This is a genomic window from Pseudomonadales bacterium (assembly GCA_024234435.1).
Taxonomy (GTDB): domain Bacteria; phylum Pseudomonadota; class Gammaproteobacteria; order Pseudomonadales; family Porticoccaceae; genus JACKOF01.
On sequence record JACKOF010000004.1, the window covers coordinates 1 to 85,516 of the forward strand.

General features: G+C 49.8%; 84 protein-coding genes, 1 tRNA gene and 1 pseudogene. 38 read left to right on the forward strand and 48 right to left on the reverse strand.

Features of this window, described 5'->3' with window-relative positions; all coding sequences use genetic code 11:
• Nucleotides 1-5: 5 nt before the first annotated feature.
• The 3 genes from H7A02_13970 to H7A02_13980 form a co-directional block, all read right to left on the reverse strand.
• The gene (locus H7A02_13970; GenBank protein MCP5173363.1) at nt 6-509 is read right to left on the reverse strand and encodes a hypothetical protein; all 504 of its coding nucleotides are present in this window, start codon (nt 507-509) and stop codon (nt 6-8) included.
• Nucleotides 510-590: 81 nt separating this feature from the next.
• Nucleotides 591-1,172 carry a hypothetical protein gene (locus tag H7A02_13975; protein MCP5173364.1) on the reverse strand — a complete coding sequence of 194 codons (582 nt, stop codon included), beginning with the start codon at nt 1,170-1,172 and terminating at the stop codon, nt 591-593.
• A 101-nt stretch (nt 1,173-1,273) separates the two neighbouring features.
• A complete protein-coding gene (locus H7A02_13980; GenBank protein ID MCP5173365.1) occupies nt 1,274-1,597 on the reverse strand; it encodes a hypothetical protein in 324 nt (107 codons plus the stop codon).
• Nucleotides 1,598-1,840: 243 nt separating this feature from the next.
• On the opposite strand from H7A02_13980, the gene H7A02_13985 reads away from it, so the two are divergent.
• Nucleotides 1,841-2,806 carry an integron integrase gene (locus H7A02_13985; protein MCP5173366.1) on the forward strand — a complete coding sequence of 322 codons (966 nt, stop codon included), beginning with the start codon at nt 1,841-1,843 and terminating at the stop codon, nt 2,804-2,806.
• 24 nt (nt 2,807-2,830) lie between these two features.
• On the opposite strand, the gene H7A02_13990 is transcribed toward H7A02_13985, so the two are convergent.
• The 4 genes from H7A02_13990 to gatC all read right to left on the reverse strand — a co-directional run bounded on the left by H7A02_13990 (nt 2,831) and on the right by gatC (nt 6,552).
• Entirely contained in the window at nt 2,831-3,127 is a 297-nt protein-coding gene (locus tag H7A02_13990) for a PA4642 family protein (protein ID MCP5173367.1), read from the reverse strand.
• Nucleotides 3,128-3,211: 84 nt separating this feature from the next.
• Nucleotides 3,212-4,678, reverse strand: a complete 1,467-nt coding sequence (gene gatB / locus H7A02_13995) for an Asp-tRNA(Asn)/Glu-tRNA(Gln) amidotransferase subunit GatB (GenBank protein MCP5173368.1) — start codon at nt 4,676-4,678, stop codon at nt 3,212-3,214.
• Nucleotides 4,678-6,144, reverse strand: coding sequence for an Asp-tRNA(Asn)/Glu-tRNA(Gln) amidotransferase subunit GatA (gatA, locus tag H7A02_14000; GenBank protein ID MCP5173369.1), 1,467 nt, complete (start codon nt 6,142-6,144; stop codon nt 4,678-4,680). The genes gatB and gatA overlap by 1 nt, the downstream gene beginning before the upstream one ends.
• Nucleotides 6,145-6,264: 120 nt before the next feature.
• Nucleotides 6,265-6,552, reverse strand: a complete 288-nt coding sequence (gatC, locus tag H7A02_14005) for an Asp-tRNA(Asn)/Glu-tRNA(Gln) amidotransferase subunit GatC (GenBank protein ID MCP5173370.1) — start codon at nt 6,550-6,552, stop codon at nt 6,265-6,267.
• Between the two features lie 300 nt (nt 6,553-6,852).
• Between gatC and H7A02_14010 the strand changes: the two genes are divergently transcribed.
• The 9 genes from H7A02_14010 to H7A02_14050 all read left to right on the forward strand — a co-directional run bounded on the left by H7A02_14010 (nt 6,853) and on the right by H7A02_14050 (nt 17,449).
• The gene (locus tag H7A02_14010) at nt 6,853-7,887 is read left to right on the forward strand and encodes a rod shape-determining protein (protein MCP5173371.1); all 1,035 of its coding nucleotides are present in this window, start codon (nt 6,853-6,855) and stop codon (nt 7,885-7,887) included.
• Nucleotides 7,888-8,009: 122 nt separating this feature from the next.
• Complete coding sequence (gene mreC, locus H7A02_14015; GenBank protein ID MCP5173372.1) at nt 8,010-8,837, forward strand: rod shape-determining protein MreC; 828 nt, start codon at nt 8,010-8,012, stop codon at nt 8,835-8,837.
• Between the two features lie 3 nt (nt 8,838-8,840).
• Entirely contained in the window at nt 8,841-9,323 is a 483-nt protein-coding gene (mreD, locus tag H7A02_14020; GenBank protein ID MCP5173373.1) for a rod shape-determining protein MreD, read from the forward strand.
• A gap of 72 nt (nt 9,324-9,395) precedes the next feature.
• Nucleotides 9,396-9,986 carry a septum formation inhibitor Maf gene (maf, locus tag H7A02_14025; protein MCP5173374.1) on the forward strand — a complete coding sequence of 197 codons (591 nt, stop codon included), beginning with the start codon at nt 9,396-9,398 and terminating at the stop codon, nt 9,984-9,986.
• 22 nt (nt 9,987-10,008) lie between these two features.
• Nucleotides 10,009-11,481: a ribonuclease G gene (gene rng, locus H7A02_14030; GenBank protein MCP5173375.1), complete on the forward strand. Its 1,473-nt coding sequence runs from the start codon at nt 10,009-10,011 to the stop codon at nt 11,479-11,481.
• Between the two features lie 25 nt (nt 11,482-11,506).
• Nucleotides 11,507-15,481 (forward strand): hypothetical protein, encoded by a 3,975-nt coding sequence (locus H7A02_14035; protein MCP5173376.1) that lies wholly within the window; start codon nt 11,507-11,509, stop codon nt 15,479-15,481.
• A 17-nt stretch (nt 15,482-15,498) separates the two neighbouring features.
• A complete protein-coding gene (locus H7A02_14040; protein ID MCP5173377.1) occupies nt 15,499-16,335 on the forward strand; it encodes a carbon-nitrogen hydrolase family protein in 837 nt (278 codons plus the stop codon).
• Between the two features lie 24 nt (nt 16,336-16,359).
• Entirely contained in the window at nt 16,360-16,914 is a 555-nt protein-coding gene (gene msrB / locus H7A02_14045; protein ID MCP5173378.1) for a peptide-methionine (R)-S-oxide reductase MsrB, read from the forward strand.
• A gap of 136 nt (nt 16,915-17,050) precedes the next feature.
• On the forward strand, nt 17,051-17,449 hold the full coding sequence (locus tag H7A02_14050; protein MCP5173379.1) for an MAPEG family protein: 399 nt from the start codon (nt 17,051-17,053) through the stop codon (nt 17,447-17,449).
• Between the two features lie 55 nt (nt 17,450-17,504).
• On the opposite strand, the gene ychF is transcribed toward H7A02_14050, so the two are convergent.
• From ychF to H7A02_14090, 8 genes are all read right to left on the reverse strand, one after another.
• Nucleotides 17,505-18,596, reverse strand: a complete 1,092-nt coding sequence (gene ychF, locus H7A02_14055) for a redox-regulated ATPase YchF (GenBank protein MCP5173380.1) — start codon at nt 18,594-18,596, stop codon at nt 17,505-17,507.
• A gap of 84 nt (nt 18,597-18,680) precedes the next feature.
• Nucleotides 18,681-19,268 carry an aminoacyl-tRNA hydrolase gene (pth, locus tag H7A02_14060; GenBank protein ID MCP5173381.1) on the reverse strand — a complete coding sequence of 196 codons (588 nt, stop codon included), beginning with the start codon at nt 19,266-19,268 and terminating at the stop codon, nt 18,681-18,683.
• A 42-nt stretch (nt 19,269-19,310) separates the two neighbouring features.
• Nucleotides 19,311-19,967, reverse strand: coding sequence for a 50S ribosomal protein L25/general stress protein Ctc (locus H7A02_14065; protein MCP5173382.1), 657 nt, complete (start codon nt 19,965-19,967; stop codon nt 19,311-19,313).
• Between the two features lie 123 nt (nt 19,968-20,090).
• On the reverse strand, nt 20,091-21,032 hold the full coding sequence (locus H7A02_14070) for a ribose-phosphate pyrophosphokinase (GenBank protein ID MCP5173383.1): 942 nt from the start codon (nt 21,030-21,032) through the stop codon (nt 20,091-20,093).
• A 48-nt stretch (nt 21,033-21,080) separates the two neighbouring features.
• Nucleotides 21,081-21,156, reverse strand: a tRNA-Gln gene (locus tag H7A02_14075).
• A 6-nt stretch (nt 21,157-21,162) separates the two neighbouring features.
• Nucleotides 21,163-22,008, reverse strand: coding sequence for a 4-(cytidine 5'-diphospho)-2-C-methyl-D-erythritol kinase (ispE, locus tag H7A02_14080; protein MCP5173384.1), 846 nt, complete (start codon nt 22,006-22,008; stop codon nt 21,163-21,165).
• Nucleotides 22,005-22,604 carry an outer membrane lipoprotein LolB gene (gene lolB, locus H7A02_14085; protein ID MCP5173385.1) on the reverse strand — a complete coding sequence of 200 codons (600 nt, stop codon included), beginning with the start codon at nt 22,602-22,604 and terminating at the stop codon, nt 22,005-22,007. The genes ispE and lolB overlap by 4 nt, the downstream gene beginning before the upstream one ends.
• Before the next feature lie 39 nt (nt 22,605-22,643).
• Nucleotides 22,644-24,374: a tetratricopeptide repeat protein gene (locus H7A02_14090; GenBank protein MCP5173386.1), complete on the reverse strand. Its 1,731-nt coding sequence runs from the start codon at nt 24,372-24,374 to the stop codon at nt 22,644-22,646.
• Between the two features lie 156 nt (nt 24,375-24,530).
• On the opposite strand from H7A02_14090, the gene H7A02_14095 reads away from it, so the two are divergent.
• From H7A02_14095 to prmC, 3 genes are read left to right on the forward strand one after another with little or no spacing between them, the layout of a single operon-like run.
• Nucleotides 24,531-25,817 (forward strand): glutamyl-tRNA reductase, encoded by a 1,287-nt coding sequence (locus tag H7A02_14095; protein MCP5173387.1) that lies wholly within the window; start codon nt 24,531-24,533, stop codon nt 25,815-25,817.
• Complete coding sequence (gene prfA / locus H7A02_14100) at nt 25,814-26,896, forward strand: peptide chain release factor 1 (protein MCP5173388.1); 1,083 nt, start codon at nt 25,814-25,816, stop codon at nt 26,894-26,896. Before H7A02_14095 ends, prfA begins: the two co-directional genes overlap by 4 nt.
• 22 nt (nt 26,897-26,918) lie before the next feature.
• Nucleotides 26,919-27,755: a peptide chain release factor N(5)-glutamine methyltransferase gene (gene prmC, locus H7A02_14105; GenBank protein MCP5173389.1), complete on the forward strand. Its 837-nt coding sequence runs from the start codon at nt 26,919-26,921 to the stop codon at nt 27,753-27,755.
• A gap of 7 nt (nt 27,756-27,762) precedes the next feature.
• Here prmC and H7A02_14110 read toward each other — a convergent pair whose 3' ends face one another.
• The 3 genes from H7A02_14110 to amrA all read right to left on the reverse strand — a co-directional run bounded on the left by H7A02_14110 (nt 27,763) and on the right by amrA (nt 29,468).
• The gene (locus H7A02_14110; protein ID MCP5173390.1) at nt 27,763-28,113 is read right to left on the reverse strand and encodes a PilZ domain-containing protein; all 351 of its coding nucleotides are present in this window, start codon (nt 28,111-28,113) and stop codon (nt 27,763-27,765) included.
• A gap of 181 nt (nt 28,114-28,294) precedes the next feature.
• The gene (locus H7A02_14115; GenBank protein MCP5173391.1) at nt 28,295-28,789 is read right to left on the reverse strand and encodes a flavin reductase family protein; all 495 of its coding nucleotides are present in this window, start codon (nt 28,787-28,789) and stop codon (nt 28,295-28,297) included.
• Nucleotides 28,790-28,898: 109 nt separating this feature from the next.
• Nucleotides 28,899-29,468, reverse strand: a complete 570-nt coding sequence (gene amrA / locus H7A02_14120) for an AmmeMemoRadiSam system protein A (GenBank protein MCP5173392.1) — start codon at nt 29,466-29,468, stop codon at nt 28,899-28,901.
• Between the two features lie 185 nt (nt 29,469-29,653).
• Between amrA and H7A02_14125 the strand changes: the two genes are divergently transcribed.
• Both H7A02_14125 and rhlB read left to right on the forward strand, forming a co-directional pair.
• Complete coding sequence (locus H7A02_14125; protein MCP5173393.1) at nt 29,654-30,250, forward strand: DoxX family protein; 597 nt, start codon at nt 29,654-29,656, stop codon at nt 30,248-30,250.
• 176 nt (nt 30,251-30,426) lie between these two features.
• On the forward strand, nt 30,427-31,746 hold the full coding sequence (gene rhlB / locus H7A02_14130) for an ATP-dependent RNA helicase RhlB (GenBank protein ID MCP5173394.1): 1,320 nt from the start codon (nt 30,427-30,429) through the stop codon (nt 31,744-31,746).
• Nucleotides 31,747-31,759: 13 nt separating this feature from the next.
• On the opposite strand, the gene cysZ is transcribed toward rhlB, so the two are convergent.
• Complete coding sequence (cysZ, locus tag H7A02_14135) at nt 31,760-32,557, reverse strand: sulfate transporter CysZ (GenBank protein MCP5173395.1); 798 nt, start codon at nt 32,555-32,557, stop codon at nt 31,760-31,762.
• A 165-nt stretch (nt 32,558-32,722) separates the two neighbouring features.
• Between cysZ and H7A02_14140 the strand changes: the two genes are divergently transcribed.
• Nucleotides 32,723-33,481: a hypothetical protein gene (locus H7A02_14140; protein MCP5173396.1), complete on the forward strand. Its 759-nt coding sequence runs from the start codon at nt 32,723-32,725 to the stop codon at nt 33,479-33,481.
• 329 nt (nt 33,482-33,810) lie between these two features.
• Here H7A02_14140 and H7A02_14145 read toward each other — a convergent pair whose 3' ends face one another.
• Genes H7A02_14145 through H7A02_14205 form a run of 13 tightly spaced genes read right to left on the reverse strand, consistent with a single transcriptional unit; the run spans nt 33,811 to nt 47,986 of the window.
• Entirely contained in the window at nt 33,811-35,250 is a 1,440-nt protein-coding gene (locus H7A02_14145; GenBank protein ID MCP5173397.1) for a M48 family metalloprotease, read from the reverse strand.
• Nucleotides 35,247-35,942 (reverse strand): hypothetical protein, encoded by a 696-nt coding sequence (locus H7A02_14150; GenBank protein MCP5173398.1) that lies wholly within the window; start codon nt 35,940-35,942, stop codon nt 35,247-35,249. Before H7A02_14150 ends, H7A02_14145 begins: the two co-directional genes overlap by 4 nt.
• Complete coding sequence (locus H7A02_14155; protein ID MCP5173399.1) at nt 35,939-36,541, reverse strand: hypothetical protein; 603 nt, start codon at nt 36,539-36,541, stop codon at nt 35,939-35,941. Before H7A02_14155 ends, H7A02_14150 begins: the two co-directional genes overlap by 4 nt.
• Before the next feature lie 37 nt (nt 36,542-36,578).
• Nucleotides 36,579-37,571 carry a VWA domain-containing protein gene (locus H7A02_14160; protein MCP5173400.1) on the reverse strand — a complete coding sequence of 331 codons (993 nt, stop codon included), beginning with the start codon at nt 37,569-37,571 and terminating at the stop codon, nt 36,579-36,581.
• Nucleotides 37,568-38,638, reverse strand: coding sequence for a VWA domain-containing protein (locus H7A02_14165; protein ID MCP5173401.1), 1,071 nt, complete (start codon nt 38,636-38,638; stop codon nt 37,568-37,570). Before H7A02_14165 ends, H7A02_14160 begins: the two co-directional genes overlap by 4 nt.
• 1 nt (nt 38,639) lies before the next feature.
• Nucleotides 38,640-39,893 (reverse strand): hypothetical protein, encoded by a 1,254-nt coding sequence (locus H7A02_14170; GenBank protein ID MCP5173402.1) that lies wholly within the window; start codon nt 39,891-39,893, stop codon nt 38,640-38,642.
• The gene (locus H7A02_14175) at nt 39,893-40,705 is read right to left on the reverse strand and encodes a MotA/TolQ/ExbB proton channel family protein (protein ID MCP5173403.1); all 813 of its coding nucleotides are present in this window, start codon (nt 40,703-40,705) and stop codon (nt 39,893-39,895) included. Before H7A02_14175 ends, H7A02_14170 begins: the two co-directional genes overlap by 1 nt.
• 41 nt (nt 40,706-40,746) lie before the next feature.
• Nucleotides 40,747-41,094: a hypothetical protein gene (locus tag H7A02_14180; GenBank protein ID MCP5173404.1), complete on the reverse strand. Its 348-nt coding sequence runs from the start codon at nt 41,092-41,094 to the stop codon at nt 40,747-40,749.
• Complete coding sequence (locus tag H7A02_14185) at nt 41,084-43,156, reverse strand: PEGA domain-containing protein (protein MCP5173405.1); 2,073 nt, start codon at nt 43,154-43,156, stop codon at nt 41,084-41,086. The genes H7A02_14180 and H7A02_14185 overlap by 11 nt, the downstream gene beginning before the upstream one ends.
• The gene (locus H7A02_14190; protein ID MCP5173406.1) at nt 43,156-44,706 is read right to left on the reverse strand and encodes a hypothetical protein; all 1,551 of its coding nucleotides are present in this window, start codon (nt 44,704-44,706) and stop codon (nt 43,156-43,158) included. The genes H7A02_14185 and H7A02_14190 overlap by 1 nt, the downstream gene beginning before the upstream one ends.
• A gap of 9 nt (nt 44,707-44,715) precedes the next feature.
• Entirely contained in the window at nt 44,716-45,900 is a 1,185-nt protein-coding gene (locus tag H7A02_14195) for a hypothetical protein (GenBank protein MCP5173407.1), read from the reverse strand.
• A gap of 17 nt (nt 45,901-45,917) precedes the next feature.
• A complete protein-coding gene (locus H7A02_14200) occupies nt 45,918-46,658 on the reverse strand; it encodes a hypothetical protein (GenBank protein MCP5173408.1) in 741 nt (246 codons plus the stop codon).
• Nucleotides 46,655-47,986: a hypothetical protein gene (locus H7A02_14205; protein MCP5173409.1), complete on the reverse strand. Its 1,332-nt coding sequence runs from the start codon at nt 47,984-47,986 to the stop codon at nt 46,655-46,657. Before H7A02_14205 ends, H7A02_14200 begins: the two co-directional genes overlap by 4 nt.
• 174 nt (nt 47,987-48,160) lie before the next feature.
• Here H7A02_14205 and H7A02_14210 point away from each other — a divergent pair, with 174 nt between their 5' ends.
• Genes H7A02_14210 through H7A02_14220 form a run of 3 tightly spaced genes read left to right on the forward strand, consistent with a single transcriptional unit; the run spans nt 48,161 to nt 50,724 of the window.
• Nucleotides 48,161-49,057, forward strand: a complete 897-nt coding sequence (locus tag H7A02_14210; GenBank protein MCP5173410.1) for an AEC family transporter — start codon at nt 48,161-48,163, stop codon at nt 49,055-49,057.
• 15 nt (nt 49,058-49,072) lie between these two features.
• A complete protein-coding gene (locus tag H7A02_14215; protein MCP5173411.1) occupies nt 49,073-50,260 on the forward strand; it encodes a CoA transferase in 1,188 nt (395 codons plus the stop codon).
• 23 nt (nt 50,261-50,283) lie between these two features.
• The gene (locus H7A02_14220) at nt 50,284-50,724 is read left to right on the forward strand and encodes a dehydratase (GenBank protein ID MCP5173412.1); all 441 of its coding nucleotides are present in this window, start codon (nt 50,284-50,286) and stop codon (nt 50,722-50,724) included.
• A gap of 30 nt (nt 50,725-50,754) precedes the next feature.
• Here the strand turns inward: H7A02_14220 and H7A02_14225 are convergent, their stop codons facing one another.
• Nucleotides 50,755-51,321: a DUF2132 domain-containing protein gene (locus tag H7A02_14225; protein MCP5173413.1), complete on the reverse strand. Its 567-nt coding sequence runs from the start codon at nt 51,319-51,321 to the stop codon at nt 50,755-50,757.
• 276 nt (nt 51,322-51,597) lie between these two features.
• Here H7A02_14225 and H7A02_14230 point away from each other — a divergent pair, with 276 nt between their 5' ends.
• Nucleotides 51,598-52,212: a DUF2490 domain-containing protein gene (locus tag H7A02_14230; protein ID MCP5173414.1), complete on the forward strand. Its 615-nt coding sequence runs from the start codon at nt 51,598-51,600 to the stop codon at nt 52,210-52,212.
• A gap of 418 nt (nt 52,213-52,630) precedes the next feature.
• Here the strand turns inward: H7A02_14230 and rrtA are convergent, their stop codons facing one another.
• Entirely contained in the window at nt 52,631-53,230 is a 600-nt protein-coding gene (rrtA, locus tag H7A02_14235) for a rhombosortase (GenBank protein ID MCP5173415.1), read from the reverse strand.
• A 7-nt stretch (nt 53,231-53,237) separates the two neighbouring features.
• Nucleotides 53,238-54,071: a rhombotarget lipoprotein gene (gene rhlP, locus H7A02_14240; GenBank protein MCP5173416.1), complete on the reverse strand. Its 834-nt coding sequence runs from the start codon at nt 54,069-54,071 to the stop codon at nt 53,238-53,240.
• 338 nt (nt 54,072-54,409) lie between these two features.
• On the opposite strand from rhlP, the gene H7A02_14245 reads away from it, so the two are divergent.
• Nucleotides 54,410-56,626, forward strand: coding sequence for a YgiQ family radical SAM protein (locus H7A02_14245; protein ID MCP5173417.1), 2,217 nt, complete (start codon nt 54,410-54,412; stop codon nt 56,624-56,626).
• A complete protein-coding gene (locus H7A02_14250) occupies nt 56,613-57,182 on the forward strand; it encodes a thermonuclease family protein (protein MCP5173418.1) in 570 nt (189 codons plus the stop codon). Before H7A02_14245 ends, H7A02_14250 begins: the two co-directional genes overlap by 14 nt.
• 149 nt (nt 57,183-57,331) lie before the next feature.
• Here the strand turns inward: H7A02_14250 and H7A02_14255 are convergent, their stop codons facing one another.
• Nucleotides 57,332-58,219 (reverse strand): DUF2520 domain-containing protein, encoded by an 888-nt coding sequence (locus H7A02_14255; GenBank protein MCP5173419.1) that lies wholly within the window; start codon nt 58,217-58,219, stop codon nt 57,332-57,334.
• Nucleotides 58,220-58,224: 5 nt separating this feature from the next.
• Nucleotides 58,225-59,328 carry a phosphoribosylaminoimidazolesuccinocarboxamide synthase gene (locus tag H7A02_14260; GenBank protein MCP5173420.1) on the reverse strand — a complete coding sequence of 368 codons (1,104 nt, stop codon included), beginning with the start codon at nt 59,326-59,328 and terminating at the stop codon, nt 58,225-58,227.
• Between the two features lie 94 nt (nt 59,329-59,422).
• On the opposite strand from H7A02_14260, the gene H7A02_14265 reads away from it, so the two are divergent.
• Nucleotides 59,423-60,010: a uracil-DNA glycosylase family protein gene (locus H7A02_14265; protein MCP5173421.1), complete on the forward strand. Its 588-nt coding sequence runs from the start codon at nt 59,423-59,425 to the stop codon at nt 60,008-60,010.
• A 110-nt stretch (nt 60,011-60,120) separates the two neighbouring features.
• Nucleotides 60,121-60,828 carry an NUDIX domain-containing protein gene (locus H7A02_14270; GenBank protein ID MCP5173422.1) on the forward strand — a complete coding sequence of 236 codons (708 nt, stop codon included), beginning with the start codon at nt 60,121-60,123 and terminating at the stop codon, nt 60,826-60,828.
• 8 nt (nt 60,829-60,836) lie between these two features.
• On the opposite strand, the gene H7A02_14275 is transcribed toward H7A02_14270, so the two are convergent.
• Nucleotides 60,837-61,841 (reverse strand): pyridoxamine 5'-phosphate oxidase family protein, encoded by a 1,005-nt coding sequence (locus tag H7A02_14275; GenBank protein ID MCP5173423.1) that lies wholly within the window; start codon nt 61,839-61,841, stop codon nt 60,837-60,839.
• 70 nt (nt 61,842-61,911) lie between these two features.
• Nucleotides 61,912-62,526, reverse strand: a pseudogene (locus H7A02_14280) (glutathione S-transferase family protein).
• Between the two features lie 155 nt (nt 62,527-62,681).
• Between H7A02_14280 and H7A02_14285 the strand changes: the two are divergent.
• Entirely contained in the window at nt 62,682-63,581 is a 900-nt protein-coding gene (locus tag H7A02_14285; GenBank protein ID MCP5173424.1) for a LysR family transcriptional regulator, read from the forward strand.
• A gap of 25 nt (nt 63,582-63,606) precedes the next feature.
• On the opposite strand, the gene H7A02_14290 is transcribed toward H7A02_14285, so the two are convergent.
• The 3 genes from H7A02_14290 to H7A02_14300 all read right to left on the reverse strand — a co-directional run bounded on the left by H7A02_14290 (nt 63,607) and on the right by H7A02_14300 (nt 66,372).
• Entirely contained in the window at nt 63,607-64,800 is a 1,194-nt protein-coding gene (locus H7A02_14290; GenBank protein MCP5173425.1) for an MFS transporter, read from the reverse strand.
• 62 nt (nt 64,801-64,862) lie between these two features.
• On the reverse strand, nt 64,863-65,768 hold the full coding sequence (locus tag H7A02_14295) for a hypothetical protein (GenBank protein ID MCP5173426.1): 906 nt from the start codon (nt 65,766-65,768) through the stop codon (nt 64,863-64,865).
• Nucleotides 65,769-65,841: 73 nt separating this feature from the next.
• Nucleotides 65,842-66,372: a carboxymuconolactone decarboxylase family protein gene (locus tag H7A02_14300; GenBank protein MCP5173427.1), complete on the reverse strand. Its 531-nt coding sequence runs from the start codon at nt 66,370-66,372 to the stop codon at nt 65,842-65,844.
• 118 nt (nt 66,373-66,490) lie between these two features.
• On the opposite strand from H7A02_14300, the gene H7A02_14305 reads away from it, so the two are divergent.
• Entirely contained in the window at nt 66,491-67,381 is an 891-nt protein-coding gene (locus H7A02_14305) for an AraC family transcriptional regulator (protein ID MCP5173428.1), read from the forward strand.
• Here the strand turns inward: H7A02_14305 and H7A02_14310 are convergent.
• Together H7A02_14310 and H7A02_14315 are read right to left on the reverse strand one after the other, a co-directional pair.
• A complete protein-coding gene (locus H7A02_14310) occupies nt 67,360-67,962 on the reverse strand; it encodes a methyltransferase domain-containing protein (protein ID MCP5173429.1) in 603 nt (200 codons plus the stop codon). The genes H7A02_14305 and H7A02_14310 overlap by 22 nt on opposite strands.
• A 131-nt stretch (nt 67,963-68,093) precedes the next feature.
• Entirely contained in the window at nt 68,094-68,309 is a 216-nt protein-coding gene (locus H7A02_14315; GenBank protein MCP5173430.1) for a dodecin domain-containing protein, read from the reverse strand.
• Nucleotides 68,310-68,444: 135 nt separating this feature from the next.
• Here H7A02_14315 and H7A02_14320 point away from each other — a divergent pair, with 135 nt between their 5' ends.
• On the forward strand, nt 68,445-70,646 hold the full coding sequence (locus H7A02_14320) for an FdhF/YdeP family oxidoreductase (protein MCP5173431.1): 2,202 nt from the start codon (nt 68,445-68,447) through the stop codon (nt 70,644-70,646).
• Nucleotides 70,647-70,656: 10 nt separating this feature from the next.
• Here the strand turns inward: H7A02_14320 and H7A02_14325 are convergent, their stop codons facing one another.
• A complete protein-coding gene (locus H7A02_14325; protein ID MCP5173432.1) occupies nt 70,657-71,589 on the reverse strand; it encodes a transporter in 933 nt (310 codons plus the stop codon).
• A gap of 336 nt (nt 71,590-71,925) precedes the next feature.
• Here H7A02_14325 and H7A02_14330 point away from each other — a divergent pair, with 336 nt between their 5' ends.
• Both H7A02_14330 and H7A02_14335 read left to right on the forward strand, forming a co-directional pair.
• Nucleotides 71,926-72,570, forward strand: a complete 645-nt coding sequence (locus tag H7A02_14330) for a cysteine hydrolase (protein ID MCP5173433.1) — start codon at nt 71,926-71,928, stop codon at nt 72,568-72,570.
• 72 nt (nt 72,571-72,642) lie between these two features.
• Nucleotides 72,643-73,080, forward strand: coding sequence for a DUF4399 domain-containing protein (locus H7A02_14335; GenBank protein ID MCP5173434.1), 438 nt, complete (start codon nt 72,643-72,645; stop codon nt 73,078-73,080).
• A gap of 96 nt (nt 73,081-73,176) precedes the next feature.
• On the opposite strand, the gene H7A02_14340 is transcribed toward H7A02_14335, so the two are convergent.
• Nucleotides 73,177-73,479, reverse strand: coding sequence for an antibiotic biosynthesis monooxygenase (locus tag H7A02_14340; GenBank protein MCP5173435.1), 303 nt, complete (start codon nt 73,477-73,479; stop codon nt 73,177-73,179).
• A gap of 217 nt (nt 73,480-73,696) precedes the next feature.
• On the opposite strand from H7A02_14340, the gene H7A02_14345 reads away from it, so the two are divergent.
• From H7A02_14345 to H7A02_14380, 8 genes are all read left to right on the forward strand, one after another.
• On the forward strand, nt 73,697-76,000 hold the full coding sequence (locus H7A02_14345) for an RNA-binding transcriptional accessory protein (GenBank protein ID MCP5173436.1): 2,304 nt from the start codon (nt 73,697-73,699) through the stop codon (nt 75,998-76,000).
• Nucleotides 76,001-76,206: 206 nt separating this feature from the next.
• The gene (locus H7A02_14350; GenBank protein ID MCP5173437.1) at nt 76,207-76,743 is read left to right on the forward strand and encodes a DUF4234 domain-containing protein; all 537 of its coding nucleotides are present in this window, start codon (nt 76,207-76,209) and stop codon (nt 76,741-76,743) included.
• A gap of 100 nt (nt 76,744-76,843) precedes the next feature.
• Entirely contained in the window at nt 76,844-77,446 is a 603-nt protein-coding gene (locus H7A02_14355; protein MCP5173438.1) for an RDD family protein, read from the forward strand.
• A complete protein-coding gene (locus H7A02_14360; GenBank protein ID MCP5173439.1) occupies nt 77,443-78,423 on the forward strand; it encodes a stage II sporulation protein M in 981 nt (326 codons plus the stop codon). Before H7A02_14355 ends, H7A02_14360 begins: the two co-directional genes overlap by 4 nt.
• Nucleotides 78,420-80,027, forward strand: coding sequence for a hypothetical protein (locus tag H7A02_14365; protein ID MCP5173440.1), 1,608 nt, complete (start codon nt 78,420-78,422; stop codon nt 80,025-80,027). Before H7A02_14360 ends, H7A02_14365 begins: the two co-directional genes overlap by 4 nt.
• On the forward strand, nt 80,020-81,363 hold the full coding sequence (locus tag H7A02_14370) for a DUF4350 domain-containing protein (GenBank protein ID MCP5173441.1): 1,344 nt from the start codon (nt 80,020-80,022) through the stop codon (nt 81,361-81,363). The genes H7A02_14365 and H7A02_14370 overlap by 8 nt, the downstream gene beginning before the upstream one ends.
• A 17-nt stretch (nt 81,364-81,380) precedes the next feature.
• A complete protein-coding gene (locus H7A02_14375) occupies nt 81,381-82,364 on the forward strand; it encodes a MoxR family ATPase (protein MCP5173442.1) in 984 nt (327 codons plus the stop codon).
• A 141-nt stretch (nt 82,365-82,505) separates the two neighbouring features.
• Nucleotides 82,506-83,696 carry a DUF58 domain-containing protein gene (locus tag H7A02_14380; protein ID MCP5173443.1) on the forward strand — a complete coding sequence of 397 codons (1,191 nt, stop codon included), beginning with the start codon at nt 82,506-82,508 and terminating at the stop codon, nt 83,694-83,696.
• Between the two features lie 143 nt (nt 83,697-83,839).
• Here the strand turns inward: H7A02_14380 and H7A02_14385 are convergent, their stop codons facing one another.
• The gene (locus H7A02_14385) at nt 83,840-84,826 is read right to left on the reverse strand and encodes an alpha/beta fold hydrolase (protein ID MCP5173444.1); all 987 of its coding nucleotides are present in this window, start codon (nt 84,824-84,826) and stop codon (nt 83,840-83,842) included.
• 47 nt (nt 84,827-84,873) lie between these two features.
• The gene (locus tag H7A02_14390) at nt 84,874-85,212 is read right to left on the reverse strand and encodes a hypothetical protein (GenBank protein ID MCP5173445.1); all 339 of its coding nucleotides are present in this window, start codon (nt 85,210-85,212) and stop codon (nt 84,874-84,876) included.
• Nucleotides 85,213-85,385: 173 nt separating this feature from the next.
• Between H7A02_14390 and H7A02_14395 the strand changes: the two genes are divergently transcribed.
• Nucleotides 85,386-85,516 (forward strand): GNAT family N-acetyltransferase (locus H7A02_14395; GenBank protein MCP5173446.1); only part of this gene is annotated, 131 nt, incomplete at its 3' end.

Genomic DNA, 85,516 nt, shown 5'->3' on the forward strand with positions numbered 1-85,516 from the left:
GCCATTTACTCCGCTACTACTTTGCATGTTTTGTTAGGGTATTGAGAATACCAATCCCAACCGTCAGACTCACACAACGTTGATGTGTATTTATTGTGGCTCTTTTCAATTGTAATTTCAGTTAAAACTCTTTCACTCATAACTTGCCAGTTAAAATTTGTGCTGTATTCAAGAATATTTCTACCATTTACAAACAATTCATCAATGAGAATAACTCCCGCGCCTTGTCCCATTCCTCTTGGCTGAGGGCCGTAAACATCGACTTTCATGCTTATATCTCCCCCCTCAAGATCACAAGAGAACAATTGATCTTTGCCTGACTCTATTTCAATAAAGCCTTCCGGAGCCTTCACATCGTGCTCTTCGAGGCTAGTACTCATTGTAGGAATCACTTTAAATACATTCGAAGCCTTGTCGCAATGAAATGCTATGCCCACAATAGCCCAATCAGCATGTGCTTGACCCGCCAATAAGCATGATAAAAAGACAGTTAGAATTTCTCTGCTCACAGATATTTCCTTTACGGCTAACGCCTACAGCAGAGGCAAAAATGCAGCGCAGCGGAATTTTTGTCCTGCTGGCTGTACTTGTTACGTTTCATCAATCTTAAAACCCTGCTTTTCAAACTCTTTCTTTAGCGCCTCAAGATCTATATAACCAAACTCGGGTATACGTTTCTTGGGGGGTACAATTTCTTTGAGTGATTCCGTTAGGTTGTATAGCCGCCAACTAATGGCAAAAATAAAATCGTGTTTTGTTCCCGGAGGGCCACAGTTTGTTCTGGCTTCTTGATTTCTCTCGCGGTAGTTAGCAACTTTATCCAGTTCATCAACGCGATTTTTAACAGAAGCACCGTCAAATGAAAGCTCGAAAGGATTATGAGCGAAATCATTTCTTAGCTTTCGAATGATATGAAGGTCTCTTTGCATGACGTTGGAGATAAGTCCTAACTGGTAACAAAGATCAATTCTTGCTGAGAAAGAAGATATCGGGCTGTTGCTTCCTGAAAATACACACCAATCCTTTTTTGCCGCTGGAATAATGGCAGCTTTAATTGTTTCTTTTAATGCCTCGTCTAATAGCGCTCCAGCAACTATAACGATAGACCTATCTGTTTCATGGTCTAGCTCTAAATGAAGCCGATCCCAATATTTATCAGTTATCTCAGTCATCGCTCGACTCTTTGAAAACGTAACGCCGCCGTAAACGGCGAGCCACGCAGTGGCGAGTCCAGTGGAGCGCCATTGGCGCGGAACGGTGTTTAACGGCCTTGTTATGAGTCACGTACCACACCTATTTTAGATTTTGCAAATAAGAAAATACCTGTTGCTATAAACAGCATGCTTACCTGCCCTAGATGCATTGATATCTTCGCTGTTAGTGGCAAGCAACTGTAATAATCTTGGACAGTAGCCCAGCATGAACCAGTGCCTTCAGGATGGCCGATAAACTGCATATACAGTACACCTTGAGCATTAAATAAAAAGCCGAAAAGCAATACAGTCCCTGCCCAGCGTTGGCCGCTATAGATCAGATAGCTGCTTGAAAACAAGCAAAGGATAATACCCAAGTAGATTGTTATATGTTCAGCGATCATAGATCCCTCTATAGCTCATAACAGTATGTTAATGAGGCCTTCAGCCTCATAATAATTATTAGAAGGCGGCCTTTTAATTCCTGCAGAGGTTTTTGGTTTGCCTTTAATTCATTGAAAATGCTGGAAAAATAATTTTGGGTTTTGCTGGGGAATAATAAAAAGGCCGTCGGCCTGATAACAATTGACTTGTCAGGTAATCCGACTATTCTGTTTACCCATGGTTTCAAGGATGAGGCTAACACCATGCGACAATCTCCCTTTCTTCAATCCGTTGAATCATTTATGCGGGTTCGCCGTTACAGCAAGCGCACAATTTCCAGTTACCTTTACTGGATTAAATGTTTCATACTTTATCATCACAAGCAACACCCAAAAGATTTGGGGGACGGCCATATCGAGCAGTTTCTTACTTATCTTGCGGTTGAGCGAAATGTGTCGGCGGGAACGCAGGCAATCGCGTTAAATGCGGTTGTTTTTTTGAAAACAAAATTCTTGAATCAGGATGTGGGTGATTTGTCTGCCTTTTCTAGGGCGAGCAGGCAACAAAAGTTACCCGTTGTGTTAACCCAGCGTGAGGTGTCGGGTTTACTGGGGCAGTTGTCAGGCTCGGTAAAGCTGATGGTTTCTTTGATGTATGGGTCTGGCTTGCGTCGTATAGAACTTGTGCGATTGAGGGTTAAGGATGTTGATTTTGATATGTCTCAGTTGCAGGTTTGGTACGGCAAGGGCGGTAAACATCGTTTGGTTACTCTTGCGCCTGAGCTGCACGAATCAATTCGTTGGCAGGTTCAGCGAGTCAAGGTTTTTTTAGCTGAAGATAGTCAGAACCCGGATTATTCGGGTGTTTGGTTGCCAGATGCGTTGGCGCGAAAGTATAGAAATGCACCTCGTCAGTTAGGCTGGCATTATTTGTTTCCGGCTTCGCGGCTGTCCATTGACCCACAGTCAAAGTTGTGGAGAAGGCATCATTTTGATGAAAGTGCTCTGAATAAGCGCATTGCTCAAGCAGCAAGAGCTGCAAATATAAATAAGCAAGTTACCAGTCACACTCTGCGCCACTCTTTTGCGACTCATCTTTTGCAATCAGGTGCTGATATTCGCACGGTGCAGGAGCAGCTTGGGCATAGTGATGTGAAAACCACTGAAATCTACACCCATGTGTTAAAGCAGGGGGCTAAGGGAGTCCGTAGCCCGTTGAGCAATTTGTAGCGATAGCCTGTAATTTAAGGCTATTTATTCTGCGCCATGTTTTTTTAGGGCGGTGGCGTAATCTTCGCCGTGTCGGTGTGCTTCGGTAATTTTTAGCAGTGTTTGTCCTGCCGGGTTAGTGGCGTTGATGTTGAGGCCCGCTTCGAGAAAGAATGTCAGGAAAGTGTCGAAGTTTTCAGCTTTCATGCCGCGATAGGCTTTTTCCAGCAGGTGAAAGTCGTGGTTTACACCTGTTGGCGCTTCAAAGTTCAGGAAGGTTTTTATGCGTGCTTCGTCAAAAACTTCGCCAAGGACTTTCTGTTTGTCTTTTTTTAGTGACATGATTGTTTTTCCTATTTCTATCGGGTTTTCGTCAGAGCTGTCGGCTTGTAATGACGTAACCCATTAAATTTTGGGCTCTATTTTTTAGAGTAAGTCGTTTAGCTTTTGCAGGAGTATTTGGTTCACCTGTTGCGGGTTGGCCTGACCTTTTGAGGCTTTCATAATTTGCCCCATAAAACCGCCGAGTTTTTTCTTGCGTTTGTTTTCTTCAGCGCTTAGGTAGTCTTCGACCATAGCGGGGTTGTTGGCTATTACCTCCATAACCATTTGCTCCAGTGCGCCAGTGTCAGAAACTTGTTTGAGCCCTTTGGCTTCAATAATGGAGTCGGCGTTACCTTCGCCGTTCCACATGCCTTCAAACACCTGTTTGGCCATTTTTCCACTGATGGTGTTGTCGTCGATACGCTGAATCATTTGTGCAAGGTGGTCGGCGCTGACAGGGCTTTGGGTAATGGGTAGCTCCTGGGCGTTTAGCTGAGCCGATAGTTCTCCCATAATCCAGTTGGCTGAAAGTTTTGCGTTGTTGCTGGCGGCAACAGTTTGTTCGAAGTAGTGTGCTACTGGTGCATCTGCGCTGAGAATATTGGCATCGTAACTGGAAAGCCCGTACTGCTCCATAAAACGGTCATGGCGGGCGTCCGGTAATTCCGGCAAGTTGGCTCGCAGGGTTTCAATGGTATCGTCATCAATAACGACGGGTAGCAGGTCGGGGCAGGGGAAGTAGCGGTAATCGTTAGCTTCTTCTTTGCTGCGCATGGCGCGAGCGGTACGGGTGTCGCCGTTGTACAAGCGGGTTTCCTGCACGATTTTGCCGCCGTCTTCGATCAGATCGATCTGACGTTCCACTTCCAGTGCAATGGCGTCTTCCATGAACTTGAAGGAGTTGAGGTTTTTGGTCTCGGTGCGGGTGCCATATTCTTCCTGGCCTTTGGGGCGCACAGAAATGTTGACATCAAACCGCATCGAACCTTGCGACATGTTGCCGTCGCAGATGCCCAGAGAGGTGACAATGCTGTGCAGCTTCCTGGCAAAAGCTACCGCTTCTTCGGCGTTGCGCATGTCAGGCTCGGAGACAATTTCAATCAGCGGTGTACCGGCGCGGTTGAGATCAATGCCGCTCATGCCGTGACCATGTCTTTCAAAAGAGGCTTCGTGCAGGGATTTCCCTGCATCTTCTTCCAGGTGCGCATGATGAATGCGAATAGATTTTTTGCTGCCGTTTGCCAGCTCTATTTCAACACGGCCAGGGCCGACAATGGGCTTTTCCAGTTGTGTGGTTTGATAACCTTTGGGCAAGTCGGGGTAAAAATAGTTTTTGCGTTCAAATACCGAGGTGCTGGCAATTTCAGCGTCTACGGCCAGGCCAAACATAATGGCGTAGTGAAACGCCTGTTCGTTGGCAACTGGCAATGTGCCCGGCATGGCCAGATCAATAGCGCAGGCCTGGGTGTTGGGCTCTGCTCCAAAAGCGGTGCTGGCCCCGGAGAATATTTTGCTTTGAGTGGCAAGCTGAACGTGTACTTCCAGACCGATAACGGTTTCCCATTCCATCAGATAGCCTCCCCGTTAATGCTGGCCGGGGCTCGTTGATGCCAGTCGGTGGATGTCTGGTATTGGTGTGCAATATTCAGCATGCGAGCTTCATCAAAGTAATTGCCAATAATTTGCAGGCCAACGGGTTTGTTGTCGACAAAGCCACAGGGGACTGACATGCCGGGCAGCCCTGCCAGGTTGGTGGCGATGGTGTAGATGTCCTCCAGGTACATGGCAACCGGGTCATTCCCTTTGGCGCCAAATTCAAAAGCGGGTGATGGGGAGGTTGGCCCCATGATGACGTCGACTTGCTCAAAGGCGCTGATAAAATCCTGTTTGATCAGACGACGCACCTGCTGGGCTTTGCGGTAGTAGGCATCGTAATAGCCCGCCGAGAGGCAGTAGCTGCCCACCAAGATGCGACGTTTGACTTCATCGCCAAAGCCTTCAGCGCGGGTACGCATGTACATATCGCGCAGGTCTTTCGGGTCTTCACAGCGGTAGCCGTAACGCACGCCATCAAACCGGGAGAGATTGGCCGAGGCTTCAGCGGGTGCAATCACATAATAGGCAGGTACGGCCAGATGGGTGTTGGGCAGGCTGATGTCAACCAGGTTTGCGCCGAGCTTTTCCAGCTCTTTCAGGGCGTTTTCAACAGCTTGAGCGGTGCCAGGGTTAAGACCTTCGCCGAAGTATTCTTTGGGTACCCCTATTTTCAGACCGCAGATGCTGTCGCTGAGTGTACGGGTGTAATCCGGTACTTCGCGGTCCAGCGATGTAGAGTCTTTGGGGTCGAAGCTGGCCATCACGTTCATCATCAGTGCCGCGTCTTCGGCGGTCCGAGTGATGGGGCCGCCCTGATCGAGACTGGAGGCAAAGGCAATCATGCCCCAGCGGGAAACGCGTCCATAAGTGGGTTTCAGGCCGGTAACGCCACACAATGCGGCAGGTTGGCGAATGGAGCCGCCAGTATCCGTGGCGGTAGCCGCTGGTGCCAGCCGAGCTGCAACCGCTGCCGCCGAGCCACCGGATGAACCGCCGGGAACGGTCTGGGTGTTCCAGGGATTTTTCACCGGGCCGTAAAAGCTGGTTTCGTTGGATGAGCCCATGGCGAACTCGTCCATGTTGGTTTTGCCCAGGGTCACTGTGCCGGCGGAGTTAAAGTTCTCAACAACGGTGGCGTTGTAGGGGGGCACGAAGTTGTCGAGCATTCTGGAGCCGCAGCTGGTGCGAATGCCCTGAGTGCAAAAAATATCTTTGTGGGCAATGGGTATACCGCAGAGTGAAGTTGCTCTTCCGGATGCACGTTGTTGATCGGCTTCTGCTGCCCTGGCTAAAGCGGAGTCGGCGGTGACCGAGATATAACTGTTGAAGGTTTTATCGAATCTGGCGATGCGATCCAGATAATGCCGGGTGAGCTCAACACTGGAAAATTCGCCGGATTCCAGGCCTGCTGCCAGTTGGGCTAATGTTTTGTGGTGCATGCGAGATGAAATTCCGTTCTTGAAATAAGCTGTTTGTGAATGGCGCAAATCAATGCTGCCGTTCGGTGCGAGTATTGATTCATCTATTCCGTGTACTTAATTGCCCTTAACCGGAAGCCTCTAGTCGATCACTCTGGGAACCAGGAACAGACCGTCTTCGGTTGCCGGTGCAATGGCCTGCATTGCTTCCCGGCAGTCTGGTTCGGTGATCCGGTCTGGTCGCAGGCGCTGTACCGCATCGAGTGGATGCGCCATGGGGTCTACTCCGGAAGTGTCGGCAGCCTGTAGCTGATCGACAAGTGCGAGCACCTCTCCGAGGCTGCGAGTGGTTTCGGCGATATTCTCTTCAGTGATGCCGATACGGGCCAGTTCTGCCAGTTTTTCAATGTCTGCGCGTTCGATGGTCATTTTTTGAATTTCGTGCCTGGTTTTCGGGGTGTCCGTATCTGTGATAAAACTGATTTCGCCTGATTCGGAGCCGGGCCGCTAAGGTATCATAATTACGGCAGTGAAGGTACTGGCGCGGGGGCATCCGGTCATGTGTTCTGATACTTGAGGCTGTAATAAAGCGGGTTCTGGTTCTCATGAAGCCCTATAATACCTTGCTCTGGGGCACTTTGGTTGATAGAGTCGCCAGTTTAGTGGGTCAGGTTCCCCCTTGTCATCTGACAAAGCAGCCGGGGTGCCATCAAGAAGGAAATAATTTTCATGTTAAAGCGATTGCGCGGTCTTTTTTCAAACGATGTTTCCATCGATTTGGGAACCGCGAACACTCTGATTTATGTCAGGGATAAGGGGATTGTTCTCAATGAGCCTTCGGTAGTGGCTATTCGCTCTCATCACGGTCAAAAAATTGTTGAGGCGGTGGGCGTTGAGGCGAAGCGGATGTTGGGTCGGACGCCTGGTAATATCACTGCTATCAGGCCGTTGAAAGACGGGGTGATAGCCGATTTTCAGGTGACGGAAAAGATGTTACAGCACTTCATTAAAAAAGTGCATTCCAGCCGTTTGATACCACCTAGCCCCCGAGTGCTGATTTGCGTGCCTTGTTTGGCTACGGAAGTGGAAAAACGAGCGATTCGTGAGTCCGCGATGAGTGCCGGTGCGCGTGAAGTATTTCTGATTGAAGAGCCTATGGCTGCTGCTATTGGCGCCGGGCTGCCAGTGGATGAAGCCTGTGGTTCAATGGTGGTGGATATTGGTGGGGGTACTACCGAGATTGCTATCCTGTCTCTCAATGGCGTGGTGTTCTCTGACTCAGTACGTATTGGTGGCGACCGCTTCGATGAGGCAATCAGTAACTATGTTCGTCGCAAATACGGCAGCATTATTGGTGATACAACGGCCGAGCGCATCAAAATGGAAATCGGCAGTGCCTATCCTGGCAACGAAGTGATGGAAATTGATGTGCGTGGTCGCAACCTCGCCGAGGGTGTTCCCAAGAGCTTCACACTGAACAGCGATGAAGTGCTCGAATCCTTGCAAGAGCCGCTGGCCGGTATTGTTCAGGCGGTTAAAAAAGTGTTGGAACAATCACCTCCCGAGCTGGCTTCCGATATTGCGGAAACCGGTATTATTCTCACGGGTGGCGGCGCACTATTGCGCGATCTGGATCGGTTGCTGACCCATGAGACGGGGTTGCCGGTAATTGTTTCGGATGAGCCTTTAACCTGTGTGGCTCGCGGCGGCGGTAAGGCGTTGGAAATGCTGGATAAACGACGGATTGATGTGCTCTCTGATTAAGATCGATCATTCCAGCAATTGGCCGAAGGTGTGACTGCCGAATAGCGGCTACAAAATGATTCCGGTAGACGATACACTGCGCGCAGTAAAGTGAGTCTATTCGGGGCGGCGACATTAAAAATATCTTTCGTAAGAGCAGTTCCAATACCGGCCGGGTGCTGGTGCTGTCGCTCGTGGCAATTTGTCTGATTTTTGTGAGTCACTATACCGGCTGGCTACAGCCTGTCCGCGGACAACTGGCAGAGTTTTCAAAACCCTTTTACTGGATTACCAATATCCCCGATCGCCTTGCGGAGTGGGGCAGTCAGACGGTAGTCAGCAGAGCCCAGCTTGAGGCCGAGAATGAGCGGTTACGCACTGAGCTGCTGGTGCAGCAGGGTCGGGTGCAACGTATGGCAGCACTGGCAACTGAAAATGTTCGGCTGCGCAACCTGCTGAATGCTACGGAGCTTCTGTCCGACAGCGTTCTGGTGACCGAATTGATCGGGGTTTCTTCTGACCCAGCACAACAGACTATTCTTATCAATCGGGGGAGCAATGATCAGGTTTATCCCGGTCAGCCAGTGCTCGATGCCGATGGTTTGATGGGGCAGGTGGTGGAGGTTTATTCGGATCACAGCCGTGTCTTGTTGATTACGGATGAACATCACGCCCTGCCGGTTCAGTTGCTTCGCAATGGGGTTCGCAGCATCGCCGAAGGAACGGGCGACTATGGGCGTCTGCGGCTGCGCTTTGTGACGCCCACTACAGATGTGCGGGTGGGGGATGAGTTGATCAGTTCCGGCCTTGGTGGGCGATACCCGCCTAACTACCCGGTGGGAAGAGTTTCAGCCGTGAAAAAGTCGCAGGAAGATACCTATCTAGAGGTGGCTGTCGTTCCTGCCGCCCGCCTTGATCGCAGCAGACATCTGTTGTTGATTTTTTCTGAAGTGGACCGGCTTGGGGATTAATCGTTGAGTCAGACGCGTATTCCTGTCAACTTCTGGGTGCTTTGTTCGTTAGTGCTGGGGTTGCTGATGGAAATTTATCCCTGGTCGGTATTTGATTATAGCTGGCAGCCACAATGGTTGTTGCTGGTCGTGGTTTTCTGGGTTTTGTGTCGGCCATCAGAATATGGCGTGGTGTTGGGGTTTTTTGCCGGGCTGTTGCTGGATATTGTGCTGGGTGGTGTGATGGGCCGCTATGCACTGGGTATTTGTCTGAGTGTTTATCTGCTGAAAGCTGTGCAAAAGCGCTTTCATTACGCAACTGTGCTGCATCAGCTAGCGCTGGTATTTGTTTTGGCGGTAGTGAATTCTTTGGTGACAGGCGCAATTGATATGTGGGTTCTCGATGTCACTGCTTCGGGGCGTTCGGTGTTTTTGCCTGCTTTGCTGACGGCCTGTTTGTGGCCGTTGGTGCAGCTGCCGATGCGCAGGGTTGTGAGTGAAGAGTAGCCTGCCACTTGGGCGCAGCATTTGTTGTCAGTTGTATAATTGCACGGCCAGCCACTTAAACAGCACAGACTAATGACGCTATCTGCCGATTTTATTTTATCTTCCGCATCGCCCAGGCGACGAGACCTGCTGAAGCAGATTGGTGCCCGCTTTATTGTGCAGCCTGTGTTCACGGATGAAACTGTTTTTGCGGGAGAAAGTCCTGTGGAATATGTGACGCGTATGGCAGAAACAAAGGCTTCGGCTGGCTGGCGGGCGAGCAATCAATCCTTACCGGTGATGGCTGCGGACACGGCGGTGGTTTTGGCGCAGAAAATTTTTGGCAAGCCGGAAAATCAACAGCAAGCTCTACAGACATTGCAGTTTTTATCGGGCACTACTCACAGGGTTCTCTCCGGGGTGGCCATTTGTCAGGATGAACGGATAGAGAGCCTGGTTTCGGAAACGCTGGTGACCTTTCGGCATCTGGATAGAGACGAAATGGAGCGTTATTGGCAAACCGGGGAACCTGCTGACAAAGCCGGTGCTTATGCTATACAGGGTGCCGGTGCGGTGTTTGTGGATAAAATTGAAGGCAGTTATTCCGGTGTTGTCGGTTTGCCTGTGGCTGAAACAACGCAATTGATGAGACGTTTTGGCATCCCCTGGTGGCAACAGTGGTGAATAGTCAAGATAAGTGGTGGGTATGAATTCTGAAATTCTGATTAACATGACGCCGATGGAGACGCGTGTTGCGCATATAGAAAACGGTGTGCTGCAGGAAGTCTCTCTCGAACGCACCTATCACCGCGGTTTTGTCGGCAATATCTACCGGGGCAAAGTAGTGAGAGTGTTGCCAGGCATGCAGGCGGCGTTTGTGGATATCGGTCTCGAGCGTGCCGGTTTTATCCATATTGACGACATCCATCTCTCCGACCAGCAGCGACAGGAGCTTGCTCGAGCGGGTGAACTTGATGTCCGCCGTTTGTTGCGTGAAGGCCAGCTTGTGAATGTGCAGGTAGCCAAAGACCCGATTGGCAGCAAGGGGGCGCGACTGACAACACAGCTTTCGCTTTCCTCGCGATATCTGGTTTTTATGCCACAGGTTTCAAAAGTTGGCATTTCTCAACGCATTGGCGAAGATGCTGAACGGGAACGTCTTAGATCACTGCTGGAAGAAGATGTGACCGATGGTGAAGGTTATATCGTGCGCACGGCTGCCGAAGGTATCAGTGACGAAGAGATACATGCCGATAAAAAGTTCCTGAAACAGCTATGGCGCCACCTTGAAGAGAAATTCAAGGTGGCCGATGCTCCTGCGAAACTCTATGAAGATTTACCGCTGCATCTTCGAACGCTGCGTGATGTGCAAATGGAATCGGTTGAAAAGATCCGGGTGGATTCCGGAGAGTTTTTCCATGAAATGAAGGTTTTTGCCGAACAGTTCAATCCGGAAATGTCATCGAAAATTGAACGTTATACGGATGACCGGCCACTGTTCTATCTCTATGGGGTTGAAGATGAAATCAGTCGGGCGCTGGATAAGCGGGTGCATCTGAAGTCTGGCGGTGATCTGGTGATAGAGCAAACCGAATCAATGACCACGATTGACGTCAATACAGGTACCTTTGTCGGTCACCGGAATCTTGAGGAAACTATTTTCAAGACCAACCTTGAGGCGGCGACCGCCATTTCAAGGCAGCTCAGACTGCGCAACCTTGGCGGCATTATTATTATCGATTTTATTGATATGCGGGATGTTGAACACCAGCGTCAGGTGCATCGAATATTGGAGAAATCCCTGGAAAGGGATCGCGCCAAAACGGTGATTACAGGTGTTTCTGACCTGGGCCTAGTGGAAATGACACGCAAACGTACCAGTGAAAGTCTGGTTCAAATGCTGTGCGAGCCATGTCCCGCCTGTGATGGCAAGGGCAGCATGAAATCCGCAGAAACGGTCTGTCATGAAATACTGAGAGAAATTTTGCGAGAAGCCAGGGCGTTTGAGTGTGACCGGTTTTTGGTGCTGGCCGCGCCGGTAGTGATAGATCGGCTGCTGGATGAAAATTCTGCTAACGTCGCTGATCTGGAGGAGTTTCTTGGACGTCGAATAGAATTGAGAGTGGAAGATGTTTACTCCAGAGAGCAGTATGACATCATTCCCGTTCACGCCCATTAGATGGTAAGGATATACCGCAGCTAACATGGCAGTAAACTGGAAAAAAATACTGGTTTTTCTTGCCCGCAGAGTTTGGTTTTTCTCTGCGGCGCTACTGGTTACCCTGGCGGTATTGGTTTCTCTCGGCAGGCAGGCCATTGATGGGCTGGAGAGCTATCGCCCGGCGTTAAATGAATACGTCTCTGAATTGCTTGGTGTACGGTTTCGTGCTCAGCGCTTATCCGGCAGCTGGGAAAAACTGATTCCCAGTATTACTGCCGAGGATATTGCGCTGTTTGGCGACGCTGACCAGACTGAGCCGGCAATGACTCTCAGTTCGTTGACCTTTGATCTGAATTTTTTTCAAAGCCTTTTTTCGTGGGAGCTGATCTGGCACGAGCTCACTTTTGGCGAAGCCCGATTGACATTACAGGAGAATCGGCAGGGGCAGTGGAGTCTGGCCGGTTTGTCTATGGGCGGCGGGGCTTCCGGCAGCAATCTGCTGGATGTCATCTTTCTCAGTGATCATATTGAAATAGCCGAACTGCAGGTGACACTGGCCTTCTATTCGGGCACTCGCACCATTGTGAATGCACGGGATATGGTGGTGGAGAGTGATGGTGATTTTCACCGGTTACACGCATCGCTGGCTCTGGATGGGCAGCAGGAGTCTGCCAGGCTGGTGTTGGAAGGCGTTGATGATACCGGGAGCTACCAGGATTTTTTCGGCAGCGGTTATCTGAAGCTCAGCAGGATTAATTTTGATGGATCTGTCAATGCGATCCTCAAAAACTGGTTTCCTGAATTGGTGGCGCGGGTTGGAGATATACAGAGTGATCTGGATGCAGAATTCTGGATTGACCTGCAGGGGCTGGACAAGTTCGAATGGGTGGGGCTGGTTCGAGCAGATGAAATCCCCATGAACTGGCTGGCAGATGCCGAGCCGCTGAAAAACTTCCGTGCCGAGGCAACAGGGTGGTTCAGTGCGGGCAATAGCTGGGGCATGCGCTGGCAGGGTGTGGATTTTGATTGGGGTGAATTCGATATTGAGCCATTTAATGCTGTGTACTCTCAGCAGATGGGGGGCAACTGGGGAAGTGGTTCGCTCTATTTTAATCGACTCAATGTAGCCACCTTCGCAGAATTATTGCAAGGCACAAAACTGCCGCCCGAAGCGATTCTCAATGCGCTGGACAATTTGCAGCCTAAAGGCGTGTTAAAACGCATTCATCTCCAGATCGGATTGCAAGAGGGTGATCCGGCAGTGCATGCCAGAATGAACATGGATGATATATCCATTGCTTCCTGGCATGGTGCGCCCGCCAGCCGACAGATCAATGGCTATGCAGAGTTTTACAGTGAGCAGGGTGTGACAGAAGGGTTAGTTGAACTCGACAGCCCCGATGGTTTTGCCATGTATTACCCCGCAGTTTACCCGGATTATATGGAGCACAGCTCGATCAAGGGGCAAGTGCGCTGGCGCTGGGATCAGGTCGACAGTGCGGTGAAAGTTGCAAGTGGACCGATAGCGGTCGGCGGTGCAGAAGGGGTCGGACGCGCATACTTGTATCTGGATATTCCAGTGGGTAGTGACCGGGTTCCTGAAATGTTTTTACTGGCTGGCGTGAAAAATACGCATTCCCGGTATCGGAACCGCTACTTACCTGAAACGCTGAATGATGGATTGCGGACATGGCTTGAATATGCCCCTACAGATATTGATGTTGCCGAAGCGGGATTTATCTGGCGTGGTGCTCTGAAGGGCGAACATTCGGGGCGGACAGTGCAACTGCACCTTAATGTAGAAAACAGTGAGCTGGCTTTTCAGCCTGACTGGTTACCCTTAAAGGCATTTAATGCCCGCATTGATCTTGATGACACCGAATTCAATGGGGCCGTAACGAAAGGCATGTTGGGTAATGTCAGGATTGACTCAGCAGATGTCAGCCTGATTTCGAGCAAGGAAACAGACAGTACACTGTTGCTTATAAAAGCCAAGGCAGAAGGGGATATGGGGGAAGTGCTGTCCGTGCTGCATCAGTCGCCATTGGCGGAACGGGTATCGGCACTGCAAGACTGGAACATCTCCGGTAACTCTTACCTGGATCTCGACCTGGCCATTCCGTTAACCGCTGATAAGGCGGGGGAGCATTATCGAGTTGATACGACCTTTGGGAATGCACGGTTTACTGATATTGCCGGAGATCTTGTCTTTGAAAAACTGGAAGGCAGTTTGCGATACCGGCTCAATGACGGTTTGAATGCAAAACTGATTACTGGCACATTCTGGGATCAGCCGCTGAGGGCCAAGATTGTTAGCGAAATAACCGGAGACGGAATGCTGACAAAAATTCAGGGCAGCGGAATGGTTGCTGCCGAAAAACTGTCAGCTTATCTGAGTTTGCCACAAGGGCAATTGCTCAGTGGTGGCACGCGATACAGTGCAGAATTGCAATTACCTTTTACGAACAATGCCGAAGTGGTAGAGCCTCAGAAGCTGTATCCGCGACTCTCAGTCAGCAGCGACTTGAAAGGACTTGCTGTTGATCTGCCTCGGCCATTTGCAAAGAAGGCGGATGACGTTCGCAAAACCGCGCTCAATATCGGTTTTAATAAAACCACCGACGTTAACATTCACTTTGGGGATCTGGTTGACAGCTCACTGGAGTTGCGTAACGGTGAAGTGGTTCGTGGTGCGCTGGCGATTAACCAGCCTTTGACGGAAATGCCAGAGCAGGGACAGTTCAGCGTTGGAGGTTATCTCTCGCGGATGGATTTGTCCGAATGGCGGACTGTTTATGGCCTTTGGCAAAACAACGGGGCCAGTCTGTCAGTTGGCACTGCATTAATGCCAAAACTCGATTTGCGATTTGATCAGGCTGAAATAGGTGAATTCAGGCTGCGCGATGTGCTGCTAAAGGGAGCCAGGCAGGGCTCACAGTGGCAGTTGAATCTCGATAGTGATCTTGCAGCTGGCGATGTAATCATTTTGCCAGATGCAGATCGTTCACTAACCATTGCCTTGAGTCGTTTGTCTCTTCCAAAAGCAGATGATAGCGCCGACCCTTTGAAGAACATCAACCCGGCGGATATTCCTGCGGTCAATTTTTCTGTGCAGGATTTCAGTGTGGGGGCGAATCATTATGGCAGCGCCTCGTTTGCTGTTTTGCCTCAGCAGGAAGGCGCGCTGTTTAACAATATTCGGGCTAAATTCGGCGGGCTTTTTCTTGGTGATCACATTGGCGAAAGCAGCGAAACCAGTCTGCTTTGGTTATTGAAAAAGGGGCAGCATTCGTCCGAATTTGATGGCGTATTTCATGCCGGGGATATAGGTGAGGTACTGGAGCAGAGAGGAATGGCTAAAGCACTTGACAGTAAAGAAGCCTACTTCCGTGCCAGTCTTGGATGGCAGGACACACCTGCGAATCTGGCTATAGAAAATGTAGAAGGTTCTCTGGCTATGGAGCTAAACAACGGGAAATTCTACAAATCGCCTGGCGCAGCAACCAATGCTCTGATGCGCACGATCAGCCTGTTTAATTTTGCTAACTGGGCGCGGCGGCTCCGGCTCGATTTTTCTGATCTTTTCCAGAAAGGCATGGACTATAAAAACCTCCATGGCGGCCTGATTTTTAATCGGGGTGTCATGCATTTTGATCCCGCTCTGGTCGTGGAGATGTCATCCGGCAGAATGAAGATGCTTGGCAACGCCAATCTGATAACCGAACAAATTGACGCAACTCTGGTGACAACGTTGCCGGTGGGTACCAACCTGCCGTGGATGGCCGCACTGGTTGGCGGATTACCGGCTGCGGCAGGTGTTTACGTGACCGGAAAAATTTTCAAGAAACAGGTCGACCAGTTATCCAGTATCGGTTACAGCATCAAAGGGTCTTGGGATGACCCATCGCTGCAAGTGAATCAGATATTCAGCGATAGCCTGAGGAAGGCTAAGGGGGTGGATAATGGAGCGACCCTGCCAGAGAACGGCCAACCAGATCAAAAGGTCGATTTACAATGAGAATTTCAGCAATACAAATGCTGGCGAGTACGAGTCTCGAAGCCAATCTGAAGCAGGCCGAAGATTTGATTGCCCAAGCGGTGTCTGAAGGCGCAAACCTCATTGTGCTGCCGGAATACTTTGCCTATTACGGTTGTGGTAGCGGTGATTGCAGCCGTGCTGAAACGGCCTCGGAAAGAGGTGTTCTGGAAGTATCTGAGGATGGACCTGTGCGCAGTTTTCTTCGTGAGCAGGCCCGCAAGCAGGGCGTCTGGCTGGTGGGTGGTACTCTACCTGTTGCCGACAAACCGGCAGAGAGCAGGCCTTATGCTGCCAGCTTTGTGCTCGATGATCGAGGTTGCGAAGTGGCGCGCTACAACAAAATCCACCTGTTTGATGTGGATGTCGCCGAAGGTGGCGATCAGGATAGCCGTTACCGTGAATCACAGGATTATTGCCCTGGTGATACACCTGTAGTGGTTGAGACGCCGTTCGGCAAGCTGGGTTTGAGTGTTTGTTACGATCTTCGTTTTCCCGAACTTTATCGCTACCTGTCTGCCTGTGGTGCCGAGATATTGTTGGTGCCATCGGCGTTTACTGCCGCAACCGGAAAGGCTCACTGGCAGTTGTTGCTAAGGGCTCGCGCAGTGGAGAACCTTTGTTACGTTGTTGGTGCGAACATGGGCGACAGGAATCACCCCGGCAAGCCGACGTGGGGAGGCTCAACTATCATTGATCCCTGGGGTGGTGTGATTGCGGAGATTGCAGGAGGGCAGGGTGTTGTTTCTGCGGATATTGATCTGCAGAAATTAAAACAGCTACGGCAAAAAATGCCTGCACTTGAACATCGGCGGTTATCGGTGGTCAAAAGCTGACGTAACTTCTGGATGGTCAGCACCATGTTTAAAAATATACTCCGCGGCTTGTCCTTGCTCGTGATATTTTCCCTGGCTGTACTCACCGTCTCTGTGACTGCTGATGTCGATAAAACCATGACGATTAATCAGGCCCGCCAGATTATTGCCAGCGGTGGTGATACCGCTTTAATTCCGACGTCTGCCTGGAAGCAAATACTGACGCCGGAGCAATACCGTATTCTCTGGAAGAAAGGTACAGAGCGGCCCTTTACGGGTGCGCTGCTGAATAACAAGCAGCCGGGCACTTATGTAACGGCGGGTTGTCGATTACCCGTTTTTCATTCCAACCATAAATTTAAATCCGGCACCGGCTGGCCGAGTTTTTGGGAGGTTTTTAATAAAGACAATATCGTGCTTAAAAAAGACTGGTCGTGGGGCATGCGCCGTACTGAGGTACTGTCGAAGTGCGGTGAGCATCTGGGGCACGTGTTTGACGATGGACCAGACCCTACCGGGTTGCGTTACTGCATTAATTCGGAAGCATTGGCCTTTATACCAGAAGCAACGCCGGTGAGTGTTGATGCGCTAAAAAAATAGTGTTTTTGCCCGGTTGCTAGCCAGAATGCACTTGGACTTTCGGCTGATTCGGTTGTGTTATAGTGTTTCTCAGCGGTATTGGCAGTAAGACCGCGCTTTTAAATAACGAACGCAAAAGCAACACGGGGTGGTGAGCATGCCTTTAATGGTTACAGCTTTATATGCCGGAGTGCTGGGTATTCTTGGCGTCGCGCTGGCTTTTCACGCGGGAACCGGTCGTCTGAAACAACGTATTTCACTGGGTACGGCTGATGATGTTGGCTTGTTGATCAGGGTGCGTCGGCATGGCAATTTCACAGAATATGTGCCGCTGGCGCTGGTTTTGTTGGCGGTGCTGGAGCTGAATGGCACCAGCGCGACTATCTTACATCTGCTTGGATCGACGCTATTGATGGGCCGTGTTATTCACCCTGTAGGACTCAGTATGGAAAACATGAACCACCCTCTGAGGTTCCTGGGAACATTGTTAACCATGCTGGTACTGATCATTTCGGCTGTTATTGCTATCTGGCAATATTTGACAGCAGTCATGTAAACCGGTCCGGGTGCGGACATCCATAATGCAACCGTGTTAGCTTTACAGGCTCCTTTTATACATTGAATCGGAAATGCACCACGTCACCGTCCTTGACCACGTACTCTTTTCCTTCCAGTCGCCATTTGCCGGCATCTTTCGCGCCTTGCTCGCCTTTGCAGGTGATAAAGTCTTCGTAGGCAATCACCTCGGCACGGATGAAACCTTTCTCAAAATCTGTATGAATGGCAGCAGCGGCACGTGGAGCCTTGTCGCCGATCTTGATAGTCCACGCACGCACTTCCTTGACGCCTGCGGTGAAATAGGTGTGTAGCCCTAACAGAGAGTAGCCAGCCCGGATCACACGGTTGAGACCAGGCTCACCCATACCCATTTCTTCCAAAAAATCCTGTTTTTCCTCGTCTTCGAGCTCGGCGATTTCGGCTTCGAGCTTGTTGCAGATCGGCACTACAACTGCACCCTCAGACTCTGCTATGGCGGTTACTGCATCCAGATAAGGGTTGTCGTCGAAACCATCTTCATCCACATTGGCGATATACATGGTGGGCTTGATGGTCAGCAGACTCAGGTGTCTCAGTTCCCTGAGTTCGTCGTCGTTGAGTCCGAAGGATCGCAGTGGTTTGGCTTCATCCAGATGAGGCTGAATTTTTTCCAGCAATGCTTTCAGGCGAACGGCGTCCTTGTCCTGCCCCTTGGCCGCTTTGGTTGCCCGCAGCAGGGCTTTTTCCACTGTTTCAAGGTCGGCCAGTGCCAGCTCGGTATTGATCACTTCAATATCGGTGGCAGGATTAATGGCACCGTCAACGTGAATGACGTTTTCATCGTCAAAACAGCGCACGACGTGCGCGATGGCATCGGTTTCACGGATGTTGGCGAGAAACTGGTTGCCCAGACCTTCACCCTTTGAAGCGCCAGCAACCAGCCCGGCAATATCAACAAACTCCATCGTCGTGGGAACCACTCTTTCAGGTTTTACAATTTCTGCCAGTTTGTCCTGCCGCGGATCGGGGATAGGCACAATGCCAGTGTTGGGTTCAATGGTGCAAAACGGGAAGTTCTCTGCATCAATACCCGCTTTAGTCAGTGCATTAAAGAGGGTTGATTTGCCTACGTTTGGGAGGCCGACGATGCCACAGTTAAAGCCCATATTAAAAACCCTTGTCTGGTTAGCCAGAGAAGCTGATGTCCCTGGTTCTGGTTGAGAGGCTGTTTGTGTCAGTGCAGTCCGGGGCTATGCACTGGCAGTGTGTAATTTTTTCATCGCGTCGTTCCATTGGCCTTTTAATGTGTCAGGAATAATGCGTATGGCCTCATGGATCGATTCATCAATGAGTAGCTGTTCATTTTTTGAGGCTTTTTTGAGTACGAAATCGACAACATCATCGGCGTGGCCTGGGTGGCCAATGCCTATGCGAAGTCGTGCAAAGCCTTTATTGTTCCCCAGTGCTTTGATGGTATCTCTGAGCCCGTTGTGCCCGCCGTGGCCGCCACCCAGTTTCAGCCGCGCAGTGCCTGGGTTCAAGTCAAGTTCGTCATGGACAACCAGTATGGCTTCTGGGGGGATATTGTAAAATCTGGCGGCGGCAGAAACGGCCTGACCGCTTCGATTCATATAGGTGGAGGGAATCAACAGCCGTATATCACGGTTGTCGATAGTGCCCCGACCGGTTTTACCAAAAAACTTTGCTTCCTGCTTCAGGCTGATATTGTGGCAACGGGCCAGCGCCAGGACGAAATCGGCCCCGGCATTGTGGCGGGTTCCTTCATACCTGGAGCCGGGATTTCCCAGCCCCACGATGAGTTGAATCGGAGTATCCACCAAGCCGAGGCCTTGTTCGCAGAGATCTTAAAGCTGGGCGAATCAGTCTTCGCTGTCAGCCTCTTCGTCCGATGCTGCTTCATCTTCGCCAGCATCTTCTGATGTTTCTTCAACCGCTTTCGGCTTATTGACGGTGAAAATGGCCAGGTCATGGTCTTCGCCATGAGACAGTGCCACACTCTCCACGCCGGACGGCAGTTTGATATCGGAAATGTGCAAAATCTGTCCGATTTCTACTTCCGCTACGTCGACTTCGATGTATTCTGGCAGATCGGCAGGAAGGCAACTGATTTCCAGTTCGTTCATGCTATGTGCAGCAATGCCGCCACCTACTTTGATACCTGCGCAAATATCTTCGTTGATAAAGTGCAGCGGCACGTTGGTGTGCAGTTTCTGGTCTTTGCTGATGCGTAAAAAGTCGGCATGCAGAATCACCGGTTTGGCCGGGTGACGTTGCAGGTCTTTCAGAATGACATCTTCTTTTTTGCCATCGACATTCAATGTGATGATCTGCGAGTAGAAGCCTTCATTTTCCAGCGCATGGGCAAACTCGTTCTGAGTCAGCGTAATGTTCTGCGGGTCTTTTTTACCGCCGTAAATAATGGCGGGTACTTCAGCGGCCAGACGACGCAGGCGGCGGCTCGCACCTTTCCCTACATTGTCACGTGCCTTGGCATTTAGTGCATAGTCAGTAGACATAGCTTTTGCTCCTGTTGTGCTCCCAGTCAGTCCGCGACCAGAACTGATAGGGTGGGTTATTGCCCTGATTCTGTGAAAAAGGGCGGTTAAAAATCAGTGCGACTCGATTAAAGGCAGGGTTGCCTATAAGAACATCGCGCTGATGGATTCTTCATTGCTAACGCGGCGAATAGCTTCTGCCAGCATGCGCCCCAGACTAAGCGAGCGTATGCGGTTGCATTTACTGGCTGCTTCGCTGAGAGGGATGGAGTTGGTGACAACCAAAGTATCCAGCTCCGAGTTTTCAATGTTTTCTATGGCCTTGCCGGAAAGTACCGGGTGCGTACAGTAGGCCACTACCTTTTTGGCGCCGTTCTCTTTCAGTGCATCGGCGGCTTTGCAAAGTGTACCGGCAGTATCGACGATATCGTCCACCAGAAGACAGGTGCGGCCTTCAACCTCTCCGATAATATTCATGACCTGGGCCTGGTTTGCCTCTGGTCGGCGTTTATCAATAATGGCCAGATCGGTATTGAGCTCTTTGGCGATGGCGCGAGCCCGCACAACACCACCGATATCCGGAGAAACGACCAGTAGATTTTCGTATTTCTGACGTTCGATGTCGGCCAGCAATACCGGTGAGCCGTAGACATTGTCTACGGCACAATCAAAGAATCCCTGAATCTGTTCAGCGTGCAGGTCTACAGTCAGCACCCGGTCAACACCAACATTGGTGATCATGTCGGCCACAACCTTGGCACTGATGGGTACCCGGACTGATCGCACCCGGCGATCCTGTCGGGCATAACCAAAGTAGGGTACTACTGCTGTTATGCGGGCAGCTGATGCGCGTCGCAGAGCGTCACTCATCAGCACCAGTTCCATCAGGTTCTTGTGGGTTGGTGCACAGGTTGGCTGGATAATAAAAACATCGCGACCGCGGACATTTTCACGTAATTCAATGTTGATTTCGCCATCGGAAAATTGAGAGACGACTGCATTGCCAGTGTGGACCCCCAGGCAGCGGGTAATTTCGTTGGCTAGCACGGGATTGGCATTGCCAGAGAAAACCATCAAGTTGGGCATGGTGGATACCGATTTCGCAGTGGGTTATATCAATTTTTAATAAGAAAATGGCTGGGGTGGGAGGACTCGAACCTCCGAATGACGGGATCAAAACCCGTTGCCTTAGCCACTTGGCGACACCCCAAGTAAGTTATTCTGACGGTAGAGCGCGATACAGAGGTGACCGATTAACGCCTCTGGCCACGAACCCTTGCAGGTTCTCCGGTTTCTGTTCCAGAACTGTTTCGGCAGCGATTCTGGAATTGAAACGGGCAAATATGCAAGCACCTGTCCCCGTCATCTGAGCTGGTGTGAAATGTTCCAGCCACTCGCGGGCTTGCCGGATTGGTGGATAGAGCATTTCAGCAACACTCTGGCAGTCATTCCGACCACCCTGCTCAAGAACGGCGCGTATTGTGCTCGGATGAGTGTTCCTTGTCAATTGCTGATGGTTAAAAACTGCGGCGGTTGATGCCTGTACCTGCGGGACTAAAACCAGATACCAGTATTCAGTAATATCAACGGCCTGTAGCTGTTCTCCAATGCCTTCTGCCCAGGCACTATTGCCATGTACAAACACCGGTACATCCGCACCCAGTTCACGCCCCAGACTGGCCAGCTGATCAACTGTCAGGCCCAATTGCCACAGATGGTTTAGCCCCACCAGCGTAGTTGCCGCGTTACTGCTGCCGCCGCCCAGTCCGCCGCCCATAGGCAGTTTTTTGTCTATGTTAATAGTGACGCCCAGGGAGTCATTCGCAAACGGTTTCAGTTGCCGGGCGGCTTTGTAGATCAAATTATCTTCTTTTGCTACGCCCGTTAGCGCGGGTGAAAGTTCAATCGAGCCTGATTTGTTGCACTCGAACGAGAGCGTATCGCTGTAATCCAGCAGCTGGAAAAGAGTCTGCAGGTTGTGGTAGCCGTCTTCACGGCGACCCGTAATATGCAGGAACAGGTTCAGTTTGGCAGGAGCAGGGAGCCGCAGTGTTGTCTTCATGAGGCGTCAATTTGCCAGGACTTAATGATCAGTGTGAAGGAGGTATCGCCATTGTCTTCTAACAATTTACCGCGAATTTTTCCAGGCAGGCTCCATTGCTGACCATTCACCGGGTAATTGGCGTAGTTTGAAAACTCCAGCTGCCAACCGGCCTGTTCAAGGGTTGAAAGCAATTGCTGTTCGTTGCGCGTCTGATCGTGTGTGGGGGTCAGGGGCGAGGGGACGCCACGTACCCAGTAACGCAAATCTTCTACCGGCCAGTACCAGCCAAACAGGTATCTGGTCAACTCGCGGGCGCTGCTGGCTACTATGGGTTGCTGGTCCGATTGTAGCAAGCGGGTAACCCTTGCATTGCCGGTTATGGATGTGGTGCCAGCGCCAAATGGCCCGTTTAGTCTGACTTCAAAATTATCGCGGTTCTGTTGCCAGTCCAGCCAGGCACTGCCGCCCTCGCTGCCCTGTTTATAGCCCATTTTGCCGTTAATATGCCACTGTTCCAGCCCCAGCAGTCGCTGCTGGTGGTGCTCCCAGTTAACGGTTTCCGGTTTGGTCTGCTGAACGGAGCAACCGTTGATCAGCGCGATCAGTACCGTCATGAGTAATGCCGAACTCAGCCGGGAATGCGAGATAATCAATTAGTCGTTCTCCATGTTGCCCTGCAGTCTGCGTTGGGTTTTCAGCACTATTTCGTTGGTCGGGTCGTTCTTCAATATTTGTTGCCAGACGTTTATGGCCTCTTCCTGGCGGTTTACGTGCCATAATACTTCTCCCAAATGCGCGGCCACCTCCGGATCGGGCAGTTTTGACATGGCCAGTTGCAGTTGCTGAATTGACTCTTCAAAAAACCCCAGGTGATACAGCACCCAGCCGAGGCTGTCGATAATAGCCGGGTCTTCGGGCCGCAGCTCAAGTGCGCGGAGGATAAGCTGGTGAGCTTCTTCGTACCTGTCAGTGTGAAGTGTCAGTGTGTAGCCCAGCGCATTGAGTGCCGTGGCATTATTTTGGTCCTTGTTAAGAATGGCGCGCAGATCGGCCTCTGAGCGTGGGAAGTCGTTATTGCGCTCGCTGACGATTGAGCGGGTGTAAAGCAGCGGAATGTTCTCGGGGTGTTGATTAAGCGCATGGCTCAAAACGGTATAGGCTTCGTCGAGCTGCTCGTATTCCATCAATAGTTCGGATTCCACCTGATAAAGCAGCACCGAGCGCACGGTCTGTTCCAGGCGAAGTGTTCTAAGGTGCAGCAAGGCATCATCCAGCTGACCTGACTTAGCCATGATATCGCTGGCTCTGCTGGCTGCCGTTATCAGGTTTCTGCCTTTGCGAACCTGACGGTAGTGGGTCAGTGCCAGCGGTAGATTGCCCTCTTCCTCCGCTATGTTGCCCAATTCAAAGTGTGCATCGGTACTGCTGGCCGGGTTTCCTGTCAGTCGGGTGAACGCCTGCCGGGCTTCCTCAATCATACCCAGCTGCTGGCTGGCAATTGCCAGTGAAAAGTGAAGCTGTACATCGTTGGGAAATTGCTCGGCCAGAATACGGAGCTGTTTATGCGCAGCCGACAGGTCATCCTTGGCGAGAAGGCGCGCGTATTGTAGTCGCAACTTCTTGCTTGTGGGGATTTGTTCAACGGATCTCTGTAGCGATTTCAGCGCCGCTTCGGGTTGTTCAAGCTGTTGCAGCAGCTGTGTTTCCATCAGCGCCGCAACCTCTATCTGGGGGTGGCGTCGGTGAACGTTTTTTATTTCCGCGAGCGCTTCTTCATTTCGGTGCAGATAATTCAGCAGTATGGCTTTGCCAATCGCAGAAATGGCATTGTCAGGCTGCTTTAACTGGAGTTCCTGATATCGTTGGAGCAATTGACGATGAGTCTCGGTGCTGGCTTTTTCGCTGTATGCCGCCAGGGTGAGAATTGGTTCCTCAAAACCCTGTAGAAAGGCAAATTCCGCATGAGGGTAGGCTTCCAGAAAAAGGCCTTTCTGTGTCAGGGCAAGGGCGTAGAGTTGCCGTGGTTGAGGGTTGTCAGGCTCAAGTTCAGTCCACAGCTCCGAGGTTTGTAGCAGTTCCGGTAATGATTGCAGATAGGCTGCAATACCGGCGGCTCGGGCGGTGATTTGTGGATCGCGTGTTGCAAGTGCCTGTTCAGTGTAGATGCGCAGCGCCATGGGCGCATGATTGCGAACACCGGCGATTTCCCCGACCAATAATTGATAAAGTGTTTCAGTCGGGAAAGGTTTTACGGGAGCTTCAGGCTCAATTTGCTCTTCTTCCATGAGGAATGCATTGGGTGGCGCACTGTCTGTTGAAGCGCAGGACTGCAACAGGACAGCACAAAAAAAGGGCAATAGAAAGGATAATAGACGGTTAGGCACGTAAATCTTCCTGATACTTAAGCTGTTCATTCTAGTATGACAGTAATCGGGCAGGAAGGTCTCCGAGGATTTTTTGGGGGATCAGCTTGCCTTTGTGTCGCCAGAATCGGACAATTTGCGATCTTTTAATGATCGCCGGAAATTTCGCCGCTGTTAATGACCGTTTTTGTGTTGGGTATCAATCACCGCACAGCCGCTCTTGATGTTCGAGAGCGGGTTGCGTTTGTGCCCGAGCAGATGGTCGATGCACTGCGTGATGCCATTGATAAGGCAGAGCTGAGTGAAGTGGCGATTCTCTCCACCTGTAACCGCACAGAAATTTACGCTTCGGGGGGGGAGCCCGAGCAACTGTTGACGTGGCTGAGCGAATATCATCATGTCGGGCAGGAACAGCTTGGCAGTTGCCTTTATATACATCAGGGTGAGCACTCGGTTCGTCATATGATGAAAGTGGCCAGCGGGCTTGATTCAATGGTTTTGGGCGAGCCGCAAATACTTGGCCAGCTGAAGTCCTGTTATGCCGTTGCCCGCGAGGCCGGGGTGCTGGACTCGCATCTGGATCAAATGTTTCAACAGGCGTTTGCCACAGCCAAACGGGTGCGCAGTGAAACGGCAATCGGACAGAATCCGGTATCTGTTTCTTATGCTGCGGTGAGCCTTTCACAGCAGATCTTTGCCGACCTGCATGAGGTACACGCACTGCTGATCGGTGCTGGCGAAACTATTGAGCTGGTGGCGAGGCATTTGAAGGAAAAAAATGTGGGCGCCATTTCTGTCGCTAACCGCACATTGCAGCATGCGCAGGAGCTGGCCAAAGAATTTGGTGCTGAGGCGATACTGCTCTCGGATATTCCGGAACAATTGCATCGGGCAGATATTGTGATTTCGTCTACCGCCAGCCAGTTGCCGATTCTCGGCAAAGGTGCAGTGGAGTCGGCTCTGAAAAAGCGCAGGCACAGACCAATGTTTATGGTGGATATTGCAGTGCCGCGTGATATTGAGCCTGAAGTGGCCGATTTGGGTGATGTCTACCTGTATACCGTTGATGATCTTCAGGAAGTGATTGAGGAGAATATCCGCAGCCGTGAGGATGCAGCCAGTGTTGCTCTGGAGATTATCGAAGAAGGTGTAGAGGGTTGGAATCGGCAGTTGCGCGGACAGGTAGCAGTGGATACTATTCGCGCCGTTCGGGAAAGTGTCGAGCAAATACGCGATACCGAACTGGAGAAAGCGCTGCAATCCCTGCGGCGAGGTCAGAAACCTGAAGACATCATGCAGCTTCTGGCGCGCAACCTGACCAACAAGCTTTTGCATACGCCAACAACCCGGCTGAAACAGGCCAGTGAAGAAGGTCATACTGATCATCTGCAATGGACTCACGATCTCTTTGGTCTGGATGTTCAGCAACCCAACGGCCCTGACAGCGATAAAGACACCTCATGAAAACGTCAATTCTGGAAAAGCTCGATTCGTTATCTCAACGCCATGAAGAAGTGGGCCAGTTGTTGAGCGACCCGGATGTCATCGGTAACCAGAACCGTTTCCGTGAGTTGTCTATGGAATATTCGGAACTTGAGCCGGTCGTGAAAGCCTATGCTGCTTACCAGCGAGTGCTGGACAACGTCGAAGCGGCGGAGTTGCTGCTTGATGATGCTGATGCTGACATGCGTGCCATGGGACAGGAAGAATTAAAGTTCTGCCAGGGCGAGCGGGAACAGCTGGAAGTGGATTTACAAAAACTGTTATTACCTAAGGACCCGAACGATAACAAAAGTGTTTTTCTGGAGATTCGAGCCGGTACCGGTGGTGATGAGGCTGCCATCTTCTCTGGAGACCTGTTTCGCATGTACAGTAAATACGCTGAAAGCCAGCGCTGGCAGGTTGAAATTATCAGTCAGAGTTTTGGGGAACATGGTGGCTACAAAGAGATTATCAGTCGTATTGTTGGCCAGGGGGTATATTCCCGGCTCAAGTTTGAGTCTGGTGCCCACCGGGTGCAGCGCGTTCCTGAAACCGAGTCACAGGGGCGGATCCATACATCGGCCTGTACGGTAGCTGTGATGCCGGAAGCGGATGAACTGGAAGCAATTGATATCAATAAGGGCGATCTGAGGGTGGATACTTTCCGTGCTTCCGGTGCCGGTGGTCAGCATGTGAATAAAACTGATTCGGCGATTCGTCTCACACACCTGCCAACCGGTATTGTGGTCGAATGTCAGGATGAGCGCTCCCAGCACAAGAACAGAGCGAAGGCAATGTCGTTGCTAGCCGCCCGTTTGCAAAATGCGCAGCAAGAGGCTGCCGCCCAGAATATTGCCGACGAAAGACGCTTGCTGGTTGGCAGCGGCGACCGTTCGGAGCGGATTCGTACCTATAACTACCCACAGGGGCGGGTGACGGATCACCGAATTAACCTGACACTATATAAGCTGCATGAAATGATGGAAGGCCAGCTGGATGACATCATTCAGCCGCTAGTTAACGAGTATCAGGCCGAACAGTTAGCTGCACTTTCAAGTTAGTGCTGTCTGGGGAGTTCCCTCTATGACGACCGTTACTCAATGCCTCCGGCGTGCGGAAGAACTGGTTGAAAGTGATAGCGCCCGTCTTGATGTCGAGGTTTTATTAACCCATGTATTCAATGTTGATCGGGCCTGGTTATATAGCTGGTCTGATCGGGTGCTGGATGCTGCGCAGCTGGAGCAATTTGAAGCGTTATTTCAGCGTCGCCTGAATGGTGAACCGGTGGCCTATATCACTGGAGAAAAAGAGTTCTGGTCGTTGCCTCTGGCCGTGAATTTCTCCACTCTTATTCCTCGCCCCGATACGGAACTGTTAATCGAGCATGCTCTTGTGCTGCCGTTGCCTGAAAATGCACGAGTTCTGGATCTGGGAACCGGTACCGGGGCTATTGCCCTGGCACTGGCGAGTGAAAAACCGAACTGGCAGATTACCGCCGTGGATGTCAGCCCGGAAGCCGTCGCTCTTGCCGCGTGTAATGCCCGTAATCTAGAGGCGAGTAACGTTCGCGTGCTACAAAGCGATTGGTTTGATGCGCTGCGCGGTGAGGTGTTTGACCTGATTCTGAGCAACCCGCCTTATATCTCTGAGAACGACGAGCACCTGAATCAGGGTGACGTCCGATTTGAGCCAGCCACTGCTCTGGTGTCGGCGAAGCAGGGGTATGCAGATCTTGAAAAAATTATTGAAGATTCCGGCTTGTATCTCAACGCCGGTGGCTGGTTAGTGGTTGAGCATGGCTTTCAGCAAGGCGAAAAGATAACCGCACTGATGCGCGATAACGGCTTTGTCGAGGTTTCGCTACATCAAGATCTGGGTGGTAACGACAGGGCCTCAATGGGTCGAAAAAACGGGTACTAATCAGATCCTAGAGCTCTTCTTCGCCCATAGGGTACTTTCTGGCAAGTTCGAGCAAGGCGTTGTGCTCGGCTTTTTCAATGGCGACAAAACGGCAGCCAAAGCTGCGGGTATTGTGTTTGTTCTTTTCGCCGGTCCAGGTAACTTCTGCGTGAATATCCAGTGGTGACGGATGGATATCTGCGGGTAGTTCGATGGCGAGGTTGAGGTAGTCGCCTACGGCTATATTGTGGTGAGTTTGCACCATCATGCCGCCCACGGATATATCTCCCACGTGGCCAAAAAGACGCTGATCATCAGCTGATCTGACTTTTATGAGCTTAAGGAGCCGGGTTCTCGCTTGCTGCCTGTTCTCACGCACTGCTCGGGGTATCCCTTACTTCGAGTGTTATGGTGTATTTTCCTGAATCTGAGGGAAGTGTGGCATATTTTTTTTTATTGAGCTAGAGCGTCTGTGGATAATCTGAAAACCTCATAAGGCGGGCACTAACGCATGGATTCACTGAATGTCCGCAGAGGAGAGGTTGTATTACTCAGTGGTGTCACGGTGTTAACTCGCCGCCGAGCAATTGATATTTGCCCTGGGAAAATATCAATGGTTGGCCGGTGCGGTAAGTGTAATCGACAACGCGGCCGATAATAATGGTGTGATCCCCTCCCGGGTAACACTGCTCGGTAGTGCATTGAAAGGATGCCAGTGCGCCCGAAAGAATCGGTATCTCGCGCGCATCAGGGTGCCAGTCTACGCGATTAAACTGGTCATCTTCCGGTGCAGCAAAAAGGCGGGATACCGGTGCCTGGGATGCTTCCAGCACGTTGACATTGAAGTGCGTACAATTTCTGAATACCTCACAGTGAGTTGATCCGACCCCCAGGCACCAGAGAATAAGTGGTGGTTCAAGGGATACAGAAGAAAAGCTGTTCACCGTCATTCCGACTGGATTACCGCTGTTGTCCAGGGCGGTGACAACAGTAATTCCTGTCGCAAAAGAGCCCATAGCATTTCGTAGCTCTCGATTAACTTCAATATCAGGCATGATTTTTTCTGGCTATTATTCTTGTCAGGGCGCCCTATCCTGAAACGAAAAGGGCTGTTGTGGGATGCATGATGCAGTATTGAATTGAAAAAAAACAGTAATGGCTTGTTTATTCCCTGAAAGAGAGTGTGCTGAAACGGTGCACGGTCAGGTTGTCTGACCAGTAGTCGGTCGGGAGTCCGGCCTTTTTTTTCAGTGTCGCCATAAAAGATGCAACATCCGGCAGGTGGTGCCAGTCTGAGGGAAGCAAGTGAGAACTGTGAACGCCTTCTGCCAGTAGCAAGCCGTCTTCACCCTCGCATATATGCTTCCTCAGCTCCTGCTCATTGTTGCAAATGATCGGTTCAGGCGGTGTTAACAGTGTGATTTCTATGGTGGTCTCTTTCATTTCCTCACGGGTGAGTGGCGGGAAACGGGGATCTTCAAAGGCGGCATCATAGGCATTCTGGCTGACATCCGTAATCAAAGGCAGATGGCTTTGCAGATTGCCCACGGCACCGCGGGTTTTTTTGTCCAGAATCAATCGCACGTAGTTGCCCAGTGCCTGTTGTAAGGGCTTGCTGAACACGGTTTCTTCAATATGAAGGTTTCTGCCAGTAGTGAGAAATACCTGAATATGCTCGCGGGCAATTTCAAGCAAAGTCTGCTGGTCTTTTTTGTCGATGGGGGTGTAGGGCATGAAAGTCGTCCCTGAGAACTCCGGTATTAGTATGTTGTGACCTTTTTAGCAAAGCTGCCTGGCTGAGGCAATCGCTATTCCCGTTGGCTGCGGATATTTTCGTCCAATCAGTGTCTAAAGCCTGTCTCTGACTGCAGGTCAGTTTATCAGTCTTTATCGTATCAACAAGTCCGGAAGGAGTGTTTATGGGTCAGCTAGTGTGTGTATTCAACCGGTTTCACAATGCACTTTTCAACAGATTACAGTGCTTCGATGGTCTTGCACCGCTGGCTTTGAGGCTTTATTTGGTACCGGTGTTCTGGATGGCGGGTACTCAAAAAATTGATATGGCAACATTTTTACCCTTTGATTACACGGTTCAATGGTTTGATGACGGTTTAGGTTTGCCGTTTCCCTATGTGATGGCTTTTCTTGCCGGGTGGACGGAAATACTCGGTGCAGTGTTATTACTGATGGGCCTAGCCACTCGCTGGATATCCATACCGCTTATGGTGACTATGATTGTTGCCGCGTTAGCCGTCCATTGGGACCAGGGCTGGAGTGCCATAGCCAGTTCCGAATCCCGTGATATTGCTATCCGGCTGGGAGCAGCCAGGGAAATTCTTGAAGAACACGCCGATTACGATTGGCTGACCGAAAAAGGAGGGTTTGTGATTCTCAATAATGGCATAGAGTTTTCCGTGACCTATTTCATTATGCTGATGAGCCTGATGTTCACCGGCGGTGGTCGTTTTACCAGTGTTGATTACTGGTTGATGAAATCCTGCAAGGCCGATCATTAAGCTATCCGCCAACGGCAGCCGCATATTATCGTGCGGCAGTCTTCCTGTTCACTGGTGCCCCCAAATCGGGTCTGAAAGCCGTTCAAGCAGGCCGGACAAGGTGGTGCTATAATGCGCGGCCATTTCATTACAAGCCAGAACGATGGTAGTAGAACTACCGTTGCCGGAAGTTAAATATGACAGACCAATCCACCGGGCGTGAGCCACGGCAGAGCGAAACCACAGACGACAAAAAATCATCGAATCCCGGGCGACGTCGGCGTCGGCGCCGCAATGACAAAGACCCTGCTACAAAGAGTTGGGATCTCAGCCAGTTCCAGGTTCCACCCATGCCAGGCAAAACCCGCTTTCATGACCTCGACCTTCCACTGGAGTTGATGCATGGCATCGCAGACCTGAAGTTTGAATATTGCTCGCCGATTCAAGCGCGCTCGCTGCCTTATACCCTCAGCGGCCATGATGTTGTAGGCAAGGCTCAAACGGGCACTGGAAAAACAGCGGCATTTCTGGTGACCATTATTGATGATTTACTGAAAAATCCGATCAAAGATGAGCGCTTTGCTGGTGAGACCAGGTCAGTAATTATTGCCCCGACCCGGGAACTGGTCATGCAGATTGCAGATGATGCCAAAGCGTTGACCAAATACACCGACCTCAAGGTTCATACGCTGGTCGGTGGTATGGACTACGATAAGCAGCGTCGACACCTGCATGAATCTCTGTGCGATATTCTGGTGGCTACTCCCGGACGCCTGATTGATTTTTGTGGCAGTCGCGATGTTTATCTGGATCAGGTAGAAGTCCTGGTAATCGACGAAGCTGATCGCATGCTGGATATGGGATTTATTCCACAGGTGCGCAGAATCGTTCGACAAACCCCGCATAAAGAACATCGACAGACACTGTTGTTTTCGGCCACTTTTACACCGGAAGTCGAGAGTTTGACTGAGCAGTGGACCATAGAGCCCATGCGTATTGAAATTGCACCAGAGCGAGTGGCTACAGCCTCGGTCGATCAGAAAGTCTATATCACCAGCGCAGAAGACAAGTTTAAACTGCTGCGCAATGTACTGGCCGGAGACAATGTTGAGAGTGTCATTGTGTTCGCCAACCGACGTGATCAATGCCGCCGTTTACAGGAAAAATTGCAGAAGATGGGTTTTAATGCAGGCCTGTTGTCCGGCGATGTGCCGCAGGGCAAACGGGTAAAAACCCTGGAAGGATTTAAAAGCGGAAAACTGCCCGTGCTGGTTGCCACCGACGTGGCGGGACGCGGAATCCATGTGGATGGCATCAGCCACGTTGTGAACTACACCCTGCCTGAAGAACCTGAGGACTACGTGCATCGTATTGGTCGTACCGGGCGCGCTGGAAAAACCGGTATTTCTATCAGTTTTGCCTGCGAAGACGATGCTTTTCTGCTTGAGCCCATTCAGGAGCTATTGGGCGAAAAGCTCCATTGCGAAATTCCGGAAGCAGCGCTATTGGTCGAATAATCGGTCTCAGCCTTTATCCGGTTTTACGTTCTCTTACCTGGCGCTCCCACATGATGGTTGCGCCAATCACCGAGGCGGGTATCGCCAGTAAATTCAAAATCGGAATACTGGTTGCCAGCAAAGTGCTGCCTCCAAAACTGATGGCCGCAAATTTCCGTGTGGCCATCAGTTGCCGCAACGAAATAAATTCAATAGCGCTATTGTCGGCGCCGTAATCCAGGTATTGCAGCGCCAGTGACCAGGCTCCCCACAAAAAGATAATCACTGGCGACAGCAGGCTGAATGGCGGAATAAATGACAGCACCAGGGTCAGCAGCAGCACTGCCACAATTCGCGGTAAAAAATACAGCAGTTTATGCAACTCTCGTTTAAATGATCGGCCAGCAATGGCAAGTACGGTATTAAACGTTAATGGCTCTGTTTTTATATCCGGGTTCTCCAGCGCAGAAACCTTCTCGGCCAGCAGGCCGTAAAACGGTGAAGCCAAGAGATTACCGACCAGTGCAAAGCTGTATCCGTAAATAACCAGCACTAATAAAGCGAATAACACCCACACAATCCAGGCCAAAAATTCCAGCCATTCGGGCAGGTAACTCATCAGGCTGTTCATCAGTATTGAAAACTGATCAACAATCACAATCGAAAGGCCAATAAACACCAACAAATTAATAACTAATGGCGTCAGCACGAGCAAGCGCAAACGCGGGTGAAACAGCAATTGAAAGCCTTCCAGCAGGTAACCGGGACCGTTCAGTTTCTTTCCAACGGTATGGCGAATATTTTTTGCACTGACTGGTTTTTCACCTGTCATACTCATCTCATCTGTCTTGTGCATGATGGCAGAACAGTCTAACCTCAAAAATATATTAAAGCAGTAAGCGCCGGTTTGTCCTGAAGGGAATACATTGATTACTAATCAGGACTCTGCAAAGAATACCGGCTAAAGAGAATGTGACAGATAACAGGGAGATTGAATATGAGTACAGTGTTAAAAGTTTTAGCAGGGCTGGTGGTTCTGATTGTGGCAGCAGTTGTGGTGGTTGTTCTGAATCTGGATAAAGGCATCAAAACAGCGGTAGAAACCCTGGGGCCAAAATACACTCAGGCAGAAGTTACCTTGAACAAGGTAGATCTATCGCTGAAATCCGGCAAGGGCACACTGAGTGGTCTGGTTGTGGGTAACCCCGCCGGTTTTAAAACCGGCCAGGCATTTTCCCTGGGCGAAATCAGCGTGCAGGTCGATACCAGCACCGTCACCAAGCCGGTTATCGTGATTCAGCAAATCCGTATCATGGCACCGGAGATGACTTACGAATCCGGAAAAAATGGCAGCAATATTGATCAGCTGCAAAAGAATGTCACTGCAGCAGCGGGTAGTAGTCACAACGCAACGGATAGCGCCACCGAAGCAGAAGGCGAGGGAGTAAAACTGATCATTAAAGACCTGTTAGTCAGCGGCGGAAAAATTCACTACAGCAACGCCCTGTTGGGCGACAAAACCATTGATGTTGCGTTGCCTGAGATTCGTTTAACCGATATTGGCGAGAAGTCCGGTGGTGCAACCAGTGCTGAAGTGGTGAAAGAAGTGTTGGCCGCCATCAATAAAAAAGCCGGTTCAGCGATCGCCAACTCCCCGGCAATTGATGACCTTAAAAAGCAGTTGCAGAGTCAGTTGAAAGAGAAGGCAGATAAAGTGGTTGGTGACAAACTCAAGGGTCTATTTAACCGAGAATAAGTTAACCGAGAATAAGTGATCGGCTATTTCAGGTAATGCAATCAGGCCGCCGGGATTTTTATGAAACTCGGTGGCCTTTTTTATGCGTGCTGTATGACAGGGTTTGATCGGGGCTGAATCAATTCACATGGGTGTTGCTTGGTTGTTCTGCGCGTTTGAAGGCTTCTCGACCAGAAGGGTGGGCAAGTGCAACGAAGTGGAGCGATTTTTGAGCTACTAGGCCGTCAATAAACAGGTGTCGCCTGCAACGCAGTTGATGATTCTGAATGCCTTGGTATTTTTGTGTAGCGAGTTTCTTAATCGTTCTGCCAGTCTTGGCTGACTTCTGCTTACTGGCGAATAATTTTAATCCACTCACCCGGTTTGGGTTCTCCGGTCGGGTAATAGTTGTTGATAATGCGTAATTCTTCTTCGCCAAATTTACCTAGCTTCAAGTGGTTTGCCAGTGCTGCAAAAGTGGTGTTTGCTGTGGCTTTAACGTAGTGAATGGTAAAGGCTTGCTGGGCTTGCAGCGCGCGGCGTGAAATCGGGCGAAAGCTTTTGATTATACTCATGAAGTCATCATTGGCCTGCTTTTTATCCACAGCGCTGCTGTCGTCTTTCAGCAGTATTTCTCCTTTGAAGATATAGGCAAGCCGACCATAGTAAATCACGGCCAGTCGTTGATCAGGTGTGGTACTGGCGGGTGTCTTCTTGCCGGGAATCAGGCCGGTGTGTCCTCTGAGCCCGGCCTGAACGAATGATTCGGATTTTTTGAGTAGCGGGATAGCCAGCTGTTTTTTAATGAATAGTTCGGGCGGCTCGGTAGTCCGGTTTGCCATGCTCAGATCCATGCGAGCAGTGTTATCAGCGTTGTGGCTCTTGAGTGCGTTGCTGTGGCTGGAGAAGACCCAGCCTTCCGGGTAGTCAATCAGGAAGCCTAGTGTGGCGTTCTGGTAGCGATTTTTGGGTTTTTCCTGACTATCGATGTTCTGCCCCCAGACCATCCCTTCTGTTGCCAGACGGAAGGGTACAACGTTGGTTTCTGCCGAGAGGGTTTGCGGTAGTGTTCCAGCCTTGTTGATGACTTCTCGCAGACGCTGGTCGTTGCGGGGGTGGGAGGCAAAAAGCCCGTGATAGGTCTGGGTTTTTTTCCCGGATGCCTTGGCGCGCATTTTTTCGAGTCTTTCATGATCTTTCAGCAGTGATACAACTTCAATCATCGCTTGTGGTGGATAGCCTGCACGGTAGAGAAACTGTGCGCCTTTTTCGTCCGCTTCCAGTTCCATGTCGCGACCATAACCCTGAACCAGCGATGCCCCCCAGAGACCACTGGCTTCTCCAACTTCATTGCTGCGGGTGAGAACAGCCAGAATAACGGAGGTAATCTGGGAGCCGGCCTGGGCTCGGTTCTTGCGGGCGTGGTGGCGTTCGGTGATATGCCCGACTTCATGCGCTAGAACCGCAGCCAGTTGCGCTTCGCTATTGAGGTAGGTAATCAAGCCTCGATTGATGTAGATATAACCGCCGGGGGTGGCAAAAGCGTTGATGCCGGGATCATCCAGTAGCGTAAACGTAAATTCAAGATCCGGAGTGTCTGATGTTTTTGCCACACGAAGGCCAACTTTTTTGACATAGTCCGCCAGTTTTCCGTCTGTTATTACGGGCATTTCTTGAAGGATTTTTTCATGCAGTTCGCGGCCGGTTTTTTGATCCGAGCTTTCGGCAAATACCCGAATTGCTGGAGAGGCAAGCAGGCTGATGGCCAGGATGAAGAAAAGGTGTTTCATAGGCTTTCTCCCGATTCAGGCGGGGTGTTCTCTTTGTCAAAAAAACCGCGCAGCTGGTTGCCAATACTTTCGCAGGCCTGACTTTGAACTCTGGCGATAAAGGGGAGGGGGGCACCCACTCCGACCAGATAGGATGAACCCTTGGTGTCTACCCGCACCCGGCCTTCTTCATCAAAGTCCGTCAGATCCCAGATGATCGCTTCGTAGGAAGAGGTTTTATCCCAAGTTGCAAAACCGAAGCAGCCGCCCCCTCCGGGACCAATCGCACAACTGATGCTGCCGGAGCTTTCGGTGGTTTCAGTGTTGCCGTCTACCCAGATCATATAGCGAATACCCAGTTCACTGATTTTGTTGTTGATCAGCGGTTCTTTTAGTACCCGTCGCAGGCGTTTGAGGCTCAAAGGGGCTGTGCGCGGTTCAAACCAAGGGTAGAGACTGTTGAGGAACAGGGGCTCTTCAAGTACGGTAACCCGGCTGTTTTCCGAGAGTTTGTCGCCGATACAATCAATAAAATCCGGCTCTGTTTCGTACTCACCGGCGTGGCGACGACCCAAAACCACCACTCTTTCTCCGGCATTGATAGTGATAAGGTTGTTGTCCTCGCGATACTCATCAATGGTGGTAGAAGTGGTGCAGGCTTGCAGGAGTGCAAGCAGGGTTAACAGCAACAGTGCGGGAGCGGTCTTTTTCATTTTTGTTGCTCCAGCCAGTTTCTGATCTCAGGCACTCTCGGCAGCTCGATAATCAGGCGCGCACCGGCATCACGCATGGCCACAACGGCGGCTTCATTGAGGGCGTCTTCGTTGCTGGCCATAAAGCGGTCCTGGGTTTTTCCGTAGGAGGTCATTAACCAGTCTGCTATGGTTTCGCCCCGGTTGTTGAACACCTGAATATTGTATTTGATCCAGATTTCAAAAATTTTGGCATTGCTTTCTGCCGGTGTGACCAGTTGTAGTTCTTCAACATGGGGTGCGATGATCAAATCAACCGAGCTGTTTGCCGAAGCGCTTGGTAACGGTATGGTGCGATTGAATAAATCTTTCAGAATCTGTGTAAACAGCTCAACCTGGGCGCTTCCCAACCCGATACTGATATCTGCCCCTTCGTTGGAGGTGTAGGTGTAGTGTTGAAACTGGTCATCAAGCACCAGCCCTGCCGTAACCGGGAGTTTGTGTGTCAATGCATTGGGATAGTCGCCCTCGACCACCAGAGAGGCACCGCTGCAACCGCCCAGTAACAGTGATATCAGGATACCGAGTGTGGTTGTTATTTTAGTTGTTGTGTTTCTCATGCAAATTTCTCATGCAGGTTTGTTGCTGGTAAGTGCTCTATTTGAGGCTGTTGAGTCCGACAAAGGTTCCGCCATTACGATAACTCAACTCCCGCATTAGCGCCGCGAACCGGATAGCGGTTTCCGCCCTGCCATTTTGAATCAGAAAATGCACCGGGAAACCGATGGTATGAATTCTCACTAACTGATCACCGTTGCGGCGGGAGCGATTGATTTTTTCCACGGTGTCGAGCACTTGCTTGATTGAACCCCCGGTGAAGTCGTCGCCAAATACATAAAGGCTGATTTTTTTATCGGGTGAATAAAAGGCGCGAATGGCTTTTTCGATTCCCTCCACAGGGCTGGAATTACTGAAAGGTGACCAGTTGGCAAGCGTTTTGATAATGGCGTTGCGACGCCCGGGGCTGTCGGGTATCCATTTCCCCCGGTAACTGGAAAACATATAGTCACCCATATCGTTCATCACCTGTATGCCTTTGACGTTCGGGTAAATGTCGAGAATATTGATCATTTCCCTGCGCACTTTGGGCCATGCAAAGTTGAACATACTGCCCGAAGTATCAACAATGAAAACAATGTATTCGCTGTCAACTGGAATGCCACCCACCAGCTGGTTTTTGCGGCGGTACTGGTCTCCCAACAGCCTTTCCATTTCTTCGGTTAGCACCTGTAATGCCAGGGTAAGTTTATCCCTTTCAATGGTGTCTACTTGGGCAATGGCATCTCTCTGCTTTTCAACGCTGGCCAGTTGTTCCTGTAGCCGGGCGATTCGTGTTTTCAGGTCAGAGAGCTGTTCCTCGCGGGAAAGCAGTTCCCGGTTTAGCGTGGCTGTTTCTCCCCGCAGGCTGAACAGCTGTTGTTGAAGTTGTTTGATGCTGCCGTTGAGCGGGTTCAGTGATTGCTCAAAAGCAGTAGATTCGACTGTTTTTGCGATCACCAGTAGCAGAACGATGGCGCCAAACCCGCAGCTGACCACGTCCAGAAACGAAATGCTGATTTCCGGCACCAGGCGCCTTTCGCGACGTTTCATGGCCAGTCCTTTGAGGGGCTAAGGAATGAGCCCTGGCTGCGCAATGCCAGTTGCCAGAATCTCGCAGCGGCAACCGGATCACCTTCCATCGGCAGCAAGATAACGTTAACCGGAAGGCGGCGGGGTAGCAGCTCAACCGCTTCATCAAACAATTTGACTCTCTGGCGACCGGAAACGGTTGTTCCCTTCGGTTGATCTGAGCCCTGGGTCGGCAAGCCGTCGGTAATGATAAAAAGGTTGTCTGCCTTGCTTTCAAAATCGTTCAGCACCGAAAAGGCATTGGCCAGACTGGTGCCGCCCTGGGGAATGGTGGATTGTAAGTTGCCGACCAGCTTGTCGAGCAGGGCGCTGTCTGCCGTACTCTGCCATTTGCCTTCGGTGCCTTGCAATGCAGGCCGTGCGCGGGTATTGAAGGTGTAAACCTGAACCCGGCTTTCCGGGGGCAGTTGGGCCAGCAGCCATTCCGCTGTTTTCAGTGCTCGTTGCCATTTGTCGGCCTGCTGTTTGGTCGCATTGCTCATATTGCGCAGTCGAATAACATTGACGATTGAGTCAGAGAGCATGCTTGCGGAAGCATCGAGTAAAATCATTACTCGGTTGCCCCCCAGTTTGAGGCCGGTCAGGTACTGGCGGTCACCTTGCCCGGTGAATCGTCGCAAGTCTTCGCCGCTGCCCTGTTCCTGCAGGCTTTCGGTTTCGCGTTCAAGTTCTTCTACCTGTTTGCGAAGTGCCGCTATTTCGTTTTCCGGATCCTTCTGTGCACTGAGTTCGCGCTGGGCAAAATCGATTTTTTCCACAACCCGGTTCGATAGCCCCTGGGCGTCGAGAATATTTTTCTCGGCAGCGGCAAGGCTGTTGCGCAATTCCACCAGCTGATCACGGCCAACCCGGATATCCTCCTTCAGTAAATCAACTTCGGCGGCCAGATTGGGGTCGGCGGCCTGAATAGCGGTAGCATCGTGTTTCAGTATCAGGAACAGCAGGGTTACCGCGCCGAAACCACAGGCCATAATGTCGAGAAACGACAGGCTGAAAGTGGTTATGCTCCGCTTTCTGGCCCGGGCCATGTCAGCAGACCTCTATCAGGCTGACAGTTTCGCCGCTCTCGAGGGTAAACCGGTCACCGGTTTGGAGATTTTTCGGATCGCCATCGAAACCGATTTTTCCGGTATGCGGGGTGAGCGTGTAGCCTTCATCGGTTTTGACAAACTGTAAGTCCAGCTGGTCCAGTTCGTCGGGCAACTTGTCCCCAAGCCGGTAAGCCTTGTGCCGGTAAAGCAGGTGGGTGGGTGAGTGGTTATTTACCCGCCGTACATTGTCAGGCATTTGTTGCATGACATTCTGGCGTGGCAACGATGTCACAAAGTTGAGTGATTCCCCCGTACTGCAAATGACATCCAGATGATTCAGACAGCCTTCTACTGTGGCCTGCTGTGTCAGGGGTACAGCATTTGACCAGTGTTGCGAAAAGCCAGGCAGTTGAGCGCAGCGGTGGCTGAGTAGCAGCTGCGCGTCGCTGGTTTTCAATTTGGTAACTGCATTCGAGAGGCGATTGAATAGTGGTGAGCTGCTCTCCAGCAGCTCGCTGCGGACCAGATTCAAACGGTAGTTGCCCTGGGGGGTATCCATATTAATGGTGGTTGAGTCGAGACCGTTGAGCGCTGTCAGCCATGCAGGTAGATGGTTGTTAAGTTGCTGTTCACCGGCGGCCGTATGCAGGGGGTCATAGCGATACTGGCGAATGAACAGATTGGCAATATGCTGTGCCCACTTGTCGTGAAAATGTTTCAGGCCGAGTTCCGGAATCACTTCAATGTGAGAGCGGCGCAAGTTGTTGTCCACCGTCACCCCGGTAATCACAGTCTGGTGGAGCTGAATATCCAGGTGTAAAAGCTGACCCGCCAGTGATGCCTGGCTGGTGGCGGCAATGGCGGCATCCACCAGGCCGACCACGTTAAACGGTGATGCTTTTGCCAGCCCCAGCAGAATCCCCAGCTGCTCGTTACTGAAGCTGCCCGGCACGGCAAAAATCACGTCTTCCGGTTCACCACAATCGCGGTGCAGCTGTAGCAACTGTGCGTAGGCCAGATCAGCGTGATGTCGCGCATAACGGCTGACAGTCGGCAATGGCGAGAGACTGAGTTGGCGCCAGAACTGGTTATAGCTGTGCTGTGGTTCCAGCCAGAAGCGTTGTTGTGCTTCGGTTCCGGTAGCCACGCCGGTATTGGTGAGCAGGGCATAGCCGGGGCTGATTAGCGCCGAGCCCTGCTGCCCGTTGCAATAAATGCCGGTGTCGTTGAGTTCAAAAACGGTTGTATTCATTAGTCGTTTGCTTTCAGGTGACGGAGCAGATTGCTATCACAATAACTGTGGGTATCCAGCACCAGGCGTTCCTGTAGCGATTGCAGCTGATGCATCATGAACATCACCACAATGCTGATGACCAGTGCAATAAATGTGGAGTTGAAAGCCACTCCGAGGCTTGCGGTAACACCTACGATATCGCCTTGCACGGCTTTATGTGCCTGCCCCAGAGCCTCGCCGATGCCGCGCACCGTGCCGATAAAGCCGATAGAAGGAATTGCCCAGGCAATGTAGCGCACCATGGACAGTTCTGTATCCATGCGGTCGGATTCGGAGTCGCAGACATCACTTACCGCATTGGAAACGTCTTGTATGTTGCGGGTCGAGCTGAATCGTTGCAGTGCCGCAATCAGTGCCCGTGGCAGCAGATAACTCTGCTGTTCTTCCGATAGTGCCTGAATGGGGCGCGACAGCTGGCGCGCATCTTCGGGGAGTATTCTGCTGCCCTCGGCAACCTGTAGCAGGGGTTCCGAAAGCAGCTTGCGTTCGTTCAGGCTGCGGCGCGCTTTCAGGCCCATAATGGCGAAGGCCCATAGCATCAGAATGAAGCAGGCTTCCTGTTCGTAGTCTTTCACTACAATGTAGAAGGAGCGTTCGGTGACAAAGGATTCACCGGCGGCTTCCTGGGCCAGTTGCTGTTCGAGAATGGCGTTGGCATTGGGGCGGATAACCGTGACATACAGCGCATGCACAAGAATCAGTGATGCAATCAGGGCAAATACCTGAAAGATAAACTCGGAAGCGGCGCGGTTTTGTACTTGTTTAAACATGCTTTGGTTCCTGAATAAATTTCCTGATATTGGCAAATGCGTTAAATATCGACCGGGAAAGGCACCGACAGATCTTCAGAGATTTCCTCGCTGGGATTAAATTCCGGCGAGGCAAGCCCGGGAGGTGTTTTACCTGAAGGTTTTTCTGCCTTTGTTTCGCGGCTATTTCCGGCGTTGTTATTCTTTTCATTATCGGCATTTTCAGTCATCGTTGCCTTTGCTGCGTGTTCATATGCATGGCAGGGTAGCGCCACAAGCAGAATCAATGAGAGCAGAACTAAAAATTTACTCAATGTGTAACCCCCGGTGCTTTCTGTCTGGTTTTCTGCCCGTACTCTATTTGATCGCGCGTCATCATGACACAGCGCCTGGCTCACTTTACTCCGCATATCGCGCCACCCGAAAGCCGACGTCATCGCGGGCATCAATACCGTAATCCCGAAATGACAGGCGCAGCTCAGTCAGGGTGCCGTGACGCCAGCTTGAGCCACGAATAACCCGAAATTCTCCGGTCTCCGGGCCGAGTGGGTCGATATTGGCCTTGCCGTCGAGATTAAAATCAATGCCATAATAGTCGTGTACCCATTCGGCCACATTGCCACCGAGATCGTACAGTCCTTTGTTATTGGCCGGATAACTGCCGACATCAGCGGTGGCAGTGGCACCATCGTTATAGGTGTTGATGATTCGACCGACGATTGTTGCCGCTGAAACATCCGCATAATTACCGGCCTTTCCAGTGGGTGGAAACTCGCCTGACCAGGGGAACTGCGCCATGCCCTGTGACGTCCAGCGTGCTGCCCAGCTCCATTCAGCTTCGGTGGGCAATCGGTAACCATTCGACGCCTTATTGTGCGCCACGACTTTCCCGTCGGCGATCTGGTAAAAAGGCGGCAGCTCGGCCTGTTCACTCAACCAGTTGCAGTACAGTGCAGCCTGTTGCCAGCTGATGTGGGTGACGGGCTGGTTGATGCCGTCCAGTGTTTTTCCATTGGCATGCCTTGAGCTGTGCTGCCGCAGGAATTGTTTGAACTGATCATTGGTGACTTCTTTCTCGGCCAGATAGAAGGCGCGTTCCAGGCGAACATCACGCATAACTTCATTGGCGCGGCGCCCCGGTTTGCGGCGCGAGGTGCCCATGGAAAAAGTGACTTCCGGACGAAACAGTTTTAATTGAATTCCCGCAGGACCGGTAATCTGGCGGGGAGTATTGGCCCAGCGAGCCTGTTTTTCTGTCATCAGGTGATAGCGTACAACTTGATCAATGCCGGGCTTCGGGGTGATGGTTTTGCGCTGGCTGGCATAACCGGGTTTGCGCAATTCGATGTGATGAGCTCGGGCGGGCAGCTTGAGAGATTGCCCGGCGATTCCCAACCTGGTGCCGTTAACCCATACTTCGGCGTCGGCGGGCTGGCCGGTAATGAGGATATTACCGACGCTGGCAGTCAGTTTCAGGTTCAGAATGCGCTCCTCACCGGCGCGCACAGTCAGTTGTTGCCGCAGGTTCTGGTAGCCGTCCAGAAACAGTACCAGCTGATGGTTTTTATCCGGTTGTAGCTGCAGTTCCATTGGTGTCGATCCGGCAAATTGCCCGTCTACGGTGATGCTGGCGCCACTGGGAGTACTATTGAGTTGCACCAGTCCATCGGCAGGCTGCAACTGAATGTCCGGCAAGGCAATGGATTCACCGGCATTGACCTGTAAGCGCTGCTGCCAGCGTTTATGGCCAGCCAGTTTAATGCTGACCAGTTCGCCGCTTTGCAGAATATTGGTTGTCAGCGGGGTTTTGCCGCGCACTTCTCCGGCAACCAGCACTTCTGCCCCTGGTGGTGAACTGGCTAGCGTGACATTGCCCCAGGCGGGGCGCAAGGTAACGAATAGGGTCTGGGTTTTATCCAGCCCGGCAATGGTGACGGTACGTTGTTCAGGGAAAAACCGGGGTTTGTTGAACAACAGGTTGTGTTCGCCTGGCTCCAGATCGGTGATAGTCAGTGGTACTGTGCCTGCGGGGGTATTGTCTACGCTGACCTGAACCCCGTCTGTTGCGGCCGAAACGGTCAGTTTGCCAGGTTTTTTTCTGAGCGAGAGATGCAGAGCCTGATGCACCTGCTCACCCACATGGAACGTCTGTTGTAATGTGTGATAGCCCTCAAACTCCGCCGTAAGCCGGTAGTCGCCGGGTCTCATCAGAGTGTTGCCTGCAAGATTGAGCATCAGGCCGCCGGAAATACTCAACTCAGCTTCGGGAGGGTCCACTTCGATAACCACTGATTTTGCGGTCATCAAAAACCAGAGTGCCAGGAGACTGAATATCAGGCCCGCAAGAATAGCTACAGGGGCCGGGCGCAAAAAATTACGGCCGGGTAAAGCCGTGTCGCTCTCTCCCAGTGGTGAAAACTCGATCGCGCTGATCGGTTTGTCATTTTGCTGCATGGCCAGTTTTTCGGGCATCAAAGCGGCTCCCTGCAAACAATGCTGATGGGAGAGGGTAATCCAGCGTTTGTGACCTGAAACGCGATTCGTTCATCCCGATAGCCTGAGCGACGACCGGTTGCCACATAATTTCCCGGAGTCAGTGACAGCTGCTTGCTGCTGAACTGGCCGAGAGAGCCCTTTTTGAGCAGTGTGACAGAGGTTTTTCCATCGGAGAGAAACGTCACAGTGACAGCGGATCTGGCCGCTGTCAGTACTTCGTCAAGCGCTGTTATCTGTTGTTGCAATCGGGGTCCGGGGTTGTTAATACCGCGGGCGTCGAGCAATAGTTGCCGACCGTGCTGATATACTTTTTCAGTGGCCAGTCGCATAGGGTCGTCGAGAATTTTCTGAATCTGACTGTCCAGCCCGGCGCGGGTGTTACTGCGCAACTGCCCGACCTTTGCCGACACCAGAGAATTGTCGATGGTGAGCAGTTGCTGGTAGGTTTCGGTGGCGCGTTGCCATTGCTCGCGGTTTTCGTATTCGCTGGCCTGATCAAGCAGGGAGCGCACCTGCTGTTGGGTGGACTGGTTACTTGTCTGTTCCAGAGCTGCTTTGGCAGCACTGTCGTCCGGACGAATTTCAAGCGCCCTGACAAAGGCTGTTTTGGCGGACGAATAGTTGCCATTTTCCAGTGCCGAGTAGCCACGGCTCATGGCCTCGTTAAAAGCATGGGTGGCGATTGTCTGGTTGACCTTTGCCAGCCCCAGTCTGGCTCCTGAGTGTTTGCTGTCCAGTGCCAGTGCCTCTTGATAGGTTTGCTGCGCCCGTTGCAGTTCTCCGGATTGCTGATGGATCTTGGCCTCTTCTATGAGCGCCAGCACCTGATTGAGTTTTTCTGCCCGGGCCTTGCCTTCAATGGCATTACGGTTGTTGCTGTCAATTGCCAGTACCAGTGCAAAACTGTTCAGGGCGTTTTCTGCATCATCGTTTTCCAGTGCGGTGTTGGCTGAAGCCAGATTGCTGGCAATCAGTGGCTCAAGTTGTTGTTCGAGATACGACAGTTTCTGCAGTGCTTCGGCGTAACTTTGCTGGGCTTCGGAAAACTGGCGGTTGCGGTAGGACAGGTCGCCTTCGGCAGCTTGTTCCAATGCATTCTCAAATGTTTCGGCGGCCCACAAGCGGACGTTTTTTTTCTCCAGAAATTGCTGCTTTTCCAATAGCTGGTTGAGAATGTCCTGAGACTGGCGCCTTGCTTTGTTCAGCTGTGCATCCTGAAAGGGCATCTCTTCAGGGGGAGGGGGCGTGAGTTGAATGACTGCGGGGGCTGTATCGGGTGGCGCAACCAAGCGGGGCAACACAAAAATAACGGCAAGAGCCAATAGTAAGGTGAGCGCCAGGGCACCCCAGACTTTGGGTTTCTGATGCCACTGCAGATCCGGTGCTGTCGGCTGACCGACAGGTTGTGTCAGCGGAATATCGATCGGAGTGATTGCCGTCGCTGTTATGCCGACCGGCTCATTTTTTTCCGACTCCACAGCGGCTGGTTCTTTACCCTGATCCGATTTGTCAGTGGGTGTCTGCATGGCGTTTGTTTAGCTCCCGCCATGTTCTGTTTGATAGATTTCGCTCAGTATCTGTTTCCATTGCTCGTACTGGGCTTCCACATTGCCGGTAAGCGTGATGGTTCGGTCTTCCAGCTCGATTACCCGTGGCTCTATTTCTGTTTCAAGTGATTGCCCCAGCTCGATCAGTGATTCCACATGCAGTTGCACCTCGGCTTTTTTGTTGAGGCCACTTTTGATCAGCAGGCCACCAGCCCCAACCGCGACGGCCCCGGCAGCCCGGGTGGAACGGTCGCCGCCACCTGCTGCCGCTACGCCGACCAGAACAGCAGCGACACCGGCAATGGTGCGATTGCGCGACTGCCTTTTCAGCTCTTCGATGGCCAGCACTTCTTCATAGCTGGCGGCGCGCCATTCCTGATAGGGTTTGGTCATACGTCGGGAAAAGGCGTCGTAGTGTTCCTGCAGCGTATCCACAAACAAGTAATCTCTTTCGCGAATACGCTCAATACGACGCAGAATGGGGTCGTTTTGTGCTGGCAGGCGCTGAACCTTCAGTATTCCCTTTTTGTCCTCAGTCATGTGATCGGAGAAAGCATCCGGTGAAAATGCCCTGGCAAAGCGCAGGCTGGAAATGGTTCTCAACAGCTCAAGTTCGGTAGCTGAGAAGCGATTGCGGTGCGCCAGCAAATCGTTGGCGATACGGTTAAACAAGCCCTGGAATGGGTCCCGCTTAATATCCCTGTGTCTTTCGTAGGCATATTTTCCGGTTTGCTCCTCATATTTTTTCTTAAACCACTCTTTGCCGCTGGTATCGGTGGCGGTAATTTCCAGCTCGAGCGTTTCGCCGTCTGAGCGCAAGATGGTGCCCTGCACATACACGTCCATCACGGTTTGCTTGCCCGGCACCACTCGCACCGCGCCCCATGCCGCACTGTTCTGAATGGTGTCGGTGAGCTGGTTGGCGAAAAAGCTTGATTCGGCATTGCGAATTTCGGGCAGGGTGGTGGAGTCGTCTTCGTCAATATTATCCAGGCCCGGATCAAAAGGAATAACACCGACATCCAGCAGTTGTGATTCTTCGACCGGCGTCGTTTGCTGCTGCAGTGGTGTCAGTGTGGTGGTCTTAATTGTTGTGCCGCTACAGGCAGTCAACAGTACCGAGGCAAAAACAGCGATAACGGTAAGGTGCATGTCACGAAAGTCTGGTTGCATCAATTTCTGATTCCGTCCTATTTTCCATTCTTGTATTTTCGGTATTCATCCCAGAGTTTTTTCTTCAAAACCGGGTCTTTTTCTTTCATCGCTGCCTCGCGAATCTGTCGGGCAACAATATCATCATCGCTGCCATCGGGTATATCATCCGGTATACCGTTGCTTGTGGATGCGGTTTCTCCCTGAGGGCCAGAGCTGCCGCCTGTTTTCTGATTGCCGGACACTGTGCCTGATGATCCGGTGGTACTACCGGGCGGTTCCGGCACAGTGCCGGGTTGAGTCAGCTCGTCGTCGCCAAAGCCGCCTTCACTGAGATCCCCTTCCTCGAAGAGCGGTTCATTGGAGCCGGTTTTTCCCGGCAGGTCGGTCTCGCCGTATTCATCTTCGATATCCCGCACTTTCGCACGCTCACCGAGAATCATGCCGTCGAATACGGCAATTGAATCATCCAGCTCGGCGTCCAGCACGGCGACAGATTCTTCATCACTCAGCACTTCACTGTTGATGCTGTCGCTGGCTGTACTCTCGCTATTTGTTGATGGATCTCCATAAGGTGCGGTGCTGTTTGGGTAGGTGCCGGAAGAGGGGCTGGTCGACGATCTGCTTGCCGGAGAGCGATTTTCTGGAATATTACTGGCAGAAGAGCGACTGGTAGAAGAACTGGCGGATGACGAACTACTGGATTGAGAAGTTGTTTCACAGCCAGTGGTTAACAACGACAGCAGAAGAGAGGTGAACAGAAGGTTTTTAGTGTTCATTTGTTGCTTCCAAAATCAGGCATGGATATTTTTAATGGTACAGCGTTGGCTACTACGGCTATGCCATTTTCATAGCGGGGTCTGAATGTTAATGGCCGTACATTAGCCCGGGCGTATTTCTCTACTTCGGCGCTATCGATGGAGTCGCTGTGATTAACAACTTTGATATTGTTTACCCGGCCTTTTACGTTGATGTCCATTTCTATTTCTGCCCAGGGGGTTGATTCCGGGTAGCGGGGCGCAGCAAGGGTCTGGGTGACAGGTAAAATAAGAGGTCTGCCAAAAATATATTCAACCAGTTTGTCTTTTTGGGGGCTGGTGTTCGCCAGCTCATATGCCTGCTGGTAGGACTGAGCTGCAGAGTTTTTTCGTCCGAACAGGAGGTACCAGTCGCCAAGTTCGGCATAGGCTTCGGCTTGTTCTGCCGTGCGGTTTTCAGCGGCCGCCAAGCTGATAATTTCCGAGTGTGCGATACGGCCGTTTTTGTAGTAGTTGTAGCGCAGGCTACCGTCAGTATCAGAGGGCTCATAACCAAACCATTTCTGTCGGGCGAACGGATCCTCTTCAGGTAATGATTGGTATCGGGTGTAATGCATTGCCAGCTGGTAACTTGTGTTGGCGATTGCCCGAAGTATTTCCGTTAGCTGTACAGGCAAGGTCTGGAACGTCTGGTGATGTTTCTTTGCCAGCCCTATGGTGGTGTTGAAAAGATTGTGCGCTGATGCCAGATGGGTGAGATCCTGACGAGATTTTTTTGACCGATTGTAAATGGACAGATGCCAGCTGGCGGTTTCAAACAGAATTGGCAGCAACCTGGGATCATCCTGGCCGTAGGCTTTCAGATGCAGCCAGTTAAGCTGGTTGAGATACTCCCCGGCCTCAAGGGTCATGTTTCGGGCTTCAAGGGAGCTGATAATGCCTCGTAACATAGGTGCTTGCGAGAGACTGTAGATACCATTGTTGACACGGCTGATATGCAGGGCATCCTTGTAGACCTGTTCGGCGTCCGCGTGTCGGCCGACGGTTGTGTAGGCGGCTCCAAGGCTGAAAAGCTGTTCTGAAAGCTGCAGGTCGTAGGCGCCACCAATGGCCTCCTGCTCATCAATCGCCTGCTCGTAACGGTCAATGACAGCACTGAGTGCCTGGAGATCTTTTTCCGGTTCTGGTGCGGTGAGCGGGTCCAGCTGCCGTGTCGATGTTGGGGGCGGGGTTTTGCTGACTTGCTGCGCAGTATCAGGTGCCGCTATTAATGGTGGACAACACAACAATGTTGCCAGCAAAGCCGACAACATCGGCATGCGCCAACGGGATATAACAATATGACGCACAAAATATGGAAAGGCCCCGCTATAATGCACTGTCTTCCACCACCGTTATTGTTGATAGAGTTAGAACCACTGCGTCGGAGTTTGTTCCAATGGGTTTTCGCCCTACCCCGGCCCCTACAGTATAGCGTTGAGCACGAATAAAAATACCCAATAAAAGAGAGGTGATACAGAAAGATGTACACGGTTTTGCTACATGTATTAGCACCAGTTCTCATCTGTATAGGTATCGGTTTTTCATGGGCACGCAGGGGGGTTGCATACGATACCGGGTTTGTTTCTCGCCTGGTGATGAACGTCGGTGCGCCTTGCTTGATTATTTCATCTATCACCCAGGTTGAAATCTCCACAACCGCAATGCTACAGGTTTCCGGAGCGGCGCTGGGTGTGGTGAGCGGTTCGGCAATCCTGGCGGCAATTGTTGTCAGGTTCACCGGCGGCGAATGGCGGACATTGGTGCCCCCCGTGATTTTTTCTAACAGTGGCAATATGGGGTTGCCGCTGTGCCTGTTTGCATTCGGTCAGGAGGGGTTGGTGCTGGCGGTAGCCTATTTTCTGCCGCTAACCGTGCTGCATATGTCGGTAGGCCTGTTTATTGTGAGTAATGCAGAGGGGGGCACGTTTTCCCGTATTTTGCATACCGTCAGACAGCCGATTTTAATCTCTGCTGTTTTGGCTTGCGTGATGCTGATGTTCAATCTCTCACTTCCTCTGTGGGTGAAAAACACGGTTGACCTGCTGGGTGGGATGACGATTCCACTGATGCTGATTACGCTGGGTGTTTCACTGGCGACGTTGCACAGCTCCAATTGGTTGCAGAGTCTGTTGTATTCAGTGCTCCGCATTGGTGGCGGGTTGGCGTTGGGGATATTTTTTGCTCATTGGTTTGAGCTGGAAGGTGCTGCGCGTAATGTAGTCATACTACAGGCCATGTTGCCGGCGGCGGTGTTTAATTATTTGCTGGCCGTGGGTAATAACCGGCAGCCAGAGCTGGTTGCCGGTATTGTTGTTACCTCGACAGCCATGGTGTTTTTGGTGCTACCTTTTGTATTGCCGTTTCTGGTGAATAGCTAATCACAGAGAAAACAGATGAATAAAAAACCATTACAGGGTTATCGCGTAATCGAGCTGGGTCAATTGCTGGCTGGCCCGTTTGCCGGATCGTTGTTGGCTTACTTTGGTGCTGAAGTTATCAAGGTTGAGCCGCCGGGTGGCGACCCGTTGCGCAACTGGCGAGAGTTACAAGACGGGACGTCACTTTGGTGGCGTAGCCTGGGGCGCAACAAAAAGTGCATCACGCTGGACTTGAAAACCGAACGTGGCCGAGAGTTGGTGGCAGAGTTGATTGACGGTGCCGATGTGCTTATTGAAAATTTTCGGCCCGGTGTGATGGAGGATTGGAATCTTGGCCCGGAGCGGTTTAAACGCAGTAACCCCGGTTTGGTATTTGCGCGTATTTCCGGCTATGGCCAAACCGGGCCTTACGCGAGTAAACCGGGTTTTGCCTCAGTCTGCGAAGGTATTAGCGGTTTCCGTTACGTGAACGGCTTTCCCGGCGAAGCGCCGGTGCGCCCCAACCTGAGTATCGGTGACAGTATTGCTGGGTTGCACACGGCTTTTGGTATTGTGATGGCGTTGCTCTCTCGTGAGAAAACCGGTGCTGGCCAGATGATTGACGTTGCGCTGTACGAAGCCATGTTTAATTTGATGGAAGGGGTGATTCCTGAATACAGTGGCGCGGGTGTTATCCGCGAACCTTCCGGCACAACTGTTACCGGTATCGTCCCCACCAACACCTATAAGTGCGCCGACGGAAAGTTTGTGGTGATCGGAGGGAATGGTGATTCCATCTTTCAGCGGTTAATGAAAGCGGCCGGGCATCCGGATTTAGCGGTTGATTCGCGGCTGGCAAATAATGCTGGCCGAGTCGAACATGAAGCGGAAATCGATCAAATTCTCTCCGGCTGGTGTTCGGCCCACCCCAGCAGAGAAATTCTCGACAAGCTGGAAGTGGCGCGAGTACCCGCCGGACCAATTTATAGTGTCGAAGATATGTTTAATGACCCGCATTTTCGAGAGCGCAAATTATTTGAGCGGGTAGAAATAAATGGCAAGCCACTGGATATTCCCGCAATGGTGCCAAAGTTCTCAGACACTCCTGGGTCCACGGAATGGCCTGGTGCCGAGCTTGGTAGCCACAACAGGGAAGTGTTGCAGAATCTGCTCAATCTCAGCGACCAACAGATTGCTGAATTGCAGCAGCAGGAAGTTATTTGAATCAGTAGAGCGTTTCTCGAAGCATGAAGTATTTTGAAGATTTCATTAAAGATGAAAAGTTTGTATCAGACCTTCGTTACTTAATCAGCGAAGCGGAAATTATTGAGTTTGCCTCCCAATGGGATCCGCAGCCATTTCATATTGATCCGCAAACAGCGGCAAAAACAGAAATGGGTCAGGTGTTTGCTTCGGCACAGCATACAATGGCGATAACCACCAGGCTTGCTCATGACAGTGGGTTTTACGACATTGCCATGGTAGCAGGATTTGGTGTAGATGAAATGCGCACTCCAAGGCCGGTTTTTGGTGGTGATCAAATCGGTTTGAAACTAACCATTTATGACGTGAAAGAATCTGCCAGTCGGCCCCATCAAGGGATTGTTACATACGCATTTGAAGCGTTTAACCAACATGACGAAACAGTGATGACCTATCGGTTGGTGTTGTTGGTTAACAAAAGATAATTTATTGCTCTGCACGGGTTTTTTGTACTACTACTTGTTTCTCGATTTGGCCCAAGGGTCTATTTTGTTCCCGGTCTTGCTTTTGCCGAGTCTGTTTGGTGAGGATTCTTGCGAGCCTTGTGGTTCTGGTTGTGTTTGCCAGGGGCCTCTTCGGGCACTACTTACAGGACGTTTGTTGTCATGAGTGCCTGAACGCTTGTCCGAGCGATGCCTTTTATCGCGATTCCATTCGGATGCCTTTTCTGCGCGTTTTTCACGTAATTGCTCGGCATCTTCCAGGCTTAGTTTTGCCGGTTCTCCCGGAGTTTGCTCTTGTGGAATAATCCGGTCTCTCGGTGGTAAATCAAACTGGCTGGACGATGCTTTAGGTAAGTTTTTATATTGATACAAATAAAAAGCTTCAACTTTTTCCCGCGCCCAATCTGTTTTTTTTAGAAACTTCACACTGGACTCAATACTCGGGTTAGTCTTGAAACAGTTGATATTCAGGTAGGCAAAAAGAATTTCAAAACCGTAGTAATCAACTATTTCCGACAACAGGTTTTTTAAGCCAACACCGTGCAGGGGGTTGTTTTTATAATTAATCTCATCGTTCATCACAGAGTCCGGTCACGGGTGTAAAGTTTCTCCATTATACTGTTCCCTGCGCTGATAAAGAATCACAGCGTTAATGGCGTTTACCCTGATTCTGCATACCGTAACAGTGTTTACTCCGTCAATTTATAGGTAACGCGAATATGGGTTTCTGCCGTTATAATAGACCACTTCATTTACTTGTCTCGGTTACTTAAATATATGACGACTATTGTTCAAATCGCATGTGCTCAGACTACATGGCCTTATTTTTCAGTCACACATTTGTTTCGAGTTGTTGTGGCACTAATTGGTATGGTGTTGAGTTCGGTGCCTGGACATGCGTCAAGCAATGACCACCTGGATATCGGCATGTTGTCAGCTACAAAAAAGATCAGCGATAAACACACCTTGTTTATGGCTGGAGGTACAGTAGTAGAGAACTTCAAAGGTGAGCTGGCAACAATTGGAGTTTCTGGCAAAATCAACGATTCGCTTTCATGGCAAAGCGCCTATTTTCTATACAGTGCCCGTATTGAAGGTGAGGAGCGACACTACGACCACCGTCTTCGCGGGTCGTTAACGTATAAGCATAATGTCGGTGACTGGACGCTCTCACATCGTTCGCGGGTCGAATACCGTGTGGGTGACGTGTCAGATGGCTTCCGATATCGACCTGCTTTTAACTTGTCACACCCTCTGACGATAGCCGACATGAAACTGAAAACGTATATCGAGTTTGAGCCGATTTATGACTTTAGGGCACATTCCGACACACTGGCTTTGTATATTGCTGGTGTCGCTATCCCCCTGCTTGAACGGGTGACTCTGGACGTGGCTTATTTTCGGGTGCATAACCAACAGACTGAAAAAGATACTTTTGGTCCGCAGGTAATACTTAATATCAGGTTGTAGTCGAAAGGGCGGCGATATTGTCTGGTCTGTCATCAATATAGCAGCTCAATTCTGGCAGTAAAGACAATGCTTCAGATTAAATGCTGCTCGCCCTGTTTGCAGCCTGCGAATTTTTCGGTAAGTCCATAATGAAAGAACCCGCTTTTAAAGCGGGTTCTTTATAATTATATTTATCAAAAAATTATGTCAATTTATGGCATGAGGTATGAGTGATTCTGGATCAGGTGCTAAAAAACCTGACGGGTGGTTGCAGCAGTATACTGAACTTCAGCTATCGGAGGCGTTATCAATTTTTAATAGTCGTTCACTATGCCATACCCGGATGATTTGGATTAATGAAGTGCTTCGTAAATAAACAAGTCGTGGGTATGGATACACATCATGAAGAAAGAAAAAGAGTTAAGCAAAGTAAGGGAGATTACTCTATTCGTGGCTCTTGACTTAATCTATTTAACACGGGTTTTGAGGAGAATAGTCGAGCAATCAAGGCAATCAGTATGCCGACCAATACACCGCACACATGGGCTTCGAAAATTATTGCTATCTCCCCGAGCATATTCCTATAACCGAGCTGAGTTCTAACCATTTCGTAGAGAACCTTTCCGCACAAAATGACGAGAATTGTCAGGAACAATGGTTTTTTTTGTAAGGCCTTCTCTGTAGCAGAATAGGCAACAAAGGCATGTAGTAACCCCGATAATCCGTTATACCATTGGATGTTGGGGTAAACCATTAGCAGCGCCAAGCTAATCAGCATTGATAAAACGCCCCACTGAATAAGCAGCACTTTTATGTTGATGCTCTTGTAGAAAAAAGAGTATGTGATGACACCAGCTATTGCATTCAACGCAAAATGGTTATTGTTTGAGTGAACAAAGTGCGCTGTCCAGATACGCCATATCTCGCCGCTAAATATCAATTTTCGATCAAACTCAAGCGCGAGTGTGTAATTCTGTAGCTGCCAGAGAAAAAAAATACAAATAGAAGTCACGAATATCTTGTAAGAGATTGATGGCATGAGGTCGTTATTTTCTGAATAATCGGATCGCTAATAAACCAGACAAGACCAACAGAAATGGCCATTGAATTGCACCACCCCCGCCATAGCCTTCCCGGTGGGATAGCTGAACGCTGTTATCGTTTTTTATTTTTTCTTTAAATTTGTCGAGCTCAATAGCGAGGTTGTCGGACATATTCGCCATCGCCAGCTCGAAGCCTTCTGTTCGGGCGCTTCGGCTGGCTTGACGGACTTCTACTAAGGTTGATGCCTTCTGAGTATCACTAACACCGGGTGCACGGAAGAGCATTTTTTTCGAATGGACATCAAAGATTGCTGTATCGACAAAGGTCGTGACCTGATTCTGATTACCTTTAATGAAATAAGCTCCAACAATTGTCCAGTACATGACTGAGCTCTTTGTTTCCGCAGTGATGGCGACTTGGTCGTATGAAACCAGCGCGATAATATCAAGGCCGTATAGACGAGCTATTTGCTCGACGCCTTTAAAACCTTTTGATGAACGCAAATAGGTTTCCGGAATTACAGTAATATCTTTGACGTATTCCAGTTCAACAAACTTGCTTTTTACTTCTTCAAGCAGCTCTGACTTTTTTGACTCAGGCAGCGACAAGGATGAAGTTATATCAGATGGCACGAATGCCAGCCCGACATTCAGCGGTAGCTGTAGGTGAGGTTTGATTTCTTCGTGCTTCGGTGGAACTTCCCCGTTGGGGTATAGGTAATCGACCAGGCTACTTGAAACGCCTCTTCTGCCGTCATAGCCGAAATACGTTGAGCACGATGTCAACAGTATAGTAATAGTAATAGCAAAGCCTATTTTTTTAACGGCAGTATTCATGCACTCTCCTTGAAATATGTTTCTGCAACTCACGCTATGATCGTAATATCTCTAATACCATCCGAAGTAATAACTTGTTCTGCATGGGCGTGAAGTTTCTGTGGAAAGGAGTCTGGTATTGCTGGCGCCACTCCTTCAGCTTGTATCCCTGTGTTGCTCTATGTGATTGCTTTAGTGACAGACGATAGCGCTATATTGGTTTGTGATCAAGGTAATGGCTTTTGGCCATTCATTCGTTATGTACTAGCAATTGATAACCGGGCTTGTTGTCCCCAGTTAGGCTATAATACCCGGCCATAACACCTCTACCTTTGCCCTCGCCAACCATGCCGACCTCACTGCAAAAACCTGTACCGCTTTTTTCTTACCGTAAATACTGGGCGGAATGCTTTGGCGTGGCTGAGTTTTTACCTACGTCCCGAGCCGAGATGGATGTCCTGGGTTGGGATAGCTGCGATGTGATTCTGGTCGTCGGGGATGCCTATGTTGATCACCCCAGTTTTGGTATGGCGGTGGTTGGCCGCGTGCTGGAGGCGCAGGGCTTTCGGGTGGGCATGATCGCGCAACCGGATTGGCGCAGCAAAGAGCCGTTCATGGCGCTGGGCGAGCCGAATCTGTTCTTCGGTGTCTCAGCGGGTAATATGGATTCGATGATTAACCGCTATACGGCCGATCGCCGCATGCGTAGCGACGATGCTTATACACCTGGTAATGTGGGTGGCAAACGGCCAGATCGCGCGGTAACGGTGTATTCCCAGCGTTGCAAAGAGGCCTACAGTCATGTGCCGATTGTGGTTGGTGGCATTGAGGCCAGCCTGCGGCGGCTGGCGCACTATGATTACTGGAGTGACACAGTACGGCGCTCGGTATTGCATGACTCCACAGCCGATATTCTGGTTTACGGGAATGCCGAGAGAGCATTGTGTGAAATTGCTCACCGGCTTGCAGCTGGCGAAATTGTTGAGCAGATGACGGATGTTCGCGGCACGGCATTTTTCTGTAAAGAATTGCCTGCTACGCTTAACGGCCAGCGCTGGATCGAGATTGATTCGGTACGGATGGATACGCCTGGCAGAGTTGACCCTCACCTCAACCCTTATATTGATACCTCTCAAAAGCAACCCGAGAGTTGTCAGCAGTCCGATGGTGAAAAAGCGTTGGTGTCTGAGGCGGAACAACAGGTGGTAACCATTATGCCGGATGCGGCGGCAATGAAAGCCGACCCTAAAACCCATTATGTCCGGTTACCCTCGTTTGAAAAATTGCGCAACGATGCTGTACTTTATGCACACGCCTCACGGGTGTTTCACCGCGAGACGAACCCCGGAAATGCGCGACCTATTGTTCAAAAACATGGTTTGCGTGAGTTGTGGGTTAATCCGCCGCCGATACCTCTGACTACCGAAGAGTTGGACGGCGTATTTGATTTGCCCTATAAGCGCGTGCCACATCCAATGTATGGCAACGATAAAATTCCGGCTTACGATATGATTCGTTTCTCGGTGAATATTATGCGCGGCTGCTTTGGCGGTTGTACGTTTTGTTCTATTACCGAGCATGAAGGGCGTATTATTCAAAGTCGGTCAGAAGAGTCGATTTTGCGTGAAATCGAGATTATGCGCGATTCGGTACCGGGTTTTACCGGCACAGTGTCAGACCTCGGTGGGCCTACGGCCAACATGTATCGGCTTAACTGCAAGAGCAAAGAGATTGAATCCAATTGCCGGCGGCCCTCCTGTGTATTCCCGACTATTTGTAAAAGTCTGAATACCGATCACAGCCCTACGACCCAGTTGTACCGTAAGGCGAGAGCACTTCCGGGTGTGAAGCGGGTGGCGATTGCCTCAGGCCTGCGATATGACCTGGCAGTGGAAGATCCGGAATATGTGCGTGAGCTGGTGACCCATCATGTGGGCGGTTATCTAAAAATTGCTCCTGAGCATACGGAAGAAGCCACGCTCGGCAAGATGATGAAACCGGGTATGGGCAGTTATTACCAGTTCAAGAAAATGTTCGACAAGTACTCGAAAGAGGCGGGTAAAGAACAGTATCTGATTCCCTATTTTATTGCGGCTCACCCCGGGACGACTGATACGGAGATGATGAATCTGGCACTGTGGCTGAAAGAGAATAAGTTTAGGGTAGATCAGGTGCAGAACTTTTACCCTTCACCCATGGCCAGCGCTACGGCGATGTATCATTCCGAGCGTAATCCATTGCGTAAAGTGGGTTATAAAACAGAACAGGTTTACAGCGCCAAAACCAAAAAGCAGCGGCAGTTACACAAGGCGTTTCTACGCTACCACGACCCGGATAACTGGCCTATGTTACGCACCGCGCTAAAAGCGATGGGGCGAGCCGATTTAATTGGCAAGGGTAAAGACAAGCTGGTTCCTTCGGAATCACCCAGCGAGCAGGCTGGTAGCAAAAAAGCGGCAACCGGTTATCAAAAAGCCAGAACCCAGCACAACGGGGTCAAGGCAACCGGGCTACCGAGGCCCGGCCGACCAGTCAAAAAAACGAAGCCTGTGGGTGTAAAGCGTGGCCGCCGTTAGTCGTTACCCTATGACGATGTTTGCCAGATCTCTGATTACTATCCTTGTTTCATTATCGTTGCTGGCTTGCGGAAGCCACGCTGATCGTTATCCGGTGATCAAGGTACAGGATGGCGATTCGTTTCTCGTTCTGGCCGGGAGCCGACAACAGAAGGTGCGCATCGCGGCGATTGATGCACCGGAATATCAGCAACCCTATGGTCAGCAGTCGAAGCTTAGTCTGAAAGAACTGTTGTCTGACCGCGATGTGCGTCTTGAAGTGATAAAAACCGACGACTATGGCCGCTGGGTGGCGAAAGTCTGGGTGGCTCAACTCGATTGTGAAGAGTCCTCTTATACACGTTGTGAAACAAACCTGGATGCAGGTTTGTTTCAGGTTCAGAACGGGTTTGCCTGGTGGTATCGCTATTGGGGGAAAGTTCGCAAAGAGCAGTCTCTTGCTGATCAACAGTTATACGAGCAAGCAGAGTCAACAGCGAAGAAAAACAAGCTGGGTTTATGGCGAGATACGAACCCGGTGAATCCGCGTCAGTGGCGAAAGAGTCATCCCAGATAAAAGGTGGCGCAAGTGCCACTTAAAGCAGCAGCTCCTGAAAAGCTTTTGTGGATAGCTTCACCTGCGGCTCGCGATGACTGAGTCTCCGATGACAAGCGCGTCATTGCGAGAAGCGTAGCGACGACGCAATCCAATAAAGCAAGCGAGTGTCAGCGAGAAAGCACCGCAAGCAGTTTCGCTAGCTTGTCTTTTTCCACGTTACTGGCGAGATCGGCCAGTTTGACATTGCGCTCACCCATCAACCGGTAAATAGCGGCTAAATCTGGCGCTTGCTCCTCAAGTGCTGAAAGCTGTTTGCTGACGGTTTCAACATCACCGCGTGCAATCGGGCCAACCAGCGCTTCGCTGGGGCTACTGTCGAGAACGGAATCGACAATGGCATGCACAATTGGCCGCAGCAGTTCAGCCGACTGTTGTCGATCTATTCCGGATAATTCGAAACATTGCTGGCTGGCATCCAGCAGGCCAATCAGATAATTGCAGCCAATCACTGAGCTGGCGTGGTATAGCAGTTTGTCTGCGCTGTTGATGGTGATTAATTGAGCGCCGATCTGCTCAAAAACAGGTGCCAGTTTAGCCAGTGCTCCTGCATCGCCTTCTGCGGCACAGAAGCTTCCGGCAAAATTGTTGATGGATGTCGCCGGGTTGGCGAAACCGTGAATGGGGTGAATACTGGCGATTAGAGCGCCTTTTTCTTTCAACGGGGTAAGTACTTCGCTGCCGAGTATGCCGCTGCAATGGAAAACAAGATCGCCGTTTTTCACAACGGCGGTATTTGCCAAGTTTTGGACAATGGTCGGGATAGCCTGGTCATCGGCTGCTATCAACCAGACATCGGCAGTACTCAACGCCGAATAGCTCTGAGCAACTGAACCGGCGCCGACAAAAGTAATGGCTTCCGTTGTGCTGGTTTGAGACTGGTTAAGAATCTGCCGGATGCAAAACAGGTTATTGTCGTGCCAGAGCCGGGTGAGGGTTTTGCCGAGCCTGCCGCAGCCAATGATATTGAGTGAGGCAGGCCGGTTTTGGGTGATCATACTGTTTAGTCGATGAGGCCGTATTGATCACGGAGTATCTCGATAATTTCAGCTTTGGGATTGTCTGAAAGCTGTATTTTTTCGCCGGTGATTTTTTCTGCAATGCCCAGGTAAGTTTCAGAAACAGCCATCATCATGTCGGCGGGGAGTTCGTTGTCGCGTGCCAGTGCGTAACGCTCTTCCATACGGTTTTTGTCGAGAAGAATATCCGGCTCGGGGAAGTGGTTGAGCAGCAGCTGGCGGAACACTTCCTTGGAGTTCTCAATAACCTTGCCTTCACGATAGCTGGGGCCATCCCATATACGAGAGGAATCGGGCGTGCCCACTTCGTCCATATAGATCAGTTTTTCGTTGCCATTTTTGTCGGTGACGTAACCGAATTCGAATTTGGTGTCGACAAAAATTTGGTCCAGTTCTGCCAGAGCATCACTGATCAGATTGAAGCCTTCGCTGAGCAGCTTTTCATATAGGGTAATATCGTCGACGCTGTTGAAATTAAAGGCCTGGTAGTTGTTGTAGATGTCGTCGCGAGTGATATTGACATCGTCCTGCTCGGGTACACCGGGAATGCCCGTCAGAACACCTTTGGTAGATGGGGTGATTAACAACTCCGGTAACTTCTGGTCTTTTTCCAGGCCGTCGGCAATTTGAATACCGCAGAAATCTCGCTCGCCCTTGCTGTAGGCACGCCACATGGAGCCGGTAATGTACTGGCGGCAGATAGCTTCAATCATTACTGGCCGTGCCTTTTGCACAATCCACACAAAAGGGTGGGGAATATCCAGAATATGACTGTCTGCCAATCCCTGCTCGCGGAATTGCTCGAACCAATGATTAGAGATGGCGTTAAGAGCGGCGCCTTTGCCGGGGACCCCGCGCATGCCGCCTTCACCTTGCCAGATGCATTCAAAGGCGGAGATGCGATCACTTATCACCATAATGGCCAGTGGCGCATCCGGTGCAACTTCGTAACCTTTTTCAGCAATCAGGCGGCGGCTATCAGCTTCAGTTAGCCAATATACCGAGCGCACCTTGCCGCTGTGCACGGGTTGGTTGGTGCGAATGGGAAGGTCGTTGTTTACTGCCAATACTTTATCTGCAAGACTCATAATGCATGTCCTGTTGTTAATCAAAAAAATCGGGAAGGACGGCATTCTAGCAGAACTTTAGTGTGCTGCGACAGGGGGTAAGGTTAGGTTAATTATGGCAGTTGAAAATATTGATCAGCTTGTCGCCGAGGTCCGCTCCTGCTCGGCTTGCGACGGTTTGCCTCTTGGGCCGAAACCAATTTTTCAGATGCGCTCGACAGCAAGAATTCTGATTGCAGGGCAGGCCCCCGGCAGAATTACCCATCAAAAAGGCAGGCCATTTGATGACCCCTCGGGTGACCGGCTCAGAGATTGGATGGGGATTGATCGTGAAATTTTTTACGATGCAGCAAAAATTGCTATTCTGCCAATGGGTTTCTGTTTTCCAGGAACCGGCAAGGGTGGGGATCTTCCACCCAGGCCAGAGTGTGCTGCTCTCTGGCGGAAGCGGCTATTGGCACAACTACCTGATTTAGAGACAACACTGGTGATTGGCCGCTATGCGCTGGACTGGCATTTGGGTGGCCAGCAATCGTCTACCGTTCGGGATACCGTGGCTAATTGGCGGCAGTACTGGCCCGAAGTATTACCCATGCCGCATCCCAGCCCCAGAAATAACCGCTGGTTAAGGGATAACCGCTGGTTTGTTGCGGATGTAGTGCCGACTTTACAGAATCATATTGGCCATTTGTTAGGCAGTTAATCGTGGGGCTGTTGACGTTTAAGAGCTAAATTTGCTGTGCTATGGTGCAGTGCAAATAGCTAAAATGTCTGTATTCATTCATCACTGAAAAACAAATCAAGGAATAAAAGATGTCGTCAATCCCAGAACCTCGCCCTGCGGCAACTGTGGTGTTAATTCGTGATGGCAAGCAAGGGCTGGAAACATTGATGCTGAAACGCAACAAGGCGCTGTTGTTTGCTGGTGGTATCTGGGTATTCCCCGGAGGCGCTCTGGAACAGGCAGATTGGGATGGTGCAGACGGTGATGAGTCTGTTGCTGCGCGGCTGGCAGCGGCGCGGGAAGCCGAGGAGGAATCAGGGCTGGAGATCGATACCCAGGGGCTGGTAGAAATTTCTCTCTGGATTACACCTGAAGCTGAACCGCGCAGGTTTCACACCTGGTTTTTTTTGACGTTGGCGCCAGACGAGCCAGAAGTCAAAATTGATGGTAGTGAGATTCACGACCATGCCTGGCTGTCGATTGATGAGGCGATAAAGGCGCATGAGTTGGGGGAGCTGGGGTTGTTTCCGCCAACTATTATGACCTTGCGTGCATTGCAAGGGTATCAATCTGCTGAACAGGCTATGGCGGCAATGAGCGAGAGAACCCCGTATGAAGTGATGCCGGTTTTTGCTGATGGCGGTGAAGATGTCCAGGTATTTTACCCCGGGGATGTTTCTTACCATTCCGCAGACCCTTCTTTACAGGGCGCCCAGCATCGCAGTATTTTGAAAGACGGCACCTGGCACTATGTTCACGATGGTGTTGTTGAGGATGTCACCCGGCTGGATAGCTAACTGGCTTTTTACTTCCAGTCTGCGGTTAGCTGCGTAAACTGCGAGTAGTTGTGGAACGCCCAGACAAACGGCAATGATTGCTGAACATGAATAGCTTTGTTTACCGTGAAGCGAATCATTCTCTCTGCTCCGGGAAATCGCGTGGTAGCCAGTGTTTCAAATAGCACCTCGGCAGTGCCGGTAAGATAGAGCAGATCTCCGTTATTAAAATCAATAAACAACAGCCCGGCTTTTGAGTTCAACAGCAGGTTGCCCAGCGTGCTGAAATGATTATTGCCGGAAAAATCAGGGATCAACAGCGTGTTCTGATTCTCAATAAGCACAAAGCCTGGTTTGCCACCTCGGTGTGAAACATCCACGCCCTCGTTGTAGCGTGAATCCCCATTGGCGGTATTTCTCTCGCTGAAGTGAGAAGTGATAAAGAGCGTGTCACTGTTGCTAACCAGCTGTTCCATGCGGGGGGTTAATGATGCGCCGCTCACGATGTTTTTTGTTGCAGTAATGCCTCCAATAGTGCCTCCAGCAGTGGCCTTGGGCTTCAACTCCCGTTGTTGAATATATTTTGGGCAATTGCCAAAACTTTGTGTTACCTGAACAGAAAAGCCGCTCTCGGTTTGATCGGAGATTTGACCGTTTAATCGATTGCGGCGGCTTCGGTCGAGCATTATGCCCAGCAGGCCAATATCGCGGCCTGCGGCATCAGTCGTGCTTAATACATCAGCTAACGGATCACCGTAAAGTGGCTGGGAGCTAATCGTTAACGTGTGTTCGTCCGGGGATGATATAAAGCCCGGCTCGCCCATTAAAATTGATGCCCAGGGTTGGCCGGCGTCGTCAACGCTGCCAACCAGAATAAAAGGCAGTTTGGCAAAAAACTGGCGGTGTTGTTCCCGCATATAATCGCGAATCACCTGTTTGGCGATCTCATGTGTTACCCGATCCACCCCGTAACGTTTCTGGATTGCGACCTCTCCACGGTGAAACGGGGTTGTTTTTTGTTCGGTGTCTTGCATGGGAACTCCGTATGACGTCTCAATGTTGATACTGGCGTGTCGCTAATGCTGGAACCCTAAGCCTATGGTATTAAGCTGCAACGGTATTCGGACTTTTCTGCATGCCTGTAAACCCAGGCATCGATTCAATACGGGTTAACCAGTCTCGAATTGCCGGGTATTGCTCCAGAGAAACACCGCCTTCTGGTGCGTGAGCGATATAGGTATAGGCCGCAATTTCGGCGAGGCTGAACTCGTTACCCACTAGCCATTGTGACTGTTTTAGTGTGTCTTACAGCACTGAGAGGAAAGCATGTGTCTGATCGATTTTTTCCTGATGATTAAAGGGTGCGTTAAAAACTGTTACCAGCCGCGCATGCGCGGGACCCTGCTGAATACGGCTGGTTGAAATGGATAACCAGCGTTCAATCTCGGCCGCTTTTACGGGGTCGTGGGGAAGCCATTTTTCGGGGGCATACTTTGCTGCCAGATAAACAAGAATGGCGGTAGATTCTGAAATAACTGCGCCGTTATCTTCGAGCACAGGAAGTTGCCCGAAAGGGTTCTTTTTCAGAAACGCGGGTTGCTTGTGTTCAGCCGCAGCCAGGTCAACATCAATCAGATGATAATCGAGGCCGAGTAAGCTCAAAAACAACTCAGCCCGATGTGAGTTGCCAGATAACGGGTGGCGGTAAAGTTTAATCATGTCCTTGCGTCCTTTATGGTTTGGGTGAACTTATTTCGTTGAAGTGGGTGTCACGATACGCAGTTTAATTTTTGTTAAAAACAGTCTAATGTGTAAAATACCTTTGCGATTTATGCACAAATAAGTTTTGTGCGCTTTTTCAGATGGAGCGTTCCGTGGACAATATCCTCGCGTTGAGAACTCTGGTGAGAGTGGCCGATTCAGGCAGTTTTTCTGAGGTGGCTCGACAGATGGCAGTTGCCCCATCGTCGGTTTCCCGGCAGGTAAAAGACCTTGAGAATGAGCTGGGGGTGCAGCTGTTCAAACGCACCACTCGGAAACTCAGCCTGACGGAGGCCGGCCAACTATTGTATGAGCGGGCTGAACGTATTTTACTGGAGCTTGATGAAACCCGGCTGGCTGTGACTGAAGGTGGCGCTCCAAGCGGTACGTTGAAAGTGACGGCGCCTACGGCTATTGCCCGGGAGTTGTTGATATCGGTATTGCCGGAATTTTTGCAAACTTACCCGGGTGTTCAGATGGTGATGCTGGCTAACGATTACGTGCTGGATATTGTTGAAGCGGGCGTTGATGTCGCTATTCGGGTAGGGCGGTTGTCGGATTCTTCATTGAAAGCGAGAAAGTTGGGTGATAGCAAGCGGGTAATTTGCGCAAGCCCCGAATACCTGAAAAAACACGGTATACCGAAGCACCCAAAAGATCTTGAAAATCATAACTGTCTCACGTTTCGCGATCAGCCAGGGTTCAATATCTGGCAGTTCAAAGATGGCAAAGAAACCATTAAGGTAAAAGCCACAGGCAACTTTTTTGCCAGAGGGTCGGATGCCATGACAGCAGCTGCATTGGCAGGTCTGGGGTTGATTTCCATGCCCGACTGGAACATGGGCGTGGAGTTAAAAAACAAACAGCTTAAAGTGGTGCTGGTCGATTACCCGGTGTCCCCTCCAACCAGCCCTGTTTGGGCGATCCATGCTCATCAGCGGCATGTGCCAGCCAAAGTGCGGGTGTTTATCGACTTTTTGGTGGGGAAGCTGGCTCACGAAAATTTCTCGTAATAGCCGTTGCGATCGCTATGTTGTGTCAGGCGGCAGCTGCTTTTTGAGTTGCCCGGTGTTTGAGTAACATAACGCAGATTAACCAGAACACGGTCATGCTCAATGCGGTTTTTAACACGCCTTGCCAGTGGTAATTAAACAGGATCCACCCTGCTGAAAAAGCGGCGACCGCCTGAAAAGTAAAAACGCCAAATTCATTTACAGCCTGTGCTTTAAACCTTTCGTCTATATGGTAAGTTTCTGGCAACAATGCTGTGCTGGTAATAAACAGCAGGTTCCATCCCAGCCCAAGTAAGACCAGAGCCCACCAGAAATGCATGATCTGATGACCGCTAAACGCGACAACAATGACAATCAAGTAACAAATTAACCCGGCAAAAATAAGGCTCAAGCGAAGCCCTTTATTCAGTAGTTTTCCTGTGACAATTGACGGCAGAAACATGGCGACAATGTGGGATTGAATGACTACCGTTGCCTCGTTCAGGCTCAAGCCATTCATTTCAACCATGCTAATGGGCGTGGCTGTCATAATTAACGACATGACGGCGTAGCCGGTGGCGGCAGTGCCTGCGGCAATAATAAAGCCGGGCTGTTTAATGATATTGAAAACAGACCGCTTTGGTATTTCTTTGCTGTCTTCAGGAAAGATCTTTTCTTGATACAGGCACATAACCGTAAACGCGATAACCAGTATCACTGCCAATAATAAAAATGAACCTGCGTAGCCGTGGGGTGAGTTAATGAGATCTTTTCCAATTGAGCCAAATTGTGGCCCGATAAGACCTCCCAATAAACTCGCCAGCAGAGCCAACGTAAGGCCATCGGCTTGCTGTTTTTGATTCTCGGCATTTTCGATAATGATAAATCGGCCCTGTTGCGTAAAAGCCAGATTAAAACCAAAGCACAAAGTGGCAAAAATCAGCAGCCAGAAGTTTGCCTGTAGTGTGCTGATCAGGGCGCATACCGCGCCGCAGAAGGCGATAAAAATGCTGGTTAGGTAGCCAAATTTTCTGCCAATTTTTCGCATAATCATGGCGGCGGGAACAGTGGATAGCGCCGTACTGATAATCAGTGTCGCCATGGGTAAAGTCGCCAGCTCGGCACTCGGCGCCATACTACTGCCGAGCAAACCGCTAACCAGTACCATTAGCGACGAAGTTGCCAGGCACAGTGAGCTGACTAGTGACATCAGGTAAATATTCTTAGGCAGGTTAAACATAAGTTGTATCTTTCGTCATTGGCTCTGATAGCCCTGTTGATAACGGCGAGGTTAGCGAGCCGTTAGATAATCTGCGTTTTGATGGCATCAATGGTGTCGGCCAGTCTCGCCAGATACTGGTCTTTAGGTTTGTAGCGGCTGTCATTGCGCTGTAATACATCTTTTTCCAGGGTGTCGATCATTTTGTGCAACCTGCGCTGGTGTATACCGAAAATACTTTGAATAGGGTCTGAAATAAATCCGGATAATGGTGCGACAAGGGCCATTAATACAAGCGTCAGGCAAACCCCAATAAGGCGCATGGTGAAAGAAGGGTCTTCGGGAAAGACGCTGTAATACAGCGCTCCCATCGAGCGCCCGAGAATAAAGTTTTCAACGGCCAGATAATGATTTATCTCTACGGCAACCAGTAGCCCGATAGCAAACGCGCCCATGGCAAATTTTTTCCAGGCCAATGCGCCAATAATAAAGCTGGCCAGCGAATTGGTTATATCCGCCGATGCTGTTCGTGTCAAAACATACTGGTTTAACGATGATTCAATCAGTGGCGCCAATGCATTGTGGATGGGCGAATGACTGGTAGCAATTTTATGTGCGACAAAATCTTCAGTTTCCCCCGTAATATCCTGTACTCGTAGCAGTTCGGTTCTGGTTTTTTCTGCAATATAGGCTTGTACGTTGGTAGTGATACCGCCGGGCGTGTTTATCAGCCAGCGATGTAATGTTTTCAGCTTGAGCTTTTTTGATACAAAAGCCGTGATCATCAGAAGCAGATAAAAGGGTGCCCAGAAAAGATTCAGTGGTGAGCGCAATAAGTCCCAACCCAACGCCCGGCAATTGGTTTTTACAACACCTGGATACTGGAAGTGGCTCTTCACATAACCGGGAACCCGCGCTCGGCAATGGTTGAAATATTGCCTGAGCGCCTGCTCGTAGGTTGCCGATATATCATCTGTGGACGTGTTCATCCGCAGAGCATAACGCATTCAGATAACTTGCGTATGCAATGGTTGTTGGTTGCACTATTGCCAATATCATTCTTCAGGCTTTGAACGCTTCGTCCAGTTCGGTGTTGGCCAGATGATTGGTGTAATTACTGATGGTTTTTTGCGCCAGCCCCAGCAGAATTTCAAGCAGTTGCTGGTTGCCGTAACCCGCGGCTTTAAAGTCGTTCAACTCGGCCTTAGTTAGCTGACCGCGATGCCGCATTAACGCTAGCGTCGTATCTTTCAATGTTTGTAATTTTTCATCGGGAAGCGGTTCGTTATCTACCAGAGCTTGAATGAGTCGTGGGTCTACACTCATCATTTTTGCGATCATTGAATGAGCGGGCACACAGTAGTGGCAGTTGTTTTCGACGTTAATCGTTTGCCAGATCACAGTGAGCTCTGCTGAATTAAAACTGGTTTGCTGAAATAGTTCATGAAGCTGCTTGTAGGCTGTCAGCACTGCAGGTGCTTCGGCCATGACAGCGTGAAGATTAGGTATCCAGCCAAAGGCTTTTTTGGATGCAGCCAGTTCTTCGCGGGCGGCTTCCGGGGCATTGTCCTGATTGTAGTATGTGAAACTCATGGGGTTTTCCTCAACAGTTTTATTTATAAGACGGCTATGCACTTTGACGTGTACTTTATGCTAACCCGCCTGTACTATGAATGCTTCTTTGTTCATATAAAGTGCTCTATCGTTCAAAATGTCGGCGGTTATTGATCTTATTGATTTGGTGCGATTGCGTGTGGATATTTACCACAACGCACGCGTATGTGGAGATTGGCGTCTGGTTCAGCACTCTGATGGTGAGGCTTGTTTTCATCTGTCGACCCAGGGTGGCTTTATTCTGGATGTGCCAAGCCACGGGAACTGGTTGGTGGATGAAGGTGATCTGGTCATATTTCCAAAGGAACTGCCTCATACGATGGTGCCGGTTGACAGTTTTTGCGGTTCGCAGCGGCATCTTCCCATTTCTGATGCGCAGCACATTCCCGGCACCAGTATGTTATGTGGGCGGGTTACGTTCCTGCATAGCAGCAGCCAGCAATTGTTAAATGCGCTGCCTGCGGTATTTGTGATCAGGATGTCAGACGATACGCCTTGGTTGTTGCGCCTCAACGAGATGTTGCTGGAAGAAAGTCTCGCCAGTAGCAATCAGGCAAACGCTATTTTGAATCGTTTAACGGAGCTATTGATGTCATATGCACTGCGCCACTTTGTCGAGCATGAGTCGCGTAGTAGCGGAGTTTTGGCGTTGTATTCACACCGGCACATCAGCAGGGCTATCAAAGCGATTCATGATCAACCGGCTGAAATCTGGAGCCTTGCTGCGCTGGCGAGTATCGCCAATATGTCGAGAACCCGGTTTGCCCAAACCTTCAGGCGAGTGAGTGGCTGGACTCCCATGCGATATCTTGCCTGGTGGCGAATGCAGCTGGCGTGGTCCTTGCTGCACAGCGGCAAGCACGTGGCAAATGTTGCCGATGAGGTTGGCTATAAATCAGAAGCCGCCTTTTCTCGCGCCTTTCGCAAACATTTTGCAACCAGTGCCGGAGTTGTACGGCGATCGGGTCACGGGGTGACGATGGATTGAGTGGGTTGTTTTTGAAAGCAATAATTATCGAAATGGTCACCGTTATAAACTGAGCGTTGGTATTGAATCAGTTTCAAACCTTTTAGCATTCGCAATTCGTTTTCTTCCAGGCAAAAGCGTTTAGAGAAATTATGCTCCAGATGCTGCAGTTCATTAAATGTGCTGATACAGAGTATGCCGCCATCTTGTAACAGTGAAATGATGGACTGCCACTGCTCAATATCGGGTTTGTAGCGCCCAATCACTATATTGTTGTATTGGGTGGGTTGTTCGGTGAGCCCGGCCTGATTGTGACAGCTTAACTCCGAGAGGTCGCAACACAGTGTGTGTAGCTTGAGGTTGGCATCGTTTGCAAATGACTTCATTCGATCAAGCGCAACCGCCGAAATATCCAGCCCGGTAACCTGCCAGCCATTTTGAGCGAAGTAGAGCGACAGAGCGCCATCACCACAAGCAATATCGAGCAGTGAGCCAGGCTTCAAAAAAGGCTGCATAAACCCGGTAAAAGGGGGTGGGGTGGGCGCTATTGGTTTTTTGTTGGTAAAACGTTGATCCCATTTTTTTCGAATATCGTCAGACAAGGGTAATTATTCTCAATAAATTTTGATGCCAGGAGTTAAATGATACTCGTTTCTGTATGACAAATTATCATTAAAACCGGTCAGATCCTTCCTTTGTAACATCGGCGATATTATCGAGACAATTAATCAGATTAACTGTTATGAATTCTGAACCCTATTTTTAACGTTACCTGAAAATGGGCAACCTGATTATCAACAACATGTCCGCGAGTATCCACCACTTCAAACCATTCAATATGTTTGACGGACTTGCTGCATTCAGTTATTGCACTCTGGATGGCGTCTTCGATACTGGTTTTTGATGAACCCACAATCTCGATTTTTTTATACGTGTGATGATCAGACATGGCAGACTCCTTATTAATAGGCATAATTTCAGTATAGTCTGACCAGCCAACTCTGCTTTGCTAGCAGTAGAGTTTGTGTGTGAATAGATCCATACCAGGTTATCCGTTACAGCAACAGAGGCAGAGGCATTGCGAATGTCTGACAATCAAGTTCCTAACCCGGCAATTGTCGGGGGTGGCCCCAAGAAGATTCTATACACGCTCAACACGGTCCGGCGTATCGGCCTAAAGAACAGCGCCAAGGCCCTGCGCAGTAATAATGCATGCAAAGCCTGTGGTTTGGGAATGGGCGGGCAGCGTGGCGGCATGACCAACGAGTTGGGCGAGTTTCCCGCAGTTTGCAATAAAAGTATTCAAGCGCAATCGACAGATATTCAGCCGCCGATTCCGAAAGAAGTGTTTGACCATCCATTAACAGAATTTAAAAAGCTCAGTGGCCGCGAGATGGAAAGATTGGGTCGTCTCAATACGCCCCTGTTTAAAGCCAAAGATGAAGATTACTTTCAACCAGTCACTTGGGACTGGGCGCTAAATCACGCGGCGAAGCAATTTGCAGAGGCGCAGCCAGATCAAACCTTCTTTTATTCATCCGGCCGCTCTTCCAATGAGGCGGGGTTTGCATTGCAACTTCTGGCGCGTCTGTACGGCACAAATAACGTCAATAACTGTTCTTACTATTGCCATCAGGCGACCGGGGTCGGATTGGGGAACTCCATTGGTACGGGAACGGCCACTGTGGAGCTGGATGACCTTAATCAGTGTGATTTGGTTTTTTTGATAGGCGCCAATCCGGCATCTAATCACCCGCGTTTGATGCATAAACTGCAAGGCGTTCGCGAGCGCGGCGGAGATATTATTGTAGTAAACCCGGCCAAAGAGCCGGGTCTGGTTCGTTTTGCTGTGCCGAAAAGCGCTAAATCAATGCTCAGTGGTGGCACCTGGATTGCCTCGCAGTATTTGCAGCCACGCATTGCTACCGACTTGGCACTGTTTACGGCAATAGGCAAAGCGTTGCTTGAAAGCGGCGCTATTAATCAGTCATTTATTGATGAGCATACAAGTGGGTTCGATGTTTATCGCCAGCAACTGGAAGCGGCTAATTGGCAGTCGCTCTGCCAGCAAACCGGTATCAGCAAACAACAGATACAAGCTTGTGCAACGAGCTATGCTAATGCCGACAAGGTGGTGTTTGCGTGGGGCATGGGTATGACTCACCACCTTCATGGCGTGGAGAATGTCGAAGCGATTGCTAACCTGAGTTTATTGCGCGGCATGCTCGGAAGGCCGGGGGCAGGCCTGCTGCCACTGCGTGGGCACAGTAATGTGCAGGGTATAGGGACTATTGGTGTTAAGCCGGTATTAGCGGCAGAAGTGTTGAGTAAAATTGAGCAAAACCTGGGTGTGAATTTGCCCAGCAAAAAGGGCTTGGATACGCTGGCCTGCATCCGTAAAGCCTATGAGAACAATATGGCAGCCGCGTTGATCATGGGGGGGAATCTCTTCGAAGCAACACCTGACTCCGCCTGGGCTGAACAGGCATTTAACCGGATTGGCTTTAAGCTTTATCTCACCACAACATTGAACCGCGGCCATGTTCGCGGTATGGATTCCGGCGAAGCCCTTATTCTGCCTGTAACGGCTCGTGATGAAGAGTTCCAGCCAACAACACAGGAGTCTATGTTCAATTATGTGCGCCTAAGTGATGGCGGTATTCAGCGGTTAGCGGGTCCAAGGCCAGAAGTAGAAATACTTTGCGAACTGGGTAAACGATTGTTGCCTGACAACCAGGCGTTATTTGATGGTTTTAAGTCGCACAAAACCATTCGCGAAGCGATTGCCAATATTGTTCCAGGCATGCAAGAGCTGGCCGATATTGATGTGGCCAGGAAGGAATTCAGTGTCAAAGGGCGTTTATTACACACGGCCAAATTCAACACGCCAGATGGCAAGGCACGGTTTGTAGCACACTCTGTGCCTCAAGAGAAAAAGCACAACAATACTTACCCGTATACGTTAATGAGCGTCCGTAGCGAAGGGCAATTTAACTCGATTATTTATGAGGAGAGAGACAGTTACCGCGGCACAGATCAGCGGCAGGTGGTGATGATGAGCGCTGAAGATATGAAGCTCTTGAAGATAAAACAGGGCAGTCAGGTCAGTGTGCGTTCAGAGCATGGTGTAATGCGAAGCCTTACGGTGCATCAGTTTGATTTGCCTGCCGGAAATCTGATGGTTTACTACCCTGAGGCCAACGTTCTGATTGGCAGGAAAGCAGACCCCAGAAGTCAAACACCAGCCTTTAAATCGGTTGCTGTGGCGGTGGACCTGGATCAGTAGTTGAAAGCGTTTATTTAAATAATTTCAGCAAGCGAAAGTTCACCCGCATTTCTTCTTTAATACCGTTTCGAATATACATGTCTTGCCCCACTGAGCCAATAAGCTGGATGTCAGGCGTAATAGAATGTCCAATGCTGAGTTTCAATTTGGTCAGGTTCTGAGAGTCGTCCAGCTCAATGCCGTCAACCCGGGTTGCTCCGCCACGAACATTCGACACCATCGCACCGACAAAGGTGCGGGGGGTAACATAATAGCGGACGTGGCCTTGTAGCTCCCATAAGGGTTTTTGCTCAAGCGTTGCGTTGCCAACACCATACTCGTCGTTGTCGCCATGAAATCTCACATCAGCAACCAGTTCCAGAGATATTTGTTCGTTAACTTTCCATTGACGACCAGCCTGAAGTGCGAGTTTCCAGCGATTTTCCGCAAAGGGGTTCAGTTCGTTATTGTTGTCGTAATCGCCGGTTGGCAGCCAGCCCCAGGCTGTAATGGCAAAAGCCTCGCGCCCGGTAGGGTCTTTGATAAAGTGGAAGGGCAGAACCAGCAGCAAGTCGCCCACACCGTTAGTGACCCCCAGGTCAGACCAGTCACCACCCGTGCGGGCAGAGCCCATAGGGAGGAGAAACTGCGGCACAAAAGCGTAATCTTTCCAGTCAACGTATTTCACATAACGCAGCATTTGAACTTCACTGGTAAGCTTCACATCATCAGAAACTTTTTTGCCTTTTGAATAGAGTCCACGCCCTTCTACATGTTGCGTATAAATGAGCCCAAGAGTTGTGCCATCCGGCATATAGGAATAATCGCCATCGTCCAGTGTTATGGCACATGCAGAAGAGGTGAAGAAGGTAACAACAATAAACGCGGTGCAGAGAGCAAAGACATTGCTAATTTTGTTCATAGGCCAGAAGGTTTCTTCCATGTTGGTGTCAATCTGCTGCATTATGGAGAGCGCTGACAGCGCCGGATTGATGGCGATATCCGGGCGAGTCAGGCGTGCCCGACAATCTGTGTAAACTTTCAGTACTCAGGATTTCTGCAGTTTAAACGGTTGCTGCAAACTGTTCTAAATAAACGGCGCTCAGAATAAACACTTACCTTATAATCATCAAGTCTAAAAGAGTTTGATGTTGTGTTGAGTCAATTAAACCAAGAACTAATAAGGCAGCTTTATTAGTTGGGGCAGTTCAGCTAATGTTCGTATTTAAATACACTGACTGAATTTGTTAACACGCGCAGTTTGAAGCAATCATTAAACTGCTGGCAAAGAGGTTTTCATATGCATCAGATCAATATCCCGGAATTTGCATTAGAGCGTGGCCGCAAAGTGCGGCCAGAATTAAGCCTGAATCCGTCAAAAACAGCAGTGATTGCTATCGATTTGCAACGATTTTTTATTGATGAAGATCAACCTATGGGTAACCCGCATACCAAGGATATTCTTGATAACGTCAATCGCATCAATGCGGCTTTGCGTCAGCAAGGTGGCCTGGTGGTTTTTACACAGCATTCCTTCGCAAAACCTGGTGAAACTGTTTCCGAAACAGCGCTTGCCTCGGCAAAACCTGTTCCTGGAAGCCGCTCTTTCGAATTGCATCCGGATCTGGTTGTGAGCGACGGTGATGTCAGGCTAGTGAAACATCAGTCCAGCCCGTTACACCCCATGGCATTTTCAGGTCTTGGTAATCTGTTGCGCGAGAGGGCTATCGAATCGCTGGTTGTTTGTGGGTTTGCTTCCAATGGGTGTTGTGATTGCACGGCCAGGGATGCTGCCCAATATGGTTATCAGGTAGTGGTTGCCAGTGATGCCACAGCAGCTGTTACTGATGAAGAACACAACGCTGCATTGATGAACCTAGCAATTTATTATGCTTCTGTGCAAGATACCGGGGAACTGATTCAATTGATAATGGGTCGTTCGTGACCCATGATTTGTAATGTTAACGACACCTGACCTGATCATCGGTTATTTCAATATAAAAATGAGAGAGACTTAATGGGACATAAATTTGTATCGATTTTTGGCTTGATGGTTTTGGGTTTTTCGCAAGTGTTGCTGGCCGATGTTGATATTTCATTTTCCTCCGCACCGGAAGGGGCAGAAGTCTATTTTATTACGCCGCAAAATGGTGACACTGTTGCAGAAACGTTTACGGTGAAATTTGGTTTAAGTGGTATGGGGGTTGCCCCTGCAGGTATTCAGCGAGACAACACCGGTCATCATCATTTGCTCATTGACAGTAAAGCGTTGCCAGACATGAGTAAACCGCTGCCTGCTACCGATCACATCAGGCATTTCGGTGGCGGACAAACAGAAGTAGAGCTCCAGTTGCCGCCCGGTGAACACAGCTTACAACTGTTGCTGGGTAACCATGTACATATTCCCCATAACAAACCTGTTCTTTCTGAAAAGATTGTCATCACAGTGAAGTAACGATTTCGGCACACTAGAAATCGGAAGATTGCACGCAATGATGAAAAGGGCCGAATCCGGAGATTCAGCCCTTCTTGATGATGTGTTCGTTTTACTTTACAGGGCCTGATTAAAACCTTCGAATTGCGGTGGCCCCAGATAAATATCTTTGGCCGGTTTTGCGTTTGCGTGGGCTTTTCGAAACGCTTCAGACTGGGTCCAGTCACGAAACGCTTGTTCCGACTCCCAGACGCTATGGGAGGCGAACAGAGTGTATTCCTCGGTTGTTGGCCCTTGCATCAAATTGAAAGTTTTGAACCCTGGCACTTCGTTTAGATAGGTATCGCGGTTTTTCCAGATATCGATAAAATCTTGCTCTTTGCCGAGGGCTATCTTGAAACGGTTCATTGCGATGTACATGGATTCTCCTGCTCTTCCCGATACGGTGGCTGAATTGGAGTGCCAGTTTGACACAATTGACAGGGTTTGGGTTGACCTGAGCGGACGAAAATGAAAGCCACTGGCCTCGGTTTATCGCAAACACCTTTTTTGCCGAATAACAAGCCTGTGCAGTGGCGTCCGAGTTCGTCATAATCCCGCCCCTTTAGCGAACTTGTTGTCTTTAAGGATCTACTCTATGTCTGTTATTACCGCCCGCATTGCCGAAGAACTGAAGGTTGCCGACAAGCAGGTTCTGGCTGCTGTGGAATTGCTGGATGATGGTGCTACTGTGCCGTTCATTTCACGGTACAGAAAGGAAGTGACGGGCGGTCTTGATGACATTCAGTTGCGCACATTGCAGGAGCGGTTGAATTATTTGCGGGAAATGGAGGATCGTCGCGCAACCATACTTAACAGTATTCAGGAGCAGGGCAAGCTGACCCCGGAGCTGCAAGCATCAATTGAGGCAGCAGATACCAAAACCCGGTTGGAAGACCTTTACTTGCCTTACAAACCGAAACGGCGGACCAAAGGGCAGATTGCCATTGAAGCCGGTTTGGAGCCGCTGGCGGATATGCTGTTTGGCGATCCGACTCTGGATCCCGAGCAACAGGCGGCGAACTATGTGGATGCCGATAAGGGTATTGCTGACGTTAAAGCAGCGCTGGACGGAGCCAAGTTTATTCTGATGGAGCGCTTCGCCGAAGATGCCGACCTGCTCAACAGTCTGCGTCAGTTGCTTAAAGCAGAGGCTCATATTTTTTCCAGTGTGGTTACCGGCAAGGAAGGAGAGGGAGCAAAATTCAGCGATTATTTTGAACATCACGAGCTTTTGGTCAAAACCCCATCTCACCGGGCGTTGGCAATGTTCCGTGGTCGTCGTGAAGGTGTGCTCTCCATTCGTATCGATCTGCCGGAACAGAGTGAGGCGGTTCTTCATCCCTGTGAACTGATGATTGCGAAGCGCACCAATCTTATCGATCAGGGTCGCACTGCAGATAGATGGTTGGCCGAAGTGGTACGCTGGACCTGGAAAGTGAAGCTCTGCCTGCATTTGGAAACGGAACTGCTTGGCGATCTGCGAGATATGGCCGAGAAAGAGGCTATCAACGTATTTGCCACCAATCTGAAAGACCTGCTACTGGCTGCACCAGCAGGGCCACGCGCTACCCTTGGGCTGGACCCCGGCCTGCGCACCGGGGTTAAAGTCGCAGTGATCGACAGTACCGGGCAATACGTGGATAACACCGCTATCTACCCCCACGCACCGAAGAATCAATGGGATCAATCCATTCATACACTCGCTGCACTCTGCAAAAAATACAGTATTGAGCTGGTGGCCATTGGCAATGGCACGGCGTCTCGTGAAACCGACAAGCTGGTGGCCGACCTTATTCAACAGCACCCACAATTAAAATTGCAAAAAGTGATGGTGAATGAAGCGGGGGCTTCTATTTATTCTGCCTCTGAATTTGCCTCCCGTGAATTTCCCGATCTGGACGTAACTGTGCGCGGGGCCATATCCATTGCTCGCCGTCTGCAAGATCCGTTGGCCGAGCTGGTAAAAATTGAACCAAAGTCTATTGGCGTCGGGCAATATCAGCACGATGTCAGTCAGGTCCAGCTGGCTAACCAGCTGGACAATGTGATCGAAGATTGTGTAAACGCGGTGGGTGTAGAAGTTAACACCGCTTCGGCCGCATTGCTGAAAAGAGTGGCCGGACTGAACCAGAGTATTGCCGATAATATCGTCAGTTACCGGAATACTCATGGTTCCTTTAATAATCGTTTGCAGCTGAAAGCCATTCCTCGGCTCGGTGAAAAAACCTTTGAACAGGCAGCCGGGTTTTTAAGAGTGCAAAGTGGTGATAACCTGCTGGATCGTTCAGCCGTTCATCCCGAGGCTTATGCGCTTGTGGAGCAGATTTCTGCAGATATTGGCAAGCCCATTGCCAGTTTGATCGGAGACAGTGTCACGCTGCGTAATCTTAATCCCGGCAAATACGTTAGCGAGAAATTCGGATTGCCAACGGTCACAGACATTATCAAAGAACTTGATAAGCCGGGGCGTGACCCTCGGCCGGAATTCAAAACCGCCCGTTTTGAAGAGGGGGTCGAAACTCTCAAAGATCTGGAGCTTGGCATGGTGCTCGAAGGTACCGTCACCAATGTCACCAACTTCGGCGCCTTCGTGGATATTGGCGTTCATCAGGATGGACTGGTGCATATCTCCGCGCTCGCAGATCAGTTTGTCAAAGACCCGCGCACAGTGGTGAAAACCGGTGATGTGGTGAAAGTGAAAGTGATGGAGGTAGACATTCCCCGCAAACGCATTGGCCTTTCTATGCGCATGGGCGATCAGCCCGGAGAGAAAACAGAGCGAAACACGCAACCAAAAAGAGCAAATAAATCTGACCATCCAAAAAACCAGCGGCCAAAGCAGCAGCAGAAAATGGGTACTTTTGCCGATGTGTTTGCTCAGGCGAAACGGAAAGGGTAGTTCAGGTCCAGCAATTGTGGCCCGGGTATTTCAAGCGTGACAGTGTTTCAAGGGGGAAATCACAAACATTAGTCTATATCAGCGCTAATTGCTGCTATCTTGATGAAAAGAGGTGAACGGCCTATTGTTTGATCGGGAAATTTTTGCTTGCACCTCGGCTAAAAGATTTTTATGCTGATCTAAAATTGATAATACAAGGAATAGTAATGACTACACCATCTGATAGTACGTACTCCGACGTTTCGAACAATCCTTACGCAACACCAGATTCCGACTTGTCCACACTAAAACCGGGTGCAGGCATTTCTATTTTTGATCGTTTTTCTACCTGGGGTGTGTTCGGTTTATCCGTTATAACTCTTGGTATTTATATGGTGTATTGGTTGTTTTCCCGGACAAAACAACTTAACTCTGTCGTTGAGAATAAAATTTCTGATGCTTTCATTGTAGCCACCGTCTTGTGTTATATCGTTAACCTTTTTAGTGGGGTTCTTCCGTATCTTGGTGAGGGAGGGGCTCCAAATTCTTTTCTAACCATTGGAGTTTCACTTGTTGCCATTGCAGGTAACATTTTATTTGTTGTGTGGGCTTTTAAAGTCCGTAACAGAATCAACGAAATCACAAATAGTCAAAAAGGAGTGGCGACATGGTGTGGCCCGGTTTTGACCTTCTTCTTTAGCTGCTTTTATTTACAGTACAAAATCAATCAAAGTTTAGATAATTTAAATAGTACAAATAGCTAGTCTTGTGAGCTCTTTTCAACAACTGGATGCTCGTTGTCGAGTTGAAACTCCAGAGGGGATAGAGTTCGACTCAAGTCCGGTTGGTCCAATTCCTCGGGTGATGGCCTATTTTATCGATCTGTGCTGGCGGACGCTAATTGTTTCAGTTATTGGTGTGATTAGCTTGATGCTGGGCAAAGTGGGGGCGGGTTTCTTTTTTATTACCGCCTTTCTTCTTGAGTGGTTTTACCCAGTATATTTTGAAATTTTTAAAAATGGACAGACTCCAGGTAAAAAGAAATACGGGCTACGAGTTGTAAATGATGATTTTACACCAGTGTCTTGGGGTAACTCTTGTATACGAAATTTACTTAGATCTGCAGATTTCTTACCATTTCTTTATACGTTCGGACTGATTAGCATGGTCGTGTCCAGCAAATTCCAGCGTTTGGGAGATTTGGCAGCGGGTACTCTTGTGGTTTATGAGACCAAAAACCAAAAGCAGGAGGGGCTGCCTGAAGGGGTTGGAGCAAAACCCTCTTCGGTTCGGCTGTCTGCTGAGGAACAACACTGTTTCAAAAATTTCATGTTGCGCTCTGAGATTATCAGTGAATCGCGTCAGATAGAGCTTGCAAATATTTTGCGGCCAATATTAAAACAGGATGGGCAAGCTGGGTTACAGGAGCTTAAGTCCATTGGTGCATGGTTGCTGGGCAAAAAGTGAAGCAACAAGATTTTGAGGAACGGTATTCAGGTGTCTGGCTGAGTTTTGATTCGGCAGTAGGTGATTTTCCTGACCAATCGAGTTCGCGGTCAAAAGAATTTCCAGAGTTGTATCGACAGATTTGCAGTCATTTGGCAATGGCTAGGCAAAGACACTATTCACAATCTTTGATTTCAAGTTTGAATGCTCGGGTTATGTCTGGCCATCATTTACTTTATCAACGAGATAACCGATTAAGAATGGATAGGTTTTTGGATTTACTTACAGTATTTCCAGTAACTTTGAGGGCCAACTACTCTTACCTGTTATGGGCATTTTTACTTTTTATTATTCCAGGGATCATTATGGGAGTGGGCTGTTATCTCGAAGACTCACTAATCTACAGTTTGGTCTCTCCCGAGCAGGTTCGAGAATTTGAGGCCATGTATGACCCAGCCCAGAGAAAGTTGGGGCGAGAAAGAGGTTCCGATTCAGATTTGTTGATGTTTGGTTACTATATTAAGCACAACATAAGCATTGCTTTTCGTACTTTCTCTGGTGGTATTTTGTTCGGTGTCGGTACAGTTTTTTTTCTCTTTTATAACGGACTGTTTCTTGGAGCAATTGCTGGCCGTTTAACTTTAGTAGGGTTTGCAAGTAGTTTTTACCCTTTCGTAATCGGGCATGGCGCTTTTGAGTTAACAGCAATTGTGTTTTCAGGGGCCGCGGGTTTAAAAATAGGCTTTTCTCTGATTGCTCCAGGGAGCTGTTCGAGGCTTCATGCCTTGAAGGGTGCCTCAAGAGGGGCGATTGTGATCCTTTATGGAGCCGCAGTAATGCTGCTGCTGGCAGCTTTTCTAGAGGCATTTTGGTCATCTAGTACCACGATGCCTGCTGGCCTGAAGCTGGTTGTCGGCGGTTTATTGTGGCTGTTCGTAATTTGGTACTGTTTTATTTCCAAGTTTAACCATAGTTTGGTAAGGCAAATCAGGGAATGAATCTTGCGAAATTTCAAGTTAAACCAGTACTCCGAAATAAGTGGGAAGCGATCGACATGGGGGTGCTATTTGCCCGTCATTGGTATGTTCCGCTTTTACTGTCTTGGTTTATTCCGGCAGCACTAGTCCTTTTCTCTTTATTGTTTTTTTCCCCCAGCATGCCATGGTTGGCTGGTAGCGCGGTTTGGTGGTTGAAACCTTTATTCGACCGCGTTCCTTTGTTTCTGCTCAGTCGCTATATTTTTACCGAGAAAGTTTCTTTTACTAAATCTAAGCGGCTGGTTCTGTCATTATTCTGGTTGGATATCTTGCCTGCCTTAACTTGGCGGCGACTTGATTTGATGCGCTCGTTTAATCTGGCTGTTACTGTTTTGGAAAAACAGAAAGCTAAAGCCTATGGCAAGCGTTGCACACTCTTACAACGAGGATGTGGTGATGCGGCTACCTGGTTGACTCTTATTATGGTTCATCTTGAACTGTTCTTGAGTTGTTCGTTTGTAGTTGTATTTCTTATGTTTATTCCACAAGGTGTTGAGATTGATTTTTGGGCATCTTTCAGTGCAGATCCACTCGTGTACGAAAGGGCTTATTACTGTCTTTATCTTATTTGTGCATCATTGATTGCACCTTTCTATGTTGCATCAGGTTTCAGTCTTTATATTAATCGTCGTATTGAGCTAGAGGCTTGGGACTTGGAAATTGCTTTTCGTAATTGCGTTCAACTTAGAGCAGAGCGAGCGAAACAGCTGTTGGTCAAATCGGGTGTATCTTTACCGTGTATCTTGGCCTTGTTTGTTATTGTTTCTTTGGCAGGCGGGAGTCGAGCAGTAATTGCTGAAGTTGCTGACTCAGCGGCTGGTGTGAAACCATCTGCATATTTGGTTGGAGTAAAACCAGAGTCTTCAAGATACATAGTTCCTCACAATAGCCCACAAGAAGCTTCTAAGGAAAAAGTCCTTGCGATCCTCCAATCCCCTCCGTTTGTCATTGAAAAAGCTGAGACGGGTTGGGTGTGGAAACAGGGACAAGTGCAGGAGGAAGATGAAATCCCGGAGTGGTTGATTTGGTTTGTTCGTGGTTTAGAAAAAATTTTTGGTGTTAGTGATTTGGGTAATTTGGCGAGTTTAATTGAGGTGCTTTTATGGAGTTTGATCGTTACTTTGTTAGTTTTTATGATTTATCGGTTTCGGCATCGCATCCAACGTTACTGGAATACGTTGGTTTCTAGCGGGGCGGACGAAAAACTATTTGAAAAGCCGGAAGTCATCATGGGGCTGGAGATTACCCATAATAGTCTGCCGGAAAATATCTCCGCGGAGGCTAGGGAGCTCTGGCTAAAAGGGGAAGCCAGACAAGCGCTTGCACTGTTATATCGGGGTAGCCTTTACAGGTTGGTTTATCAGCACGAGTTAGCGCTTGCGGAGTGGTATACAGAGCAGGAGTGTTTTGCTTTTGTTCAAGGTACATCTGAGCAGCCAATAATAAAATATTTTGGGCAGTTAACCCATACTTGGCAGAATCTTGCCTATGCCCACCATGTACCCGACATGGAACAGTTTGAGTCCTTGTGCCGGGGTTGGTCAGAGGTATTTCCGAGTGTTTGAAAAAGTATTTAAACCGCTGCTGGCGCTGCTCATTATCTTGTCTGGTTACCTTATCTACCTGAACATCGAGCGTAAAGAAACGGTGGTTAATTCCGGTCCAACCCCAGAGGTCATCCGCAACCCCTATCTCGCCGCAGTTAGTTATCTTCAAAACAAAGGTTTATCTGCTACCCAACAAACGAGACCACTAAAAGCCGTAGACTTATACACCGATGATATGCTGGTTATCACTGACAATAGCGCTATAACTGAAATGGGTCTTGCCACCGATTTATATGAGTGGGTTCGAACTGGTGGTCATTTGGTTTGGGCTATGGATGGGTATCCAGAAGAGAGCCAGAGTGCTCTTGCCGAGCTCGCACAGATCGGTCGTTATTTTCCCGAAGATCAAGATCAAGTTGATGAGTCGGCTGAAGAAAAGAGTACTCTCAATGACGCTGATGAATCATTAAGTGAGCAGCTTGAGGAGTATAACCAAGCGCTAAAAAGTGGGCTCGATTTGCCCGCTGAAAAAGTGGCTGACGATGAAGCACTTACCCCTTCACAGTTAGTAAAAAAAGCGATTGCAGATCATGAAGCAGGAAAGGATATACAGACATTGACGGTGCTGGTTGGTAAGAATTCTTTTGAGGATTTGTTTATTGATCAGGGTTATGGTGTGTATCTTGACCACCCTTTCCTCGGTGGTGTATCAAATTCAGTCGGTCCAACAGATCAGGCCCTTCTATATGCTGCTGGCCCCCCATCGGCGGAAGGGGCCAGATTGCTCCATTTCAGGGTGGGTGCGGGAAATATGACCGTGCTATTGTCTACGGACATTTGGCTTAATCATCAAATAGGCCGTTATGACCACGCTCATTTACTGTGGTTGCTGGCGGGAGATGCTACCCGGGTAGTATTTCAGAGTCATGTTCAATGGCCACCTTGGTGGCAATTACTTCTGGACTGGGCACTTGAGTTTGTTGTTATAGTCGGCATTCTTTTTTTCGCATTATTGATAAAGCTAGGTACTCGTTTTGGTCCAGTGCAGGGAAGTGTGCCTGCAATACGCCGCTCCATGATTGAGCATATTTCCGCCATGGCGAAATTTCACTGGCGACATCAGCACGTTGACCACCTGATAGAGCCATTACGATCTGCAATATACAATAAAATGCGAATCATCCATTCGGGTTTTGATGAGCTTAGTGACCGGGAGCGTCATCGGCTCATTGCAGAAAAGTCACAGTTACCGCTGGTTAAAATAGAAGAGGCCTTTGCCAAACGAAACATGCTGACAGAAAGGCAATTCTGTCAGGTTATACATTTGCTGGAAATAATCAGGAAGTCATTATGAGCTTTGTTGAAAACGATATGGAAACGGATCGAGACAAAAACCTGTCAGTTAAGCAGGCGCGCGAGAAAATTGTGTGGCTCAGAGAGACTCTAGGCAATGTTGTTATAGGGCAGGATGAAGTGGTCGATCAGGTAATAGTCGCTCTGCTTTGTAATGGACATGTGCTACTTGAAGGTGTGCCTGGGTTGGGCAAAACTCTACTGGTTAAAACTCTTGCATGCTGTTTTTCTGGCAAGTTCAAGCGCATTCAATTCACTCCCGACCTGATGCCGTCTGACATGACAGGACACGCCATCTATGACATGAATCAGGGAAAATTCAATATTCGGCTGGGACCTGTTTTTACTAACTTGTTATTGGCGGACGAAGTCAATCGTGCACCTGCAAAAACCCAGGCAGCACTGCTGGAAGTGATGCAGGAAAATCAGGTAACCATTGAAGGGAAGCGCTATCCTCTCAAGCCGCCCTTCATGGTTCTCGCTACACAGAACCCTGTGGAGCAGGATGGTACTTACCCGTTGCCTGAAGCCGAGCTTGATCGCTTTCTTCTGAAAGTATTTATCGATTATCCAAGCCTTATTGATGAAAAGAAGCTTGTTTCCAAAATTAGCAACGGTGAAATATCAATAGAAACCATTGATGGCGACAGCAAAGGCAATTTCCACCCTGAGGACATAATTCAGCTTCAGCAAGCTGTTCGGTCGATTACTCTGGATGAGACTGTGCTGGATTACGCTGTTCGTCTGGTCCATGCAACACGAACAAACGGGGCAATTTTAAAGGGTGCCGGGCCACGGGCAAGCATTGGTCTGATAATCTCGGCGAAGGCGTTCGCTTTGATGTCAGGGCGGACGTTTGTATTGCCTGATGATGTCAAGCAGATGGCCAAGCCAGTTATGCGCCACCGTATCCTCTTATCTCCTGACACAGAAATTGAAGGTTTTAGCGCGGATCAGGTGATTGATCAAATTCTTCAATCTGTTGATGCCCCGCGGGAATAACAATTGCCTATTCCGGATAAACGATTAATAAAGCTGTTACAGGCTTTTCTTGCTGCTTCCTTGCTGCTGGCGATTATAAGAGTGGCGGGTTTCAACATTGCCTGGTTGACGGCCTTATGGTGGTCTGGTCTGATTCTCCTGATGTTGGCCGCTGTTTCTGATTACGTCATATCGAGGAAGAAATTAGCTGTTTCATGTTACAGGATTATTTCCACAAGTTTTGCATTGGGCGCTGAAAGTAAAGTCCGCCTTTTCTTTGAAAATCCCTTGTTGCGGAGTATTGATATACAAGTAGTCGATCACTGCCCAGACTATGTCGTGACAGAGAGCTTCCCTTTGAATATCAGTTTACCTCCTCAGCAGGAAACTTCGCTCAAGTATGAAGTGTTGCCTGTAAAAAGGGGAGAAGCTGTTTTCGGGCGCGTAGGTTTAAGAGTTCAGTCATTTTTCAAATTATGGCGCTTTAATATTCAACGGGGAGAGTCGCAGGCAATTAAGATTTATCCAAACTTTATGGCAATCTCTAACCTGAACTTTCTCGTGTATGAACAACAGTTAAATCATATAGGTGCACATACAGTCCAGCGTAGGGGTTTAGGGTCAGATTTTAAGCAATTGCGCGAATATCAGCGTGGTGACGAACTTCGGCAAATGGACTGGAAAGCCAGTGCTCGCCAGCACAAGCTGATATCGCGGGAGTACCAGGATGAGCGAGATCAGGATATTGTATTTCTGCTTGATTCTGGAAGGCGGATGCGCGCCAGCGAGTCTCATCTCAGCCACTTTGATCACTGTGTCAATGCAATGTTGCTAACCTCCTATATCGCACTGATGGCAGGAGATGCTGTAGGGTTTATGAGTTTTGCCGGTACTGACCGCTGGCTGGCGCCAGTTAAAGGAAAAACTAATATCAACCAGTTATTGAATAGCCTCTATGATTTGCACAGTACTTCCCAGGCCAGTGATCTTTTGAAAGCTGCAGAAAACCTGATGTTAAGGCACAGAAAGCGGTCATTAATTATTATTGTTACCAATATCCGTGACGAAGATAGTGCCGATGTTATTCAGGCAGTGAAATTACTATCGAAAAAGCATTTGGTTCTGGTGGCCTGCTTGAGAGAAGCCGTGTATGACCAGATTGAGTTGACTGATAAAGCAGATTTTGATTCGACGCTGACCTTTGTAGGTGTTCGGCTTTATCTACAGCAACGGAATAGGTTGCTACAATCCCTTCGGGCCAGCGGAGTGATTGTGGCTGATGCAACTGCAAATGAAATGCATATAAAGCTGGTAAATGAATATATGGCCTTAAAAAGGGCTGGGAGGATCTAAGGCCTGCTCGTATTCGAGGGTGTTATAGCAGGTTGGCTGGTGTTAATTCATGAAACTCGAAAAGCAGATTCTGAATATCTATTAAACGACGGCTGAAGAGAGCCTGAGCAATGTCTTTTAACTCATCATTGTAGTGGTTCGGGTTAGTTTTGAGCCCGATAGCCCGGATTGCCAAAGGGTTCCGCGTAGTCCGGTAGTGGAGGTTCTTTCGGTACAAACAGTTTTACATCGGTCAAGCCTACGGCGACGCCTGTTAAAGTAGGCATGAATCTGGTGGCAGCTTTCAAATCTGCTCCTGGCAACGCCCTGTGTTCGCATACTGATGTAGCAAGTCGTGACACGCGTGCGCCATCTTTATGACGTAGGGCGTCGAGTACCAGTTGATATGCCACTGCATCTATAAGCAACAGACCGTGTTCAACTGCGCGCAAGGGACATATTTTCTGAACCATGATGTTCGCTGCGCCAGGCAGTGCGCTGGCCAGTGGCTGTGGAAAGACAACGCCATCAAACCGGGAGCCGATTGAGGTAAATGCAGGACCTTCTGGCAACGGTTTATTGACCAGTGCCGCAGTGTACTCCGAGCCGATGGCAAGCTGCCAGGTGAGCGGTGTGCAAGAGCCGATGGTACAAATCGTGTTTGCCATCCTTGTACCCTGTACGGGCCCTGCCAGGCTAATAACGTCAGTGGTTTTTTTTGCGATATCCGGCCAGAATTTGGCAATCCAGACGGCAATAAAACCACCTTGGCTGTGACCGATAAGTGCAATTTTGTGACCGGATTTTTCAAAGGCGTAACGTGCGGCATAGACAGCGTATTGAACCGATATGCTGATGTCTCCCACCGCTCGCTCTGGCAATGTCACGGTGCAAACAGCAAAACCATCCTTTGGCAGGGCATTCTGATAACCCCATCCCCATGATTCATCTGGCGTAGACCCCGTGCCGTGGATAAGCAGCACAGTCTGTTTGTTTGAACCCGGAGCAACTGAGGGGTCACACCAGGCTGCGGCTGCAAGTTCATCTTCAGGGATGGTTAACAATGGGCCTGATTCGGCAGCAAATGAAAAAGATGAAGAGATAAGCAACATGAAAAAGCTGGTAAAAAAGGTGACGGCTGGTCGAATCATGATGAAAACCTTTCAGGTATGCTACGGTTGTTATTCTGTGAACAGGTCTAACTTTCTCCGTTTTCGAGTACTTTTTTTTGCGCGTCTAGGTAGCGTGGCAACGGGCCGATGTCTTCGTACACCTCATCGCCTTCTTCAAGCCGTATTACCTTGTCGCCTTGCACATAGGGCATTTCCTCTTCCAGTGCAATCAGTGCCTTGTGGAGCAGCTCTCCGGCAATTTCTTCTGCTGGTAGACGGTATAAATTGGACAGTGCCTGGAGTTTTACAAGATCTTTTGTGCGTACCAGAGCGGGGGTGGTTGTTAGTTTGGAGCTGTCAACTGAGCGTTTCTCCCACTCGGAGAGAAGTTCAAAAAAATCCTTGCGTATACCAGGTTGGCTCATGATTTCCTCTACAGCAGAAATGATCAATTGCGTTTGATAAGCATAATCCAGGCTCATACATATCTAAAGAGGTGATTACTTCATTAGTGAAAATGTTGTTATTTTTTTGCGGGGCATTCGAATAGAACGGTGGTGTAACGATGGGTATAAGGCGCCAAAGACAGGGAGTAATTATGAGTGTCACGTACAAGGTTACCGAGCCCATCAGTGTAGGTCAGTTTATCGGGTTGCAGGCAGACTCTATGCTGGGAGAACGCCGCCCTATTGCGGACCGGGAATGTCTTGAAGGTATGCTAGGAGCAAC

Excerpts from the sequence above, each read along its gene's own strand:
- H7A02_14375 (MCP5173442.1), top strand. The coding sequence starts at position 81,381 with ATGGAAACGGATCGAGACAAAAACCTGTCAGTTAAGCAGGCGCGCGAG.
- H7A02_14275 (MCP5173423.1), bottom strand. The coding sequence starts at position 61,841 with ATGCAAGACACCGAACAAAAAACAACCCCGTTTCACCGTGGAGAGGTC.
- H7A02_14170 (MCP5173402.1), bottom strand. The coding sequence starts at position 39,893 with ATGAATACAACCGTTTTTGAACTCAACGACACCGGCATTTATTGCAAC.
- H7A02_14115 (MCP5173391.1), bottom strand. The coding sequence starts at position 28,789 with ATGCCTGATATTGAAGTTAATCGAGAGCTACGAAATGCTATGGGCTCT.
- H7A02_14385 (MCP5173444.1), bottom strand. The coding sequence starts at position 84,826 with ATGATTCGACCAGCCGTCACCTTTTTTACCAGCTTTTTCATGTTGCTT.
- H7A02_14050 (MCP5173379.1), top strand. The coding sequence starts at position 17,051 with ATGCCTTTAATGGTTACAGCTTTATATGCCGGAGTGCTGGGTATTCTT.
- H7A02_14355 (MCP5173438.1), top strand. The coding sequence starts at position 76,844 with ATGGCCTATTTTATCGATCTGTGCTGGCGGACGCTAATTGTTTCAGTT.
- H7A02_13975 (MCP5173364.1), bottom strand. The coding sequence starts at position 1,172 with ATGACTGAGATAACTGATAAATATTGGGATCGGCTTCATTTAGAGCTA.
- H7A02_14315 (MCP5173430.1), bottom strand. The coding sequence starts at position 68,309 with ATGTCTGATCATCACACGTATAAAAAAATCGAGATTGTGGGTTCATCA.
- gatB (MCP5173368.1), bottom strand. The coding sequence starts at position 4,678 with ATGGAATGGGAAACCGTTATCGGTCTGGAAGTACACGTTCAGCTTGCC.
- H7A02_13985 (MCP5173366.1), top strand. The coding sequence starts at position 1,841 with ATGCGACAATCTCCCTTTCTTCAATCCGTTGAATCATTTATGCGGGTT.
- msrB (MCP5173378.1), top strand. The coding sequence starts at position 16,360 with ATGTTTAAAAATATACTCCGCGGCTTGTCCTTGCTCGTGATATTTTCC.
- H7A02_14380 (MCP5173443.1), top strand. The coding sequence starts at position 82,506 with ATGTTGGCCGCTGTTTCTGATTACGTCATATCGAGGAAGAAATTAGCT.
- rhlB (MCP5173394.1), top strand. The coding sequence starts at position 30,427 with ATGACAGACCAATCCACCGGGCGTGAGCCACGGCAGAGCGAAACCACA.
- H7A02_14175 (MCP5173403.1), bottom strand. The coding sequence starts at position 40,705 with ATGTTTAAACAAGTACAAAACCGCGCCGCTTCCGAGTTTATCTTTCAG.
- H7A02_14190 (MCP5173406.1), bottom strand. The coding sequence starts at position 44,706 with ATGCAGACACCCACTGACAAATCGGATCAGGGTAAAGAACCAGCCGCT.
- H7A02_14345 (MCP5173436.1), top strand. The coding sequence starts at position 73,697 with ATGTCTGTTATTACCGCCCGCATTGCCGAAGAACTGAAGGTTGCCGAC.
- H7A02_14150 (MCP5173398.1), bottom strand. The coding sequence starts at position 35,942 with ATGAAAAAGACCGCTCCCGCACTGTTGCTGTTAACCCTGCTTGCACTC.
- H7A02_13980 (MCP5173365.1), bottom strand. The coding sequence starts at position 1,597 with ATGATCGCTGAACATATAACAATCTACTTGGGTATTATCCTTTGCTTG.
- H7A02_14350 (MCP5173437.1), top strand. The coding sequence starts at position 76,207 with ATGACTACACCATCTGATAGTACGTACTCCGACGTTTCGAACAATCCT.
- cysZ (MCP5173395.1), bottom strand. The coding sequence starts at position 32,557 with ATGACAGGTGAAAAACCAGTCAGTGCAAAAAATATTCGCCATACCGTT.
- H7A02_14160 (MCP5173400.1), bottom strand. The coding sequence starts at position 37,571 with ATGAAACGTCGCGAAAGGCGCCTGGTGCCGGAAATCAGCATTTCGTTT.
- H7A02_14180 (MCP5173404.1), bottom strand. The coding sequence starts at position 41,094 with ATGCGGAGTAAAGTGAGCCAGGCGCTGTGTCATGATGACGCGCGATCA.
- rrtA (MCP5173415.1), bottom strand. The coding sequence starts at position 53,230 with ATGCCATCAATCTCTTACAAGATATTCGTGACTTCTATTTGTATTTTT.
- H7A02_14220 (MCP5173412.1), top strand. The coding sequence starts at position 50,284 with ATGAAGTATTTTGAAGATTTCATTAAAGATGAAAAGTTTGTATCAGAC.
- H7A02_14295 (MCP5173426.1), bottom strand. The coding sequence starts at position 65,768 with ATGAACACGTCCACAGATGATATATCGGCAACCTACGAGCAGGCGCTC.
- rng (MCP5173375.1), top strand. The coding sequence starts at position 10,009 with ATGAATTCTGAAATTCTGATTAACATGACGCCGATGGAGACGCGTGTT.
- H7A02_14065 (MCP5173382.1), bottom strand. The coding sequence starts at position 19,967 with ATGTCTACTGACTATGCACTAAATGCCAAGGCACGTGACAATGTAGGG.
- maf (MCP5173374.1), top strand. The coding sequence starts at position 9,396 with ATGACGCTATCTGCCGATTTTATTTTATCTTCCGCATCGCCCAGGCGA.
- H7A02_13990 (MCP5173367.1), bottom strand. The coding sequence starts at position 3,127 with ATGTCACTAAAAAAAGACAAACAGAAAGTCCTTGGCGAAGTTTTTGAC.
- H7A02_14300 (MCP5173427.1), bottom strand. The coding sequence starts at position 66,372 with ATGAGTTTCACATACTACAATCAGGACAATGCCCCGGAAGCCGCCCGC.
- H7A02_14340 (MCP5173435.1), bottom strand. The coding sequence starts at position 73,479 with ATGTACATCGCAATGAACCGTTTCAAGATAGCCCTCGGCAAAGAGCAA.
- H7A02_14330 (MCP5173433.1), top strand. The coding sequence starts at position 71,926 with ATGCATCAGATCAATATCCCGGAATTTGCATTAGAGCGTGGCCGCAAA.
- rhlP (MCP5173416.1), bottom strand. The coding sequence starts at position 54,071 with ATGAATACTGCCGTTAAAAAAATAGGCTTTGCTATTACTATTACTATA.
- H7A02_14210 (MCP5173410.1), top strand. The coding sequence starts at position 48,161 with ATGTACACGGTTTTGCTACATGTATTAGCACCAGTTCTCATCTGTATA.
- H7A02_14145 (MCP5173397.1), bottom strand. The coding sequence starts at position 35,250 with ATGAAACACCTTTTCTTCATCCTGGCCATCAGCCTGCTTGCCTCTCCA.
- H7A02_14200 (MCP5173408.1), bottom strand. The coding sequence starts at position 46,658 with ATGAACACTAAAAACCTTCTGTTCACCTCTCTTCTGCTGTCGTTGTTA.
- H7A02_14305 (MCP5173428.1), top strand. The coding sequence starts at position 66,491 with ATGTCGGCGGTTATTGATCTTATTGATTTGGTGCGATTGCGTGTGGAT.
- H7A02_14185 (MCP5173405.1), bottom strand. The coding sequence starts at position 43,156 with ATGCCCGAAAAACTGGCCATGCAGCAAAATGACAAACCGATCAGCGCG.
- H7A02_14040 (MCP5173377.1), top strand. The coding sequence starts at position 15,499 with ATGCTGGCGAGTACGAGTCTCGAAGCCAATCTGAAGCAGGCCGAAGAT.
- H7A02_14070 (MCP5173383.1), bottom strand. The coding sequence starts at position 21,032 with ATGCCCAACTTGATGGTTTTCTCTGGCAATGCCAATCCCGTGCTAGCC.
- H7A02_14165 (MCP5173401.1), bottom strand. The coding sequence starts at position 38,638 with ATGGCCCGGGCCAGAAAGCGGAGCATAACCACTTTCAGCCTGTCGTTT.
- H7A02_14320 (MCP5173431.1), top strand. The coding sequence starts at position 68,445 with ATGTCTGACAATCAAGTTCCTAACCCGGCAATTGTCGGGGGTGGCCCC.
- amrA (MCP5173392.1), bottom strand. The coding sequence starts at position 29,468 with ATGCCCTACACCCCCATCGACAAAAAAGACCAGCAGACTTTGCTTGAA.
- ychF (MCP5173380.1), bottom strand. The coding sequence starts at position 18,596 with ATGGGCTTTAACTGTGGCATCGTCGGCCTCCCAAACGTAGGCAAATCA.
- H7A02_14255 (MCP5173419.1), bottom strand. The coding sequence starts at position 58,219 with ATGATCACCCAAAACCGGCCTGCCTCACTCAATATCATTGGCTGCGGC.
- H7A02_14270 (MCP5173422.1), top strand. The coding sequence starts at position 60,121 with ATGTCGTCAATCCCAGAACCTCGCCCTGCGGCAACTGTGGTGTTAATT.
- H7A02_14215 (MCP5173411.1), top strand. The coding sequence starts at position 49,073 with ATGAATAAAAAACCATTACAGGGTTATCGCGTAATCGAGCTGGGTCAA.
- H7A02_14365 (MCP5173440.1), top strand. The coding sequence starts at position 78,420 with ATGAATCTTGCGAAATTTCAAGTTAAACCAGTACTCCGAAATAAGTGG.
- H7A02_14390 (MCP5173445.1), bottom strand. The coding sequence starts at position 85,212 with ATGAGCCAACCTGGTATACGCAAGGATTTTTTTGAACTTCTCTCCGAG.
- H7A02_14325 (MCP5173432.1), bottom strand. The coding sequence starts at position 71,589 with ATGCAGCAGATTGACACCAACATGGAAGAAACCTTCTGGCCTATGAAC.
- gatC (MCP5173370.1), bottom strand. The coding sequence starts at position 6,552 with ATGACCATCGAACGCGCAGACATTGAAAAACTGGCAGAACTGGCCCGT.
- H7A02_14035 (MCP5173376.1), top strand. The coding sequence starts at position 11,507 with ATGGCAGTAAACTGGAAAAAAATACTGGTTTTTCTTGCCCGCAGAGTT.
- H7A02_14225 (MCP5173413.1), bottom strand. The coding sequence starts at position 51,321 with ATGAACGATGAGATTAATTATAAAAACAACCCCCTGCACGGTGTTGGC.
- H7A02_14155 (MCP5173399.1), bottom strand. The coding sequence starts at position 36,541 with ATGAGAAACACAACAACTAAAATAACAACCACACTCGGTATCCTGATA.
- lolB (MCP5173385.1), bottom strand. The coding sequence starts at position 22,604 with ATGACGGTACTGATCGCGCTGATCAACGGTTGCTCCGTTCAGCAGACC.
- H7A02_14265 (MCP5173421.1), top strand. The coding sequence starts at position 59,423 with ATGGCAGTTGAAAATATTGATCAGCTTGTCGCCGAGGTCCGCTCCTGC.
- prmC (MCP5173389.1), top strand. The coding sequence starts at position 26,919 with ATGACGACCGTTACTCAATGCCTCCGGCGTGCGGAAGAACTGGTTGAA.
- H7A02_14290 (MCP5173425.1), bottom strand. The coding sequence starts at position 64,800 with ATGTTTAACCTGCCTAAGAATATTTACCTGATGTCACTAGTCAGCTCA.
- H7A02_14125 (MCP5173393.1), top strand. The coding sequence starts at position 29,654 with ATGGGTCAGCTAGTGTGTGTATTCAACCGGTTTCACAATGCACTTTTC.
- H7A02_14010 (MCP5173371.1), top strand. The coding sequence starts at position 6,853 with ATGTTAAAGCGATTGCGCGGTCTTTTTTCAAACGATGTTTCCATCGAT.
- prfA (MCP5173388.1), top strand. The coding sequence starts at position 25,814 with ATGAAAACGTCAATTCTGGAAAAGCTCGATTCGTTATCTCAACGCCAT.
- H7A02_14260 (MCP5173420.1), bottom strand. The coding sequence starts at position 59,328 with ATGAGTCTTGCAGATAAAGTATTGGCAGTAAACAACGACCTTCCCATT.
- gatA (MCP5173369.1), bottom strand. The coding sequence starts at position 6,144 with ATGCACCACAAAACATTAGCCCAACTGGCAGCAGGCCTGGAATCCGGC.
- H7A02_14335 (MCP5173434.1), top strand. The coding sequence starts at position 72,643 with ATGGGACATAAATTTGTATCGATTTTTGGCTTGATGGTTTTGGGTTTT.
- H7A02_14195 (MCP5173407.1), bottom strand. The coding sequence starts at position 45,900 with ATGCAACCAGACTTTCGTGACATGCACCTTACCGTTATCGCTGTTTTT.
- H7A02_14140 (MCP5173396.1), top strand. The coding sequence starts at position 32,723 with ATGAGTACAGTGTTAAAAGTTTTAGCAGGGCTGGTGGTTCTGATTGTG.
- H7A02_14095 (MCP5173387.1), top strand. The coding sequence starts at position 24,531 with ATGACCGTTTTTGTGTTGGGTATCAATCACCGCACAGCCGCTCTTGAT.
- ispE (MCP5173384.1), bottom strand. The coding sequence starts at position 22,008 with ATGAAGACAACACTGCGGCTCCCTGCTCCTGCCAAACTGAACCTGTTC.